The 113,684-nt window shown below is 71.4% G+C and carries 104 protein-coding genes, 1 tRNA gene, 1 other RNA gene and 3 pseudogenes (2 of these 109 only partly in view); 76 read left to right on the plus strand and 33 right to left on the minus strand.

The genetic code is table 11. From position 1 onward, the window contains the following. Both ABZ671_RS03980 and ABZ671_RS03985 read left to right on the plus strand, forming a co-directional pair. Positions 1 to 1,416 carry the 3' portion of a bifunctional FO biosynthesis protein CofGH gene (locus tag ABZ671_RS03980; RefSeq protein ID WP_357850823.1) on the plus strand. It extends 1,092 nt beyond the left edge of the window, so 1,416 of the gene's 2,508 nt are visible here — the last part of the coding sequence; its start codon lies off the left edge, out of view; its stop codon occupies positions 1,414 to 1,416. A gap of 376 nt (positions 1,417 to 1,792) precedes the next feature. After that, on the plus strand, positions 1,793 to 2,053 hold the full coding sequence (locus ABZ671_RS03985; RefSeq protein ID WP_013284161.1) for a WhiB family transcriptional regulator: 261 nt from the start codon (positions 1,793 to 1,795) through the stop codon (positions 2,051 to 2,053). A 62-nt stretch (positions 2,054 to 2,115) separates the two neighbouring features. Here ABZ671_RS03985 and ABZ671_RS03990 read toward each other — a convergent pair whose 3' ends face one another. Continuing rightward, positions 2,116 to 2,565, minus strand: coding sequence for a metallopeptidase family protein (locus tag ABZ671_RS03990; protein WP_357850826.1), 450 nt, complete (start codon positions 2,563 to 2,565; stop codon positions 2,116 to 2,118). A gap of 154 nt (positions 2,566 to 2,719) precedes the next feature. Here ABZ671_RS03990 and ABZ671_RS03995 point away from each other — a divergent pair, with 154 nt between their 5' ends. Further along, a complete protein-coding gene (locus tag ABZ671_RS03995) occupies positions 2,720 to 3,094 on the plus strand; it encodes a DUF3499 domain-containing protein (protein WP_357850829.1) in 375 nt (124 codons plus the stop codon). Between the two features lie 97 nt (positions 3,095 to 3,191). On the opposite strand, the gene ABZ671_RS04000 is transcribed toward ABZ671_RS03995, so the two are convergent. Together ABZ671_RS04000 and ABZ671_RS04005 are read right to left on the minus strand one after the other, a co-directional pair. After that, positions 3,192 to 4,568: an FAD-dependent oxidoreductase gene (locus ABZ671_RS04000; RefSeq protein WP_357851696.1), complete on the minus strand. Its 1,377-nt coding sequence runs from the start codon at positions 4,566 to 4,568 to the stop codon at positions 3,192 to 3,194. Between the two features lie 68 nt (positions 4,569 to 4,636). Continuing rightward, positions 4,637 to 5,983, minus strand: a complete 1,347-nt coding sequence (locus ABZ671_RS04005) for an aspartate aminotransferase family protein (RefSeq protein WP_357850832.1) — start codon at positions 5,981 to 5,983, stop codon at positions 4,637 to 4,639. 606 nt (positions 5,984 to 6,589) lie between these two features. On the opposite strand from ABZ671_RS04005, the pseudogene ABZ671_RS04010 reads away from it, so the two are divergent. Continuing rightward, positions 6,590 to 6,667 (plus strand): annotated as a pseudogene (locus ABZ671_RS04010) (XRE family transcriptional regulator); the annotation flags it as partial. A gap of 67 nt (positions 6,668 to 6,734) precedes the next feature. On the opposite strand, the gene ABZ671_RS04015 reads toward ABZ671_RS04010, so the two are convergent. Next, complete coding sequence (locus ABZ671_RS04015) at positions 6,735 to 7,247, minus strand: Lrp/AsnC family transcriptional regulator (protein ID WP_357850835.1); 513 nt, start codon at positions 7,245 to 7,247, stop codon at positions 6,735 to 6,737. A gap of 208 nt (positions 7,248 to 7,455) precedes the next feature. Here ABZ671_RS04015 and ABZ671_RS04020 point away from each other — a divergent pair, with 208 nt between their 5' ends. From ABZ671_RS04020 to speB, 7 genes are read left to right on the plus strand one after another with little or no spacing between them, the layout of a single operon-like run. Further along, a complete protein-coding gene (locus tag ABZ671_RS04020; RefSeq protein ID WP_357850838.1) occupies positions 7,456 to 8,640 on the plus strand; it encodes a spermidine/putrescine ABC transporter substrate-binding protein in 1,185 nt (394 codons plus the stop codon). A 5-nt stretch (positions 8,641 to 8,645) separates the two neighbouring features. Then, on the plus strand, positions 8,646 to 9,797 hold the full coding sequence (locus ABZ671_RS04025; RefSeq protein ID WP_357851699.1) for an ABC transporter ATP-binding protein: 1,152 nt from the start codon (positions 8,646 to 8,648) through the stop codon (positions 9,795 to 9,797). A gap of 31 nt (positions 9,798 to 9,828) precedes the next feature. Next, the gene (locus ABZ671_RS04030) at positions 9,829 to 10,740 is read left to right on the plus strand and encodes an ABC transporter permease (protein ID WP_357850841.1); all 912 of its coding nucleotides are present in this window, start codon (positions 9,829 to 9,831) and stop codon (positions 10,738 to 10,740) included. Continuing rightward, positions 10,737 to 11,579, plus strand: a complete 843-nt coding sequence (locus tag ABZ671_RS04035; RefSeq protein WP_357850844.1) for an ABC transporter permease — start codon at positions 10,737 to 10,739, stop codon at positions 11,577 to 11,579. Before ABZ671_RS04030 ends, ABZ671_RS04035 begins: the two co-directional genes overlap by 4 nt. Further along, positions 11,576 to 12,997 (plus strand): FAD-dependent oxidoreductase, encoded by a 1,422-nt coding sequence (locus ABZ671_RS04040; protein WP_357850847.1) that lies wholly within the window; start codon positions 11,576 to 11,578, stop codon positions 12,995 to 12,997. The genes ABZ671_RS04035 and ABZ671_RS04040 overlap by 4 nt, the downstream gene beginning before the upstream one ends. Beyond that, on the plus strand, positions 12,997 to 14,199 hold the full coding sequence (locus ABZ671_RS04045) for a saccharopine dehydrogenase C-terminal domain-containing protein (RefSeq protein ID WP_357850850.1): 1,203 nt from the start codon (positions 12,997 to 12,999) through the stop codon (positions 14,197 to 14,199). The genes ABZ671_RS04040 and ABZ671_RS04045 overlap by 1 nt, the downstream gene beginning before the upstream one ends. Then, entirely contained in the window at positions 14,196 to 15,209 is a 1,014-nt protein-coding gene (gene speB, locus ABZ671_RS04050) for an agmatinase (RefSeq protein ID WP_357850853.1), read from the plus strand. Before ABZ671_RS04045 ends, speB begins: the two co-directional genes overlap by 4 nt. Before the next feature lie 521 nt (positions 15,210 to 15,730). On the opposite strand, the gene gabT is transcribed toward speB, so the two are convergent. Together gabT and ABZ671_RS04060 are read right to left on the minus strand one after the other, a co-directional pair. Next, positions 15,731 to 17,002: a 4-aminobutyrate--2-oxoglutarate transaminase gene (gene gabT / locus ABZ671_RS04055; RefSeq protein ID WP_357850856.1), complete on the minus strand. Its 1,272-nt coding sequence runs from the start codon at positions 17,000 to 17,002 to the stop codon at positions 15,731 to 15,733. A 6-nt stretch (positions 17,003 to 17,008) separates the two neighbouring features. After that, on the minus strand, positions 17,009 to 18,445 hold the full coding sequence (locus ABZ671_RS04060) for a gamma-aminobutyraldehyde dehydrogenase (RefSeq protein ID WP_357850860.1): 1,437 nt from the start codon (positions 18,443 to 18,445) through the stop codon (positions 17,009 to 17,011). 141 nt (positions 18,446 to 18,586) lie between these two features. On the opposite strand from ABZ671_RS04060, the gene ABZ671_RS04065 reads away from it, so the two are divergent. After that, positions 18,587 to 20,026: an aldehyde dehydrogenase family protein gene (locus tag ABZ671_RS04065; protein ID WP_357850863.1), complete on the plus strand. Its 1,440-nt coding sequence runs from the start codon at positions 18,587 to 18,589 to the stop codon at positions 20,024 to 20,026. Positions 20,027 to 20,050: 24 nt separating this feature from the next. On the opposite strand, the gene ABZ671_RS04070 is transcribed toward ABZ671_RS04065, so the two are convergent. Next, entirely contained in the window at positions 20,051 to 21,283 is a 1,233-nt protein-coding gene (locus ABZ671_RS04070; protein WP_357850867.1) for an SUKH-3 domain-containing protein, read from the minus strand. A gap of 79 nt (positions 21,284 to 21,362) precedes the next feature. Here ABZ671_RS04070 and ABZ671_RS04075 point away from each other — a divergent pair, with 79 nt between their 5' ends. The 20 genes from ABZ671_RS04075 (at position 21,363) to raiA (ending at position 44,660) form a co-directional block, all read left to right on the plus strand. Continuing rightward, entirely contained in the window at positions 21,363 to 21,776 is a 414-nt protein-coding gene (locus tag ABZ671_RS04075; RefSeq protein ID WP_357850870.1) for a YbaB/EbfC family nucleoid-associated protein, read from the plus strand. Beyond that, complete coding sequence (locus tag ABZ671_RS04080; protein ID WP_357850874.1) at positions 21,773 to 22,138, plus strand: hypothetical protein; 366 nt, start codon at positions 21,773 to 21,775, stop codon at positions 22,136 to 22,138. Before ABZ671_RS04075 ends, ABZ671_RS04080 begins: the two co-directional genes overlap by 4 nt. A gap of 24 nt (positions 22,139 to 22,162) precedes the next feature. Continuing rightward, positions 22,163 to 26,473, plus strand: a complete 4,311-nt coding sequence (locus tag ABZ671_RS04085; RefSeq protein ID WP_357851702.1) for a toxin glutamine deamidase domain-containing protein — start codon at positions 22,163 to 22,165, stop codon at positions 26,471 to 26,473. Next, the gene (locus ABZ671_RS04090) at positions 26,470 to 26,910 is read left to right on the plus strand and encodes a hypothetical protein (protein WP_357850877.1); all 441 of its coding nucleotides are present in this window, start codon (positions 26,470 to 26,472) and stop codon (positions 26,908 to 26,910) included. The genes ABZ671_RS04085 and ABZ671_RS04090 overlap by 4 nt, the downstream gene beginning before the upstream one ends. Continuing rightward, complete coding sequence (locus ABZ671_RS04095) at positions 26,910 to 27,593, plus strand: tetratricopeptide repeat protein (RefSeq protein WP_357850880.1); 684 nt, start codon at positions 26,910 to 26,912, stop codon at positions 27,591 to 27,593. Before ABZ671_RS04090 ends, ABZ671_RS04095 begins: the two co-directional genes overlap by 1 nt. 21 nt (positions 27,594 to 27,614) lie before the next feature. Then, on the plus strand, positions 27,615 to 28,310 hold the full coding sequence (gene nfi, locus ABZ671_RS04100; RefSeq protein WP_357850884.1) for a deoxyribonuclease V: 696 nt from the start codon (positions 27,615 to 27,617) through the stop codon (positions 28,308 to 28,310). Between the two features lie 121 nt (positions 28,311 to 28,431). After that, a complete protein-coding gene (locus tag ABZ671_RS04105) occupies positions 28,432 to 29,424 on the plus strand; it encodes a hypothetical protein (RefSeq protein ID WP_357850887.1) in 993 nt (330 codons plus the stop codon). 206 nt (positions 29,425 to 29,630) lie between these two features. Beyond that, positions 29,631 to 29,843 carry a Trm112 family protein gene (locus tag ABZ671_RS04110; RefSeq protein ID WP_357850890.1) on the plus strand — a complete coding sequence of 71 codons (213 nt, stop codon included), beginning with the start codon at positions 29,631 to 29,633 and terminating at the stop codon, positions 29,841 to 29,843. Next, positions 29,840 to 31,036, plus strand: a complete 1,197-nt coding sequence (locus tag ABZ671_RS04115; protein WP_357850894.1) for an SIS domain-containing protein — start codon at positions 29,840 to 29,842, stop codon at positions 31,034 to 31,036. The genes ABZ671_RS04110 and ABZ671_RS04115 overlap by 4 nt, the downstream gene beginning before the upstream one ends. Before the next feature lie 102 nt (positions 31,037 to 31,138). Beyond that, a complete protein-coding gene (locus ABZ671_RS04120; protein ID WP_357850898.1) occupies positions 31,139 to 32,101 on the plus strand; it encodes a cation diffusion facilitator family transporter in 963 nt (320 codons plus the stop codon). A 2-nt stretch (positions 32,102 to 32,103) separates the two neighbouring features. Next, the gene (gene manA, locus ABZ671_RS04125) at positions 32,104 to 33,255 is read left to right on the plus strand and encodes a mannose-6-phosphate isomerase, class I (RefSeq protein WP_357850900.1); all 1,152 of its coding nucleotides are present in this window, start codon (positions 32,104 to 32,106) and stop codon (positions 33,253 to 33,255) included. Between the two features lie 297 nt (positions 33,256 to 33,552). Beyond that, the gene (ahcY, locus tag ABZ671_RS04130) at positions 33,553 to 35,052 is read left to right on the plus strand and encodes an adenosylhomocysteinase (RefSeq protein ID WP_357850903.1); all 1,500 of its coding nucleotides are present in this window, start codon (positions 33,553 to 33,555) and stop codon (positions 35,050 to 35,052) included. Between the two features lie 188 nt (positions 35,053 to 35,240). Then, a complete protein-coding gene (efeU, locus tag ABZ671_RS04135) occupies positions 35,241 to 36,107 on the plus strand; it encodes an iron uptake transporter permease EfeU (RefSeq protein ID WP_357850907.1) in 867 nt (288 codons plus the stop codon). A 29-nt stretch (positions 36,108 to 36,136) separates the two neighbouring features. Further along, positions 36,137 to 37,264, plus strand: a complete 1,128-nt coding sequence (efeO, locus tag ABZ671_RS04140) for an iron uptake system protein EfeO (RefSeq protein ID WP_357850910.1) — start codon at positions 36,137 to 36,139, stop codon at positions 37,262 to 37,264. A gap of 23 nt (positions 37,265 to 37,287) precedes the next feature. After that, complete coding sequence (gene efeB, locus ABZ671_RS04145) at positions 37,288 to 38,598, plus strand: iron uptake transporter deferrochelatase/peroxidase subunit (RefSeq protein WP_357850913.1); 1,311 nt, start codon at positions 37,288 to 37,290, stop codon at positions 38,596 to 38,598. A gap of 228 nt (positions 38,599 to 38,826) precedes the next feature. Then, a complete protein-coding gene (gene mtrA / locus ABZ671_RS04150) occupies positions 38,827 to 39,516 on the plus strand; it encodes an MtrAB system response regulator MtrA (protein ID WP_357541982.1) in 690 nt (229 codons plus the stop codon). Between the two features lie 46 nt (positions 39,517 to 39,562). Then, on the plus strand, positions 39,563 to 41,251 hold the full coding sequence (gene mtrB, locus ABZ671_RS04155) for an MtrAB system histidine kinase MtrB (protein WP_357851705.1): 1,689 nt from the start codon (positions 39,563 to 39,565) through the stop codon (positions 41,249 to 41,251). Then, entirely contained in the window at positions 41,248 to 43,047 is a 1,800-nt protein-coding gene (locus tag ABZ671_RS04160) for an LpqB family beta-propeller domain-containing protein (RefSeq protein WP_357850918.1), read from the plus strand. Before mtrB ends, ABZ671_RS04160 begins: the two co-directional genes overlap by 4 nt. A 7-nt stretch (positions 43,048 to 43,054) precedes the next feature. Then, the gene (locus ABZ671_RS04165; RefSeq protein WP_357851708.1) at positions 43,055 to 43,756 is read left to right on the plus strand and encodes a ComF family protein; all 702 of its coding nucleotides are present in this window, start codon (positions 43,055 to 43,057) and stop codon (positions 43,754 to 43,756) included. Between the two features lie 250 nt (positions 43,757 to 44,006). Then, positions 44,007 to 44,660 carry a ribosome-associated translation inhibitor RaiA gene (raiA, locus tag ABZ671_RS04170; protein WP_357850922.1) on the plus strand — a complete coding sequence of 218 codons (654 nt, stop codon included), beginning with the start codon at positions 44,007 to 44,009 and terminating at the stop codon, positions 44,658 to 44,660. A 46-nt stretch (positions 44,661 to 44,706) separates the two neighbouring features. On the opposite strand, the gene ABZ671_RS04175 is transcribed toward raiA, so the two are convergent. Both ABZ671_RS04175 and ABZ671_RS04180 read right to left on the minus strand, forming a co-directional pair. After that, positions 44,707 to 45,816, minus strand: coding sequence for a GNAT family N-acetyltransferase (locus ABZ671_RS04175; RefSeq protein WP_357850925.1), 1,110 nt, complete (start codon positions 45,814 to 45,816; stop codon positions 44,707 to 44,709). Further along, complete coding sequence (locus ABZ671_RS04180; RefSeq protein ID WP_357850928.1) at positions 45,813 to 46,970, minus strand: GNAT family N-acetyltransferase; 1,158 nt, start codon at positions 46,968 to 46,970, stop codon at positions 45,813 to 45,815. Before ABZ671_RS04180 ends, ABZ671_RS04175 begins: the two co-directional genes overlap by 4 nt. A gap of 168 nt (positions 46,971 to 47,138) precedes the next feature. On the opposite strand from ABZ671_RS04180, the gene secA reads away from it, so the two are divergent. Then, positions 47,139 to 50,042 (plus strand): preprotein translocase subunit SecA, encoded by a 2,904-nt coding sequence (gene secA, locus ABZ671_RS04185; RefSeq protein WP_357850931.1) that lies wholly within the window; start codon positions 47,139 to 47,141, stop codon positions 50,040 to 50,042. Between the two features lie 174 nt (positions 50,043 to 50,216). Here secA and ABZ671_RS04190 read toward each other — a convergent pair whose 3' ends face one another. Together ABZ671_RS04190 and ABZ671_RS04195 are read right to left on the minus strand one after the other, a co-directional pair. Next, positions 50,217 to 50,801: an Rv3235 family protein gene (locus ABZ671_RS04190; RefSeq protein WP_357850935.1), complete on the minus strand. Its 585-nt coding sequence runs from the start codon at positions 50,799 to 50,801 to the stop codon at positions 50,217 to 50,219. Between the two features lie 101 nt (positions 50,802 to 50,902). After that, a complete protein-coding gene (locus ABZ671_RS04195) occupies positions 50,903 to 51,130 on the minus strand; it encodes a helix-turn-helix domain-containing protein (RefSeq protein WP_357850938.1) in 228 nt (75 codons plus the stop codon). Between the two features lie 205 nt (positions 51,131 to 51,335). On the opposite strand from ABZ671_RS04195, the gene ABZ671_RS04200 reads away from it, so the two are divergent. Beyond that, positions 51,336 to 51,845, plus strand: coding sequence for a hypothetical protein (locus ABZ671_RS04200; protein WP_357850941.1), 510 nt, complete (start codon positions 51,336 to 51,338; stop codon positions 51,843 to 51,845). A gap of 15 nt (positions 51,846 to 51,860) precedes the next feature. Here the strand turns inward: ABZ671_RS04200 and ABZ671_RS04205 are convergent, their stop codons facing one another. Next, a complete protein-coding gene (locus ABZ671_RS04205) occupies positions 51,861 to 52,877 on the minus strand; it encodes a hypothetical protein (protein WP_357850944.1) in 1,017 nt (338 codons plus the stop codon). 530 nt (positions 52,878 to 53,407) lie between these two features. Between ABZ671_RS04205 and pruA the strand changes: the two genes are divergently transcribed. The 9 genes from pruA (at position 53,408) to ABZ671_RS04250 (ending at position 61,114) form a co-directional block, all read left to right on the plus strand. After that, positions 53,408 to 55,036 carry an L-glutamate gamma-semialdehyde dehydrogenase gene (gene pruA / locus ABZ671_RS04210; protein ID WP_357850947.1) on the plus strand — a complete coding sequence of 543 codons (1,629 nt, stop codon included), beginning with the start codon at positions 53,408 to 53,410 and terminating at the stop codon, positions 55,034 to 55,036. Between the two features lie 170 nt (positions 55,037 to 55,206). Then, the gene (locus ABZ671_RS04215; RefSeq protein WP_357850950.1) at positions 55,207 to 55,725 is read left to right on the plus strand and encodes a PadR family transcriptional regulator; all 519 of its coding nucleotides are present in this window, start codon (positions 55,207 to 55,209) and stop codon (positions 55,723 to 55,725) included. 120 nt (positions 55,726 to 55,845) lie between these two features. After that, complete coding sequence (gene prfB / locus ABZ671_RS04220) at positions 55,846 to 56,967, plus strand: peptide chain release factor 2 (RefSeq protein WP_357850953.1); 1,122 nt, start codon at positions 55,846 to 55,848, stop codon at positions 56,965 to 56,967. A 118-nt stretch (positions 56,968 to 57,085) separates the two neighbouring features. After that, positions 57,086 to 57,766 carry a cell division ATP-binding protein FtsE gene (ftsE, locus tag ABZ671_RS04225; protein WP_357542010.1) on the plus strand — a complete coding sequence of 227 codons (681 nt, stop codon included), beginning with the start codon at positions 57,086 to 57,088 and terminating at the stop codon, positions 57,764 to 57,766. 71 nt (positions 57,767 to 57,837) lie between these two features. After that, a complete protein-coding gene (gene ftsX, locus ABZ671_RS04230; protein ID WP_357850957.1) occupies positions 57,838 to 58,713 on the plus strand; it encodes a permease-like cell division protein FtsX in 876 nt (291 codons plus the stop codon). A 122-nt stretch (positions 58,714 to 58,835) separates the two neighbouring features. Beyond that, positions 58,836 to 59,315: an SsrA-binding protein SmpB gene (gene smpB, locus ABZ671_RS04235; protein WP_357850960.1), complete on the plus strand. Its 480-nt coding sequence runs from the start codon at positions 58,836 to 58,838 to the stop codon at positions 59,313 to 59,315. 104 nt (positions 59,316 to 59,419) lie between these two features. Further along, positions 59,420 to 59,795, plus strand: a transfer-messenger RNA (tmRNA) gene (gene ssrA / locus ABZ671_RS04240). A 78-nt stretch (positions 59,796 to 59,873) separates the two neighbouring features. Then, positions 59,874 to 60,530 carry a hypothetical protein gene (locus ABZ671_RS04245; RefSeq protein WP_357850963.1) on the plus strand — a complete coding sequence of 219 codons (657 nt, stop codon included), beginning with the start codon at positions 59,874 to 59,876 and terminating at the stop codon, positions 60,528 to 60,530. 113 nt (positions 60,531 to 60,643) lie between these two features. Next, positions 60,644 to 61,114: a hypothetical protein gene (locus ABZ671_RS04250; protein WP_357850966.1), complete on the plus strand. Its 471-nt coding sequence runs from the start codon at positions 60,644 to 60,646 to the stop codon at positions 61,112 to 61,114. A 15-nt stretch (positions 61,115 to 61,129) separates the two neighbouring features. Here the strand turns inward: ABZ671_RS04250 and mdlC are convergent, their stop codons facing one another. After that, a complete protein-coding gene (mdlC, locus tag ABZ671_RS04255) occupies positions 61,130 to 62,725 on the minus strand; it encodes a benzoylformate decarboxylase (RefSeq protein ID WP_357850968.1) in 1,596 nt (531 codons plus the stop codon). An 80-nt stretch (positions 62,726 to 62,805) separates the two neighbouring features. Next, positions 62,806 to 63,609 carry an S-methyl-5'-thioadenosine phosphorylase gene (locus ABZ671_RS04260; protein ID WP_357850971.1) on the minus strand — a complete coding sequence of 268 codons (804 nt, stop codon included), beginning with the start codon at positions 63,607 to 63,609 and terminating at the stop codon, positions 62,806 to 62,808. 154 nt (positions 63,610 to 63,763) lie between these two features. Between ABZ671_RS04260 and ABZ671_RS04265 the strand changes: the two genes are divergently transcribed. Beyond that, positions 63,764 to 64,354, plus strand: a complete 591-nt coding sequence (locus tag ABZ671_RS04265; protein WP_357850975.1) for a YqgE/AlgH family protein — start codon at positions 63,764 to 63,766, stop codon at positions 64,352 to 64,354. A gap of 87 nt (positions 64,355 to 64,441) precedes the next feature. Beyond that, positions 64,442 to 64,514: transfer RNA gene (locus ABZ671_RS04270), tRNA-Ala, on the plus strand. Between the two features lie 156 nt (positions 64,515 to 64,670). On the opposite strand, the gene ABZ671_RS04275 is transcribed toward ABZ671_RS04270, so the two are convergent. Together ABZ671_RS04275 and ABZ671_RS04280 are read right to left on the minus strand one after the other, a co-directional pair. Further along, complete coding sequence (locus ABZ671_RS04275; protein WP_357850978.1) at positions 64,671 to 65,720, minus strand: hypothetical protein; 1,050 nt, start codon at positions 65,718 to 65,720, stop codon at positions 64,671 to 64,673. 7 nt (positions 65,721 to 65,727) lie between these two features. Then, positions 65,728 to 66,312, minus strand: a complete 585-nt coding sequence (locus tag ABZ671_RS04280; protein WP_357850981.1) for a hypothetical protein — start codon at positions 66,310 to 66,312, stop codon at positions 65,728 to 65,730. A gap of 298 nt (positions 66,313 to 66,610) precedes the next feature. Between ABZ671_RS04280 and ABZ671_RS04285 the strand changes: the two genes are divergently transcribed. Continuing rightward, positions 66,611 to 69,763 (plus strand): BTAD domain-containing putative transcriptional regulator, encoded by a 3,153-nt coding sequence (locus ABZ671_RS04285; protein WP_357850984.1) that lies wholly within the window; start codon positions 66,611 to 66,613, stop codon positions 69,761 to 69,763. Positions 69,764 to 69,772: 9 nt separating this feature from the next. Here ABZ671_RS04285 and ABZ671_RS04290 read toward each other — a convergent pair whose 3' ends face one another. The 6 genes from ABZ671_RS04290 to mgrA form a co-directional block, all read right to left on the minus strand. After that, entirely contained in the window at positions 69,773 to 70,606 is an 834-nt protein-coding gene (locus ABZ671_RS04290; protein WP_357850987.1) for an ABC transporter permease, read from the minus strand. Continuing rightward, positions 70,603 to 71,559, minus strand: a complete 957-nt coding sequence (locus tag ABZ671_RS04295; protein ID WP_357850990.1) for an ATP-binding cassette domain-containing protein — start codon at positions 71,557 to 71,559, stop codon at positions 70,603 to 70,605. Before ABZ671_RS04295 ends, ABZ671_RS04290 begins: the two co-directional genes overlap by 4 nt. A gap of 88 nt (positions 71,560 to 71,647) precedes the next feature. Continuing rightward, the gene (locus ABZ671_RS04300; RefSeq protein ID WP_357850993.1) at positions 71,648 to 73,222 is read right to left on the minus strand and encodes a DHA2 family efflux MFS transporter permease subunit; all 1,575 of its coding nucleotides are present in this window, start codon (positions 73,220 to 73,222) and stop codon (positions 71,648 to 71,650) included. Positions 73,223 to 73,437: 215 nt separating this feature from the next. Next, positions 73,438 to 73,941, minus strand: a complete 504-nt coding sequence (locus ABZ671_RS04305) for a hypothetical protein (RefSeq protein ID WP_357850996.1) — start codon at positions 73,939 to 73,941, stop codon at positions 73,438 to 73,440. A 132-nt stretch (positions 73,942 to 74,073) separates the two neighbouring features. Beyond that, positions 74,074 to 76,191, minus strand: coding sequence for a DUF4153 domain-containing protein (locus ABZ671_RS04310; RefSeq protein ID WP_357850999.1), 2,118 nt, complete (start codon positions 76,189 to 76,191; stop codon positions 74,074 to 74,076). Positions 76,192 to 76,440: 249 nt separating this feature from the next. Further along, entirely contained in the window at positions 76,441 to 77,430 is a 990-nt protein-coding gene (gene mgrA / locus ABZ671_RS04315) for an L-glyceraldehyde 3-phosphate reductase (protein WP_357851002.1), read from the minus strand. A 95-nt stretch (positions 77,431 to 77,525) separates the two neighbouring features. Between mgrA and ABZ671_RS04320 the strand changes: the two genes are divergently transcribed. The 5 genes from ABZ671_RS04320 to ABZ671_RS04340 are packed head-to-tail and all read left to right on the plus strand — an operon-like array spanning position 77,526 to position 81,534. Beyond that, complete coding sequence (locus ABZ671_RS04320; protein ID WP_357851006.1) at positions 77,526 to 78,494, plus strand: aldo/keto reductase; 969 nt, start codon at positions 77,526 to 77,528, stop codon at positions 78,492 to 78,494. 7 nt (positions 78,495 to 78,501) lie between these two features. Then, positions 78,502 to 78,999 (plus strand): hemerythrin domain-containing protein, encoded by a 498-nt coding sequence (locus tag ABZ671_RS04325; protein WP_357851009.1) that lies wholly within the window; start codon positions 78,502 to 78,504, stop codon positions 78,997 to 78,999. Between the two features lie 56 nt (positions 79,000 to 79,055). Beyond that, positions 79,056 to 80,306, plus strand: a complete 1,251-nt coding sequence (locus ABZ671_RS04330) for a histidine kinase (RefSeq protein ID WP_357851012.1) — start codon at positions 79,056 to 79,058, stop codon at positions 80,304 to 80,306. Then, on the plus strand, positions 80,303 to 81,004 hold the full coding sequence (locus ABZ671_RS04335; protein ID WP_357851016.1) for a response regulator transcription factor: 702 nt from the start codon (positions 80,303 to 80,305) through the stop codon (positions 81,002 to 81,004). Before ABZ671_RS04330 ends, ABZ671_RS04335 begins: the two co-directional genes overlap by 4 nt. Positions 81,005 to 81,057: 53 nt before the next feature. Continuing rightward, positions 81,058 to 81,534 (plus strand): hypothetical protein, encoded by a 477-nt coding sequence (locus ABZ671_RS04340; RefSeq protein WP_357851019.1) that lies wholly within the window; start codon positions 81,058 to 81,060, stop codon positions 81,532 to 81,534. Between the two features lie 116 nt (positions 81,535 to 81,650). On the opposite strand, the gene ABZ671_RS04345 is transcribed toward ABZ671_RS04340, so the two are convergent. Then, on the minus strand, positions 81,651 to 82,640 hold the full coding sequence (locus tag ABZ671_RS04345; protein ID WP_357851023.1) for a helix-turn-helix domain-containing protein: 990 nt from the start codon (positions 82,638 to 82,640) through the stop codon (positions 81,651 to 81,653). A 52-nt stretch (positions 82,641 to 82,692) separates the two neighbouring features. Here ABZ671_RS04345 and ABZ671_RS04350 point away from each other — a divergent pair, with 52 nt between their 5' ends. Then, the gene (locus ABZ671_RS04350; protein ID WP_357851026.1) at positions 82,693 to 83,988 is read left to right on the plus strand and encodes an MFS transporter; all 1,296 of its coding nucleotides are present in this window, start codon (positions 82,693 to 82,695) and stop codon (positions 83,986 to 83,988) included. A 22-nt stretch (positions 83,989 to 84,010) separates the two neighbouring features. On the opposite strand, the gene ABZ671_RS04355 is transcribed toward ABZ671_RS04350, so the two are convergent. Together ABZ671_RS04355 and ABZ671_RS04360 are read right to left on the minus strand one after the other, a co-directional pair. Then, positions 84,011 to 84,724 carry an RICIN domain-containing protein gene (locus ABZ671_RS04355; RefSeq protein WP_357851029.1) on the minus strand — a complete coding sequence of 238 codons (714 nt, stop codon included), beginning with the start codon at positions 84,722 to 84,724 and terminating at the stop codon, positions 84,011 to 84,013. A 128-nt stretch (positions 84,725 to 84,852) separates the two neighbouring features. Continuing rightward, positions 84,853 to 85,323 (minus strand): YbaK/EbsC family protein, encoded by a 471-nt coding sequence (locus ABZ671_RS04360; RefSeq protein WP_357851032.1) that lies wholly within the window; start codon positions 85,321 to 85,323, stop codon positions 84,853 to 84,855. A 95-nt stretch (positions 85,324 to 85,418) separates the two neighbouring features. On the opposite strand from ABZ671_RS04360, the gene ABZ671_RS04365 reads away from it, so the two are divergent. The 7 genes and pseudogenes from ABZ671_RS04365 to ABZ671_RS04395 all read left to right on the plus strand — a co-directional run bounded on the left by ABZ671_RS04365 (position 85,419) and on the right by ABZ671_RS04395 (position 92,963). Next, positions 85,419 to 86,822 carry an FAD-binding oxidoreductase gene (locus ABZ671_RS04365; RefSeq protein WP_357851035.1) on the plus strand — a complete coding sequence of 468 codons (1,404 nt, stop codon included), beginning with the start codon at positions 85,419 to 85,421 and terminating at the stop codon, positions 86,820 to 86,822. Further along, entirely contained in the window at positions 86,819 to 88,162 is a 1,344-nt protein-coding gene (locus tag ABZ671_RS04370) for a class I SAM-dependent methyltransferase (RefSeq protein WP_357851038.1), read from the plus strand. The genes ABZ671_RS04365 and ABZ671_RS04370 overlap by 4 nt, the downstream gene beginning before the upstream one ends. Before the next feature lie 93 nt (positions 88,163 to 88,255). Further along, positions 88,256 to 88,816 (plus strand): helix-turn-helix domain-containing protein, encoded by a 561-nt coding sequence (locus ABZ671_RS04375; protein ID WP_357851041.1) that lies wholly within the window; start codon positions 88,256 to 88,258, stop codon positions 88,814 to 88,816. Next, positions 88,809 to 89,666 (plus strand): SRPBCC family protein, encoded by an 858-nt coding sequence (locus ABZ671_RS04380; RefSeq protein WP_357851044.1) that lies wholly within the window; start codon positions 88,809 to 88,811, stop codon positions 89,664 to 89,666. The genes ABZ671_RS04375 and ABZ671_RS04380 overlap by 8 nt, the downstream gene beginning before the upstream one ends. Positions 89,667 to 89,973: 307 nt before the next feature. Further along, positions 89,974 to 90,248 (plus strand): annotated as a pseudogene (locus ABZ671_RS04385) (MFS transporter); the annotation flags it as partial. 77 nt (positions 90,249 to 90,325) lie between these two features. Next, positions 90,326 to 91,402 (plus strand): hypothetical protein, encoded by a 1,077-nt coding sequence (locus ABZ671_RS04390; protein WP_357851711.1) that lies wholly within the window; start codon positions 90,326 to 90,328, stop codon positions 91,400 to 91,402. Between the two features lie 46 nt (positions 91,403 to 91,448). Continuing rightward, a complete protein-coding gene (locus tag ABZ671_RS04395; protein WP_357851047.1) occupies positions 91,449 to 92,963 on the plus strand; it encodes a hypothetical protein in 1,515 nt (504 codons plus the stop codon). 1 nt (position 92,964) lies between these two features. On the opposite strand, the gene ABZ671_RS04400 is transcribed toward ABZ671_RS04395, so the two are convergent. Genes ABZ671_RS04400 through ABZ671_RS04410 form a run of 3 tightly spaced genes read right to left on the minus strand, consistent with a single transcriptional unit; the run spans position 92,965 to position 94,032 of the window. Beyond that, the gene (locus ABZ671_RS04400) at positions 92,965 to 93,399 is read right to left on the minus strand and encodes a hypothetical protein (protein ID WP_357851050.1); all 435 of its coding nucleotides are present in this window, start codon (positions 93,397 to 93,399) and stop codon (positions 92,965 to 92,967) included. A 13-nt stretch (positions 93,400 to 93,412) separates the two neighbouring features. After that, positions 93,413 to 93,673, minus strand: coding sequence for a hypothetical protein (locus ABZ671_RS04405; RefSeq protein WP_357851053.1), 261 nt, complete (start codon positions 93,671 to 93,673; stop codon positions 93,413 to 93,415). Then, complete coding sequence (locus tag ABZ671_RS04410) at positions 93,670 to 94,032, minus strand: DUF2089 domain-containing protein (protein ID WP_357851055.1); 363 nt, start codon at positions 94,030 to 94,032, stop codon at positions 93,670 to 93,672. The genes ABZ671_RS04405 and ABZ671_RS04410 overlap by 4 nt, the downstream gene beginning before the upstream one ends. Before the next feature lie 273 nt (positions 94,033 to 94,305). Between ABZ671_RS04410 and ABZ671_RS04415 the strand changes: the two genes are divergently transcribed. The 3 genes from ABZ671_RS04415 to ABZ671_RS04425 all read left to right on the plus strand — a co-directional run bounded on the left by ABZ671_RS04415 (position 94,306) and on the right by ABZ671_RS04425 (position 98,316). Next, positions 94,306 to 96,627 (plus strand): EAL domain-containing protein, encoded by a 2,322-nt coding sequence (locus ABZ671_RS04415; protein WP_357851058.1) that lies wholly within the window; start codon positions 94,306 to 94,308, stop codon positions 96,625 to 96,627. A gap of 128 nt (positions 96,628 to 96,755) precedes the next feature. Further along, positions 96,756 to 97,394 (plus strand): hypothetical protein, encoded by a 639-nt coding sequence (locus tag ABZ671_RS04420; protein ID WP_357851061.1) that lies wholly within the window; start codon positions 96,756 to 96,758, stop codon positions 97,392 to 97,394. 163 nt (positions 97,395 to 97,557) lie between these two features. After that, positions 97,558 to 98,316, plus strand: a complete 759-nt coding sequence (locus ABZ671_RS04425) for a MerR family transcriptional regulator (protein ID WP_357851064.1) — start codon at positions 97,558 to 97,560, stop codon at positions 98,314 to 98,316. Between the two features lie 356 nt (positions 98,317 to 98,672). Here ABZ671_RS04425 and ABZ671_RS04430 read toward each other — a convergent pair whose 3' ends face one another. Next, a complete protein-coding gene (locus tag ABZ671_RS04430) occupies positions 98,673 to 100,214 on the minus strand; it encodes a gluconokinase (RefSeq protein WP_357851068.1) in 1,542 nt (513 codons plus the stop codon). A gap of 167 nt (positions 100,215 to 100,381) precedes the next feature. On the opposite strand from ABZ671_RS04430, the gene ABZ671_RS04435 reads away from it, so the two are divergent. Then, the gene (locus ABZ671_RS04435; protein WP_357851071.1) at positions 100,382 to 101,527 is read left to right on the plus strand and encodes a hypothetical protein; all 1,146 of its coding nucleotides are present in this window, start codon (positions 100,382 to 100,384) and stop codon (positions 101,525 to 101,527) included. A 4-nt stretch (positions 101,528 to 101,531) separates the two neighbouring features. On the opposite strand, the gene ABZ671_RS04440 is transcribed toward ABZ671_RS04435, so the two are convergent. Continuing rightward, entirely contained in the window at positions 101,532 to 102,104 is a 573-nt protein-coding gene (locus ABZ671_RS04440; RefSeq protein ID WP_357851074.1) for a hypothetical protein, read from the minus strand. A gap of 111 nt (positions 102,105 to 102,215) precedes the next feature. On the opposite strand from ABZ671_RS04440, the gene ABZ671_RS04445 reads away from it, so the two are divergent. From ABZ671_RS04445 to ABZ671_RS04455, 3 genes are all read left to right on the plus strand, one after another. Continuing rightward, positions 102,216 to 103,406, plus strand: coding sequence for an aminoglycoside phosphotransferase family protein (locus ABZ671_RS04445; RefSeq protein ID WP_357851077.1), 1,191 nt, complete (start codon positions 102,216 to 102,218; stop codon positions 103,404 to 103,406). Between the two features lie 88 nt (positions 103,407 to 103,494). Beyond that, positions 103,495 to 104,364: a hypothetical protein gene (locus ABZ671_RS04450; RefSeq protein WP_357851080.1), complete on the plus strand. Its 870-nt coding sequence runs from the start codon at positions 103,495 to 103,497 to the stop codon at positions 104,362 to 104,364. Continuing rightward, a complete protein-coding gene (locus ABZ671_RS04455; protein WP_357851083.1) occupies positions 104,361 to 104,747 on the plus strand; it encodes a GntR family transcriptional regulator in 387 nt (128 codons plus the stop codon). Before ABZ671_RS04450 ends, ABZ671_RS04455 begins: the two co-directional genes overlap by 4 nt. A 3-nt stretch (positions 104,748 to 104,750) precedes the next feature. Here ABZ671_RS04455 and ABZ671_RS04460 read toward each other — a convergent pair whose 3' ends face one another. Next, positions 104,751 to 105,611, minus strand: a complete 861-nt coding sequence (locus tag ABZ671_RS04460) for an AraC family transcriptional regulator (protein ID WP_357851086.1) — start codon at positions 105,609 to 105,611, stop codon at positions 104,751 to 104,753. 184 nt (positions 105,612 to 105,795) lie between these two features. On the opposite strand from ABZ671_RS04460, the gene ABZ671_RS04465 reads away from it, so the two are divergent. The 3 genes and pseudogenes from ABZ671_RS04465 (at position 105,796) to ABZ671_RS04475 (ending at position 106,561) form a co-directional block, all read left to right on the plus strand. After that, complete coding sequence (locus ABZ671_RS04465) at positions 105,796 to 106,047, plus strand: hypothetical protein (RefSeq protein WP_357851089.1); 252 nt, start codon at positions 105,796 to 105,798, stop codon at positions 106,045 to 106,047. Positions 106,048 to 106,304: 257 nt separating this feature from the next. After that, a pseudogene (locus tag ABZ671_RS04470) lies at positions 106,305 to 106,406 on the plus strand (XRE family transcriptional regulator); the annotation flags it as partial. Beyond that, the gene (locus tag ABZ671_RS04475) at positions 106,397 to 106,561 is read left to right on the plus strand and encodes a helix-turn-helix transcriptional regulator (RefSeq protein ID WP_357851092.1); all 165 of its coding nucleotides are present in this window, start codon (positions 106,397 to 106,399) and stop codon (positions 106,559 to 106,561) included. The pseudogene ABZ671_RS04470 and the gene ABZ671_RS04475, both read left to right, overlap by 10 nt. 67 nt (positions 106,562 to 106,628) lie before the next feature. On the opposite strand, the gene ABZ671_RS04480 is transcribed toward ABZ671_RS04475, so the two are convergent. After that, positions 106,629 to 106,994, minus strand: coding sequence for a VOC family protein (locus ABZ671_RS04480; RefSeq protein ID WP_357851095.1), 366 nt, complete (start codon positions 106,992 to 106,994; stop codon positions 106,629 to 106,631). Positions 106,995 to 107,174: 180 nt separating this feature from the next. Between ABZ671_RS04480 and ABZ671_RS04485 the strand changes: the two genes are divergently transcribed. From ABZ671_RS04485 to ABZ671_RS04500, 4 genes are all read left to right on the plus strand, one after another. Then, complete coding sequence (locus ABZ671_RS04485) at positions 107,175 to 107,693, plus strand: SigE family RNA polymerase sigma factor (protein ID WP_357851098.1); 519 nt, start codon at positions 107,175 to 107,177, stop codon at positions 107,691 to 107,693. Further along, the gene (locus ABZ671_RS04490; protein WP_357851100.1) at positions 107,690 to 108,790 is read left to right on the plus strand and encodes a hypothetical protein; all 1,101 of its coding nucleotides are present in this window, start codon (positions 107,690 to 107,692) and stop codon (positions 108,788 to 108,790) included. Before ABZ671_RS04485 ends, ABZ671_RS04490 begins: the two co-directional genes overlap by 4 nt. A 127-nt stretch (positions 108,791 to 108,917) precedes the next feature. Further along, on the plus strand, positions 108,918 to 110,168 hold the full coding sequence (locus tag ABZ671_RS04495) for an RNA polymerase sigma factor (protein WP_357851103.1): 1,251 nt from the start codon (positions 108,918 to 108,920) through the stop codon (positions 110,166 to 110,168). An 81-nt stretch (positions 110,169 to 110,249) separates the two neighbouring features. Further along, positions 110,250 to 110,624, plus strand: coding sequence for a YciI family protein (locus ABZ671_RS04500; RefSeq protein WP_357851106.1), 375 nt, complete (start codon positions 110,250 to 110,252; stop codon positions 110,622 to 110,624). Positions 110,625 to 110,667: 43 nt separating this feature from the next. Here the strand turns inward: ABZ671_RS04500 and ABZ671_RS04505 are convergent, their stop codons facing one another. Further along, a complete protein-coding gene (locus ABZ671_RS04505) occupies positions 110,668 to 111,282 on the minus strand; it encodes a TMEM175 family protein (protein ID WP_357851109.1) in 615 nt (204 codons plus the stop codon). Between the two features lie 225 nt (positions 111,283 to 111,507). Between ABZ671_RS04505 and ABZ671_RS04510 the strand changes: the two genes are divergently transcribed. The 3 genes in view from ABZ671_RS04510 to ABZ671_RS04520 are tightly spaced (at most 23 nt apart) and all read left to right on the plus strand, a layout consistent with a single transcriptional unit that may run on beyond the window. Further along, entirely contained in the window at positions 111,508 to 112,032 is a 525-nt protein-coding gene (locus ABZ671_RS04510; protein WP_357851111.1) for a PadR family transcriptional regulator, read from the plus strand. 23 nt (positions 112,033 to 112,055) lie between these two features. Further along, positions 112,056 to 112,700, plus strand: coding sequence for an ABC transporter ATP-binding protein (locus ABZ671_RS04515; RefSeq protein ID WP_357851713.1), 645 nt, complete (start codon positions 112,056 to 112,058; stop codon positions 112,698 to 112,700). Beyond that, positions 112,697 to 113,684: the start of an FtsX-like permease family protein gene (locus ABZ671_RS04520; protein WP_357851114.1), read on the plus strand. 1,271 nt of this gene lie beyond the right edge of the window; 988 of the gene's 2,259 nt are visible here — the first part of the coding sequence; it begins with the start codon at positions 112,697 to 112,699; its stop codon lies off the right edge, out of view. The genes ABZ671_RS04515 and ABZ671_RS04520 overlap by 4 nt, the downstream gene beginning before the upstream one ends.

Consider the following 113,684-nt stretch of genomic DNA (forward strand, 5'->3'; position numbering starts at 1 on the left):
ACCCTGCGCGAGCGGCTGACCATCTACCCCGAGTACGTCCGGGCGGGCGACCCGTGGCTGGACCCGCGCCTGCTGCCGCACGTCACCGCCCTCGCCGACCCGGAGACCGGGCTCGCGGTCGAAGAAGCCCGCCCGGTCGGTCGGCCGTGGCAGGAGCCGGAGGAGGTCTTCGGCGGGCGTACCGACCTGCACGCCACCATCGACACCACCGGCCGGACCGGGGATCGGCGCGGCGACTTCGACAGCGTCTACGGGGACTGGTCCGAGGTGGCCGGCCGGGTCAGCGTCCCGGCGAGCGGGTCGAGCGACCCGGATCTGCGGGCGGGCCTGCGGCTGGCCGCGGACGACCCGGCCGCGCTGCTGACTCCCCGGCACGCCGACGCGGCGCTGGCGTTGTTCGCCGCCGAAGGCCCGGCGTTGGACGAGCTGTGCCGGATCGCCGATGACGTGCGCCGGGACGCGGTCGGCGACGAGGTCACCTACGTGGTCAACCGCAACATCAACTTCAGTAACGTCTGTTACGTCGGCTGCCGGTTCTGCGCCTTCGCACAGCGGGAGACCGACGCCGACGCGTACCGGCTCTCGGTGGTGCAGGTCGCCGACCGGGCGGAGGAGGCCTGGGCGGCCGGGGCGAGCGAGGTCTGCCTCCAGGGTGGCATCGATCCGAAGCTGCCGGTCACCGGCTACGCCGACATCGTGCGGGCGATCAAGGCCCGGGTGCCGGGGATGCACGTGCACGCCTTCTCGCCGATGGAGATCGTCACCGCGGCGGCCAAGGCCGGGGTGCCGGTGAAGGAGTGGTTGGTCCAGCTCCGCGACGCCGGCCTGGACACCATTCCCGGCACCGCCGCGGAGATCCTCGACGACGAGGTCCGCTGGGTGCTCACCAAGGGCAAGCTGCCGGCCGCCGCCTGGGTCGAGGTGGTGACCACGGCTCACGAGCTGGGCATCCGGTCCAGCTCCACGATGATGTACGGCCACGTCGACCACCCCGGCCAGTGGCTTGCCCACTTCCGCGTGTTGGCGGGCGTGCAGGACCGTACCGGCGGGTTCACCGAGTTCGTGGCCCTGCCGTTCGTGCACACCAATGCGCCGATCTATCTTGCCGGCCTCGCTCGGCCCGGGCCGAAATGGCGGGAGAACCGGGCGGTGCACGCGATGGCCCGACTGCTGCTGTACGGCCGGATCGCCAATATCCAGTGCTCCTGGGTCAAGCTGGGCGACAAGGGCACCGTGGCGATGCTCCAGGGTGGCTGCAACGACCTGGGCGGCACCCTGATGGAGGAGACCATCTCCCGGATGGCCGGCTCGGGCAACGGCTCGGCCCGAACCGAGGAGCAGCTTCAGGCGATCGCGGCCATGGCGGGTCGACCGGCCCGCAGGCGGACGACAGCGTACGGCCACGCGGGAGCGTAGCGCCGAACCCTCTTCGTCGCCGGATCACCTCGACAGTCGGCCCGCTGGCGCCTCCACAGGGGGCGTCGGCGGTGTCCGAGCCGGATGCGCCACGGCAGAAAAGTCGGGCAACTCGCCGGGAGGGGCGTTACCCGCCTGGGGTCTGAATCGATAGGGCAGGTTGCGAGGTTCGGGCGGTGGAGATGGCCGTCCAGAGCAGTGTCGGGAGGGCGACTCCATTATCAAGGTTGGCTTGACGGCGCACGTATTACACGCGTGTAATTTGAATGGGGTTGTTCGCTCGGAACGCAACAAATGGTGACCGGACGGACAGGCACGCCTTTCGCGTGGGGGGTTGCAGCGGCGATGACGCCGGTGCGCGACAAGGAGGCATCTGATGGACGGCCAGCTCGAGGTGGCCGACCTGCTCGGAAACGCGCCGGAATGGCAGGAGCGGGCGCTCTGCTCCCAGACCGACCCGGAGGCGTTCTTTCCCGAGAAGGGCGGCTCGACCCGCGAGGCGAAGCGAATCTGCTCGCGGTGTGAAGTCAAGACGGAGTGCCTGGAATACGCCCTCGGGCACGACGAGCGGTTCGGAATCTGGGGCGGGCTCTCCGAGCGCGAGCGGCGGAAGCTGAAGCGGCGGGTCGCCGCCTGACGCGTACCGGGCCGGGGCGGTGGGGGCCGCCCGGGCCCGGGCGGCGGGGGGCCGGCACCGACTCAGGCCAGCTCGTCGGGATCCACCCCGAGCAGGTTCGCCACCTGTTCGATGATCACATCGTGTACGAGATCCGCGAGGTCTTCGCGGTCCATGGCACGGAACTCCAGCGGCCGCCGGTAGAGCACGATCCGCGGCGGCACCTCCTGCCGGCCCGGGCGCCCCGGCAGCAGTCGGGCGAGCGGCACCTCGCCGTCCTCCAGCACGTCCGAGTCGTAGACGTTCAAATCCGGCGGGACGTCCTCGACGGCGAACTCGACGCCCGCCAGTTCTTTGGCGAAGCGGCGTTCGAGGGTCTCGACCGTGTCCAGCACCAGGTCGTCGAAGATCTCGGCCTTGGTTCGGGCCAGGGGTACGGTGGCCGGCACCAACCGCCCCCGCAGCCCCCGCCCGTGGCGGTCGCGGTGGGTGCGCCGGCGGGAGCCGGGGCGGCGGCGTTCCGGGCTCGTCATGACGCACAGGGTAGCCCCGTCGCCCGGCCGCCTGCCGTCGCGCCACTGGCACGGCGTGCAGGTGATCCGATCGGACGAATTGTGATCACCATGATGGGCGTGTCGCACCGCGAAGCGGTGCGCCGGACCCGGTAATGGAGATACCCTGCCGCACGTGAGGTCAACACGGCGCTGCTCCCGTAACGGCTGCCCCCGGCAAGCGGTCGCCACATTGACCTATGTCTACAACGAGTCCACTGCGGTGGTGGGTCCGCTGGCGGCCTTCGCCGAGCCGCACACGTATGACCTCTGCGAGCCGCACGCCCGTAACCTCACGGCGCCGCGCGGCTGGGACGTGGTCCGGCACGAGGGTGAGTTTGAGCCCCCGCCGCCCACCACGGACGACCTGGTGGCCCTGGCCGAAGCGGTCCGCGAGGCGGCCCGCCCAGCACCCCCCCGCCCCCCCGACGACAACCAGGCCCCCAGCCCCCAGCCCCCCCACCAGACCGGCCGCCGAGGCCACCTCCGCGTAATCCCCCCCAACCACTAACCCCCCCGGCGGGTTGATCATGAGGTTAGCGGCGTTTTCGATCTCGTCAGCGCCGCTAACCTCATGAGCGGCCGGGTGGGGGTGGGGGCCGCGCCGGTCAGTGGCCGAGGAGGCGGGAGAAGGCCGCGGCGCGGCGGGAGGGGCGGCCGGTGCGCAGCTCGGCCTCGTCGGCGGAGAACATGATCCGCAGACCGGCGTTCACCGCCAGCCAGCGCAGCGGTTCGGGCTCCCAACGGGGGGAGCGGTGGTTGACCCAGGGGAGCGCGGTCAGGTCGCTCGTCACCCCCCGGATCAGGTCGGCCAGGGTACGTCCGGCCAGGTTGCTGCTGCCGACGCCGTCGCCGACGTAGCCGCCGGCCCAGGCGAGACCGGTGGTCCGGTCCAGCCCCACCGAGGCGGTCCAGTCCCGCGCCACGCCGAGCGGCCCGCCCCAGACGTGGCTCACCGGCACCGCTGGCCCGAGCGCCGGGAAGAGCTCCCCGAGCACCCGCCGCAGCGCGGCGAACACCCGGGGTTCCCGGTCGTAGTCAGGCCGGACCCGGGAGCCGAAGTGGTAGGGCGCGCCCCGGCCGCCGAAGGCGAGCCGGCCGTCGGCGGTGCGCTGGCCGTAGATGATGACGTGCCGGTAGTCGGAGAAGGTCTCCCGCTCGGCCAGCCCGATCCGCGCCCAGGTCGCCTCGGGCAGCGGCTCGGTGGCCACCATGAGCGAATAGACCGGCGCGACGGCCCGGCGCTGCCCCGGCAGGGCGGGGGTGAAACCCTCGGTCGCCCGGACCACCACCGGAGCGCGGACCACCCCGGCGGGGGTCAGCGCGACACCGGCACGCACGGCCGTCACCGGGGTCCGCTCGAAGACGCGTACGCCCCGGCGTTCCACCGCCTCGGCGAGCCCGCGGACCAGCTTCGCCGGGTGCACCGCGGCGCAGTGCGGGGTGTAGGTGCCACCGCGTACCCCCTCGGCGTGGCAGCGGGCGGCGGCTTCGGCGGCGTCCAGCAGCACCAGATCCTCGTCGGCCAGGCCATACTCGCGGGCCTCGGCCACGGCGGCCCGGGCCCGGCCGAGTTGGACGTCGCTGCGGGCCAGCACCACCGTCCCGCCGGCCCGCCAGTCGCAGTCGATCCCCTCGGCGGCGACCACTCGGCCGACCTCGCGGACCGTCTCGTGCATGGCCCGCTGCATGTCCAGCGCCCGGTCCCGACCGTGCCGACGGGCCAGCGCGGGCAGCGAGGTGGGAAGCAGCGCTGAGCACCAGCCGCCGTTGCGACCGGACGCGCCGTACCCGGCGATCTCCTTCTCCAGTACGACGATCCGCAGCGACGGGTCGGCCAGCGCCAGGTAGTACGCCGTCCACAGGCCGGTGTAGCCGGCGCCGACGATCGCCACGTCCGCGTCGGTGTCGCCGGCCAGCCCGGGGCGCGGGGTCAGCGGCTCGTCCAGGCTGGACAGCCAGTACGACAGGTCCTGGTAGCGCATCAACGCTGCGGGGCGGGGCCGGGCCTCGCCGTCGCGAGCCCCGGCCCCGTCCGGCGCAGAGCCGCCGCTCAGAGCCGCGCCCATGCCTCGGTCAGCACGGCGCGCAGGATCTGCTCGATCTCGTCGAACTGCTGCTGGTCGGCGATCAGTGGCGGGGCGAGCTGCACCACCGGGTCGCCCCGGTCGTCGGCGCGGCAGTAGAGCCCGGCCTGGTAGAGCGCGGTGGAGAGGTACCCGCGCAGCAGCCGCTCCGACTCGGCCTCGTCGAAGGTCTCCCGGGTCGTCTTGTCCTTCACCAGCTCGATGCCGTAGAAGTAGCCGTCGCCCCGGACATCGCCGACGATCGGCAGGTCGCTGAGCTTCTCCAAGGTGGACCGGAACGCGCCCTCGTTGGCCCGGACGTGCCCGACCAGGTCCTCGCGGGCGAAGACCTCCAGGTTGGCCAGGGCCACCGCGCAGGAGACCGGGTGGCCGCCGAAGGTCACCCCGTGGGCGAACATGCCGGTCTCGGTGAGGAACGGCTCCATCAGCCGCTCGCTGGCGATCATCGCGCCGAGCGGGGCGTAGCCGGAGGTGATGCCCTTGGCGGTGGTGATGATGTCGGGCTGGTAGCCGTACCGGGTGGCGCCGAAGTATTCGCCGAGCCGGCCCCACGAGCAGATCACCTCGTCGGAGACGAGCAGCACGTCGTACGCGTCGCAGATCTGGCGGACCCGCTCGAAGTAGCCGGGCGGCGGCGGGAAGCAGCCGCCGGAGTTCTGCACCGGCTCCAGGAAGACCGCGGCGACGGTGTCCGGCCCTTCCCGCTCGATGGCGCGGCCGATCTCCTCGGCGGCCCAGCGGCCGAACGCCTCGGGATCATCGCCGTGCTCCGGGGCCCGGTAGAAGTTGGTGTTCGGCACCTTGATGCCGCCCGGCACCAGCGGCTCGAAGTCGGACTTGATGCCGGGAAGGCCGGTGATCGACAGTGCGCCCATCGAGGTGCCGTGGTAGGCAATGTAGCGGCTGACCACCTTGTGCTTGTTCGGCTGGCCGGTGCGCTTGAAGTAGGCCCGGGCCAGCTTCCACGCCGCCTCCACGGCCTCCGATCCGCCCGTGGTGAAGAAGACCCGGTTCAGGTCGCCGGGGGTCAGGGAGGCGATCTTCTCGGCCAGCTCGACGGCCTTCGGGTGGGCGTACGACCACAGCGGGAAGTAGGCCAGCTCGGCGGACTGCTTGGCGGCCGCCTCGGCGAGCTCGGTCCGGCCGTGGCCGGCGTTGACGACGAAGAGCCCGGCGAGTCCGTCCAGGTAGCGGCGGCCCTGTGAGTCCCAGACATATGCGCCCTCACCGCGCACAATCGTTGGCACCTCGCCGTCGGAGTAGCTGGCCATCCGGGTGAAGTGCATCCAGAGGTGGTCCGTTGCGTTGGCCATGTCAGCCCCATCGGGTCTCGGGCCGGTCAGGGGTTTCACCGGCCGCTCTGCCCACGGTTATGCCACAGGCGGTACCGATAACGCAAGCCCTGACCGCTTGAGGCAACGGATTCAGCGGGCAGCATTTACATCTGCAACGGATTCCGCAGAAGCCCTGACGGGGTGGCTGTGCTGGTTCGCTCCCTCTGGAGCTGACTCGCTTGCGATATCGTCCGAACTCCTTGATCGCCCCGCCCGGCCCCTCCGTGCTGCCCGGCTTGCCTGGCCTGATTGGCCTGCTTGGCCTGCTTGACTCGCTTGGCGAGTGGCCGGGCGCGAGATGCGGCAAGTTGTGCTGTTCAGCGTCGGAAAGACCACAGGTCGCCGTACACCGCGTTGATCATGGCCTCACCGGATCAGCGAGCGATCTACCGCGATCAGCGCTGAGTCAGTCACGACATCAGGTCTGTAGGGAGGCGAGAGACATCCGGTCCCGGCCCGGCGCCGTCCCCGAGGCGCGACCCATCGAGGGGACAGGCCCAGGGCCTTTGCCGGGCAGCCGGTGCCCGTGCGTGCCGCCCAAACGTGACCGAATGGGAGGCTCGGGTGACGAACGAGGTGCTGCGAATGGCGATGGCGGAGAAGGGCGAGACGGTCGAGTCGCTTGCCGAGAAGGTGCGGGTCGATCCGAAGACGGCGGCGCGCCGCCACCGGCAGCAGCAACAACGGCGGCGACTGCGTCGAGGTGGCCAAGCGGCGGCAGCCGTAGCCGTCAGGCCGTGCCCCAGCTGTAGGTCTGCTTGCGCAGCTTGAGGTAGACGAACGCCTCGGTCGCCAGTACGCCGGGGACGGTGCGCAGCTTCTGGAGAATCTCCAGCAGGTGCGCGTCGTTGCGGCAGACCACCTCGGCCAGCAGGTCGAACGAGCCGGCCGTGATCACCACGTAGTCGATCTCCGCGAACTCGGCGAGCCGGTCGGCCACGCTCTCCAGATCCCCGTCGGTACGCAGGCCGATCATGGCCTGGCGGGGGAAGCCGAGCTGGAGCGGATCGGTCACCGCGACGATCTGCATGACCCCGGCGTCGAGTAGCCGCTGCACCCGCTGCCGGACCGCCGCCTCGGACAGGCCGACCGCCTTGCCGATGGTCGCGTACGGGCGCCGGCCGTCCTCCTGGAGCTGCTCGATGATCTGCTTGGCAACATCATCGAGCAGTGCGTGATTGGACCCTTCACGCACAGTGATGCGGCGCGCGCCGTTGCCGTTCTCCTGATGCCGGTTGGCCATCGCCCGCTCCCCATGTCCAAATTCCTTGCGCTGAGGGTAGCGCCCGCCGCAGTCTGGCGTAATTCGTGGTCCTTGGCTATTCCCGCAACGGAATCCCTTGTAAGGGAGGTCACCTCATGTCAGGATCAGTCGTCCATCGCCATTGACCCTCCCGTTGGCGCGCCCCCCTTGTCACGCCGCCGACGATGCCCCCCATAGGAGTCGTCACATGCGTAGTCCCCTCCGGCCCCTCACCCGGCGTGGTCTGCTGACCGGCACCCTCGGCTCGGCCGCCTTGCTCGCCACGGCGGGTGCTCTGACCGGCTGCGGCACCAAGGGCGCTCAGCAGACCGAGGCCGGCTGCAAGAGCGATGACCTCTCCGCCACTGAAAAGAAGTTGGCCTTCTCGAACTGGCCGCAATATATCGACGTGGACGATAAGGATGAGTCGAAGCGGCCCACCCTCGAGGCGTTCATTGCTCGGACCGGCATCCAGGTGACCTACACCGAGGACGTCAACGACAACAACGAGTTCTTCGGCAAGGTGCAGAATCAGCTCGCCGGCTGCCAGCCGACCGGGCGGGACGTCATGATCCTCACCGACTGGATGGCCGCCCGGATGATCCGTCTCGGCTGGCTCCAGAAGCTGGACAAGGCGAAGCTGCCGAACGTCGAGGCGAATCTGCTGCCCACGCTGCGCAACGTGTCCTTCGACTCGGAGCGTCAGTTCTCCGCCCCATGGCAGTCCGGCCTGGCCGCGCTCGCGTACAACGCCAAGGTGACCAAGGAGATCCGGACGGTCGACGAGCTGCTCACCCGCCCGGACCTCAAGGGCAAGGTGACCGCGCTGTCCGAGATGCGGGACACCATGGGCCTCCTGCTCCAGTCCAACGGCCACGACCCGTCGAACTTCACCACCGCCCAGTTCGACGACGCGCTGGCCAAGCTGAAGCGGGCCGTCGACTCCGGGCAGATCCGCAAGTTCACCGGCAACGACTACTCGCAGGACCTCAACAAGGGCGACATCGCCGCCTGCATCTGCTGGTCCGGCGACGTGATCCAGCTCGGCTTCGACAACGACAAGATCAAGTTCGTGATGCCCGAGTCCGGGGCGATGCTCTGGTCGGACAACATGCTGGTGCCGAACAAGGCCACCCACAAGGCGAACGCCGAAGAGCTGATCAACTACTACTACGAGCCGGCGGTGGCCGCGAAACTCGCCGCCTACGTCAACTACATCTGCCCCGTGCAGGGCGCGCAAGCCGAGATGGAGAAGATCGATCCGGACCTGGCCAGCAACCCGCTCATCTTCCCCGACGAGGAGATGCTGTCGAAGTGCAAGGGCTTCATGGCCCTGACCGAAAAGCAGGAACGGGACTTCGAGTCCAAGTTCCAGAAGGTCATCGGGGCGTGAGGACGATGGCACACGAGACACCCGCCGGCGACCTGCGCCTGGCCAACCTGACCAAGCGGTTCGGCGTCTTCACCGCCGTGGACGACCTCAGCCTGACCATCCCGCAGGGCTCGTTCTTCGCCCTGCTCGGGGCCTCCGGCTGCGGCAAGACCACCACGCTGCGGATGATCGCCGGGTTGGAGGAGCCGACCAGCGGGCAGGTGCTGCTCGGTGATCAGGACATCGCCGGGCTGCGGCCGTACAAGCGGCCGGTCAACACGGTGTTCCAGAGCTACGCGCTCTTCCCCCACCTCGACATCCACGAGAACGTCGCCTTCGGGCTGCGTCGACGCGGCATCCGCAAGGTCACCGAGCAGGTCGAGCAGATGCTCGCGCTGGTGCAGCTCGACGGGTACGGCCGGCGTAAGCCCGCCCAGCTCTCCGGCGGCCAGCAGCAGCGGGTTGCGCTGGCCCGCGCGCTGATCAACCACCCGCAGGTGCTGCTGCTGGACGAGCCGCTCGGCGCGCTCGACCTGAAGCTGCGCCGGCAGATGCAGATCGAGCTGAAGCGGATCCAGACCGAGGTCGGCATCACCTTCGTGCACGTCACCCACGACCAGGAGGAGGCCATGACCATGGCCGACACGGTCGCGGTGATGAACGCCGGCCAGATCGAGCAGCTCGGCGCCCCCGCCGACATCTACGAGTACCCGGCCACCGCGTTCGTGGCGAACTTCCTCGGCCAGTCCAACCTGCTCGCCGGCGAGGCCGCCGGGCTCAGCGGGCACGAGGTGCTGGTCACCGCGCACGGCGCGCGCTTCTCGGTGCCCGCCGGGCGGGCCCGCGTCGAGCGGGGGCCGGTCTTCCTCGGGGTACGCCCCGAGAAGCTGCACCTGGTCGCCCACCCCGACGAGGTGCCCGCCGGACACCAGCACGTCGGCGGCGTGGTCACCGACGCCTCGTACGTCGGGGTGAGCACGCAGTACCTGGTGAAGACGCCGTGGGGGACGGAGCTGTCCGCCTTCGCGGCCAACAGCGGCCTCGGCGGCCAGGTGCCGGTCGGCGCCGCGATGGTGGCGCACTGGGACCCACGGCACGCGTTCCTGCTGCCCCGCGACCCCGGTGCGGACGATCAGACCGCTCCGCTGCTCGACCAGCCGGCGGGTGCGCTCTCATGAGCGAGCGCAGCGAGCGAAGCGAGGTGGCGCCATGACCACACTGGCGCATGTACCGACCGGGTCGGGGCAGCCGGCAGCACCACCGACGTCCCGGCGCGGGCGGTCCCGGCTGCTGCCGTACCTGCTGCTGCTGCCCGGCGCGGCCTGGCTGGCGATCTTCTTCGCCCTGCCGCTGCTCCAGCTCGCCGCGGCCAGCCTGTACGACCCGGACGGATCGCTGTCCACCGGTTACGCGATGACCTGGGCCTTCGGCAACTATCCGGAGGCGTTGCAGGCGTACTGGCCGCAGTTCGTCCGGTCGTTCGTCTACTCGGCGATCGCGCTGGCGCTGGCCCTGCTGATGGGCTACCCGCTGGCGTACGCGATCGCGCAGAAGGCCGGCCGCTGGAAGAACCTGATGCTGGTCGCGGTGGTCGCGCCGATGTTCACCAGCTTCCTGGTCCGCACGCTGGCCTGGAAGACGATCCTGTCGGACAACGGTTGGGTGGTCGAGCTGCTGCGCGACGTGCACCTGCTCGGGCCGGACGGCCGGCTCCTGGCCACCCCGACCGCGGTGGTGCTCGGCCTGACGTACAACTTCCTGCCCTTCCTGGTGCTGCCGCTGTACGCGAACCTGGAGCGGCTCGACCCCCGGCTGCTGGAGGCGGCGAGCGACCTGTACGCGAGCCCGCTGCGGGCGTTCCAGAAGGTCACCCTGCCGCTGTCCATGCCCGGGCTGATCGCCGGCACGCTGCTCTTCTTCATCCCAGCCACCGGTGACTACATCAACGCCCAGCTGCTCGGCACCCCGAACGAATACATGATCGGCAACGTCATCGACTCGGCGTTCCTGGTCCGGTTGGACTACCCGCAGGGCGCGGCCCTGTCGTTCCTGCTGATGGCGGCGATCCTCGCGATCGTCTTCGTCTATCTGCGTAAGGCCGGCACGGAGGAGGTGCTGTGAAACTGTCCCGTTGGTTGGCCGACCGGTGGGTGATGGGCGCCGCCCTGCTGGTCCTCGGCTACCTGTCGCTGCCGATCATGGTGGTCGCCGGTCTCTCCTTCAACCGGCCGGCGAACCGGATGTCCTACGACTTCAACGAGTTCACCCTGGACAACTGGACGCAGCCCTGCGCCACCTCCGACATGTGCGACGCGGTGGGCCGGAGCATGCTGATCGGCCTGATCGCCACGGTGATCGCCACCGTCCTCGGCACGCTGATGTCGTTCGCCCTGGTCCGACACGGCTTCAAAGGGCGGGCCGGGATCAACGGCCTGATCTTCCTGCCGATGGCCACGCCGGAGCTGGTGATGGGCACCTCGCTGCTCGCCCTCTTCGTGGCCGCCGGGGTGCCCCAGGGCTTCTGGACCATCGTCATCGCGCACGTGATGTTCTGCGTGTCGTTCGTGGTGGTCACCGTGAAGGCCCGGCTCGCCGGCATGGACCGGCGGCTGGAGGAGGCCGCCATGGACTTGTACGCCAGCGAGTGGCAGACCTTCCGGCGGATCACCCTGCCCCTGGTGCTGCCCGGCATCGTGGCCGCCGCGCTGCTCTCCTTCTCGCTCAGCTTCGACGACTTCATCATCACGAACTTCAACGCCGGCACCACCGTCACCTTCCCGATGTACGTCTGGGGTGCCGCCCAGCGGGGCATCCCGCCGCAGGTCAACGTCATCGGCACGGCGATGTTCGTGATCGCGTTGCTGCTGGTGGGGGCCAGCTCGCTGCAGGGCCGGCGGGCCCGACGCGCCGCCCTCGCGGCCACCGTGCCGGCCAAACAGACAGCGAAGAGCGGATCATGAAGCTTCCGCATACCGGCCGGGCGTTGGCCGACGCCGCGCCCGTCCCGTACTGGCTGGACCGACCGGAACGCCCCGACCCGCTGCCGCCGCTGACCGGTACGCACGACGCCGACCTGCTGGTGGTCGGCGGCGGATACTCCGGGTTGTGGACCGCCCTGCTCGCCAAGGAGGCCGACCCGGACCGGGACGTGCTGCTGGTCGAGGCGGGCACCTGCGGCTGGGCGGCGTCGGGGCGCAACGGTGGGTTCTGCGCCGCCTCGCTCACCCACGGCCTGGCCAACGGCGTCGACCGGTTCCCCGGCGAGGTCGACGAGCTGGAACGGCTCGGCCAGGAGAACCTGGACGCCATCGCCGACACGATCGACCGGCACGGCATCGACTGCGACTTCGAGCGGACCGGCGAGCTGGCGGTGGCCGTCGAGCCGTACCAGCTCGCCGGCCTCGCCGAGGACGCCGAGCTGGCCGGCCGGTACGGCCACGACGTGCGCCTGCTCGACCGGGACGAGGTACGCGCCGAGGTGGATTCGCCGACGTACCTCGGCGGGATGTGGGACCGAGACCGGGTGGCCATGCTCGACCCGGCGAAACTCGCCTGGGGGCTGCGCCGCGCCGCCCTCGACCTGGGGGTACGCCTGCACGAGCACACCCGGGTCACCGGCCTGGGGCGCGACGGCGCGGCGCTGCGGGCGACGACGGCCGGCGGCCCGGGCGGGGCGCCCGGCACGGTCCGGGCCCGGCAGGTGGTGCTCGCCACCAACGCGTTCCCGCCGCTGCTGCGCCGGCTGCGCGCCTGGCTGGTGCCCGTCTACGACTACGCGCTGATGACCGAGCCGCTGTCGGACGCGCAGCGCACGGCGATCGGCTGGGCGAACCGGCAGGGGCTGGCCGATGTGGGCAACCAGTTCCACTACTACCGGATCACCGCCGACGGCCGGATCCTCTTCGGCGGCTACGACGCCGTCTACCACTACGGCAACCGGATGGCTCCCGAGCTGGCGCAGCGGGAGGCCACCTTCACCGCCCTGGCCCAGCACTTCCACACCACGTTCCCGCAGTTGGCGGACGTCCGCTTCAGCCACCGCTGGGGTGGCGTCATCGACACCTGCACCCGGTTCTGCCCGTTCTTCGGCACCGCCTACGAGGGTCGGCTGGCGTACGCGGCCGGGTTCACCGGGCTCGGCGTCGGGGCCACCCGGTTCGGTGCTCGGGTGATGCTCGACCTGCTCAGCGGCGAGCCGACCCCGCTGACCCGGCTCGACCTGGTCCGCAGCAAGCCGCTGCCGTTCCCGCCGGAGCCGTTGCGGGCCACCGGCATCAATCTCACCCGCTGGTCGCTGGCCCGCGCCGACGCGCGCGAAGGCCGGCGCAACCTGTGGCTGCGTACTCTCGATCGTCTTGGTTTGGGGTTTGATTCCTGATGCGTATCCTGCTCGTCGGCGCCGGTGGCGTCGGTTCCGCCGCCGTCGCCATCGCCGCCCGCCGTTCCTTCTTCGAGACCATGGTGGTCGCCGACTACGACCTCGGCCGCGCGTCGCGGGCGATCGCCGACCACGACTCCCGCTTCGTCGCCGCCCACGTCGACGCCTCCTCGGCCGACGCGATCGCCGCGCTCTGCCGGGAGCACCGGATCACCCACGTGCTCAACGCGGTCGACCCGCGCTTCGTCATGTCGATCTTCGACGGCGCCTTCGCCGCCGGGGCCGACTACCTGGACATGGCGATGTCACTGTCCCACCCGCACCCGACCGCCCCCTACGCCGAGACCGGCGTGAAGCTCGGCGACGACCAGTTCGCCGCTGCCGCCGCCTGGGCGGAGGCCGGCCGCCTCGCGCTCTGCGGCATCGGCGTCGAGCCCGGCCTGTCCGACATCTTCGCCCGCTACGCCGCCGACGAACTGTTCACCGACATCGACGAGATCGGGGTACGCGACGGCGCCAACCTGACCGTCGACGGCTACGACTTCGCTCCGTCGTTCTCCATCTGGACCACCATCGAGGAGTGCCTGAACCCGCCGGTGATCTGGGCGGCCGACCGGGGCTGGTACACCACCCCGCCGTTCTCCGAGCCGGAGGTGTTCGAGTTCCCCGAGGGGATCGGCCCGGTCGAGTGCGTCAACGTGGAGCACGAGGAGGTGCTGCTCATCCCGCGCTGGGTCAAGGCGAAGCGGGTCACCTTCAAATACGGCCTCGGCGACGAGTTCATCGAGGTGCTCAAGACCCTGCACAAGCTGGGCCTGGATCGGACCTCGCCGGTGCGGGTGGGCGGCGTCTCCGTTGCGCCGCGCGACGTGGTGGCCGCCTGCCTGCCCGACCCGGCCACCCTCGGCGACCGGATGCGCGGCAAGACCTGCGCCGGCACGTACGTGACCGGCACCGGCGTCGACGGCCGGCCGCGCAAGGTTTACCTCTATCACGTGGTCGACAACGAGTGGTCGATGCGGGAGTACGGCCACCAGGCGGTGGTCTGGCAGACCGCGGTCAACCCTGTCGTCGCGCTGGAACTGCTGGCCACCGGCGCCTGGTCCGGCACCGGCGTGATCGGCCCGGAGGCGCTGCCCCCGAGGCCCTTCCTCGACCTGCTGACCGGCTACGGCTCGCCGTGGGGAATGGAGGAGCGGTGACCCGCTACGGCCCGATGTTCGGCCCCGACGTGACCTTCCTCGGGGTGGACCGCTGTTCGCTGGACGAGCCGTCGTCCTTCGCCGACGCGGACGTGGTGATCGTCGGGGCGCCGTTCGACGGTGGCACCTCGCACCGGCCGGGCACCCGGTTCGGCCCGTCCGCCATCCGCCAGGCCTGCTACCTGCCGCACGACGGCTCCCGCCCGTCCCTGGCCCTGCGCGTCGACGGCCTGAAGGACCTGCGGGTGTACGACGCCGGTGACGTCGAAATGTTCTCCGGTGACATCGAGCGGTCGCTGGCCGCCCTGGAGACCGCGGTTTTTGCGGTCGCCCGCGCCGGGGCGATCCCGATCGTGCTCGGCGGCGACCACTCCATCGCCCTGCCCGACGCCACCGGGGTGGCCCGGCACCACGGGCTCGGCCAGGTGTCGTTGGTGCACTTTGACGCGCACGCCGACACCGGGGACATCGAGTTCGGTTCGCTGCACGGCCACGGCCAGCCGATGCGCCGGCTCATCGAGTCCGGCGCGGTACGCGGCGACCGTTTCCTCCAGATCGGCCTGCGAGGCTACTGGCCCGGCCCTTCGACGTTGGCGTGGATGGCCGAGCAGCGGATGCGCTCGTACGAGATGACCGAGATCGTGGCTCGCGGCCTGGATTCGTGTCTCTCCGAAGCGTTCGAGATCGCGGTGGACGAGTGCGAGGGCGTCTTCCTCTCCGTCGACGTCGACGTGGTCGACCCCGGCATGGCCCCCGGCACCGGCACCCCCGAGCCCGGCGGTTTCACCTCCCGGCAGCTCCTCGACGCCGTCCGCCGGGTCTGCTACGAACTGCCCGTCGTCGGGGTCGACGTGGTCGAGGTAGCCCCGCCCTACGACCACGCCGACATCACCGCCTACCTAGGCAACCGCGTAGTCCTGGAGGCCCTCTCCGCCATCGCCCGCCGCCGCCACGACGCGGCCGGCAGCCCACCCTGGAACCCCCACCAACCCCTCCTAGACTCCCGCTAACCCCCTTCCCCACCCACCCCACCCCACCCGCGTCGATCATGGACTTGTGACGCCTAGGATGTTCTCTTTATGGCATTTGTGCGTTGCCGCAACTCCATGATCGACGCGGGTGGCCGGGGGGGAGGGTGGGAGTGGGGTGAGTCGGGGGCGTCGGCATCGGCTTGGGGCGGGGCTGCTGCTGCGGTCGTCGGATCCCGCACCGGAGCCCAGTTGCACGGCTTCGGCGCGGTTCCCGGGCGAGGTGCACGTCATCGTGCCTGCGGGGTGCTGGCTCGCTACCAACGCTGGCGTATGCGCCGCCCCCGACACATCCTCTCCACTATCGCCCGGCTCCTCCACCCCTGATCCCCGCGATCATGGAGTTGTGGTACCAGACAAATGCCGGACTCCGGGCATCCGAGGCGCCAAAACTCCATGATCGACTTGGCGACGGCGGGTAATGGCCCGCAAAGCGGGGTTAGTCCCGGCCACCCCGCTACGCGAAGCGGCCCTAATCGGGAGGAAGTAGGTCTACTTCCGAGTTAGGTGAAGGCCGCCTCCAGGATGTCTAGGCCACGGGCCAGGTGCTCGTCGGAGATGACTAGTGGGGGGAGGAAGCGCAGCACGTTGCCGTAGGTGCCGCAGGTCAGGGTGAGGAGGCCGGCGGCGTGGCAGGCCGCCGAGATCGCCGCCGTGGCGGCCGGGTCCGGGGTCAGCGTGCCGGGCTGCACGATCTCCACGGCGAGCATCGCGCCGCGACCGCGTACCTCGGCGATCCGCGGGTCGCGGGCGGCGAGCGCGCGCAGCCGGTCGCCCATAGTCGCGCCGATCCGTCGGGCTGCGGCGGCCAGGTCCAGCTCGTGCATGGTCTCGATCGACGCGAGGGCGGCGGCGCAGGCGATCGGGTTGCCGCCGTACGTGCCGCCGAGGCCGCCCACGTGCACCGCGTCCATCAGCTCCGCCCGCCCGGTCACCGCAGCCAGCGGAAGCCCACCGGCGATGCCCTTGGCCAGGGTGATCAGGTCCGGCTCGACGCCCTCGTGCTGGCTGGCGAACCAGTCCCCGGTCCGGCAGAAGCCGGTCTGGATCTCGTCGGCGATGAAGACCACCCCGGCCGCCGTCGCCCACTCCCGCAACGCCGGCAGGAACCCCTCGGCGGGTACGACGAACCCGCCCTCGCCCTGGATCGGCTCGATCAGCAGCGCGGCCACGTTCTCCGCACCGACCTGCTTCTCCACCATCTCGATCGCCCGGGCGGCGGCGGTCGCCCCGTCCAGCCCGCCGTCGCGCAGCGGGTACGACATCGGCACCCGGTAGATCTCCCCGGCGAACGGCCCGAACCGGTGCTTGTACGGCATGTTCTTCGCGGTCAGCGCCATGGTCAGGTTGGTCCGACCGTGGTAGGCGTGGTCGAACACCACCACCGCGGGTCGCCCGGTGGCGTGTCGCGCGATCTTGACGGCGTTCTCCACCGCCTCGGCGCCCGAGTTGAACAGCGCCGTGCGCTTCTCGAAGCTGCCCGGGGTCAGCGCGTTGAGCTGCTCACAGACCGCCACGTACGACTCGTACGGGGCGACCATGAAGCAGGTGTGGGTGAAGCGTTCGACCTGCGCCTGCACCGCCGCCACCACGCGAGGGGCGGAGTTGCCCACGTTGGTGACCGCGATGCCGGCGGCGAAGTCGATCCACTCCCGCCCGTCGACGTCGGTGATGGTGCCGCCGCCCGCGTGGTCCACGTACGCCGGGATGACGCTGCCCACGCCGCGGGCGACCGCCGCGCCCCGGCGCTTGTGCAGTTCCTCGGAAGATGTCATGAGTGCTCAGCCCTCGATGTTGTGCATGACGTGCTTGATCCGGGTGTAGTCCTCGAGGCTGTAGACCGAGAGGTCCTTGCCGTGCCCCGAGTGCTTGAAGCCGCCGTGCGGCATCTCCGAGATGAACGGGATGTGGGTGTTCACCCAGACGCAGCCGAAGTCGAGCCGACGGGTCATCCGCATCGCCCGGCCGTGGTCCCTGGTCCAGACCGAGGCGGACAGGCCGTAGTCCACGCCGTTGGCCCAGCGCACCGCCTCGTCCTCGTCGGAGAACCGCTGGACGGTGATGACCGGCCCGAACACCTCCTGCTGGATGACCTCGTCCTGCTGGCGCACCCCGCTGACCACGGTGGGGGAGTAGAAGTAGCCCCGCGTGCCCTGCTGGGATCCCCCGGTCTCGACGGTGGCGTGGTCCGGCAGCCGGTCCACGAAACCGCGTACCCGGGCGAGCTGGTTGGCGTTGTTCAGCGGGCCGTAGAGCACGTCCTCGTCGTCCGGCGCGCCGGTCTTGGTGTTGCGGGCCTGCTCGGTGAGGGCGGCGACGAAGTCGTCGTAGACACCGGGGCCGGCGAGCACCCGGGTGGCGGCGGTGCAGTCCTGGCCGGCGTTGAAGTAGCCGCCCACCGCGACCGCCTCGGCCGCTGCCGCGATGTCCGCGTCGTCGAAGAGCACCACCGGGGCCTTGCCGCCCAGCTCCAGGTGGGTCCGCTTCAGGTCCGGGGCCGCCGCCGCCGCGACCTCCATGCCGGCCCGGGTCGAGCCGGTGATCGACACCAGCTGCGGGGTGGGGTGGGAGACGAGGGCGCGACCGGTGTCCCGGTCGCCGCAGACGACGTTGAACACGCCCGGCGGGAAGAACTCGGACGCGATCTCGGCCAGCAGCAGCGTCGACACCGGCGTGGTGTCCGACGGCTTGAGCACCACCGTGTTGCCGGCCGCCAGCGCCGGGGCGATCTTCCAGACCGCCATCATCAGCGGATAGTTCCACGGGGTGACCTGGGCGCAGACGCCGACCGGCTCGCGCCGCACGTACGAGGTGTGCCCGGCCAGGTACTCGCCGGCCGAGCGGCCCTCGAGCAGGCGGGCGGCGCCGGCGAAGAAGCGGAACTCGTCGACGGCCGGCGGCAGTTCCTCGTCGGCGGTGAGCTGGCGGGGCTTGCCGGTGTTGCGCACCTCGGCGTCGACCAGGTCGGCGGCGCGGGCCTCCACCGCGTCGGCGAGCTTGAGCAGGGCCTTCTGCCGCTCGGCCGGGGTGGTGTCCCGCCACGTCTCGAACGCCGTGGCGGCGGCCTTCATCGCCGCGTCCACGTCCGCGGCTCCGGAGACCGGCGCCTGGGCGAAGACCTCGCCCGTGCACGGGTCGATCAGGTCGGCGTAGCCGCCGTCCACCGGGTTGACGTACTCGCCGTTGACGAAGTTGCGCAGCTGCTGCTGATCACTCATCAGAATGTCTCCGAGGGTGGCCGGGGGGAAGGTTTGCGGAGGTTATCGCAATCTGACTGCCATCTTGGCCACTGAATCCGTAACAGACAAGGGTTGAGGCAACTGTTTCCGCGCGGGCTTGCGTCGTCTACGCTGCGGGTCGTGGAGCCGAGAGCCTTCTTTGTCGCCGGCCGCCCCGCCCACGGCGCGGGCGAGCTGACCGTCACCCACCCGTACGACGGCCGGACGGTGGGGCGTACCACCCTCGCCACGGCCGACCAGGTCGAAGCCGCCGTCGCGGCAGCCACCGGCGTGGCCCCGGCGGCCGCGGCCCTGCCCGCGCATGTGCGGGCGGCGGCCCTGGACCACGTCTCCCGGCGACTCGCCGAGCGCGCCGACGAGGTCGCGGCCCTGATCACCGCCGAGAACGGCAAGCCGGTCAAGTGGGCCAAGGCCGAGGTGGGCCGGGCGGTCTCCACCTTCCGGTGGGCGGCCGAGGAGGCCCGGCGCTTCTCGGGCGAGCTGCAGCGGCTGGACACCGACCCGGCGGCCACCGGACGGATCGCGCTGGTCCGGCGGGTACCTCGCGGCCCCGTCCTCGGCATCGCGCCGTTCAACTTCCCGCTTAACCTGGTCGCGCACAAGGTCGCCCCGGCCATCGCCGTCGGCGCGCCGATCGTCGTCAAGCCGGCCCCGGCCACCCCGCTGTCGGCGCTGCTGCTCGGCGAGATCCTCGCCGAGACCGAGCTGCCCGAGGGGATGTTCTCGGTGCTGCCGCTGCCCAATGAGCGCGCCGCCGAGCTGGTCGCCGACCCCCGGCTGCCGGTGGTGTCGTTCACCGGCTCCGGGCCGGTCGGCGCGGCCATCCGTCGGGCCGTCCCGGACAAGCACGTCACCCTCGAACTGGGCGGCAACGCGGCGGCGGTGATCTGCGAGGACTGGTCGTCCGACGAGGACCTGACCTTCGCGGCGCACCGGATCGCCACCTTCTCCAACTACCAGGCCGGGCAGTCGTGCATTGCCGTGCAGCGGGTCTACGTGCACGAATGGCTCTACGACGGCTTCCTGCCCCGGCTCGTCGCGGCGGTGCAGGAGCTGCGGACCGGGGATCCGGCCTCCGAGCTGACCGACGTCGGACCGCTGGTCTCCGTCGAAGCGGCCGAGCGCGTCGAGGCGTGGGTCGACGAGGCGGTCGCCGCCGGGGCCACCATCGAGGTCGGCGGCCGGCGGGAGGGCGCCACCTATCCGCCGACGGTGCTGTCCGGCGTGCCATCATCCACGAAGGTCTGCCGGGAAGAGGTCTTCGGGCCGGTGCTGGTGGTCAGCCCGATCGCGAACGACCAGGCCGCGTTCGCCGCGGTCAACGACTCGGCGTACGGGTTGCAGGCCGGCATCTTCACGCACAACCTGCAGACCGCGTTCCTCGCGTCCCGCACGCTGGAGGTCGGCGGGGTGATCGTCGGAGACGTGCCGTCGTACCGGGCCGACCAGATGCCGTACGGCGGGGTGAAGGGCTCCGGCGTCGGGCGGGAAGGGCTGCGCAGCGCGATGGAGGACTACACCGAGCCGCGTGTCCTGGTGCTCACCGGGCTGGCGCTCTGACCATCGGGTGCCGGCGGCCGACCATCACCAGCTGCCGTCGTCGCGTACCCGGGCGGGGGCGCGGCCGAGCAGGAGGGTGGTCAGGGCGGCGTCGATGTCCGGGCCGAGGAACCATTCTCCGGCCTGATCGAGTGCGAAGATCCGCCCGTGCTCGTCCACGGCGATGATGCTGTCACCGCGCTCGGTGCCGAGCGGAAACAGCCCTACGCCGAGCACCGCGCCGAAGTCAGCGAGCGTGTCGGCGCTGTGGGCCATGTCCCAGGGGTGAATGTCTACGCGAGAAATCCATACCTCCTCGCCAGGGCCCTGCCGGCGGCTCTCCAACCCTGGAAAGGAGGTGAGGGTCGACATGACTGCGGGAAAGACGGCATGGACGTGCCGCCGGCCGGTGACTGCGGTGACGTCTCGAACAGACGCTGCGGCCAGCACCTCGTCACCGAAGTGAGGGCGCCAGCCGGCTTCCACCAATGCATTCGCGACCTCGGTCGCAAACCGCCCCGGCTCTGGGTCGACCTGGGGGCGAGATCGCCACTCCTGCGCGTATGCCTGGTCGGACCATGGAAGTGCGTTGAGGCGCACCAGGAAGTTGATGCAGGAGTCGCAGGGCAGCTCCGCCGGCCCGCCCGCCGGATCGCCGGGTTCCCGGATCCGGAAAGACTCGATCCGACTGTCGCCCAAGATTTGTCTCGCCTCTTCGAACGTCAGCGGGGGAAGACCGTCGGCCGCTCGCCGGTGGTCTCGCTCGTGTAGCACGTCGGAGACGACAACCATTTCGGCGTGCCGCTCACCACCCCGAACGAGGTGGCCGGAGGGCAGCCCATCCAAATAGGACCGGACCAGTGGATGATGGTTCAGCTCGACGTCACCCTTCACCCCGAGGGCGACATGAACGCGGCCGTCGAGGGTGAGATGTGCTGCGGCCCCTGGTGTGGGCAGTCGGGTGATCTCGCGAAGCAACTGGCCTGCGGCGTCGACGGTGCGCGGCGCGCGCGGCTCCGGCGGCCGGCGCTGCCGGAACATCTGCGCAACGGCAGCGAGCGGCAGCCGTGGCCAGGTCGACACCTCGCCGGTCTCCTTGTCGACAACGGTGGTCGGCAAATCGCCGGGCAGGACGCGGGCCTCGGGCGCGACCGTGGACGTGATCAGGTAGCCCAGGTCGAATTCCTCGATCAGCGGCGTACACGGGTGCCCCAGGCGGTCGGAGTCCCGGCGGGCCCAGACGGCGGCGAGTTGCTCGGCCTGCTGTCGCTCGATCACAGTCCGAAACTACCGGACCCCACGGATTCCGTGGCGCCCGGTATGGTCGGCCCTACCGACGGTTACGGGGAGGGCGACGGTGGTCGACAGCGCGGATCGGGACGCGAACCGTGCGCTGCGCGCGCGCTTCGACGAGGTGTACGGCCAGTACCAGCGACTCCGGTCCGGATTGGACGAACTCCAGGGCAAGCTCGCCGAGTTGCGGGTGACCGAGCGCTCCGACGACGGTCAGGTGACCGTGGTGGCCGGGGCCCGGGGCGAGCTGATCAGCGTCGAGGTCGCACCCTCGGTCTTCCATGATCGAGACGCCAAGACGTTGAGCAGGAAGATCACCACGACTGTGCTGCGGGCCTCCGCCGCCGGGGTGACCGCGACCCAGGAACTTGTCGCCGGCTATCTGCCGCCCGGCTCGCCGTCGGTGGAGTTTCTGCGTACGAATGACTTCGGCGCACTGCTCGGCCGCGCGGACGCCGCTTTCTCGCGCGGCGAGTGACCACAGTGGCCGAGGGGCAGATCTGGCTGGACCCGGACCGGGCGCACCGTGGCGGCGTCGACCTGACGTTGGCGGGGGAGGCGGTCAGCGCTTCCCGGCGGGAGGCCGGCGGCGCGATCGCGGCGGCGAGCGCGCAGCGGCCGTGGGGCCGGGACGACATCGGCACCGCCTTCGACAAGCAGTACCGAGGCTACGAGGAGACGCTGCTGCGGGTCTGGGAGCTCCTGGGGCGGTCCCTCGAAGGGCTGGGTTCCGACGTGGTCCGGTCGGTGGCCGCCACCGTCGAGACCGACGAGTCCAGGGGTCGCCAACTAGGCGACATTCCGCACCAGCACCACACCTCGCACCGGCACAGGCGCTGACCTCCGGAGGACTCGCGCGTGAGCATGCTGCCCAGCCCGATTCCGCATCCGCTCGACTACTGCCCCTGGGACGTGCCCGGCTGGATCTACGAGGCGCTGGACTGGGTCATCGGCGTGGAGTGGCCCGACGGGAACGAACGCGCCGTCTGGGACATCGCCGACCTGTGGTACGGCGTCGCCGACGTGCTCGCCGGCCCGTTTCGCGACGCGACCGCCGCCGCCGGTGAGGTGCGTAGCGGCTACGGCGGAGTCGGCCTGGTGGCCGAGGCGTTCGACACCGCCTGGCACAAGCTGGCCGAGGGCGTGGACGCTCCGCTGCCCGTCCTGCTCGCGGTCAGCGGCGAGTTGGGCAAGCTGGTCGAGTCCTGCGGCTGCGACATCGAGGGCGCCAAGCTGGAGGCCTGGATCGAGCTGGGCATCCTGGTCATCGAGCTGCTCTCGTTGGCGGTGGCGGCTGTGCTCACCGCAGGTGCCGCCTCACCGGCCGCCGGGGCGGCCGTCGCCGCCAGCCGGCTGGCCGTGCAGCAGATCTTCAAGCGGCTCGTGGCGCAGCTGGCCCGCAAGGCCCTCAGGGAAGGGCTGAAGGAGGCCGGCGAACGGGCCGCGAAGGAGATCGGCAAGGGCGGCCTACGGGGGCTCGGTCGACGTGCGGTGCACGGCGGCCTCGTCGAGGCCGGGCAGGAGGCGGGCACCAGCCTGGCGACCCAGGCGTATCAGAACTCCACCGGACGCCGCGACGGCTTGGACCTAACCGACGTGAGCATGTCGGGGCTCGGTGGCTTCGCGGGTGGCGCGGCGGCGCCGCTCGCTGGGCTCGGGCGGCACGCCGACGGGCGTCTCACGCGGATCGGCGAGCACCTCGGGCGGGAGATGGCCGGCGAGACCCTGGCCGAGGGGGCCGCAGGGCTGGTCACCGGGCAGCACGTCTCGCTGGAGGACCTGGCGCGGGCGGCGGTCTCCGGCGTCAGCGGCTTCGCCACCGGTCAGGCCGATGCCGCCCTGCACCATCGGCTCGACGGCAAGCTGGCCGGCCTGCCGGCTGACCCGGCCCTTCCGCTGCCCGGGGCCGCCGACACGGGTAACCACATCCCGGCCCAGCGGACGCCCGAACCGATCGGCCCGGCTTCCCCCTCGCCCATCGAGGTCACTGCGTCCATGACCGAGCCCGCCGGCCTTACGCATTCCGCCACCACGGACCCTCGCGTCGCCGAACTGGCTGAATCCCGGCCGCTGGACCACGGAGCTTCGGGGGCAGGGCAGCATTCCTCACCCATGCAGGTGGAGCGGTCGGCGGATGGGACCGCGTTACCGGTGCACGCGGTGGCCGAGCCCGGTGCCCACCGGCCGCACCCCGAGGTCGCGGCCAGCCCCACGCTCTCTTCGGTCGCCGTCGAGTCGCCGGTCGCGGCCCCTCACCCGGTCATCGCCGATCCAAGGCTCGGTCCGGTCTCCGGGGGCGACGGTGGCACGCCAAGTCAGGTGGCTCCGGCGCAGGCGAGCGGGGCGTCCACGGTGGCAGGCGGACTCCCGACCGTCGCACCGCATTCGAACGCGCCGTCACCGTTGCCCACCGACCGGGTCTCCGCCGGGGCCGTGACCGTGCAGTCGGGCTCGCCGAACACGCCTCCGATCAGCCGGCCTGCGGCGGAGCCGATGGTCGGGCCGACGGTCACCGGCCCGGACAATCGGCCAACGCCGGACCCTCGTTTCCCGCTGCTCGAAGCGTTGGCCCCGGCCCCGCACCGGCCCGCCGACGGTCCGCCGCCAGCTCTACCGGGTCCCTTTGATCCGCTTCCGCCTCGCCAGCGGACGCCGGAAGAGCTGGCGGCGTGGCGCGCCGCAGAACGGGAAGCTCTCGACCGACGCCGCTACCAGAGCTACTTCCGGGACCAGCGCGTGTGGTACGAGGACAACCGGCGGCAGCAAAGGGCAGAGTGGCTCCGATACAAGGCTGACCGGCTCCACCGCTGGGCCGACGAATACGGCGAGAACGCGCAGCAGCTGCATCGAGCCGGTCATGACCTGCTTGCCCAGCGGTGGCAGAAGGCGGCATACGAGGCAAGCATCGAGGCCAACGAGTTGCGTGAGGAAACGCAGCGGGTCCTGGCCGGGTCGCAGGTGCCGGCCAAGGTGACGATCGAGGACGACGCCGACTTCTACCGGATCAACGACGATGTCGCAGACCTCGCGCCCGGCGCCGTGGAGACGCCGGACCGCTCCGCCCTCACCGGTGACGGTCACCCGCCGCCAATCGACCGCTCCCGCCGGTACGGCGTACGGGGTGGGTTGCGTCCGCCGCTCGCGCTGCACCAGACCGACCTGGAGCGGCAGATGCCGCGCAACCCGGACGGCACCGTGATGCGTACGGCCGATCCCCGGCACGGCGGCTGGTTCCGGCTCGCCAACGACGGTGGCCCGACGGCGGATGCCACCCGAGGAATCAACTGTCTCGACTGCACGCTGTCGCTCTACGAGACCTGGGTGCACGGCCGGCCGCGGGTTTCCGCGCCGCGTACCTTCGACGGCTACCTCCAGGGCGACGTCCACAGCCCCGTGGATGGCGAGGAGGACGGGCCGCGCCGCGTGGAGGCGGTCACCGGAGGACGGTTCCAGAAGCTGTGCGCCGACGCCGCTCCGGGGACCGAGCTCGACATGCGGCGGATGATCGAACGCGGCTACCAGGACCTGCACCGCCAACTGCTCGTGGGTGGGCACGGAAGCTACGCCTTCCTGGTCACCGCATGGCAGGGTGGCGGATCGCACGCCTGGGTGGCGCTGAACCAGAACGGCACGGTGCTCTACCTCGACCCGCAGTCGGATTTCGTCGCGGATCGCCCGCTCTACCCGCACAGCGGCACACGGCAGAAGAGCAACCCGATCGGGATTGACGCCCTGGTGCTTGGCCCGGACGGGCGGCCGATGCCGCTCGCCGGCCGGCCGCCCGGCGACTTCAGCGTCCTGCCCGAGCCGCTGGAACGACCAGACCCGCCCTGCCCGTCCGACCCGCCACGGCCCCCCGACCCGCCACGACCACTCGACGGCGCGGACGTGCCGGACTTCAATCATGTCCACCTGCTCGGGGAGTCGACGACGTTCCACCGGGCGGATGGCAGCTCGTCGCCGGGGAACGGGCCGGCCCCCGACACGGACGCCGTACGGTGTGCACACCTCGACGCCCATGCCGGACGGATCGCGGCCGGCCTGTTCGTGCACGATGCGATCGCGGCGAGCGGCAGTCTCGACGAGGTCTTCGCCGCCGGGGTGACCCCGGTCGAACTGGCGCAGCGCCTCGACGCCCCGACGCTGCGACGGCTGATGCCAGCGCTGGACGAAACGGCCGCCGGCGATCTGACGCGGCTGCTGACGGACCCGCGGGTCCAGCACATGCTCGACCAGACGTGGGAGGCGCCGCCGCGCGGCGAACCGCTGCTGGGCGAGAGGCTGGTGCAGCAGTTGGCGCAGCGGCCCGACCTGGCCCGGATGATCGTGGCGACCCCGGAGCTGGCCAACTCGCTGACCGCGCGACCGTTGACCCTGCACCATCTCGCCAGCCATCAGGAGGCGATCGACGTCCTCGGCGACGTTCTGAACGACATCGCCGAGCGCGGGGCGGCTGCGGTCGCCGCAGCGCCGACCCCACCCGTGCTGCCCACGCCGCTCACCGGCGAGCAACTGGAAATCAGCTCACACTTCAATGTCCCTCGCCCGCGCGCCTTCCAACCTGGCTTCGATCGGGGCCGACAGGGTGACGTCACCTACCAGCGGCAGTACCTCGACGGGCTGTACGAGGCTGCTGCCGCCGCGCAACTCGAGATCGACGCGTTGGGGCGTAGGTTGGCCGAGACATCGAGCGGCGCCGAGTATCGGCCGCGCCCTGAGCCCAAGGATCGAAAGCGGGCCGAGGACAAGGTCGCGCAGTACGACGGCAATGCCTCTCGCCTGCTGGATCTGGCGGCGGGCCGGATCTCCTACGAGCGGCTAGATGATCTTTATGCGGCTTTGGCCGCACTGCGGGGTGATCCGCGGGTGAGGATCGCCAGATTTGAGGACCGCTTCGTCAAACCACAGGAGAGTGGCTACCGGGACGTGCAGATCATGCTGCGGACCTCCTCCGGTCACCTCGCGGAATTCCGCTTGCAGCTCGCTGCGGTCGATGAGGTGGCGCAGTGGGAGCATTCCTTGTTCGAGGTGAGGCGCGACCTGGAAGCGGTCGCCCGGGAACGAGGACGTAGCGTGTCGGAGACGGAGTCAGCCATTCGTAAGGGCATCATCCAGCGCCAGCGGGAGCACTTCTGGGCTGCCCTGCAGTCGACTCTGACCGGAGGCAATCAGTGATCGGTGACGGGCAGAGCTTGGATCTCGCTGGCTACTACGACTACTACGAGTCGCCGGTGAAGATCGTGCCCACGCCGGAAGGTGGGCTCACCGCCTGGCGGCTGGATCGGTGGACGGGCGGCTGGAAGCCGGCCAACGACATCATCGACGAGATCCTTTTCGCCATGGATGGCGATATCTTCGTCCGTACCGCCGAGGAGTTCGTGCAGCGGACCGAGGCGGAGCGAGGACGCTACCTCAAGGGCGAGGGTCCGATTTTCGCTCTCTATGAGACGGTTCGGGCGATAGAGGACGTCGCCATTGCCGAAGGTCGCCCGTACACCCCAAAAGAGGCGGCGCTGGTCAAGGGCATCCGGCGGCGGACGTTCGTCATGTTCGAGGAGCAGTTGCGGCAGGCCGGAGATCCCGGTGCCGACCCGACCATCGCGACCGGCTGATGGCGGGGCGGACGTACAGCAAGCGGGAGCGGGCGATGGAGCGGATCGAGCGGGCGCGGGAGCTGTACGAGGAGGCGGTGTTCGGCGGCCGCAGCGCCGCGCTGGCCATCGCCGACCGGACACTGGACGCGGTCGAGGCGGATCTCGCGCTGGCCCGGGGCCGGGTGCTGCACGCGCGTTACCTGGAGGAGAAGGTCGAGGATCCGCGGGAGCTGGAGCTCCTCGAGCGGGCGGCCGAGTTGTACCAGCGGCTCGGTGACCCGCGTGGTGAAGGGGAAGCCTGGTTCTGGATGGGTTGCGTGCATCAGGTGATCCGCGGCGATGAGGAGGCGGCTGCTCCGGCCTTCGTGCGCGCCCGGGAATTGGCCACGCTGGCCAGCGACGAGCTGACCCTGTCGTACGTGTTGCGGCACATCGCGTTCCTGGACCGCGCCGCAGGCCGGCTCGACGTGGCCTGGGAGCGGATGGAGGAGTCGACCCGGTTGCGCCGGAAAGTGGAGTTCCTGCCCGGCGTCGCCGCGAACCTGGTCGCGCTCGGCTACCTCGCCGCCGAGGCGGGGCACCCCGACCGGGCGCTCGCTCTGGTGGACGAGGCCACGGCGGTCGCCGAGGCGTCCGCGGCGTACGGCATCCTGCGGTGGGCCGAGGAGGCGCGGGCAAACCTCTTTCCGTCTAGCAGCTGATCCGCTAGCTACGGTGAGCTGGTGACGGGTACGCGGAAGCATCAGGTCCCGTACGTGGCGCCGGCTGACGTCGCGGAGGCGCTGCGCGTACAGGACGAGTTGCGGTCGCGGGTGGACCTGGTCGGGCCGGGGCCGGCCGCACCCACGACGGTGGCCGGCCTCGATGTCGCGTACGCGGAGAGCGGTGACCGGCTCGCGGCGGCTGTAACGGTGCTGGACGCCACCACGCTGGCCGTGGTCGACGAGGCCGTCAGCGTCGGGCGACCCGCCTTCGGGTATGTGCCGGGGCTGTTCGCGTTCCGCGAGATGCCCGCGCTGCTGGCCGCCCTGGACCGGTTGACCGTGCGCCCCGAGCTGCTGGTCTGCGATGGCCACGGGCTGGCGCACCCGCGTCGGTTCGGGCTGGCCTGCCATCTCGGCCTGGTCACCGGTCTGCCCGCGATCGGGGTGGGGAAGACGCCGCTGGTCGGCGAGTGGGCGGAGCCGGGGCTGGAGCGGGGTGCCTGGACGCCGCTGTGTGACGGCGGTGAGGAGATCGGTCGGGTGCTGCGTACCCGGGACGGGGTGAAGCCGGTGTTCGTCAGTGTCGGTCACCGGATGGGCCTCGCCAACGCCGCCGACCGGGTGCTGGCGTTGACGCCCCGGTTCCGGCTGCCGGAGACCACCCGGACGGCCGACCGGTTGTCCCGGCGGGCGTTGGCCGCCGCGCTGGCCTGACGCCGGTCCGGCGTGTCGCGGCGCACATGTCGAGCGCTCGATGGGCGGATACCAACCTGGGCCGGTAGTAGCCTGACCCGGCGCACCCCGTCGGGGTGGGAACGGTGAGGTGGAGATGTCGATGAGGCGGCACGCCGCACGGCTGGCCATCTTCGGCGTGATGCTGTGCGGCCTGGTGGCCGTGGGGGCGCCCCCAGCGCTGGCCGCCGACGACCGGGTGCACGTTCGTGCGGCCCGCAGCTTCACCGTCGGCGGGTCATCGGAAACGGTCGCGCTGGAGGTGCGCAAGCGCACCGACGGCTGCGTGCAGCTGCGCACCGGTCTGGGGCTGCGGCTCGACGGTGTCCAGGCCGACCAGGTCCGGGTGGAGGTCAACGCCGGTGGGCGGTGGCAGCCGGTCGAGGTCTCCGGCGGCGACGGCGCGGTCGTCACGGCCGCCACCGCGCCGGACAAGCCGGCCCTCTGCAAGGGCAAGGGGACGACGGTCCGCTACCGGGTCGCCTTCCTGGCCGGCGCGCCGGGTGGTCGGCTGACCGTGGTTGGCGTCGCGAGCACCGCCGCCGGTCGTCTTCTCGGCCAGGCCGACGCCGCTGCTCGCATGGTGGGTGGGGCAAAGGCGGTGAGCCCTTCGCCGACGCGGAAGCCGTCCCCGACCCCGAGCGCCGCCGTCACCCCGTCGTCGGACGAGGATCCGCCGACCGCCGTGGTGGCCGCCGCCGTTCCGACCGTCGGGTCCCGCGCCGCCGCCGATTCGTCCTCCGGAGGTTCCCCAGTCATGTGGTTCGGCATCGGCCTGGTGCTCGTCGGCGTCGCCCTGATCGTGCTGCTGGTCCGGCGCAATCGCACGGACCGGGCCGACGAGCACGCGGACGCCTACCCACAGGTCCCGCTGGCCCGCGACGCGGGTGGCACCACATACCGGGCCGCGGCGCCGGCGGCGGCGGGACGGGTGTACGGGCAGAAGCCGCCAACTCCGACCGTCTATGGCGGGGGTTCGTCGCCCCGCCCAACCGGCAACGTGTATGGCGCGGCCGCGGCAAACCGGTCGGCCGGCGAGCCGTCCGCAGCCCCGGGCGGCGACGCGACCAGTGTGCTGCCCCACGAGCTCCGCTGAGCCGGGGCTGGACCGCCCATCGGGAGTTACGGTGACGGTGTGTGGCGGCGACCGACGCGAGTCGGTGCCACGGTGACCGGTGGGCGTAGAAGCCGGCGGATGGTCCAGCTGCGTGACGCGGCTTCCGTGCCGGTTCGCCGATAAGATCGCGTGCGCCGGTCGGCGCCGCCGACCGGTCAGACCGCATACGTGGAAGGAGCCGCGACGTGGCCCTGGACCCGCAGTTGCTCGAGATCCTCGCCTGCCCGGACACACACCACGCCCCGCTCGACTACGACCCGCAGGCCCAGACCCTGACCTGCACGGAATGCGGTCGGATCTTCGAGGTCCGCGACGACGTGCCGGTGCTGTTGCTGGACGAGGCGCGCGGTGGATCCGCGGCGGACGACGCGCGCGGCGGTTCCGCGCCGCAACGATGATCGAGGGTACGGCCGGGCTCAGCGGGCACCGGCACGCCGACGAGCCGCTGCTGGACAATCCCGACCTGCTGACCGAGCGGGATCCGGGCGGCATGCTCCGGTTCACCGCCTCCGCCGGTGCCCAGGTGCGGGAATCGGCCGCGCTGACCGCCGAGGCGAATCTGAGCGCGCTCGCCGACGAGGGACGACCGCGCGCGGTGGTCATCGCCGGCATCGGTACCGCTGGGCGGACCGGGGACGTGCTGGCGACGGTGGCCGGGCCGCGTTGTCCGGTGCCGGTGATCCCGCACAGTAGTGCCGGTGTGCCGGGCTGGGTGGGTGCGGCCGACGTGGTCATCGCGGTCAGCGCGTCGGGTCGCAGCCCAGAGGCGCTGGGCGCGGCCGAGGCCGCGCACCGGCGGGGTGCCCGTCTGGTCGCTGTCGGCGCTCCGGATTCGCAGCTCCAGTCGGTGGCCGAGCGGGCCCGGGCGCCGTTCATTCCGGTGCCTCGGCGCGCCCCGGCCCGGGCGAGTCTTTGGGCGCTCACCGTGCCGGTGCTGCTCGCGGCCCGTACGCTCGGGCTGGTCAAGGTGAACGAGGCGGACCTGGCCGAGACCGCGGCCCGGCTGGACGCGGACGCCGACCGCTGCCGCCCCGCCGCCGAGTCCTTCGTCAACCCGGCGAAGTCGCTGGCTCTGGGCCTGGCCGGGTCGATCCCGATCGTCTGGGGTTCGTCGCCGCTGGCCACCGTCGCCGCCCGCCGGTTCGGTGACACGCTCTCGGCCAACGCCCGCTACCCGGTGGTGACCGGGGCGCTGGGCGAGGCGGGGCGGGGCCGGGTCGGCCTGCTCGACGGGGTCTTCGGCGGGCTGGTTGAGGGGGATCGGGACATCTTCGCCGACCCGGACGAGGCCGGCACGGACGCCACCCGGCTGCGGTTGGTGCTGCTGCGTGACGGCGGGCTCACCGCGGGAGACGACACCGACGAGCCCCTCGCGGTGGAGGAGCGGCGGGCCGACGCGGTGCAGACCCTGGCCGAGCGGCGCGGGGTGCGCTGCGACGTGGTCACCGCCGAGGGCGGTTCCGCGCTGGAGCGGCTGGCTTCGCTGGTGGCGGTCCCGGACTTCACCTCGGTCTACCTGGCCTTGGCGCACGGCTTGGACCCGATGGCCGTGCCGGCCGTCTCGGAGATGAAGGAACTGGCGAATCAGTGAGCGAGCGGTGCGAGGTGGTGGCGTGAGCGAGCGGAGCGAGCGAGCCGTTGAGCTCAGTAGCGCGGTGCCTCGCGCCGCCGCCGAGCGGAGCGGGGTGGTGGCGTGAGCGCCAGTGGCGGGAAGAGGGCGATCATCGCCGCCCTTGCGGCGAACATCGGCATCGCCGTCACCAAGTTCGCCGCGTTCCTGCTGACCGGTTCCTCGTCGATGCTGGCCGAGGCCATCCACTCGGTGGCCGACTCCGGCAACCAGGGGCTGCTGCTGCTCGGCGGTCGGCGGGCCAAGCGGGCGGCGACGCCGCAGCATCCCTTCGGGTACGGCCGGGAGCGGTACATCTACGCGTTCATCGTGTCGATCGTGCTGTTCAGCGTCGGTGGCCTGTTCGCTCTCTACGAGGCCTACCACAAGTGGACCCACCCGGAGGCGATCACCAGCTGGCAGTGGGCGCCGGTAACCGTGCTGGTGGTCGCGGTCGGTATGGAGTCCTTCTCGTTCCGTACGGCAATGAAGGAGTCCAACCAGCTGCGGGGCAGCCAGTCGTGGGTGCGGTTCATCCGGCGGGCGAAGGCGCCCGAGCTGCCGGTGGTGCTGCTGGAGGATTTCGGCGCGCTGATCGGTCTGGTGTTCGCGCTGGTCGGCGTGGGGATGACCCTGGCCACCGGTAACGGCAGGTGGGATGCGTTCGGCACCCTGATGATCGGTCTGCTGCTGGTGACCATCGCGGTCATCCTCGCGGTCGAGACCAAGAGCCTGCTGATCGGGGAGGGTGCCGAGCCGAGGGACCTGGCCGCGATCGAGCAGGCCGTCACCGGCGGCCCGGAGGTCGAGCGGATCATCCACATGAAGACGCTCTACCTGGGCCCGGAGGAGCTGATGGTGGCCGCGAAGGTCGCGGTGGCGGCCTGTGAGACGGCCGAAGAGGTGGCCCGGGGCATCGACGCGGTCGAGGCGCGGATCCGCAGCGCGGTGCCGATCGCCCGGGTGATCTACCTGGAGCCGGACATCTACCGCGCGGCGGAGTCGGATCCCGGGCCCGCCGGAGCGTCCGGGCGGGCCGGGAGCTGACCGTGGAGCTGTTGCAGGGCCGGATCCGGGACTACGCCTGGGGCTCCCGTACTGCGATCGCCCAGTTACAGGGACGCCCGGTGCCGAGTGACGGGCCGGAGGCGGAGCTGTGGCTGGGCGCGCACCCGGACGGCCCGGCGACTGTGGAGCGGGACGGGACGCCGGTGAGCCTCACCGAGTTGCTGGTCGCCGAGCCGGACCACTGGTTGGGTGAGCGGCTCGTCGGCCGGTTCGGCATTCGGTTGCCGTTTTTGCTGAAGGTGCTGGCCGCGGACGCTCCGTTGAGCCTGCAGGCGCATCCGGACGCCGAACAGGCCCGGGCGGGGCACGCGGCCGACGCGGACCGGGTCAATTACGTGGACCCGTACCACAAGCCGGAGTTGCTGGTGGCGCTGTCGGAGTTCGACGCGCTCTGTGGGTTCCGCGACCCGGCCGTGTCGGCGGCGGCGCTCGCCGCGTTCGGCGTGCCGGCGCTGGAACCGGTCGTGGCGGCGCTACGGGCCGGGCCGGCGGGGCTGCGGGAGGCCGTACGCCTGCTGTTGAGCTGGCCGGATGCGGAGCGGCCCGGGCTGTTGGCGGACGTGCTGGCGGCGGAGGCTGCCGGGCCGGAGGCGACGCTGGCCCGCGGCCTGGCGGCCGACTACCCGGCCGATCCGGGGGTGCTGGTGGCGTTGCTGCTGCACCACGTGCGGCTGGCGCCGGGCGAGGCGATCTGGATGCCGGCCGGCAACCTGCACGCCTACCTGTGGGGCACCGGCGTGGAGATCATGGCGGCCAGTGACAACGTGCTGCGCGGCGGTCTCACGCCGAAGCGGGTCGACGTGCACGAGTTGCTGCGGGTACTGCGGTTCGAGGTGCTCGCCGAGCCGGTGATCGCGCCGGTGTCGGTTGCGCCCGGGGTGGTGACCTGGCCGGTGCCGGTCGAGGATTTCGCGCTGCACCGGGTCGAGTTGGCGGCCGGTTGTCCGCGGGCGCGGCTGGCGTTGCCGGGGCCGCGGGTGGTGCTCTGTCGGGCCGGCCGGCTCGCCGTCGACGACGGGGTGGGCACGGTCGTGCTCGAGCCGGGGCAGGCGGCGGTGGGGTCTGCGGTGGGCGGTCCGCTGGTCATCGACGGTGAGGGCGAGGCGTTCGTCGCCAGCTGCGGCCTGCGCTGAGTGCGGAAGAAAATTGGACGAGTCCGACTTTCCCGGAATAGCTTGACGCGGCCTTCGCTCAGTGTGACTCTATGAGTGCGCAGCGTTGTCGCGATGAAGGTCTCGGTAACGCGCGGGGAACCAAACCGGGGGGATGCACGGGGCGGTCGGGCCGTGGGCGGAAAGTCTGTCCATGACCGACCGCCCCGTGCGCTGTTTACCGATCGGGCCGGACCTCATCGGAAACCGCGCATGGGTGAAGAAGGCCACGCGCGTAAGGTAAAAAGCTGCGCAGCACTTCGTTTGACAGGAGTTTCTATGACCAGCACCCTCCCGGCGGCCTTCAGTGGCGCGTCGTCCGGAGCCCGGCCGAGCACCCTCGCCGGGGGCGACTACAAGGTGGCGGATCTGTCGCTCGCCGAGTTCGGGCGTAAGGAGATCCGGCTCGCCGAGCATGAGATGCCCGGGCTGATGGCGATTCGGCGCGAGTTCGCCGAGGCGCAGCCGTTGGCCGGCGCGCGTATCACGGGTTCGCTGCACATGACGATCCAGACCGCTGTTCTGATCGAGACCCTGGTCGCGCTGGGCGCGCAGGTGCGGTGGGCGTCCTGCAACATCTTCTCCACCCAGGACCACGCCGCCGCGGCGATCGTCGTCGGCCCGGACGGCACTCCCGAAGCCCCGGCCGGCGTTCCGGTCTACGCCTGGAAGGGCGAGACCCTGGAGGAGTACTGGTGGTGCACCGAGCAGGTGCTGACCTGGCCGGACGGGCAGGCCCCCAACATGATCCTCGACGACGGCGGAGACGCCACCCTGCTCGTGCACAAGGGTGTCGAGTTCGAGAAGGCCGGCGTCGTGCCGCCGGTCGAGTCGGCTGACTCCGAGGAGTACGCGGTCATTCTCGGGCTGCTGCACCGGTCGCTGGCCGAGGACGGCCAGCGTTGGACGCGGATCGCCGCCGGCATCAAGGGTGTCACCGAGGAGACCACCACCGGTGTGCACCGGCTCTACGAGATGCACCGGGCCGGCACGCTGCTGTTCCCGGCGATCAACGTCAACGACTCGGTGACCAAGAGCAAGTTCGACAACAAGTACGGCTGCCGCCACTCGCTGATCGACGGCATCAACCGGGCTACCGACGTGCTGATCGGCGGCAAGATGGCCGTCGTGCTCGGCTACGGCGACGTGGGCAAGGGCTGCGCCGAGTCGCTGCGCGGCCAGGGCGCCCGGGTCGTGGTGACCGAGGTCGACCCGATCTGCGCGCTGCAGGCGGCGATGGACGGCTACCAGGTCTCGACGCTGGACGACGTGGTCGAGCAGGCCGACATCTTCATCACCGCCACCGGCTGCTTCGACGTCATCACCAACGAGCACATGGCCCGGATGAAGCACCAGGCCATCGTCGGCAACATCGGCCACTTCGACAACGAGATCGACATGGCCGGCCTGGCGAAGCGCTCGGACGTCACTCGGGAGAACATCAAGCCGCAGGTCGACCTCTGGAAGTTCGCCGACGGCCACGCCATCATCGTGCTCTCCGAGGGCCGCCTGCTGAACCTGGGCAACGCGACCGGGCACCCGAGCTTCGTGATGTCCAACTCGTTCGCCAACCAGACGATCGCCCAGATCGAGCTCTACACCAAGACCGAGGAATACCCGGTCGGCGTGTACGTGCTCCCCAAGCACCTGGACGAGAAGGTCGCCCGGCTGCACCTGGACGCGCTCGGCGCCAAGCTGAGCACCCTCACCAAGGAGCAGGCCGCCTACCTCGGCGTGCCGCAGGAGGGCCCGTTCAAGCCGGAGCACTACCGGTACTGAGAGCCACGCCCGGAGGGGACCGGGGTCGGCCGCCGTGCGGTCGTCCCGGTCCCTTTCGCGTACGCGGGTGTCTGTCAGCCGTCCCACCGGGTGACGTTGTCGTGAACGACTTGACGCGACCCCCGATCGGGAGGAAGGTATGGCTGCCCTAACTTAGCTGAGGCGTGCCTAACTTAGACGGAGTACCGATGTTCGCCACGTACCTGATCGGCCTGCGGGAGGGCCTGGAGGCGACCCTGGTGGTCAGCATCCTGGTCGCCTTCCTGGTCAAGTCGGACCGCCGCAACCGGCTGCCGCACGTGTGGCTCGGGGTCGGTCTGGCGGTGGCCCTGTCGGTCTTCTTCGGCTGGATGATCGAGTACACCTCGAGCGCGCTGCTCAACACCTCGAAGCAACGCGAACTCTTCGACGCGGTCACCTCGATCGCCGCGGTGGTCTTCGTCACCTGGATGGTTTTCTGGATGCGCAAGGCCGCCCGCAGCATCGCCGGCGAGCTGCGCGGCAGGCTTTCCGAGGCGCTCGCCGTCGGCGCGTTCGCGGTGACCGGGATGGCCTTCCTCGCGGTGATCCGGGAGGGCCTGGAGACCGCGCTGATCTTCTACTCCGCCGCCGAGAGCGCGGCCGGTGGCGCGGGCCGCGACCCGCTGCTCGCGCTGATCGGTGGTGTCACCACCGCCGTGGTGATCGGCTTCCTGCTCTACCGCAGCGCCCTCCGGCTCAACCTGGGCAGGTTCTTCACCTGGACCGGCGCGCTGCTGATCCTGGTCGCCGCCGGCATCTTCAAGTACGGCGTGCACGACTTCCAGGAGGCCGACGTGCTGCCCGGCCTGAACAACCACGCCTTCGACATCTCCTCGGTGCTCGACCCGGGCAGTTGGTACGCGACGCTGCTGAGCGGCATGTTCAACATCACTGCCGCGCCGAGTGTGCTCGAGATGGTCGCCTGGGTGGCGTACGCGGTGCCGGTGATGGCGCTGTTCCTGCGCAAGCCGAGCAGCCCGGGCAAGCCGGCTGCGCCGGCCGCGACTCCCACCGTCACCCCCCAGAGCGCCTGACCGTCCCGCCTCAGAGGAGACCAGAACCGATGCGTACCAGTCGATTCGTCGTGCCGGCCGCTGCCGGGCTGCTCGCCGTCGCCGGCCTGGCCGGCTGTGGGGGCGGCGACAAGAAGGACGCGAAGGACAGGCCGATCGAAGTCAAGGCCACCGATACCGTCTGTGAGGTCGCCGTGACCGAGGTCGAGGCCGGTCAGGTGGCCTTCGCCATCACCAACTCCGGTTCCAAGGTCAACGAGTTCTACGTATACGGCGCCGGCGACCGGGTGATGGGCGAGGTGGAGAACATTGCCCCGGGGCTGAGCCGTGAGCTGCGGGTCGAACTGTCCGCCGGGACGTACGAGACGGCCTGCAAGCCCGGAATGATCGGCCGGGGTATCCGGGGCGCGTTGAAGGTCACCGGCAACGCCCCGAGCGTGGCGCCCGACGCCGCGCTGGCCGAGGCCACCGCCAGCTATCAGCGGTACGTGAAGAGTCAGACCGACGCGCTGTTGACCAAGACCGAGGAGTTCGTGGCCGCGGTCAAGGCCGGCGACGTGGCGAAGGCCAAGGCGCTGTATCCGGTGGCCCGCACCTACTGGGAGCGGATCGAGCCGGTCGCGGAGAGCTTCGGCGATCTCGACCCGAAGATCGACGGCCGGGAGGAGGTCATCGAGGAGGGCATGGAGTTCACCGGCTTCCACCGGCTGGAGAAGGACCTCTGGACGACCGGCGACATCAGCAAGGACGGCCCGATCGCTGACCAGCTGCTCGTCGACGTGACGGAGCTCGTGGCCCGGGCCAACGCGGAGAAGCTCACCCCGCTCCAGCTCGCCAACGGCGCCAAGGCGCTCCTGGACGAGGTTGCCAGCGGCAAGATCACCGGTGAGGAGGAACGCTACTCGCACACCGATCTCTGGGACTTCAACGCCAACCTGGAGGGCTCCAAGGCGGCCATCGCCGCGCTGCGCCCGGCGCTGGAGCAGCGCGCTCCTGAGCTGGTCAAGCAGCTCGACACCGAGTTCGCCAACGCCGAGGCCGCCCTCGGCAGGCATCGGGCCGGTGACGGCTGGAAGCTGCACACCCAGCTCAGCGAGGCCGAGCTGAAGGAGTTGTCGGACAGCATCAACGCGCTGGCCGAACCGGTCAGCAAGGTCGCTGCGGTCGTCGCCCGGTGACGACCGGGCCGGAAGGTAAAGCGATGAGCGAGCGGAGCGAGGCGGCACCCGCCGAGGCCCCACGCCGGGCCACCCTGTCCCGGCGGCGGGCCCTCACCCTGGCCGGGGTCGGCGCCGCCGGCGTCGCCGGGGTGGCGGCCGGCGCGGGTGCCCTGAGCGGCGGCGACACCCACGCGGCCGCCACCGACGCGGCCGCCGGGGCGGTGCCGTTCCACGGCGAGCGCCAGGCCGGCATCACCACTCCCGCTCAGGACCGGCTGCACTTCGTCGCCTTCGACGTGATCACCAAGGACCGGGCGAGGCTTATCGCGCTGCTGCAGGAGTGGACCGCCGCCGCGGCCCGGATGACCGCCGGCAAGGACGCCGGGCTGCTCGGCGCGGTCGGCGGCCTGCCGGAGGCCCCGCCGGACGACACCGGTGAGGCCCTCGGGCTGCCCCCGTCGCAGCTCACCCTCACCATCGGCTTCGGTCCGACGCTGTTTCGCGACGCCCAGGGCACGGACCGGTTCGGCATCGCCGACCGGCGTCCCGCCGCCCTGGCCGACCTGCCGCACTTCGCCGGGGACGCGCTCAAGCCGGAGATCTCCGGCGGCGACATCTGCGTCCAGGCCTGCGCCAACGACCCGCAGGTGGCGGTGCACGCCGTCCGCAACCTGGCCCGCATCGGGATGGGCGTGGTCAGCGTCCGCTGGTCGCAGCTCGGCTTCGGGCGTACGTCGTCGACGTCGCGGGACCAGGCCACCCCGCGCAACCTGTTCGGCTTCAAGGACGGCACCGCCAATCTGAAGGCCGAGGACGCGGGGCTGTTGCGCGAGCACCTGTGGGCGCAGCCGGGCGACGGGCCGGACTGGATGACCGGCGGTTCTTACCTGGTCACCCGGAAGATCCGGATGTTGATCGAGACGTGGGACCGCAGCTCCCTGGCCGAGCAGGAGCAGATCGTCGGGCGGACCAAGGGCGTCGGCGCGCCGCTGGGCAAGGCCCGCGAGTTCGACGAGCCGGACCTCGCCGCCAAGAACGACGACGGGGAACCGCTCATCGCCGAGGACGCGCACGTCCGGCTCGCCCACCCGGACCAGAACGGCGGTGCGCGTCTGCTGCGCCGTGGCTACAACTTCGTCGACGGCTCGGACGGGCTGGGACGGCTGGACGCCGGGCTCTTCTTCATCGCGTACCAGCGCGACCCGCGCCGGCAGTTCGTGCCGATCCAGACCCGACTCGCCCGCCAGGACGCGATGAACGAGTATTTGCGCCACGTCTCCAGCGGGCTGTTCGCCTGCCCGCCGGGCGTCCGCGACGCCGCCGACTGGTGGGGCGGCACGCTCTTCTCCTGACCGGCCCCACCGGGGCCCGGTGGGGTCCGACCAGGGCATCGGTTCGGGGCGGAAGTGGCGGCAACGACGCGCCCGGGGGATCATGGTGGCACGGCCGGTCCTGTCGAACCCGCACCCGACGCAGCAGGTCCGGACGGTCGGCGGTGGTGCGGGGCCGCCGGCCGCGGGTACCGTGCCCGTGATGACGCCGAACCCTTCCAACCGAACGGGGATGGAACGATAAACCCCATGAGAGCCCGGGTACTGGTGGTCGACGACGACCCCGCGCTCGCCGAGATGCTCGGCATCGTCCTGCGCAGCGAGGGGTTCGTGCCCTCATTCGTCGCGGACGGGGAACGGGCGCTGGCCGCGTTTCGTGAGAGCCGACCCGACATCGTCCTGCTGGACCTGATGCTGCCCGGGATGAGCGGCATCGACGTGGCCCGGTCGATCCGGGCCGAGTCCGGCGTGCCGATCGTCATGCTGACCGCCAAGAGCGACACGGTCGACGTGGTGCTCGGGCTGGAGTCGGGCGCCGACGACTACGTGGTGAAGCCGTTCAAGCCCAAGGAGCTGGTGGCCCGGATGCGGGCCCGGCTGCGCCGGGGCGAGGACGTGGCGCCGGAGCTGCTCACCATCGGCCCGCCCGGCAATCAGATCTCGATCGACGTGCCGGCGCACACGGTCAGCCGGGACGGCGAGGAGGTGAAGCTGACCCCGCTGGAGTTCGACCTGCTGGTCGCGCTCGCCCGCAAGCCGCGTCAGGTCTTCACCCGCGAGGTGCTGCTGGAGCAGGTCTGGGGCTACCGGCACGCCGCCGACACCCGCCTGGTCAACGTGCACGTCCAGCGGTTGCGCGCCAAGATCGAGCCGGATCCGGAGCGGCCCGAAATCATTCTCACCGTGCGCGGCGTGGGCTACAAGGCGGGCACCGGATAGCCTGGTCATCACTGTGGTGACCTCCCCGCCTCCCGCCTCGCCGACCATCGCCGCCCGCTGGCTGCGGGTGGCGCGGTTGCTGCGTCGCGGCCTCGCCGCCTTGGCGTCCCGGCTGACCTCCGGCGTGCACAGCGCATGGCGGCGGTCGCTCCAGCTTCGTGTGGTGACCATCACGCTGGTGGCGTCCAGCCTGCTGGTGGGCGGTTTCGCGTACCTGATCGCCGACAAGATCAGCGGCATCCTGCTGGAGAACGCCGAGACCGACGTCCGGTCGCGGTTGACCAATGGCAGCGAGTACGCCTCGAAGCAGTTCAACCTCTACAGCCGGGCGGAGGAAGCTCAGCTCCAGGACACCATCGACGGCACGGTCACCTACCTGGCCGGCGGTGACCCGACGCAGACCAGCGGCGTGGTGGTGGCGATCACCGGGGACAACACCATCGGGTCCATCGCGCCGCGCAGTTCCCCGGAGGTCGAGGTGGGCCCGCTGATCGGTGCGGAGCTGCGGTCGTCCGTCGCCGCCGGCAACGTCGCCCACCAGATCCGCACCGGGGTCCTCGGCGGTCAACGCACCAAATACCTCGTCTACGGATCCCCCGTGCCGACCCGGTTCGGGCAGCTGGAGCTCTACTACCTCGTACCGCTGGCCCGGCAGGACGCCACCGCCGCCGACGCCCGGGCCACCGTGGTCGCCACCGGTGTCGCGCTGGTGATCCTGCTCAGCCTGCTCGCCGCCCTGGTCACCCGGCTGGTGGTGACCCCGGTACGGGTGGCCGCCCGGACCGCCCAGCGGCTCTCCGCCGGGCTGCTCGACCAGCGGATGGCGGTCAACGGCGAGGACGACCTGGCCCTGCTGGCCGCCTCGTTCAACCAGATGGCGACCAACCTGCAGCGGCAGATCCTCCGGCTGGAGGAGATGTCCCGGTTGCAGCGCCGGTTCACCTCCGACGTCTCGCACGAGCTGCGTACGCCGCTGACCACGGTCCGGATGGCCGCCGACCTGATCTTCTCCGAGCGGGACGGGTTCGACCCGGCGGTGGCCCGTAGCGCCGAGCTGCTCCAGGCCGAGCTGGACCGGTTCGAGGAACTGCTCACCGACCTGTTGGAGATCAGCCGGTTCGACGCCGGCTTCGCGGTGCTGGACGCTGAGCCGACCGACCTGGTGCCGGTGGTGCACCGGGTGACCGAGCGGCTGGCCGGGCTGGCCGAGCGGGTGGGCGTCACCATCGACCTGGTCCTGCCGGACACGCCGGTGATCGCGGAGGTGGATCCGCGCCGGGTCGAACGGGTGCTGCGCAACCTGGTCGGCAACGCGGTCGAGCACGGCGAGGGCCGGCCGGTGCGGATCACTCTGGGGATGGACGAGAGCGCGGTGGCGGTCACCGTGCGGGACCACGGCGTGGGGCTCAAGCCGGGCGAGGAGAAGCTGGTGTTCAACCGCTTCTGGCGGGCCGATCCGTCCCGGGCTCGGCAGACCGGGGGCACGGGCCTCGGTCTGTCGATCAGCGTGGAGGATGCCCGGCTGCACGGTGGCTGGCTGGAGGCGTGGGGCGCGCCCGGGCAGGGCGCCCAGTTCCGGCTGACCCTGCCGGCGCGGGCCGGCGATCGGCTGACCACCTCGCCGCTGCGGCTGGTGCCGGCCGACGCCCCGGTGCCGTTCGGCGGCCCGCGCCACGGTGGGCTGATGGCCATCGGGCCGGTCGAGGATGTCGGCCGGGCGGAGGTGATCTCATGAGGCGTGCGCTGGTGGCCGGGCTGCTGGCCGGGGTGGTCCTGCCCGTCGGGCTGGCCGGCTGCGGCATTCCCGAGCAGACCGAGGTGCACGTGGACGGCCGCCCCTCGACGGCGGCCGAGGCCGGTCCGCTCAACGGCCATAGCGCCCAGCCACCCACCCGGACCGCCAGCAGCGACCCCAGCCAGTTCATCCTCAACTATCTCGCCGCCGCCGCCGGCGAGCGCGAGCAGGCGTACGCCCGCGTCAAGGAGTTCATCGCGCGGGAATACCAGCCCCGGCTGCGGGAGAAGCAGAGCAGCGAAGTGGAGCTGACCGTGGTCCGGCTGCGGGAGAAGGCGGAGGTGACTTTGAACAACGAGGGCACCTGGGAGGTCACGGTGCCCGTGCAGCAGGTCGGTGTGCTGCGCCCCGACGGCACCCTAACGCCAACGGGCGGCGACACCGAGTACGTGTTCAAGCTCCGCCCGGCCGACGACGGCCACAACGGGTTGTTCATCACTGAGATGCCGAACGTGCTGCTGCTCAGTGACGACGCCCTACGCAGCTACTACGGCATCCACCCCATCTACTTTTGGAGCGCCGACCAGAACCGGCTGGTGCCCGACCAGCGGTACCTGCCCGCGACGGTGCCCAACGAACGCCGGGTCACCGAGGTGGTCAAGTGGCTCGCCTTCGGTCCGCCCGAATGGCTCGCGCAGGGGGTGAGCCGGCTGCCCGGTGGCACCGCTCTGATCAACAACGCCACCAATGCGAACAATCGCTGGGAGGTCAACCTGACCATGCCCGATGCCAACGAGCTGAAGCTGGCCAAGCTCGCCACCCAGCTGGCGTGGTCGTTGCGGGATTTCAAGGGCAAGCTTCAGCTCAAGATCCAGAATCAGAACCGGCACACCGTCGACCTCGAGCAGCAGCGAGAGAAGACCGAGTTCGCGCTGTACCCCACCGCCGGGATGCCCGAGCGCTTCTGCGTCTATGACGGCGTGATCCACTCCTTCTCCATCGCCGGTGAGCCGGCCGGCCCGGTGCCGGTGTCGGACAAGGTCAACAAGGGCGTCGTGTCCGCGGCGCTCAGCCGCGCCGGCGACGAGGTGCTGGCCGCGCTGGTGGTCACCCGCTCGGACCGGCAGCGGCTCATGGTCGGCGCCGACCCGGCCCCGGTCACCTTGTTCACCGGCAGCGAGAAGTCGTACGGCTCGATCGGTCGTCCGACCTGGCTCCGTTCGCCGGACCTGGACCATCCGACCGGTCTGGTGGTGGCCGACGGTCGGCTCTACCGGTTCGACAGCATGGCGGTCATGACCCCGATCACGCTGGCCGCCCCGGGTGCGGTCACCGCGGTCGCCGGCTCGTACGACGGGCACCGGATCGCGCTGATCATCGGTGGCCAGCTCTGGGTGGCCTCGGTGAGCTTCGACGGGGGAGGGGCCACGGTGAATCAGCCCCGGCGGCTGGTCACCCGGCTCACCGGCCTCACCGCCGTTGATTGGTACGCGGAGAACCAGTTGGTCTTCGCCGGTATCGAGGCGGGTCGGCCAGCGATCTACCAGACCTACGTGGACGGCGGGCTGGAGACCGCGCTCAAGCGGGAGGTCGGTGCCGAGGTGACCCAGCTGGCCGCGTACCCGGGCGGCCCGGTCGGCGTGCTGCCGTCCTTCTCCTACATGTATGAGGCGAACAAGGTGGCCTACCGGAACAACCCGTTCGAGCCCATCAAGCCGGATCAGGTGCGGGACGTGACCCCGCCGACGCCGGGCGGCAAGGCCTTGAACCCGACGGCACCCTTCTTCCTCTACTGAGGTGCCGGTGCGGGGCCTGGGCGGACTCTGGTCGGACCTGACCGACCTGGTGTTGCCGGCCGGGTGCGCCGGTTGCGCGAACCGGGTGTCGGGCCTGGCCCACGGCTTCTGTCCGCGCTGCGTCGGTGAGCTGGAGGCGCTGCGCCCCGCGCCGGCCCGCCCGGACCCGGCCCCGCCCGACCTGCCGCCCTGCGTCGCGCTCGGCCCGTACGCGGGTGCGTTGCGGGAGGGGCTGCTGGCGTACAAGGAGCGGGGCCGGCACGGGCTGGGTCGGCCACTGGGCGCGTTGCTCGCCGAGGTGGTGGCCGCGGCGGTGGGCCCGGCCCGGCCGCTGATCCTGGTGCCGGTGCCGGACACCGCGCGGGCGGCCCGAGCCCGCTACGGCGACCACCTGGACCGGTTGACCCGCCACGCGGCGGGCCGGCTGCGGGCGGCCGGGTGGCCGGTACGGGTGTTCCGGCCGTTGCGGGCGTTGCCCCGGCCGGACTCGGTCGTGCTGGACAGCGCCGGGCGCGCCGCCGCGGCCGAGGGGGCGTTCCGGCTGCGCCGGGGCGGCGGGATGCCGGCAAACGGCCTCGTGGTGCTGCTCGACGACATCCTCACCACCGGCGCGACGTTGGCGGCGGTGAGCCGGATCTTGCGCTCTGCGGGAATGACGCCAAAGGCGGCAGCGGTGCTGGCCGCAACGCAAAAGCGACTCTGCCGGTGACGCTCTGTGTCTTCGTTTCGCCCCTTCGTGTACGAGCTGCGAGAATTCGGGGGCAGTCTCGACGACAAGGGGTGACGGTTGGGGGAACAGGAGTTAGCGTTCTCGTGTCGGGGGTAGGAGCTTCCCAAGCCGCCCGCGACGTGGGAAGGGAGGCGTAGCCGTACCAATCCGGTCGACGCCGAGCGGGATGCTCTCCGGGCGCGTCGGCCGAGTGCCGAATCAAGACGACCGTCCGAACAAGGGAGGTCACGTGGACATCGTGGTCAAGGGCCGTAACGTCGAAGTGCCGGATCACTACCGGGTGCACGTAGCCGAGAAGCTCGCGAAGATCGAGCGCTACGACCACAAGCTTATTCGCGTGGATGTCGAGTTGTTCCACGAGCGGAATCCCCGCCAGGCCGATCACTGTCAGCGGGTGGAAATAACCTGCGTGACGCGGGGCCCGGTGATCCGGGCCGAGGCCTGCACGAGCGACTTCTACAGTGCGCTGGACACCGCCATCGCCAAGCTGGACACCCGCTTCCGCCGGGCAGCGGACCGGCGTCGGGTCCACCGCGGGCGGCACGCGCCGCTCTCTGTCGCCGCGGCCACCGCGGGTCTGCCGGTCGCCGACCTGGATGGTCCGGGGCTGGCGGTGCTGAACGACGCGGCGACGGCGACTGCGGTCGCCGAGCGCCCCGACGAGGACGACTACCAGGAGTACGCCGACGGCCAGCCGTGGCACATCGCGCGGGAGAAGGTGCACCCCGCGGAGCCGATGACCGTCGACGACGCGCTGTTCCAGATGGAACTGGTCGGCCACGATTTCTACCTGTTCCAGGACAAGGAGTCCGGCCGCCCCAGCGTGGTCTACCGCCGGCACGCCTACGACTACGGAATCATCTCCCTCGACACCACCTTCTGAAGGAAGGGCCCCTGCTTAACGCCTCAGGTAGAGCAGGGGCCCCTTCTTAACGCGGCAGGTCCGCGGCGAGCAGCCCGTAGACGACCGAGTCGGTGCGGGTGTCGCCCGGGCTGGGGAGCCGGCCGCGCAGCAGCCCCTCTCGCCGGAAGCCGGCCTTTTTCAGCACCCGCTGGGAGGCGACGTTCTCCGGGCGGGTGCCTGCCCAGAGCCGGGCCAGCCCGATCTCGAACGCCCAGCCGGCGACGAGTCGCACCGCCCGAGTGGCCAGCCCTCGGCCGCGCGCCTCGGGCAGCACGCTGTAGCCGAGCATGGCCTGGCCGGTGGCCGGCTCGTCGTACACCAGGGCGCTGCCGCCGGCGACCGCGCCGGACGCCGCGTCCACGATCACGAGGTCGGCCGAGCGGCCGGCCAACCAGTGGCACTCCGCCAGGCGGCAGCGCCGCTCGGTCGACTCCCGCGTCGGCGGGACCGGCGGCACCCGGTTCGCCACCACCTCGGGCAGCGTGTGCAGCCGGTGCAGCGTGTCCGCGTCGCCGAGGGCGACCCGGCGCACGGTCACCACGCCGTCGGTGAGGCGCTCCTCGGGCAGGTCGGGCAGCAGTCGGGCGGCCGGACCGGGCGGATCGTCGGCCAGGCGTACCCAGGCGACCAGGTCGTACCGGCTGCCGTCGCGCGCGGTGCCGGCCGACCGGCGTACTCCCTCGGGCCGGAACCCGGCCGCGAGCGCGACCCGCTGGCTGGCCGTGTTCTCCTCGTCGGCGAGCAGTTCCAGGCGTGCGCAGCCGGCGGCGAAGGCCTGCTCGGCCAGCGCGCGGGTGGCCGTCGTGGCGACGCCTCGGCCGCGAGCCCAGGGCGCCACCCAGTAGCCGATCTCGAACTGCCGGCGTTTGGGCATCGAGTTGCTCAGCCCGACCGCGCCGAGCAGTCGGTCGGTGGCCGGGTCCGCGATCGCGTACGACGCGCCGCCGGCGGCCCAGGCCGCGGGCTCGCCCTCGGCGATCCACCAGCGGGCGCTCTCCTCGGTGTACGGGTTCGGCAGGCCGGGCATGAACCGCTGGGTGATCGGATCCGCGCAGGCAGCGGCGGTGTCCGCGACGTCGTCGGGGCGGGACGGCCGCAGCCGCACCCCGTACGCCTCGATCGTCTCCGGCGTCACGCCAGGTCCCCGGGAAGCAGCGAGGCCACCCAGACGTCCGGCCGCTCGCCCCGCTGCTGGATGCCGGCCCGGGTGGTGCCCTCGAAGACGAATCCCGCCTTTTCGGCTGCTCGGCGGGAGGCGGTGTTGCCCACGTTGGCCCGCCACTCGATCCGGGCCAGGCCGAGCGTCGTGAATCCCCAGGCGCAGAGCGCGGTCACCGCGGCGGGCATGTATCCGCGACCCCGGGCGTGCGGGGCGGTCATGAAGCCGACGTCGGCGACGAGCGGGTCGGCGGGGGAGATGCGCAGGTCGATGGAGCCGGCGTACCGGTCGTCGGCGTCGGCGATGGCGTAGTTCGCGCTGCTGCCCCGGGCCCAGGCGGCCTGGGTGATGTCGAGGAAACCCTCGGCGTGCTCCCGCTGGTAGGGGTGCGGCACGCTTGTCCAACGTACGGTCTGCTCGTCCTGGCAGGTCGTCACGACCGCGTCCAGGTCGCGTTCCTCGAGCGGGCGCAGCCGCAGCTCGGCGGCGCCAGTGGTGGCGAAGAGGACGGGCTGCGGGCGGCCGAACACGGCGGCCCGGCGGGCTTCCAGGGTGCCCGGGCCGGCGGGGCCGGGTTCGCCGGGTGCGGGCACCTCGCCGGGGAACAGTGAGCCGAGCCAACCTTCGCGCCGGCCACCGGGCGCGGGGTCGGCCAGCCGCAACTCGCCCTCGATCCGGAAGCCGGCGCGCAGCGCGACCAGCCGGGAGGCGTGGTTGCCGATCTCGGCCTGCCAGATCAGCCGGCGCAGTTCGCGTACGTCGAAGGCCCAGCGGGCGACCGCCCGGGTGGCGCGGACCGCGACGCCTCGGCCGCGCGCCCACGGCGCGGTCCAGTAGCCGATCTCGGCGCTGCCGTGGCCCGGGTCGATCGAGATCAGGCCGCAGGAGGCAAGCAGCTCGCCGGTGGCGGCGTCGCAGACCGCGAACTCCGCCCCGGTGCCGGCGGCCCAGGCCGCCGGGCTGCTCTTCCTGGCGACGAAGTCGAGGGCGTGTTCGGGCCGGTACGGGCGGGGTACGGTGGTCCAGCGCTGGATTTCCGGGTCCTGGCAGGCGCGGCACACCGCGTCGGCGTCCTCGGCCCGCCAGGGGCGCAGCAGCAGGCCGTCCTCGATGATTTCCACGGGCTCCACGCGAGCATCGTGCCGGATCGTTCGCGCTGGGCGTAACCCGATTACCGCCGCTCGACCGGTCGCTCAGGTGTTATGTCGGGTTCGTCGGCCCGGACCACCGCCACCAGTGACCATGACGACGATGCAGCGCCTACGATGGTTCGAGACCGTCTAGGGGAGCGTTGATCCGTGTCGATTCTGGAAAAGGTCCTTCGCGCCGGCGAGGGTCGCATGGTGCGTCGGCTCAAGGCCATCGCCGCCGCCGTCAATTCAATCGAGGACGACTACGTCAACCTCACCGACGACGAGCTGCGCGCCATGACCGACCAGTTCAAGGAGCGGCTCGCCGACGGGGAAACCCTCGACGACCTGCTGCCCGAGGCGTTCGCGGTGTGCCGCGAGGCGGCCGCGCGGGTGCTCGGTCAGCGGCCCTACGACGTCCAGGTGATGGGCGGCGCGGCGCTGCACTTCGGCAACATCGCCGAGATGAAGACCGGTGAGGGCAAGACCCTGACCTCGGTCATGCCGGTCTACCTCAACGCCCTCGCCGGCAAGGGCGTCCACGTGATCACCGTGAACGACTACCTGGCCCAGCGCGACGCCGCCTGGATGGGGCGGGTGCACGAGTTCCTCGGCCTGACCGTCGGCGTGGTGCTGCCCAACCGGCCGTCCACCGAGCACCGGGCCGCGTACGAGTGCGACATCACCTACGGCACCAACAACGAGTTCGGCTTCGACTACCTGCGCGACAACATGGCGTGGTCGAAGGAGGAGCTGGTCCAGCGCGGCCACTTCTTCGCCGTGGTCGACGAGGTCGACTCGATCCTCATCGACGAGGCCCGGACCCCGCTGATCATCTCTGGCCCGGCCGAGCACTCCGCCCGCTGGTACCAGGAGTTCGCCGGCGTGGTGGCCCGCCTCCAGCCGGGCACCGACGGCGAGGGCGACTACGAGGTCGACCACTCCAAGCGCACCATCGCCATCACCGAGCGCGGCGTGGCCAAGGTCGAGGACCGGCTTGGCATCGACAACCTCTATGAGTCGGTCAACACCCCGCTCGTCGGCTACCTCAACAACGCGATCAAGGCCAAGGAGCTCTACAAGCGCGACAAGGACTACATCGTCAGCGAGGGCGAGGTCCTGATCGTCGACGAGTTCACCGGCCGCATCCTGCACGGCCGTCGCTACAACGAGGGCATGCACCAGGCGATCGAGGCCAAGGAGGGGGTGGAGATCAAGCAGGAGAACCAGACCCTGGCCACCATCACCCTTCAGAACTACTTCCGGCTCTACGAGAAGCTCTCCGGCATGACCGGCACCGCCCAGACCGAGGCGGGCGAGTTCAACAAGGTCTACAAGGTCGGCGTGGTGACCATCCCGACGCACCGGCCGATGGTTCGCCTCGACCGCCCGGATGTGATCTACAAGACCGAGAAGGCCAAGTTCAACGCCGTGGTCGAGGACATCGCCGAGCGGCACGAGCAGGGTCAGCCGGTGCTGGTCGGCACGGTCTCGGTGGAAAACTCCGAGATCCTCTCCCAGCTGCTGCGCCGCCGCGGCATCCCGCACTCGGTGTTGAACGCGAAGTTCCACGCCAAGGAGGCGGAGATCGTCGCCCAGGCCGGGCGCAAGGGCGCGGTCACCGTCGCCACCAACATGGCCGGCCGTGGTACGGACATCCTGCTCGGCGGCAACGCCGAGTTCCTCGCCGCCAACGAGCTGCGCCAGCGCGGCCTCGACCCGGTCGAGCAGCCGGAGGAGTACGCCAAGGCGATGGAGGAGGTCCTGCCCACCTGGAAGCAGGCCTGCGACACCGAGGCTGAGGAGGTCGCCGCCGCCGGTGGCCTCTACGTGCTGGGCACCGAGCGGCACGAGTCCCGTCGGATCGACAACCAGCTCCGTGGTCGCGCCGGCCGGCAGGGTGACCCGGGCGAGTCCCGTTTCTACCTGTCTCTGCAGGACGATCTGATGAAGCGTTTCCGCGCCGGTGCCGTCGAGGCGGTGATGGAGCGCTTCAACATCCCGGAGGACGTGCCCATCGAGTCGAAGATGGTGACCCGCCAGATCAAGAGCGCGCAGGCCCAGATCGAGGGCCAGAACGCCGAGATCCGGAAGAACGTCCTCAAGTACGACGAGGTGATGAACAAGCAGCGCCAGGTGATCTACGCCGAGCGCCTCCGGGTGCTCAACGGCGAGGACCTCTCCGACCAGGTCCGCAACATGATCGACGACGTGATCACCGCGTACGTCACCGGTGCCACCAGCGACGGCTACGCCGAGGACTGGGACCTCGACCAGCTCTGGTCCAGCCTCAAGCAGCTCTACCCGGTGGGCATCACCGTCGCGGAGCTGGAGGATGAGGTGGGTTCTCGGGCCGGCCTCGACCATGACTTCCTGCTCGCCCGCCTGAAGGAGGACGCGAACGCCGCGTACGACCGGCGCGAGGAGCAGCTCGGCGAGGAGGCGGTACGCCAGCTGGAGCGGATGGTCCTGCTCCAGGTGATCGACCGCAAGTGGCGCGAGCACCTCTACGAGATGGACTACCTCCAGGAGGGCATCAGCCTGCGGGCGTACGCCCAGCGCGATCCGGTCATCGAGTACCAGCGCGAGGGCTTCGACATGTTCGCCACCATGATGGACGGCATCAAGGAGGAGACGGTCGGCTTCCTCTACAACCTCGAGGTGCAGGTCGAGGAGCCCGAGCCGGAGGCCGAGGAGGTGCAGCTGCTGGAGAAGCCGGTGGAGATCCGTGCCAAGGGCCTCAACCGTGCGCCGCAGCAGCAGGGCCTGCAATACTCCGCGCCGGCCGTCGACGGCGAGGCGGGCCGGGGCGCCCCGGTGATCGAGCGCCCCGAGCAGCAGGCCCCGGCGCTTGGCCTCGGCCGCACCGAGGCGCCGGAGCGTCCCGCCGCGTCGACCCCGCGCCGTTCGGCCCCGGGGATGACCGGCCAGGCCGTCGCGGCCAGCACCGCCCGGCGTGGCGCGCCGGGCCAGGTGGATGGCGCTGAGGGGCCGTCCCGCAACGCGCCGTGCCCGTGCGGCTCCGGCCGCAAGTACAAGCGCTGCCACGGCTCGCCCAACGGCGGCAACTGACCCGCGCCCGCACCAACGCGACACCGGGCCCCGGCCGATCACGGCCGGGGCCCGCCCGTATCTCCCGGCAAGATCGTGTTCGATCTGGGATTGAGTGGTGTCGGCGCCGGGTGGGGGCCCTTGTTTCCTGGATCGAGCACTATCTCGGCGCGGGCCGCGCCAGAGGTTGGGGGCTCAGAGGACGTCGAGGATGGTGCAGAGCCAGTTGCCGCGGCGGTGCTCCAGGCGCAGGGCGATGGCCCAGCTCGTGCCGGCGGCACCGGCGAGCACGGCGGCGGCTTCGACCGCGCCGGCGCGGGGCTCGCAGACCCGCAGCCGGCGGAGCTGGAGCGCCGGTCGGGCGCTGCGACGACGGGTCGGGATGACCCGGCGGGCCGCCCGGGCCAGCTCGGTGGTCACCCGGGACGCGGCATCGGGCACGCAGAACGGCCGGAGCTGCCCGGGTGGCCGGTAGCCGTTGACGATCTCCAGGAACGTGCGGACGAACCGATGGGCGGCGCGGGTGGCCTCGGGGGTGGCGGTGGCCAGGGCGGCCGCCGGTGGGCCACCGGTACGCAGCCCCGGGCGGGCCGGTGCCGGTCGGACATCCACGGGCCGGCCGGCGGGCCGGCCGGGATCGCGGCGGTGGGAGCCGAACAGGTCGAGCTGGTCAACGTCGCCCCAGGGTGAGCCCTCGTCGACGCAGGGCGGGTCGATCGGCGGGGCGGGGCGGAGCCGGACCGGGGGACGCGATGCCAGCGGGCGGCGGCTGTCGACCATCCTCAACCCCTGTTCGTTGCGTTTGCCTTCGTTTGCCTCCGGTAGGCCCCATTCTGGGGCAGGGCGGGGTCGGCCGTCAATGCCGCTGTGCCATTGTGTGGTCACTCCGCGTCGCGTTCGGTGAGTGGGTTGGCGCGTACCCACTCGGCGGTCTCTGCGTACTTGCGCTGGATGTACTCCTCCAGTCGGGCGCGTTCGACCCGCCACTGCCCGCGGCCGCCAATCTTGATCGCGGGCAGCTCACCGCTGCGCACCATGTGGTACACCTGAGAGTCCGAGACGTTGAGCTCGGCGGCCACGTCGGACAGCAGCAGGAACCTCGGCTCCACGGTGACTCCCCGGGTCGGCTTCGTTTGCTTCAGTTTGCCACCAGGAGCCGCCCCGCCCCAGTCACCGTCGCGGCGATCCGCGCCGGGACACACCGGTAGGAAACTTCTTCCCGGCGGGTGCAGGGTGTATGACGGTCACGGCGTACGGCATGATCGGCGCCCGGAGCCGGCATCCGCCGGTCGAGCCTGAGCAGGGGAGAGACCGGTGGCCGACGAGCTTGTCCGGGTGTACGTGCCGGCGACCGCCCCGATGCTGGCGCGGCTGCGCGAGCAGGGGCTGACGGTCGGCGAGGCGCACGCGGTCACCCCGGAGCTGCGCGAGTGGTACGCCGAGGGCGACGAGGAGGAACTGGAGTACGTCGCCTTCACCCGGGCCGCCCAGGACGCCCTGTTGCTGCTGCGGGCCGATCCGGCCGCGCCCCGGCGGCGGATGGTCGTCTCGGCGGACCTGCCGGCGCGGTCCGTCGGCCGGGTCGACGGCGAGCTCGGTTCCAGCGTCGTCCGGTTGGCCGGGCCGGTGCCGGTGGCCGCGGTCGCGGCGATCCACATCGACGGCGCGGAGGCGGTCGGTGACGTGGCGGCCGCCGCCGAGGTGGCCGCCGCCGCCCGGGCCGGCGACCCCGACGCTCAGTTCACCGTCGACGGCACCGAGGATCACGAGCTGGAGTGGTACGACGTGACCGAGCTGGAGCTGCTGCTGCGCGAGGTCTCCTGACCGCCCGACGGCGGGTCAGGCGGCCATCTCCTCGGCGGGCTCGTCCCCATCGGGGCGTGGACCGAGGGTGCGGCCGAACGCCACGAGCGCGGTGAGCGCCCCGACGAAGAGCACCCAGATGCCGTTGTCGATCCGGGAGGTGCCGAGGGAGGTCTGCGCCACCTGGTCGGCCTCGCTGAGGGCGGCGGCCAGGTTCAGCAGGCCGCGCCCGCCGATCCGGATGATCACCTCGGTGAGCAGCAGGAGCAGGCCCGGCCCGGCCCCAGCGACCAGGTACGCCGGCCAGCGCAGCGGCGCCGTGGACCCGCTCCGGCGGGTGGCGCGGCGGCGGGCCCAGGCCAGGTAGCCGAAGGCCAACAGGCCGGCGACCAGCCCGGCGAGCAGCGACTCGGTCCGGGACACCCACTTCGCGGCGTCGAGGATCGACTGCTGGGTCTCTCCGGCGCCGAACAGGCCGGACAGCGGGTCCCGGGCGCGGCTGAACAGCACCACGAAGACCTGGGCGGCCAGCGTGGCCGTGGCCAGGGCGCCGACCACCCGGGCGTTGCGGGCGCCGGCCATCGCGCCGCCGATGATCGCCGCCGCAGCGGTGGTGCCGGCGATGGTGTTGGTGGTCGCGTTGTCGGCGTACGTCAGGTTGATCGCCACCGCGGCGGCGAACCCGACCAGCAGGCCGGTGCCGACGGCGGTGAGGAAGCGCAGGGTGACCCGGCCGAGCGGGTTGGTCGCCGCCAGGGCGACCGCGGCTCCGGCGATCAGCGCAGCGGTGATGACGCCGGGCAGCGCGTACGCGGAAAGACTGATCGCGGTGACGCCGGCCGCAGCGCTGTTGATCGCCGCGCGGGTGGACCAGAGCATCGCGGCGAGCCAGCCGACCGCCACCAGCGCCAGCACCAGCGTGCCGGGAGCGTACGCCGGTCGGTCCGGCGTCTCGGTGGCCTCGGCGGCCGGGGCCGGCTGCTCCGCCGCCTCCGGGGCGGTTTCGGGCTGGTCCGGCTCCGCAGCCGTGAAGCTGCCGGGCTGCTTGCTCATCCTCTTCCCTTCGACGGACGCCGGATCGGCCGCGACGGGCCGGGCAGGTCACGGTCTTCCAGCGTACGCGTCACCCGAGGCGTCCCTGAGGTCCGCTTGCGTGCTGGCTCAGGGCAGGGCTTGATCGACCCAAGGTGCGGCATGTGGGGGTCAAATCCGATGACGAGACCACCTCTTGCCGCACATCGAGTTGATCATGGATTGGGCGCGCCGAAGAGGTGGGGCAGGCTGGGCGTGCCGGGTGACGGATCGGAGGGTGAGGGGGTGGTTTGCCGATGGTCCGTCGGATCAAAGCCGGCCCTGCCTACGGTCCGGTGTGTGCCTGGTGTCCGATCCGGCCTCGATCGGCCTCGGCGAGGTCGGTCGGACGAGGGGCGGCCAGGGGTGGGCCGCAGGCATCGCATGAAAGAATCGGCCCAGGTCCCGCCGCCGCGACCGGTCCGCCGCGCGGTGCCCGGCACCCGGCTGACCGGCCGGTGTCCGCGCGGGTCCGATTTCGCCACAGCCGCCGAGATCGCACAGGAGCCGTGATGGACGCCGTGTTCTCCGTACCCGAGCCGCGCAACGAGCCGGTCCACACCTACGAGCCCGGCAGCGCCGACCGGGAGCGGCTCCAGCGGCGGCTGACCGAGTTGGCCGCCGCGCAGATCGAGCTGCCGATGACCATCGCCGGCGAGCAGCGGATGGCCGGCGGTGCGCCGATCAACGTGGTCCAGCCGCACAAGCACGCGCACGTGCTCGGCGTCACCGGGCACGCCACCCACGACGACGCCCACGCCGCGGTGAAGGCCGCCAAGGACGCCGCTCCGATGTGGCGGGCGCTGCCGTTCGAGGAGCGGGCGGCGATCTTCCTGCGCGCCGCCGACCTGCTCGCCGGCCCCTGGCGGGACACCCTCAACGCGGCCACCATGCTCGGCCAGTCCAAGACGGCCGTCCAGGCCGAGATCGACGCGGCCTGCGAGTTCATCGACTTCCTGCGGTTCAACGTGTATTTCGCTCGCAAGCTGCTGGCCGAGCAGCCGATGTCCTCGCCGGGCGTGTGGAACCGCTTCGACCACCGTCCGCTTGAGGGCTTCGTCTACGCGATCACCCCGTTCAACTTCACCGCGATCGCGGGCAACCTGCCCTCGGCGCCGGCCCTGCTCGGCAACACCGTGGTCTGGAAGCCGGGCCCGACCCAACAGTTCGCCGCGCACTTCACCATGCGGCTGTTCGAGGCGGCCGGCCTGCCGCCCGGCGTGATCAACATGGTCACCGGGCGCGGCGAGGAGGTCTCCGACGTGGTGCTCGCCGACCCGGACCTGGCCGGCATCCACTTCACCGGGTCGACCAAGGTGTTCCAGCACCTGTGGCGGACCGTCGGCGAGAACATCGCCCGCTACCGGGGCTACCCGCGCCTGGTCGGCGAGACCGGCGGCAAGGACTTCGTGGTCGCGCACACCAGCGCCGACGTGGACGCGCTGCACACCGCGCTGCTTCGGGGCGCGTACGAGTACCAGGGGCAGAAGTGCTCGGCCGCGTCCCGGGCGTACGTCCCGCGGTCGATCTGGGAGGGTGGGCTGCGGGACCGGCTGGCCGCCACCGCCGACTCGCTGACCTACGGCGACGTGACCGACTTCCGCAACTTCGGCGGCGCGGTGATCGACGACAAGGCGTTCAGCCGGCACACCGCCGCGCTGGAGCTGATCAGCGGTGACGACAGCTGCCGGATCCTGGCCGGCGGCACCGCCGACGACTCGGTCGGTTACTTCGTCCGGCCGACCCTGTTCGAGTGCTCCGACCCGGGGCACGAGACCTTCACCACCGAATACTTCGGGCCGATTCTGGGTGTGCACGTCTTCGACGACGCCCGCTTCGACGAGGTGGTCGCGCAGGCCGAGTCGATCGCGCCGTACGCGCTGACCGGGTCGATCTTCGCGACCGACCGCCGGGTGGTCGACCAGGTGGCCGAGAAGATGCGGTACGCGGCCGGCAACTTCTACATCAACGACAAGCCGACCGGCGCGGTGGTCGGGCAGCAGCCGTTCGGCGGGGCCCGCGCCAGCGGCACCAACGACAAGGCGGGGTCCTGGCACAACCTGATCCGCTGGATGTCGCCGCGGACGATCAAGGAAACCTTCGTCCCGCCGACCGACCACACCTACCCGCACATGGGCTGAGGTGAAAGGAGGGGCTGCTTGTTAACAGACGTCTGTTAACAAGGGGCCCCTCCTTTCCGCACGTCTGTCGCGGACTGTCGTCGGCCGACAGTGCACATCGGACGACATATCGGGTGGCGAAAACGGCAAATCCTGGACGCCGGGTCGGGCAAAGTGGCAGCTTAGAGGGCATGGCGGAAACCGGAGTCAATCCGACGGCGGCGGCCCTGCTGGGGCTGCTGCACGAGGGTCCCATGACAGGCGGCCAGCTCATGGCCGCCGCCGAGCGCCGGCTGGCGCCGTACTGGTCGATGACGCGTAGCCAGGTCTACCGGGAGTTGCCGGTGCTGGCGGAGAAGGGCCTGGTGCGGTTGGGCAAGCCCGGGCCGCGGATGAGTCAGCCGTACGCGATCACGGCCGCCGGAAAACGGACATTTTCTCGCTGGCTGGCCGAAAACCCCGGCAAGGACACCATCCGGAACCCGGTTGCCCTGCGGATCGCCTTCGGCGGCCTGCACTCGGCGAGCCAACTGAACAACCTGTACGCCACGGCGAACGAGTACCACACCGAGGCTCTCGCGGCGGCGCGTGAGCAGGTCAAGAACGCCAAGAAGGAAGGCGACAACTACGACGCCAGCGCGCTGGAGTTCGCGGTCGCCTATCACCGGGCCGCTCTGTCCTGGCTCAAGACCGCGCCGGTCGCCGAGTGACCCACCGGCGGGCCGGGTCGCTGCGGTGAGCAGTCCCGCCGGCGGTGCCGCGCTGACTTTTCGCCGGTGATCGCGGGGCTCGCAAGCCCGCGCCGCTGCCGCGCAGTACGCTTGTCTGTCGTGACCGCTGCCGATTATGCCGAACAGCTCAAGGACCTCGACGCCACCCTGCGCAACATCGAGGCCGTCCTCGACCTCGACAAGCTGCGCGAGCAGAAGGCCCGTCTGGAGCAGGAGGCCTCCGCGCCCGACCTCTGGGACGACCAGGCCAAGGCGCAGCAGGTGACGTCGCAACTGTCGTACGTCAACGGCGAGATCACCAAGCTCGGCGACCTGCGCTCGCGGCTCGACGACGCCGGGGTGCTGCTGGAGCTCGCCCAGGACGAGTCCGACCCGGGCGCCCTGGCCGAGGTCGAGTCGGAGCTCGCCGGGCTGACCAAGGCCATCCAGGAGATGGAGGTCCGCACCCTGCTCTCCGGCGAGTACGACTCCCGGGAGGCGCTGGTCGCCATCCGGGCCGGCGCCGGTGGCGTGGACGCGGCGGACTTCGCCGAGATGCTGCTGCGGATGTACCTGCGCTGGGCCGAGCGGCACGGCTACCCGACCGAGGTCTACGAGACCTCGTACGCGGAGGAGGCGGGCCTCAAGTCGGCGACCTTCACGGTCAAGGTGCCCTACGCGTACGGCACGCTCAGCGTCGAGTCCGGCACCCACCGGCTGGTGCGGATCAGCCCGTTCGACAACCAGGGGCGGCGGCAGACCAGCTTCGCCGGTGTCGAGGTGCTGCCGGTCGTCGAGCAGACGGACCACATCGACATCCCCGAGAACGAGATGCGAATTGACGTCTACCGCTCCTCGGGCCCGGGTGGGCAGAGCGTCAACACCACCGACTCGGCGGTCCGGATCACTCACGTTCCGACCGGCATCGTGGTCACCTGCCAGAACGAGAAGTCGCAGCTGCAGAACAAGGCCTCCGCGCTGCGGGTGCTCCAGGCCCGGCTGCTGGAGCGCAAGCGCCAGGAGGAGCAGGCCAAGCTCCAGGGCCTGAAGACCGAGGCCGCCGGTTCGTGGGGCGACCAGATGCGCTCGTACGTCCTGCACCCGTATCAGATGGTGAAGGATCTGCGTACCGAGCAGGAGACGGGCAATCCGTCCTCGGTCTTCGACGGTGAGCTGGACAGCTTCATCGAGGCCGGTATCCGCTGGCGCAAGCAGCGGCAGCTCACCGCTGACGGTGCGTGATACCGGTCGGACGCAGCGCGTCATCGATCTCTGCCTGAGCGGCTGAATCGATGACGCGACTCGCATCGCCGGGGCGGGGGGCTTGGCTCCTTCGTTACACCGCGTAGACTCTCGACCCGTGATTCAGCTTGAGCAAGTGACGAAGACGTACCCGAAGGCGTCCCGGCCTTCGCTCGACAACGTGTCCGTCTCGATCGAGAAGGGCGAGTTCGTCTTCTTCATCGGTCCATCCGGCTCCGGCAAGTCCACGATCATCAAGCTGTTGCTGCACGAGGTCGCCCCCAACAAGGGGCGGGTCGTCGTCAACGGCAAGGACGTCACATCGATGCGGTCCTGGAAGCGACCCCACTTCCGGCGTTCCATCGGCTGTGTCTTCCAGGACTTCCGCCTTCTGCCGAACCGCACCGCGTACGAGAACGTGGCGTTCGCCCTTGAGGTGATCGGCAAGACCAAGGCGGTTGCCCGTCGGGTCGTGCCGGAGGTGCTGGAGCTGGTCGGCCTCGGCGGTAAGGAACACCGTTACCCCCACGAGCTCTCCGGTGGTGAGCAGCAGCGGGTGGCGGTGGCCCGGGCTTTCGTGAACCGGCCGCTGATCCTGCTGGCCGATGAGCCCACCGGAAACCTGGACCCGGACACGTCGATCGAGATCATGCGCCTGCTGGACCGGATCAACCGCACCGGCACGACCGTCGTGATGGTCACCCACGACTCCAACATCGTGAACCAGATGCGCCGCCGGGTCGTCGAGATCGAGAGCGGCCGCATCGTGCGCGACCAGGCCCGTGGCGTCTACGGCTGAGCCGTCCGCGCTGACGATCCGTAGATCCTGACGACGAACACCTCACGCCGGAGAGCCGGAGGATTTTCCCGATGCGGATGAAATACGTCCTGACCGAGGTACTGGTCGGGCTGTGGCGCAACGTCACGATGTCCATCGCGATGATCATCACGATGGCGGTATCGCTGTTCATGCTGGGTGGTAGCGGCCTTCTCTATCAGAAGGTCGGGGACATGAAGGACCTCTACTACGAGAACGTCGAGGTCTCGATCTTCCTCAAGACGGACGTCACCGCACAGCAGCGCACCGAGCTGGACACGAAGCTCAACAGCGACGCGCTGATCAAGCAGGTCACGTACGTCGACAAGCAGCAGGCGTACGAGCGCTTCAAGAAGATGTACGCGGACGCTCCCGACCTGGTGAACGCCGTCAAGCCGGACCAGCTGCCCGAGTCCTACCGGCTCAAGCTGAACAACCCGGAGCAGTACAAGAACATCTATGACCAGTACAAGGACTCCGAGGGGGTCGAAGAGATCGTCGACCAGAGCAAGCTGCTCGACAAGGTCTTCGGCGTCCTCACCGGGATCCAGAACTTCGCGCTGGCCATCGCGCTGGTGATGGCGGTCGCCGCGTTGCTGCTGGTCGCGAACACCATCCAGGTGGCCGCGTACAGCAAGCGCCGCGAGGTGGCGGTCATGAAGCTGGTCGGTGCCTCCAACTGGTTCATCCAGGCCCCGTTCGTGCTGGAGGCCGTGTTCGCCGGCCTGTTCGGCTCGATCCTCAGTCTGGTCGCGCTGGTCGCCTTGAAGGTGGTGGCGGCCCGCGGGTCGCTGGCGGCCCTGGAGGGCCTGATCACGCCGATCTCCTGGTCCGACATCTTCCTGACGTTCCCGCTCATGGCCGGCGTCGGTGGTCTGATCAGCGCTGTCACCGCCTGGGTCACGCTCCGCTTCTACCTGCGGGTCTAGTTACCGCGACGGCTCTCCCAGGGGCCCTCCCGCGTCGGAATAAACCACGCGGGAGGGCCCTTGTCATTCGGGTAGCATGCGTGGCCGGTGGTCGCGGACCGATCGGAAGGGAGGTGGCGCCGATGCCACGGGAGAAGGGGCGCAAGGTGGTCGCCTCCAACAAGAAGGCCCGCCACGACTACGCCATCCTCGACACGTACGAGGCGGGCATGGCGCTGACCGGCACCGAGGTCAAGTCGTTGCGGGCCGGGCGGGCGTCGCTGGTCGACGCGTTCGCCCAGGAGCGCGACGGCGAGCTCTACCTGCACGGCATGCACATCCCGGAGTACACGCAGGGCACCTGGACCAACCACGAGCCCCGGCGGACCAGGAAGCTGCTGCTCAAGCGGCTGGAGATTGACCGGCTGGTCGGCAAGACCCGGGAGAGCGGTCTCACCCTGGTGCCGTTGCAGGTCTACTTCCACGACGGCTGGGCGAAGGTGGAAATCGGCCTGGCTCGGGGTAAGAAGTCGTACGACAAGCGCCAGGACCTTGCCAAGCGGGACGCCGACCGGGAGATCGCCCGCGCGGCGGGCCGGCGCGGCAAGGGAATGGACGACTGATTTGTCGTCTTTGTCCGGGCTGGTGATCAGGGCCGGGGCGCGGGATGAATCCGGTTGCGGCAGGCGTTATTCTTGACGGAGCCGCCAACAGGGCGGCCGACCGAGGGGGTGACTGGTTTCGACTTCGTACGTTGCGGCAGGGGAAGCGAGCCGAGGAAGCCGACGTCGTCTCGAGAATCGTTCGTCGGAAACCAATAAGCGCCAAGAACAATCGCGCTGACTTCGCTCTCGCCGCCTGAGGCGAGTAGTGAGTCTGTCGGCCTGGGAACGCCTTCGTCCCAGTTAGCCGGCATCAGCTAGGAGGCTGGCCAACCGGACCCGGTCGCGGGGTCCGTGCGGCGAGATCAATCAGCGACTGGGCCCGTCACACCAACTCGCTCGCGTGAGCGGTGGGGCCGAGTAGAGGCATAGCGAGCTGCGCTCGGAGAAGCCCTGACAAACCGGCGAAGGACCCGGGTTCGATTCCCGGCACCTCCACCGATCGAGGCCCTGAGAGTGTTCCGACACTTTCAGGGCCTCTTTCCATACGCTGACCAAACCCCGGCCTACGCTGCGCCTGTGACGAACGAGAGGATCGCACTGTCCGTGGGCGCCGGGCCGCGCCAGCGCGCCTTCGCCGTGGTCGGGGGCGTCGTGTTCACCGGGTTCGGTGCGGTCTTCGTGCTCCTGCCGATGATCGCCGACCGCCTACTGGCCCGGCTGACCGGCTACGGCGACCCGTTCCCGTCGTACGAGGAGGCGCGGGACCTGCCGCCCGGCATGCTGCCGCCGGCTCTGCACGACACGGCCGTGCCGGAGTCGTTCCGGCTCGTCGGGTTGTGTGGCCTTCCGTTCGTGCTGCTCGGGCTCTATCTGCTGCTGCGGGTGCTGCGCACCGCCGCCTGGCTGGAGGGGACTCGGGCCTCCGTGCGCGGCGCGTTCGGTGTCCGCACCGTCGACCTGGCCACCGCCGACATCCACGGCGGCACGGTCGTCTACCGGGCCGGCGGGGACGCGGTGGTGCGGGTGCCGACGGTCATCGCCCGCGACCGGGACACCGGCCGCCGGGCGACCATCCCGTTGCAGGGCATGGGGCTGGCCACGCTGCCGCCGTACGAGTTGCGGGCGCTCGCCGACGCGATGACCGCGGGCCGGCCGAACAACGGCCGGGACGCCGACGCGCACCTCCTCGCCGGCCGGTTGCGCGAGATGGCCGACGATCCGCTGGGCCGATAGGGGCGCCTGCGCCGATTGGTGCAGATGGGGCGAATGAGCTGCCCGCCGGGCCTGGACAGCCCGGGCCGTACGGGTTCACCATCGCGGTGAGCGCAGCAGTGCGGGAGGTGCCCATGGCCACCGGTCCGGTCCAGCAGCCGTCCACCGTTGCCGCGACGGCCCGCCCGCCCGCCGCGCGCCAGCCCCGGCCCAACTTCCTCGGCGACGTGCACGCCCTCGCCCGGGTGCTCGCCGCGTCGACCGGGGAGCCGAGCTGGCGGGAGCGGCTGATGCGCCACCTCGGCCCGGTCCGGCAGGGTTTCGCCGAACACGTCCGGGTCACCGAGGGCCCCACCGGCCTCTACGCCGCGCTGCTGCACGAGGCGCCCCGGCTGGATCGCGGGGTGCGGCTGCTGCACCGCGAGCACGCCGGCATCGCTGCGGCGATCGCCGCTCTGCAGCGGGCGGCTGCCCTGCCCGGCGTCTCGGCCGAGGAACTGCGGGAGGGGGTCGGACGCCTGCTGAGCGCCCTCGACCGGCACCGGCAGCGCGGTGCCGACCTGCTGTGGGAGGCGTACCAGGCCGACCTGGGCGGGGAGAACTGACCCGGCCCAGCCCCCTCACAGGATCCGGGGCAGCTCGGTGCTGATCGGCGCCGGCAGCACGGTCGGCCGGTCGGCGGCCAGCGCGGCGGCGAGCGCCTCCCCGAGCCGGTCCAGCGGGTCCACCACGGCCGACGCGCAGCCGTAGCCGTGCGCGATCGCGGCGATGTCCAGGCCGGGCAGGTCCAGCGCGGGCACCCCCGGCGTGTGCTTCAGCTCGGCGAACGCTTTGAGGATCGCGTACTGCTGGTTGGCCGGGACCACGACGGCGAGCGGCAGGCGCAGCTGCGCGCCGGTCCACAGCGCCTGCACCGAGTAGTGGAACGAGCCGTCGCCGATCACCGCCACCACCGGCCGGCCGCGCCCGGTGTCCCGCTCGGCCAGGGCGATCCCGACCGCCGCCGGCAGGCCGAAGCCGAGGCCGCCGCTGGCCATTGTGAAGTACGAGCGGGGTCGGCTGATCCGCAGCCGGCGGCGCAGCGCGGCCAGGTTGGATGGTGACTCCTGCACCAGCACCCCGTCGGCCGGCCAGTGCCGGGCCAGCTCGGCGAAGAGCGCGTCGGCGCTCGGCGGGCTGGTGGCCTCGGGCGTTTCCGGCTGCGCGCGGTTGGGTGGTGCCGGCCGGGCCGTGGGCGACAGCAGCTCCACCAGGCTCGCGAGGGTCAGCCCGGCATCGCCGAGCAGGCTTTCCCCGACCGGGGCGCGGGCCGCCTCCTCCGGGTCGTCGGTGACGTGCAGCAGCCGCGCCTCGGCCGGCAAATAGTCGCCGGGGACGTGCGGGTAGTAGCGGAATACCGGGGCACCGACCACCAGCACGGTGTCGTGTCCGCGCAGCGATTCGGCGAGCGGGTCGATCGCGTACGGCAGGACGCCCCGGAACTGCGGGTGGTCCTCGGGGAAGACGGCCCGTTCCGGCGCCGGCGCGGCCCAGACCGGGGCGGCCAGCCGCTCGGCCAGTGCCACGGCCGCCGCCCAGGCGTCGGCCCGGTCCACCGCCGCGCCGAGCACCAGCACCGGGGCGCGGCTGGCCGCGAGGGTGGCGGCGAAGCCGCGCAACCGGTCCGGGTCGGGGGCGAACCGGGTGGCCACTGTGCGTACCTGCGGGGGCGGGTCGGTGGGCTCGCCCCAGTCGTCCATGGGTAGGGAGAGAAAGACCGGCCCGGCCGGGGGTTGGACCGCCGTGGCGTACGCCCGCATGAAAGCGGCCGGGATGTCCTGCGCGCGGGTCGGCTCGTGGGCCCACTTGACGTACGGCTGCGTCAGCTCGGCCGCCCGGCGGCTGGCCAGTCGAGGCTCGAGCAGCAGCATCTGCCGGGACTGCTGGCCGGCGGTGACGATCAGCGGGGTCTTGTTGTGCCAGGCGGTGACCAGGTTGCCCATGCCGTTGCCGGTGCCCGGCGCGGTGTGCAGGTTGACGTGCGCGGGGCGGCCGGTGGCCTGGGCGTACCCGTCGGCCATGCTCATCGCCGACGCCTCCTGCAGCGCGTGCACGTAGCGGAAGTCGGCCGGGAAGTCTCGCAGGAAGGGTTCCTCGGTGGAGCCGGGGTTGCCGAAGACGGTGGTCAGGCCCAGGTCGCGGAGCAGGTCGTACGTCGTGTCGCGGACCGTCGCCATCAGCCGAATCTATCGGGCATCAGCCGACTTTTCGGGCGCTTCCCGGGCTTCCCGGGCTTCGTGGACCTGGCGGCGGGTGGTCAGGGCAGCTGGAAGGGCAGCTTGATCCCGTCGAGCGCGTGCCCACACGGGCAGGCCCGCTCGGCGGGCAGCGCGGCGACCGCGTCCAGCAGCACCCCGCGTAGCCGGTCGGTGTTCTCCGCGAAGACCCGGAAGACCTCTTCCTGAGTGACCGACTCGCCGGCCTCGACCCCCGCGTCCAGGTCGGTGACCAGCGCGATCGAGGTGTAGCAGAGAGCCAGCTCGCGGGCGAGCACCGCCTCCGGGTGGCCGGTCATGTTGACCACCGTGCCGCCGATCGAGGCGAACCAGCGCGACTCGGCCCGGGTGGAGAAGCGGGGCCCCTCGGCCACCACCACCGTCCCGCCGTCCACCGCCGGCACGGCACGCCCGGCCGCCGCGTCGAGCAGGGTCCGCCGCCCGATCGGGCAGTACGGGTCGGCGAACGGGACGTGCACCGCGCCCTGGTCGTAGTAGGTCTGAGTGCGCCCGCTGGTGCGGTCGATGAGCTGGTCCGGCACCACGAACGTGCCCGGGCCCAGCTCCGGCCGCAGCCCGCCCACCGCGCAGGGGGCGAACACCTGGCGTACGCCGAGCGACCGCAGCGCCCACAGGTTCGCCCGGTACGGGATCAGGTGCGGCGGGTAGCGGTGGTCGCGTCCGTGCCGGGGCAGGAACGCCACCCGCCGGCCGCCCACCTCGGCGATGGTGACCGCGTCCGACGGCGGCCCGTACGGCGTGTCCAACACATGCTCGGTGGCGCCGTCGAGCAGGGCGTACAGGCCCGACCCGCCGATCACCGCCAGTTCGGCCGTGGGGCCCATCCCGGTCCTCCTTCGATCCTGTTGCGATCACCTGCCATTTAGACCTTAGTCAGTGGGCCGGCCGCAAGCTATCGTGCGTGGCATGGCGTTGACAGCGTGGCTGGTCGACGGCGTCGGATCGGCAACACCGGCGTGCGGCTGACGGGTGTCGGACATGCAGGGTGACGGACAGACGGTCGGTGGCCGAGCCATGGAGTCGATGACCGGGCGGCTGCTGGTGGCGACTCCGGCGTTGAAGGATCCGAACTTCGACCGTACGGTCGTGCTGCTGGTCGCCCACGAGCCCGGCGGCGCGCTCGGCGTGGTGCTGAACCGGCCCACCGAGGTGCCGGTATCCGACGTTCTGGGTGACTGGAGCGATCTGGCCCGTGACCCGGCGGTGCTCTTCGAGGGCGGCCCCGTGCAACCCGACTCGGCCATCTGCCTGGCCCGGATGCGCCATCCCATCAAGCCGGTGAAGGGCTTCCACCGGGTCACCGGTGCGGTGGGCACCATCGACCTTTCGGTCGACCCTGAGCGGCTGCGGGACGCGATCGGTGGGATCCGGGTCTTCGCCGGCTACTCCGGTTGGGGCACCGGTCAGGTGGAGCGCGAAATCGAGGAGGGGTCCTGGTTCGTCCTGGATGCCCTCCCAGGGGACGCCTTCGTCGAACGGCCGGATGATCTCTGGCCGATGGTGCTGCGCCGGCAGGGCGGCATGCTGGCGGCGGTCGCCCACTTCCCGCCGGACGTGGCGTTGAACTGATCGTGTGCAGGGGACCCCGCGATATGACCATGGCGGCTGGCGTGTGTATAGTTCTCTCCGTGCCCGGGCGACCGGGGACGACCGCAAGGGGCCGTGGCGCAGCTGGTAGCGCACCACACTGGCAGTGTGGGGGTCAGGGGTTCGAGTCCCCTCGGCTCCACCCAAGCGAAAAGCCCTGGTGAGGGATCAACCTCACCGGGGCTTTTGCCATTCCACGAAGCGCAGACATGCCTCTGAGGCGATCAGTTGAGGTCCTCGCCGCGACACGCCGGTGTTCGCCCTGGACAATTCGTCGAGCGCGGGGACGGCGGCTCAATCAGCCGACCGGCTGGCGGGCCTTCGCCCGGGATCGGCGTACCACGAGGGCGACTGCGGCGAGCGCCAGGATGGCCAGGCTGCCGACGAGCAGGGCCGCGAGCGGCAGGCCCTTGCTGAGGTCGGCGGGCAGGCCCCAGGCCCCGTTCTCCTGTGGGAAGGTGAGGCGGCCGCTGACCTCGCGTTTGACCCGTCCGCTCTCGAGCTGGAGCCGCACCTGCCACGGACCGTTGGGGAGTTGGTGGTCGAGGACCACCATGACGGCGGCCGTGCCGCCCGGTGTGACGGTGGTGGCGACCTGGGCGGGGACCGGACCGGCGCTCAGGCCGCCCGGCCCGTCCGAGAGCCATGCCTTGCCGGTCAGGTCGAGGGCGCGTTCCCCCGTGTTCCGCACTGTCGCCTTGATGACCGGAAGGCCCTGGTCGGTGCGACCGGGCCGTAACTCGTCGATCTGGAAGTCCGACGGCGGGTCCCCGCCCGGCCCGATGTCGAGGTAGAGGCGGATTCCCACCTGGTGGACCTGCTGTACGGTTCCTCCGCTGCCGGCGCTGGAGACCGAGGCCCAGATTCCGCCGTAGCGCTCCCCTCGGGGCGCGGACGCCGGGATGTCGATGGTGGCCCGTACCGTCGTCTTGCTGTGCGGCCGGGCGTCGAACGAGGGCCGGTCGACCGTGACCCAGGTGGGCAGTTCGTTGGCGTCGCGATCTTCGGCGGGGACGAACTCGTTGTTCTTGACCTCGGCGGCGCCGACGAAGACCGTGATCCGTCGGGTCGTGGACGTGCTGTTGCTCACCTCGAAGCGCCGGACGATCCGGGTGCCCGGGTTGATGTGGTCGACGATGTAGACCATGGCGCGCGGATCGTCGCGTCGGTTCTCGGACACCTCCAGCAGCTGGACGCCGAGCTTGCCGTCCGGCGAGCGTGGGGGCTCGCTCGTGGCACCGGTCCGCGGACCGCCGCCGCCGGCGTATCCAGTGGTGGGTACGCCGACGACGGCGGTGCAGAGGAGAACGGTGAGCACCCCGTGGGTTAGCGAGCGCAGCCGTGTCACGGGCGGCTCAGGTGAGGGTGTGGGTGATCGTGCCGGTGAATGTTCCGGCCACCGCATCGGCGGGGATGCTCACCGTGATCAGCGGGTTCCAGGTCGCCGAGTTGTTACCGGTGCCGTCCGTACCGTGGCTGTAGGCGATCGGGCCGGTGTCAACGGTCTGCCCGGTGGGCGGCGGAGGCGCGGCGCAGCCGGTCTGGCCGGGGGTGAAGGTGCCGCTGCCGGTGGTGGCTGTGGCGGTGCCCGAACAGTAGTAGACGCTGCTGGTCGGGATCGTCGGGCCGCCCGCAGGGTTGGTGAATGTCGTTCCGGTGACGGTGACGGTCCAGGACGGTGTCGCTGATTCGCGGTTGTCGCTGACCGTGACCGAGCCGAGTTGCCCGTACGCGTAGCCGCCCGGCGTGCCGTTGTTGGCGAGCGCGACCGGCGAGTCCGGAACGGTGATCTGGAACGTTCCCGGCGTGAGGGTGAACGTGACTGTGGTCGAGCAGGCGGTGCCGGAGTCGCAGGTGACCGCAGAGGCGGGGGTGGCGACAAGCGCGCCCCCGACCATGGCAGCGGCGCCCACCAGGGCGTATATCCGGGCTTTCTTCATGAGGCTCCCTTTCGTGCCGGTTGGAGGTGTTGCAAGCAGGCTATGACGATATGTCCTGTTTCGTGCTTGTCTTCCGGATTTAGCTCACGCTGTGGATCACCTGGCCGGTGTACACGCCGGAGAGCGCGGTAGCCGGAGTGTTGATGATCAAGGTGGGGTTCCAGGAGGCCTAAATGACGGGATTCCACGCAATTGGCAATGCTTCCCAAGGCACCCGGACCCGGTGTCTGCTCCGAAGCGGAACAGGTGGTGACGGTCGGCGCGCCCTGTCATGGGTTACGGATGAGAGAGTTGGATCGTGCGGGTGGGCATCCTGGGGCCGTTGGAGGTCCGCGACGGCGACCAGATTGTCGAGGTGACCGGTGCGCGCCTGCGCGCGTTGCTGATCCGGCTCGCGCTCGACCCGGGCCGCCCGGTGGGCGTGAGCACCCTGGCCGAGGCGCTCTGGGGCGACACGCCGCCGGCAGACACGGCGAACGCCGTGCAGTCGCTCGTGTCCCGGCTGCGCCGGGCCGTACCCGGGCTCGGTGTGCTGTCCGGCCCGACCGGCTATCGGCTCGACCTCGGCCCCGACGACGTCGACGCCAAAAGGTTCGAGCGGCTCACCCGCGTGGGTCGGGAGGCGTTGCGCGCGGAAGACGCCGGCCAGGCCCTCGCTGCCCTGCGCGACGCGTTGGCGCTCTGGCGCGGCCCGGCGCTGGTCGACGTCGCCGACGCCGCGTACGCGATCGCCGCCGCAGGCCGGCTGGAGGAGCTGCGCCTCACCGCGCAGGAGGACCGCATCGAGGCGGAGCTGCGGATCGGCCACCCCGCGCTGCTCGTCGCCGAGCTCGACGAGCTGACCGCCGCCCACCCGCTGCGGGAACCGCTCGCCGTGCTGCACATGCGCGCGCTGGCCGCCGCCGGCCGGCCCGCCGAGGCGCTCACGGCGTACGAGCGGATCCGCCAGCGGCTCGCCGACGCGCTGGGGGTCGATCCCTCGCCCGAGCTGCGCGCCGCCCACCTCGCCCTGCTCCGTGGCGAGGCCGCGCCGCCGCCGGCCAAGGTTGCCGCGCCACGCGGCAACCTGCGCGCCGCGCTCACCACCTTCGTCGGCCGGGACGAGGATCTGCGTCAGCTCACCAAGCAGCTCGCCGAGCACCGGCTCGTCACGCTCGTCGGGCCGGGCGGCGCCGGCAAGACCCGGTTGGCGGGCGCCGCCGCCGGCATGCTGTCCGACGGCATCGCCGGTGGCGCCTGGCTCGTCGAGCTGGCGTCGATCACCGACCCGGCGGACGTGCCGCGCGCCGTCCTCGACGCGCTCGGCCGCCGCGACCGGGCGCTCGAAACCGCCCGCCCCGCCCCGCGCGACACCATGGGCCGCCTGGTCGACGCGCTGCTCGCCAACGACACCCTGATCGTGCTCGACAACTGCGAGCACGTCATCGACGCCGCCGCCCAGCTCACCGACGAGCTGCTCGGCCGTTGCCCGGGGCTGCGCATCCTGGCCACCTCCCGCGAGCCGCTCGGCATCCTCGGCGAGGCGCTCGACCCGGTGCCGCCGCTGCGGCTTCCGCCGGCCGACGTGACACCGGTCGAGGCGCTGGCCTATCCGTCCGTCCAACTGCTGCGCGACCGGGCCGTGGCCGTGCGCCCCGGCTTCGCGGTGATCGACGGCAACGTCGGGGACGTCGTGGAGATCTGCCGTCGCCTCGACGGCCTGCCGCTCGCCATCGAGCTGGCCGCGGCCCGGCTCCGGACGCTCTCGCCCCGGCAGGTCGCCGCCGGCCTCGACGACCGGTTCCGGCTGCTGACCGGGGGCAGCCGGACGGCACTGCCGTGTCACCGGACGCTGCGCGCGGTCGTCGACTGGAGCTGGGGGCTGCTCACCGACGACGAGCGCCGGCTCATCGAGCGGCTCGCGGTGTTTCCCTCATCGATCACCGCCGACTCGGCGGCCGGCGTCGCCGGCGGTGATGCCGCGTCGTTGCTGGACGCGCTGGTCGACAAGTCGCTGCTGCAGATCGTCGGCGACGGCCGGTTCCGGATGCTGGAGACCATCCGCGAGTACGGTCTGGAACGACTCGCCGAGGTGGGCGGCGTCGCCGCTGCCCGCGCCGCGCACACCGCGTACTTCCTGCACCTGGTGCAGACCGCCGACCCGCACCTGCGCACCGCCGGCCAGTTGCCCTGGCTGCGGCTGCTGGAGGCGGAGCGGGACAACATCGTGGGGGCGCTGCACTTCGCCTGTGACGCCGGTGACGCCGACACCGCGCTGCGCATAGGCGCGGCGCTCGCGCTGCCGTTGGCGATCTGGGGCGACGGCGGCATCGGCGGCGACGTGCTCGCCCGCGCGCTCACGTTGCCCGGGCCCGCCCTGGTGGCCGAGCGCGCCATCGTGGTCGTCATCCGCATGATCACGGAGATGTTCAGCGGCAGCCGCATGCCGGAGGAGCCGGAGGTCGCGGAGCTGACCGCGGCCATCCGCGCGGCGCACGGGTCGACCAACCCGTACGTGGCACTCCTCGAACCGGCCCTGGCGATCTTCACCGACGACACGAGCGCCGGCATCGCCGCGGTCGACCGGGCGCGGGGCCACGCCGACCCGTGGGTCGACGGCACGCTGCTCGCGTTGCGCGGCCAGATCAAGGAGAACGACGGCGACGCCGAGGGCATGTTGCGCGACCTGACCCAGGCCACGAAGGAGCTGCGCGCGGTCGGTGAGCGGTGGAGCCTGTCGGGAGCCCTGACGAGTTACGCCGACGCGCTCACCAAGCGCGGCGACTTCGCGGCGGCGACGGCCGCGCTCGAGGAATCGGTGCGACTCTCGCGCGAGCTCAACCCCGCAGACGAGCCGGGGAACCAGGTGATCTGGCTGGCGGCGATGCGTGCCCGGTCCGGTGATGTGGCGGGGGCCAAGGAGAGCCTGCGCCGGTTCGTCGCCGACCGGGCGACCGACCGGGCCGGCCACGACGTCGCGTTCGGGCTGACGATGCTCGGCGACATAGCCCGGACCGAGGGCTCGCTCGATGAAGCGCGGGAGTGCTTCGCCGAGGCGATGCGACGCGTGGAGGCCGTGCCGATGGGTGCACCGCAGTTCCGCGCGACTCTGCTGACGGCGATGGGGCACCTCGCGCTCGCCGACGGCGACGCGGCGACCGCGCGCCGGTGGGTGGCCGAGGCGGTTGACTGCGGCAAGGCCGCCCACGACATGCCGGTCGTCGCGATCGTCACGGTCGGGTGGGTCGCCATCGCCGCCGCCGAGAGCCGGTACGAGCTGGCCGCGGAGCTGCTCGGCACGTCCGACTCGCTGCGCGGCCGACCCGACCGGTCCAACCTCGACGCGCAGCGGCTCGCCGAGCAGCTGCGCGCGGAGCTGGGCGACGAGGCGTACGCCGCCGCGTACGCCCGGGGGCACGGCCTGAGCCGGGCCGATGCCCTCGCCTTCGTGGGCACCGACCCGGTTCGTTGAGCGGGTGGCTCAGGCGCGGCGGCGGTACGCCCGCACCGCGAGCGGCGCGAACACCGCGATGATCCCCACGGTCCAGAGCAGCGAGTGGGCCACCGGTTTGGCGACCGGGCCGCCGATGATCAGGCCGCGGGCCGCTTCCATCACGTCGGTCACTGGATTGATCTTGACCCACGCCTGCAGCCAGCCGGGCAGCGTGTCCGTCGGGACCATCATGTTGGTGCCGAACGTGAGCGGGAACAACATCAGGAACGACGTGCCCTGCACGGCGCCCGGGCTGCGCATCAGTACGCCCAGCAGCACGCCGATCCAGCTGATGGCGAATGCGAACGCGATCGCCAGCAGGCAGGCCGCGATGGTCGACAGCGGGTTGGTGCCGATCCGGAAGCCGATGGCGTAGCCGAACGCGAACAGCACCACGATCGAGACCACGAACCGGATGAGGTCGCCCACCACCGAGCCGACCAGCGGCGCGGATCGGGCGATCGGCAGGCTACGGAACCGGTCGAAGACGCCCTTCTCGACGTCGGTGTTGAGGCTGACGCCGGTCGCGATCGACGCGAACATCAGGGTCTGCACCATGATCGCCGGCAGCAGGTACTGCAGGTACGCGTGCTGCGAGCCGGAGATCGCGCCGCCGAGCAGATAGACGAAGATCACCACGAACATGACCGGTTGCAGGGTGACGTCGATCAGTTGCTCCGGCGTCCGGATGGTCTTGATCAGGCTGCGGACGGCCAGCGCGAGGCTGTGCCGGACCAGCCCGAAGGGGCGCTTCTGACCGGCGCCGGCCCTCGGGGTGCGGGTCTGCTGCGGCGGCCCGGCCGGTCGGGTCGTCGTGGTCATGCCGCCACCTCCTGACGGTTCTCGGCACCGTGGCCGGTCAACGTGAAGAACACCTCGTCGAGGCTGGGCAGTCGCAGCGCCAGCTCCACCACTCCGATGCCGGCCTCGTCGAGCCGGCGGACCACCGTGGTGAACGTCGCGTCGCTCTCCACCGGCACGGTGAGCAGGCCCGGCTGGGGCAGCTCAGGCTCGTTTCCGGTCGAGGTGCGCAGGATGTCGGCGGCGTCGCCGACCCGGGCGGGGTCGGTCGGCCGGACGACGATCGTCTGGCTGCCGGCGATCCGCTTCAGCTCGGCCGGCGTGCCGTGCGCGATCACCCGGCCGTGGTCGATCACCGAGATCTCGTCGGCCAGCGCGTCGGCCTCTTCCAGGTACTGCGTGGTGAGCAGCACGGTCGCGCCGTCGTCGACCAGCGAGCGGACGACGCCCCACATGTCCTCGCGCTTGGCCGGGTCGAGACCGGTCGTCGGCTCGTCCAGGTAGATCACCTCTGGCCGGCCGACCAGGCTCGCCGCCAGGTCCAGGCGGCGGCGCATGCCCCCGGAGTACGTCTTGGCCGGCCGCCCGGCCGCCTCGGTCAGGTCGAACCAGGCGAGCAGCTCGGCCGCGCGCGCCTTGGCCTCCCGCCGGGTGAGGTCGAGCAGCTGGCCGATCAGCACCAGGTTCTGCGTGCCGGTCAGGTCCTCGTCGACCGAGGCGTACTGCCCGGTCAGCCCGATCAGCCGGCGGACCTGTGCGGCGTCGCGGACCACGTCGTACCCCCCGACCGAGGCGCGTCCCTCGTCGGCGCGCAGCAGCGTGGCGAGGATCCGAACTGCGGTGGTCTTGCCGGCGCCGTTGGGCCCCAGCACACCCAGCACCGTCCCCCGTTTGGCGGCGAGGTCGATCCCGGCCAGCGCGGTCGTCCTGCCGAACCGCTTGACCAGGCCCTCCGCCTCGAATGCGTAGCTCATGGCACTCATGATGGACGGGGCCGCTGTCAGCGCACGCACACGGCGCTGACAGCGGTACGCATACCGCGGGGTCGTGGATCCGGCACGATCACCCCTGCGGGGGTGAGACGAAGTCCTTCGAGCGGATCAGGAGGAAGGACAGGATCCCGGCGGCCAGGGTGACGATCGCCGAGATCAACAGGATCTCGTCCAGGGCGCTGGCGAAAGCGCCGCGCGCGACCTCGACGAGCGGGCCGCGCTGCTGTGGCGGGGTGGTCGCGAACAACCGGCTCACGTTGCCGCTGCGCAGTGCTGTCGAGATTTCGGCGCTGTGCGTGGCGAACGGGGTGCCGGCCGTTTGGGACTGCACTTCGGAGGTCAGCCGGTTGGCGAACAGGGTGCCCAACAGTGCGACACCGGTAGCCAGGCCGACCTGCCGGAACGTCAGGTTGATACCCGCGGCCATCCCCGACCGCCGTGGCTCCACGACCCCGACCGCGGTGGAGGCCAGCGGTGGGTTGACGAACCCGATGCCCACGCCGGCCACGATCAGCCCCGGGATCAGGTGAGTCCACGAGGAGGCCGCGGTCAGGCCGCGCATGAGCCACAACCCGACGCCGACCAGGACGAGCCCCGGACCGATGAGGGCGCGGATCGGCACCTTCGTGCTCAGCCGTCCCGCCACTGCGCTGGCGACCAGGACACCGCCGGAGAGGGTGAGCAGCCGGACGCCGGTCTGCAGTGCGCTGTATTCGAGCACGTTCTGCAGGTAGAGGACCACGTAGAGCAGCATGGCGAAGATGCTGAAGGAAAGGCCGAACGCGGCGAGGTCGCCGCCGACGAAGGTGGGCACCCGGAACAGCCGTAGGTCGAACATCGGGTGCCGACTTCGGACCTCGACCAGCAGGAAGGCGATGAGCAGCACTGCGGCGGCGGCGAAGCAGGCGATCACCGGGGTGGCCGTGAAGCTGCTTCGCCCGGATTCGATGAGCGCGTAGATCAAACAGGCCAGCGCCCCGGAGAACAACACGAAGCCCGGCCAGTCCGGTCGGGTGGCCTGCTCGTCGCGCGACTCGACGACCCGCGCCATGGTCAGGGCCAGCGCGATGGCTCCGATGGGCACGTTGACGAAGAAGATCCACCGCCAGGACAGGCCCGAGACCAGGACGCCGCCGACGATGGGTCCGACGGCTGCGGCGAGCCCGGCCAGGGCACCCCAGACGCCGAAGGCCAAGCCGCGTTCCGCGCCGCGGAACGCGTTGGCCAGCAGAGCCAGTGAGACGGAGAACATGATCGCCCCACCGATGCCCTGGAGCCCGCGGGACAGTTCGAGCATGAGCGGGGACTGGGCGACGCCGCACAGCGCCGATGCGGCGGTGAAGACGACCAGGCCGATCAGGTAGAGACGGCGCCGGCCGTACAGGTCGGCCAGCGACCCGGCGGTCAGCAGGAGAGCCGCCAGGGTCAGCGCGTAGGCGTCGACGACCCACTGCACGTCGGAGAAGGACGCCCGCAGCGCCGCCTGGATGTCGGGCAGCGCCACGTTCACGATCGTCAGGTCGATCAGGAGCATGAACGTGCCCAGCGAGACCGCCGCGAGAGTCCACCATTTCGGGTCGGCTCCCGGATGTGGCGACCCATGCGCCCCTGCGCCCGCGGCGCCGGTCCGGCTCGGCTCGCTCATAGCCGGGAGAGTACCGAGACGTGTGCTCCTATATGCATTTGGATGAGTAAGTGACCTCTTCGGGTGGTAGATCCAGATAACCCCCCGGCCGGCGCGAGTCCGCATGCAGCACGCCCGGGTGAGGGGCGAAGTCCCTCACCCGGGCGCTTGCCCGGTACTGCTCGCCGGCCCGATCCGCGCCGTCAACTCCTCGGCGCCTACGGGTTGTTGAGGCGTCAGCAGCCGCAGGTGTAGTACAGGATGTCCCAGTGGTTGCCCTCGTCGGTGTAGAGGTTGCCCGACGGGGCCTTGTACTGGTAGCCCCAGCCGGAGATGTAGCCCATGTACGTGTACTTGCTGGTGATCCAGTTGGCGACGCAGGTCGTCTTGGAGATGTCGACCTTGTAGCCGTTCCAGTGGCTGTACGTGCCGCTGGCGTGGCCGGTCTCGGTGCCGCCGGTGATGGTGATGGCGCAGCCGCTGGCCCGCTTGAAGGTGATGATGCCGTCGATCGTGGCCTGACGGATGCCTTCGAACGAGGTGCAGTTCGACCTGTTGCGGTCGCTGCAGCCGCCACTGGAGGTCCAGCTGATGCCGGCGGCGCTCAGCTGGGAGGTGGCGCTGGCGTGGCTGACCGCGAAGGCGGGGGTGCTGAAGCCGAAGACGGTGCCGATCGCCGCGACGCCGGCGAGGAGCAGGGTGAGCATGCGGCGGCGCACTACACGACGGGTCGTTGACATGGCATCTCCTGATTCGCAGCAGGGACAGAAATTTGCGAAACGGAGGGCCGGCCCGTTAAATTTCTACCACGTATCGACTTTGTTGAATAGGGCTGTTTGGATACCTCCTCGGCGTGGCCCAGCTCTCGGACGTCAGCGGGTACGGCGAGTCTTGGGCAGGTCGAACTGGTCGGCCTTGCGGCAGTCCTTCGGCCCGCCGATCGCGCTCGGGCCGAGCCGGTGGAGTTCCTGTCGGGCCCGGTACCGGCCCAGGTTCCAGGCGTACCAGGGGTCGGATCCCTTGAGGTCGTCGGCGATCCAGCTCAGGGTGCAGCGGCGTACCGGATCGGGCAGCGTCGCCAGGGCCGGAGTGGCGTCGGCCGAGAGAGCCCGCAGGTACCAGGCGTCGATCTTGCCGGCCTGCTCGTATCGGAGGATGTTGCGCCGCGCGGCGTAGTCCTCCGGATTGAGCACCGCCAGGCCGAGCAGCATCGCCACGGCCAGCGCCACGGTGGCGCCGGGAACCCACCGGCCCCGCCATCGGATGCCCGCCACCAGGATCAGCAGGAAGACCGCCCCGAGCAGCAGCTCGAACGCCATCACGAAGATCCGCTCGCCGGTGAAGCTGTAGACCTTCTGGTACGTCCACATCCGGGACAGCGCCGACACCACGATCACCACGCTGAGCGCGCTGAGCAGGCCGAGCAGGACCCGCAGCACGAGGCGCTCGACCGGCTTCTCCCGACTGGCCCAGCGGCTCACCCCGCCCAGGACGGCCAGGGTGAGCAGGGTGACGAAGAGCAGCTCCCAGAAACCGCTGCGGGCGTATTCGGAATACTTGAGCCCGGCGACCTGGACGTGCCGCTCGCCGCCGAAGAGCACGGTGAACTGCACCACGACGAAGCCGGCGAAGAGCAGCGTCAGCGCCCCGATGGCGGGAGCCCACTCCAGCAGGCCGAGGCGGCGGGTGCTCGGCTTGTCGACGGTCGACAGGTCGGGCGGGGCGGCCAGGGTGTAGACCGCCGCGACGGCGATCAGCCCGCCGACGGCCGCCAGGAAGATCCCGCGGAAGACCGCGCCGCCGTCGGTCTCGGGGACCGTCGCGCCGATCAGCTCGGAGAACCTCGCGTCGGCCGAGGCGAGCAGGCTGCCGAAGACCACCAGCACCAGCACGGTGGCGGCCACCGAGCCGGCGACCCGGCGGACCATTCCGGCATCGGGGGAGGCGGTGATGTGCCGGCGTACCCAGGGCAGCCCGCGGAACGCCGCGAACGGCGTCGCGACCAGGCCGAACAGGATCGAGCGGACCAGCCGGCCGCCGACGATGGCCAGCGTCGCGCAGCCCAGTGCGCCGAGAACGCAGAACGTCACCAGCCACCACGCGTTGCGGAAGGCAAGGACGGCGAGCAGGGCCAGGGCCGCCGCGGCCCAGCCGCCGCGGATCAGGCGCTCGGTGCGGGGCAGGTCGGCGGTACGCCACCGCACCGCCAGCAGCACGCCGAGGGTCAGGGTGAGCCAGCCGAGGAACCAGCCGATGCCGACCCGGCTCAGCGGTACGAAGAACGCGGTGCCGAGTGCGCCGGCCAGCACCGCGAGCGGCGCGGCCCGGCCGGTGGCCTGCTTCGGGCCGGGCCAGCGCGCGCTGAGGAACGACGTGCGCGGCGTCGGCGGGCGGGGGCCCCAGCCGCCCCCGGGGTGCAGCACGGGCCGCGTCACGGCGTACGGCGGCGGATAGCCCGGGGGCGGAGGCACCGCCGGCGCGGCTGAGGCCTGCGAGGCGGCGGGCGGGCTGGTGCCGGCCGCCGTTGCGCCGGTCGTCGTGGCGGCTGGGCCCGCAGGCGGGGTCTCCGCTGTGCCCAAGTCGGTTGAGGACGCAGCAGGGACGGCTTCGGCCGAGGTGGTCTCGTTCGACGTCGGTGTGGTTCCGGTATCGGCCGCAGCCGGAACGCCCCCCGTGCTCTCGACGGCCGGCGGGGTCGCCTGGGCGGGAACGCCCGGCGCGGGCGCCGCGACCCGCGAGCCCTCCGGCTGCGCCGGCTGGCCCTCACCGGGCGGCACCAGGGGTACGAACACGGCGTAGCCGCGGGTGCCTGGCGGCACGGCCACCGGGATCGCCCAGGCCGGCTGGCCCTCCTGGCCGGGCCACACCATGCCGGGCGGCGCCCCGTCCACCATGGGCATGACGAGCAGGTACGGCGTGACGTCGGCGGGGCTGTCACCGCCGCTCGGTTCGGCCGGAGGGGAATCTGGCGCCGTTGGCGACTCGGACACGGCAGCTCCTTGATTCTCGGTGCCAACACTGTAGGGCCAATCCCCGATCCCCGCCGCCCCACCTTTTCCCGGCGGCCCGTGCGGAGCGAAGCTGCCCCGTCAGTCCCCGGAGTAGCCCCAGAAGCGCAGCTCGGCGGGGTCGCCCTCGGCGTCGTGCAGGACGACACAGCGGCCCATCCACCGCCCTCGTCCAGGATCGAGTCGGTTCCCGCAAGGCCACGCTCGGATCGGCCCGATAGGGGACCGGGTTCAGCCCAGGTGGCGGTCGATCTCGGCCAGCTCCTCGGCGGTGAAGTCGAGGTTGTCCAGCGCGGCCACGTTCCCCTCCAACTGCGCCACGCTGCTCGCCCCGATGATCAGGCTGGTCATCCGCGGGTCACGCAGCGCCCAGGCCAGCGCGAGCTGGGCCAGCGACTGGCCGCGCCGCTCGGCGATCGTGCCGAGCCCTCGGATGGTCGCCATCCGCTCGTCGTCGAGGTCGCTCTCGTTGAGGAAGACGCTGGTACGGACCCGGGAGTCCGCCGGGATCCCGTGCAGGTAGCGGTCGGTGAGCAGGCCCTGGGCGAGCGGGCTGTAGGCGATGCAGCCCGCACCGACCTTCTCCAACGTGTCCAGCAGCCCGTCGGCCTCGGTCCAGCGGTTCAACATCGAGTACGACGGCTGGTTGATCAGCAGGGGCGTACCGAGGTCGCGCAGGATCGCCGAGGCCCGGGCGGTCTGCTCCGAGTCGTAGTTGGAGACGCCGACGTAGAGCGCCTTTCCGGAGCGGACGATGGCATCCAGCGCGCCCATCGTCTCCTCCAGCGGGGTGTCCGGGTCGAAGCGGTGCGAGTAGAAGATGTCGACGTAGTCGAGCCCCATCCGGCGCAGCGACTGGTCCAGCGACGAGATCAGATATTTGCGGGAGCCCCACTCGCCGTACGGGCCGGGCCACATGAGGTAGCCGGCCTTGCTGGAGATGATCAGCTCGTCCCGGTACGGCTTCAGGTCGGTGGCGAGCAGCCGGCCGAAGTTCTCCTCCGCCGCGCCGGGCGGCGGGCCGTAGTTGTTGGCCAGGTCGAAGTGGGTGATCCCGAGGTCGAAGGCGCGCCGGACGATGTCCCGCTGCCGCTCGTGGGGGCGGTCCGGCCCGAAGTTGTGCCACAGCCCGAGCGAGATGGCGGGCAGGCGCAGGCCGCTCCGCCCGCTGCGCCGGTAGGTCATCGAGTCGTAACGCTGATCAGCGGCGAGGTAGGTCACGGTCCCAGACCCTAACCGGGCACCAAGGCCGTAGGCCACTGTGCCGGGACGGCGGAACAGGCATGCCGGCGCGTGGCTGCGGGTAGCTTCAGGCCATGCGCGTCGTGCAGCTCGCCACGCCCAAGCCGATCTCCAAGATCGGCCTCGGCACCTGGCAGTTCGGGTCGAAGGAATGGGGCTACGGCCCCGACTACGAACGCCGGGCGGCGGACATCGTCCGGCGGGCCATCGACCTCGGCGTCACCCTCTTCGACACCGCCGAGCTGTACGGCTTCGGCCGCAGCGAGCGTATCCTCGGCGCGGCGTTGGGCGACGACCGGGCCAAGGTCGTGGTGGCCAGCAAGATCTTCCCGGTGCTGCCGGTGGCCGCCGTGGTGCAGCAGCGCGCGGTCGCGTCCGCCGCCCGGCTCGGCGTCGGCTGCATCGACCTCTACCAGGTGCACCAGCCCAACCCGGTGGTCGCCGACACCACCACGATGCGGGGCATGCGTGCCCTGCAGGAGGTCGGGCTGGTCGGCGAGGTCGGGGTCAGCAACTACAGCCTGCGTCGCTGGCAGGTGGCCGAGGCGACGCTGGGCCGCCGGGTGCTGAGCAACCAGGTCCGCTACAGCATGATCGACCGTGGGCCCGAGCAGGACCTGATCCCGTACGCGGAGCAGAGCGGCCGGATCGTCATCGCGTACAGCCCGCTCGCGCAGGGCTTCCTCTCCGGCCGGTACGACGCCCGGCACCCGCCGAGCGGGGCGGTTCGCCGGGCCAACCCGTACTTCCTGCCGGAAAACCTGGAACGCGGCGCCGCACTGATCGCCACCCTGCGTGAGGTGGCCGAGGCGCATGGTGCCACCCCCAGTCAGATCGCCCTGGCGTACCTGCTGCGTCACCCGAACGTGGTGGCCATCCCCGGCGCGTCCGGGGTGGAGCAGATGGAGCGTAACGCCGCCGCCGCCGAAATCGACCTGGCCGACGACGAGTACGCGGCGCTGGCCACCGCCGCCCGGCAGTTCCGGCCCGTCACCGGGTTGGCCGCCGTACCCAAGCTGATCCGTGCCCGGACCCGGAGGTGACCCTGTCATGGACGACATCACCGCGCTGATCCTCGACGACCACGCCGCCTTCCGGCGGGGTTTCGCCCGGCTCGACGACGCCCGCGACCCGACCGAGCTGCTGGCCATCTGGGAGGCGCTCGCCCTGCACCTGGACATCCACGCCGAAGCGGAGGAGTCGATCCTCTATCCGCACCTGGTGCGGCACGGCGACGACGGCGAGGAGGAGACCGAGGACGCCATCGGCGACCACAACAAGATCCGCGACGCGATCGCCGAGTCCAAGCAGCACGAGGTCGGCTCGGACGCGTGGTGGGCGGCGGTGTGGCGGGCCCGCCGGGAGAACAGCGAGCACCTGGCCGAGGAGGAGGACGAGGCGCTGCCCGACTTCCGCCGGCACGCCGACGTGGCGCTGCGTGCGGAGCTGGGGGCGCGCTGGCTGCGGTTCTACGGCGAGCACAAGAACGGCCGTAACCTGCCCTTCCTCGACAAGGACCCGGAGAAGTACGTGCGGGAACACCGCTGAGGATCTCCCCGACGTGGGGGAGGTGCGGGGGGTGAGGCGGGCGGAAGAATAGCGGGGTGAGGGTCGGCGGGGTGCTGGGGCCGCTGGTGCGCGGGAGCACCTGGCGGCGTGCCGTGTTCCTGCTGCTCGGCGGGGTGCTCGCGCTGCCGTATGCGCTGCTCGCGGCGGCCTTCGTCCAGATGCTGGCCATCGACGACGTACCCCGGGCGGTGGTCTTCGGGCTGCTGTTGGTGGCCGTGGTGATCGCGGCGGTGCCGGTGTTTCTCTCCGGCAGCCGGGCTCTGGAGATCGCCGCCGCCCGGGCGCTGCTCGCGGTCGACCTGCCCGAGCCGGCGGCGGGTCACCGGATCGACCGGGAGACCCGGGTGCGCGCCGCGCTCTGGATCGCCCTGCACCTGCTCACCGGCGGTCTGGTGCTGTTCGCGGCGATCAGCGCCTTGCCGATGGCGCTGGTCTTCCTCGCCGGGCCGTTCGGCGTCGATCCGGCCTCGGTCCCCGACGACGGGTTCGGGACGCTGATCGCGAACCCGGTCGGGGCGACGTTGACCGGGGTGGTGCTGCTGGTCGGGCTCGGCTACACGGTGGCCGGGCTGGGCGCGCTCGCCGCGTCGATGGCGCCGGTGCTGCTCGGCCCGTCGCAGGGCGAGCGGATCGCCGCGTTGGAGGCCCGGGCCGCCCGGCTCGCCGAGCGGAACCGGCTGGCCCGCGAGCTGCACGACTCGGTCGGGCATGCGCTGACCGTGGCCACCCTCCAGGCCGGTGCCGCTCGCGAACTGCTCGACGCCGATCCGGAGTTCGCGCGGCGGGCGCTGCGCGCGATCGAGGAGACCAGTCGGCAGGCGATGGACGACCTGGACCACGTGCTCGGGCTGCTGCGGGAGTCGGCGGATGCCGGCCGGTCTGCCCCCACCGTCCCGCAGCCGACGCTGGCTCGGCTGGACCGGTTGGTCGCCGACACCCGGGCCGCCGGCCTCGCGGTGGACGCGCGGGTCAGCGGCGCGGTCGGGGAGCTGCCCGCGGTGGTGTCCCGGGAGGGCTACCGGATCGTGCAGGAGGGCTTGACCAACGCGGCCCGGCACGGCCACGGCCCGGTGACGCTGCGGGTGGACGTACCCGCTGAGGGGTTGGAGATCGAGCTGGTCAACGGCCTGCGCGGCGCGACCGGGCCGGGGCGCGGCGGGCGCGGGCTGGACGGTATGCGGGAGCGGGTGCTGCTGCTCGGCGGGTGCCTCACCGCCGGTCCGGAGGGCGGGCGGTGGCGGGTTCGGGCGTCCCTGCCGGTGCCGAGGGGTGGGGATGCCGGGTGAGCATCGACGTGGTGATCGTCGACGACGACGAGCTGATCCGGTTGGGGCTGCGGGCGATCATCGACGCCCAGCCGGATCTGCGGGTGGTCGGCGAGGCGTCGGACGGGGCGGAGGTGCCGCCGCTGGTGGCGAAGCTGCGTCCCCGGGTGGTGCTGATGGACGTCCGGATGCCCGCCATCGACGGCATCCAGGCCACCCGGCGGCTGCTCGCCGCGTCCGCCGACCCACCCCGGGTGCTGGTGATCACCACGTTCGCCAATGACGAGTACGTCTACGACGCGCTGCGTGCCGGGGCCAGCGGTTTTCTGCTGAAGCGGGCCCGCCCGAGCGAGGTGGTGGAGGCGATCCGGGTGGTCGCGGCGGGGGAGTCGCTGCTCTTTCCGGCGGCGATCCGGCAGTTCGTCGGGGCGTACGGGGGTCGGGGTGGGGACGGGCTGCGCTCGGCGCGGCTCACCGAGCGGGAGGCTGAGGTGCTGCGGCTGATGGCCACCGGGCTGTCCAACACCGAGATCGCCGGCCGGCTGGTGGTCGGCGTGGAGACGGTAAAGACGCACGTCGGAAACCTGCTGGCCAAGCTCGATGCCCGAGACCGAACCCAGGCAGTGATCGCCGCGTACGAGTCGGGTTTCGTGGTGCCAACCCCCGCTGGCGTCGATCATGGAGGTGTGGTTCCGCGGAAAAGTCCCTCATCCGAGTGAATCGGGTGCCATAACTCCATGATCCGCGCTGAGGGGCGGGGTTGGATGCGGGGGTGGACGGGGAAGGGCTGCGGCGGGCGTATGGGGCGGTGCTCGCGGAGTTGGAGGTGGGTGGGTTCGGGGCGCCTGCGGACGGTGAGTTGAGCGCCGAGCAGATCGTCGCGCACCTGGCGGCCAACGACGAGTTGATGAGCGAGGCGACGGAGGCGGTGCTGGCCGGTTCGCCGTTCGCCTACTACGACCTGGAGACCATCCACCGACCGCAGCTCGACGCGTTGGTCTCCGAGTGTGGTGGCCTAGACGGGCTGACCGTGCTGCTGCGGGCCACCAGCCAGAAGCTGTGCGCCCTCGCCGACCGGCTCGGCCCAGCTGGGGAGACCCCGGTCGACACCGTGCTGCGGGAGGGCCCCGACCTGGACGTGGATGAGTCCCTGCCCTGGGCCCGCGCCCTGGACCTGCACACCCGTCTCCACCTGCCCATGCACCTAACCCAGCTCCGCGCCCTCCGCCCCCACCTCCACCCCGCCTGACCGCGCGCCGATCTTGCACTTCCTGCCTTCGCATAGCCTTGTAAAAAGGGGCAAACAGGAGTCCTGAGTGCAGGATCGCGGAGTGCGGGAGGGTGGGAGGGCGTGGGGCTGCCGTATCAGCGAGTGTGGTGGAAGGTGCGGCGGTAGGTGGTGGGGGAGACGCCGACGCGGTGGTGGAAGTGGTGACGGAGGGTGGCCGTGGTGCCGAAGCCGGTATGGCGGGCGATCTGGTCGACGGTCAGGTCGGTGGTTTCCAACAACAGTCGGGCGTGGTCGGTGCGCTGCTGGAGCAGCCACTGTGCCGGGCTGAGGCCGGTCTCGGAGCGAAAGCGCCGGGTGAAGGTGCGTACGCTCATCCGGGCGTGCGCGGCCAGGTCGCGCAGCGCGACCGACTCGTGCAGCCGCTGCCGGGCCCACTCGCGGGTGGCCGCGGTGCCGGTCGCCGCGGCGCGGGGGACCGGGTGCTCGATGTACTGGGCCTGGCCGCCGTCGCGCCACGGTGGCACCACGCAGCGCCGGGCGGACCAGTTGGCCACCGCGCTGCCGTGGTCGGTGCGGATGACGTGCAGGCAGAGGTCGAGGCCGGCGGCCACCCCGGCGGAGGTGAGCACCCCGTCGTCGATGAAGAGCACGTCCGGGTCCAGCTCGACGTGGGGATGCAACCGGCGGAACAGGTCCGCGTACGCCCAGTGGGTGGTGGCCCGGCGGCCGTCGAGCAGCCCGGCGGCGGCCAGCACGAACGCGCCCGTGCAGATCGACATGATCCGGGCGCCCCGCTCGTGGGCGGCCCGCAGCGCTGCCGCGACGGCCGGGTCCACCGTGCCGTCGACCAGCGGCGAACCGTTGTGGATGCCGGGGACGACCACCGTGTCGGCGGCCTCGACCAGTTCCAGCCCGTGGTCGGGCAGAACCTGGAAGCCGGCGGTGCTGCGGACCGGCAGACCGCCGGCGGTGCAGGCGTCGACGCGGTAGAGGGACGTCCCGTCCTCGGTGCGGGCGGTGCCGAAGACCTGGGACGGGGTGCCGAGGTCGAGGCCGACCACCTGGTCGACGGCGAGCACCGCGATCCGGTGCGGGACGACGGCCATGGCCCGATTATTGCGCATGATGGCTTTCCGGCCACTCGTCGCGTCGGCTGCCGCCCCCGAGACTCGGTGCGTGACCCGACACCGCCTCCACCCGGCCTGGACCGTCGCCGCCGTCGCCTTCGTCGCGTTGGTCGGCGCCGCAGGCTTCCGTGCCACGCCCAGCGTGCTGCTGCATCCGCTGCACGCCGAGTTCCGCTGGCCCCTCGCCACCATCTCCGCTGCCGTCTCGGTCAACCTGATGCTCTACGGGCTGACGGCCCCGTTCGCCGCCGCGCTGATGGACCGGTTCGGCATCCGCCGGGTGGTGGCGAGCGCGCTGGTGCTGGTGGCCCTGGGCAGCGGCCTGACCGTCGGGATGACCGCGAGCTGGCAGCTGATCCTCTGCTGGGGCGTGCTGGTGGGGCTGGGCACCGGCTCGATGGCCCTGGCGTTCGTGGCGACCGTGACCGGGCGCTGGTTCGTCCACCGCCGGGGCCTGGTCACCGGCGTGCTCACCGCGGGCGGGGCGGCCGGGCAACTGGTCTTCCTTCCGCTGCTGGCCGTGCTGGTGCGCGACCACGGCTGGCGGGTGGCGGCGCTGGTCGTCGCCGGGGCCGCGCTGGCGGTCGTACCCCTGGTGGTCTGGCTGCTGCGGGAGCACCCGGCGGAGCTCGGCCTGCCCGCCTACGGCGCGACCGAGGTGGTGCCTCCGGCGCCGCCGGCCAGCGGGGCGGCGGCGCGGGCGGTCGGCGCGCTCACCGCCGCCGCGCGGACCCGGCCGTTCTGGCTGCTCGCCGGCGGCTTCGCGATCTGCGGCGCGACCACCAACGGTCTGGTCGGCACCCACTTCGTGCCGGCCGCGCACGACCATGGCCTGTCGGAGACCACCGCGGCGGGACTGCTCGCCCTGGTGGGCATCTTCGACATCGTCGGTACGGTGGCCTCCGGCTGGCTCACCGACCGGGTGGACAGCCGTCTGCTGCTCGGCGCCTACTACGCGCTGCGCGGCGCTTCGTTGCTGGTGCTGCCCAGCCTCTTCGCCGGCACCGCCGAGCCGAGCATGCTGGTCTTCATCATCTTCTACGGCCTGGACTGGGTGGCCACCGTGCCGCCGACCGTGGCGCTGTGCCGGGAACACTTCGGGGCGTCCGGGGCGGTGGTCTTCGGCTGGGTGTTCGCCGCCCACCAGGTCGGCGCGGCGGTGGCGGCGACCGGCGCCGGGCTGGTCCGCGACCAGCTCGGCGAGTACACCCTGGCCTGGTACGCGGCCGGTGCGCTGTCGATCGGTGCGGCCGGGCTCTCGCTGCTGCTGCGCCGGCCGGGCGGCGCTGCGCCGGTGGCGCTGCCCGTCAGGGTCGGCGGCCGGGCGTGGAGCTACCGGGACTGAGCCGCCCGCCGATGCGCGGTGGTCAGCCCAGCGCCCACTGCTGCTCGGCGGCGCCCGTGCAGGATGCCTGCTGCAGCTGGGCGCCGGGCTCGGTGCCGGCATCGGCGACCTGCGCGCACTTGCCGCTGTGCACGGCGACCAGCAGCACCGCGCCGGCGCCGGCCGGGGCGAGCCGCCACTGCTGGTTGGCCTGTCCGTTGCAGGACCACTGCTGCACGGGCGCGCCGTCGTCGGTGCTCATCCCGAAAACGTCCAGGCATTTGTCGCTGCCCGCGTTGACCAGCGTGAACACGTCGTCGGTGACCGGCGTGGCCACCCACCGCTGCTCCGCGTCGCCGGTGCAATCGGCCAGCACCGCGAGCGCGCCCTCCGGGTTCTCGCCGGCCACCCCGAGGCAGCGGCCGGAGGGCACCCCGCGGAACACCGCGGGCCCGCCCGCGGGCGGCGGGAGCGGCGCCTCCGTCGGCGACGGCTCCGTGGTGGGCGACGGCTCCGTGGTGGGCTCGACCACGCTCGGCTCGCTCTCCGCCGGGCTCGTCACGGCCGCCGCGGGCACCACCGGCCGGTCGCCGCCGCCAGCGACGAGCATGCCGGTGGCGAAGATGGCCCCCAGGAGTACGCCGACCACGGCGACGCCCAGCGCGATCCGCAGCAGCGGGTCCTGGGGCAGGCGCAGCCGGGCCGCCCGGCGGGTGGCGTAGACGGTGCCGGGCGGGTCGGTGCGTGGCTCGGACATGGGGGCATCCTGACCCATGGCCACCGTCGATGGCTAACCGCCCGACGCGGGCGTGACTCAGCCGACGGCGCAAGGGTGACCATCCCGGCCGGGTGGTGCGGCGATGGACCGGGCGTTGACCCTCCCGGTCAGCGAGCCGGTTCCGGGTCGGTGACGTCGGCGACCGTCGCGTCGAGCGCGGTGAGGGCGGTGTCGGCGTCGATCGCGACGGCGACGCCGTGCTCGCCCGCGCCGAGGGTGATTTCGCGGCCGCGTAGCCGCTCGTCGGCGACGACCGGCCAGGCGGTGGTCGAGCCGAAGGGAGTGATGGTGCCCCGCTCGTAGCCGGTGGCGGCCCTTGCGGCCTCGGCGTCCGGCATGGACAGCCGGCTCACCCCGAGCAGGGCACGCAGCTTGGGCCAGGAGATGACCCGGTCGCCGGGGGTGAGCACGAACAGGTGATCGTCCTCGGCCCGGCGTACCACGATGGTCTTTACCACGTCGGGGACCGCTACGCCGCGCGCCCGGGCGGCCTCGGCGAGGCTGCGGACCGGGCCGTGCCGGATCACGCGGTACGGCAGCCCGACGGCGTCGAGGGCGGCGATCGCGGGGGACGGCATGCCCGCCACGGTAACCCGCCGACCGGGCGGTGGATGGGAAAAGGGCCATGGTGGACAACCGCGCCAACCTGGCGGAGTCGGCGTAATGTGATCTCATGCGTGCGCAGCGTGCGGATCATCAGGTTGACCATGATCAGGCGGTGGACACGCTGCGGCGGTCGTACGCCGCGGTGCCCGCCGGCGAGCCCGTGCGGCTGGCCAAACGCACCTCGAATTTGTTCCGCCCGAGATCCACGCCCCGGTCACCGGGGCTGGACGTCAGCGGCCTGACCGGGGTGCTCTCCGTCGACCCGGCCGCCCGCACCGCCGACGTGCAGGGCATGTGCACCTACGAGGATCTGGTCGACGCGACCCTGCCCCACGGGCTGATGCCGCTGGTCGTGCCGCAGTTGCGCACGATCACCCTGGGCGGCGCGGTGACCGGGCTGGGCATCGAGTCCACCTCGTTCCGCAACGGGCTGCCCCACGAGTCGGTGCGCGAGATGGACATTCTCACCGGGGCCGGTGAGATCGTCACCGCCCGGCCCGAGGGCGAGCACGCGGAGCTGTTCCGGGCCTTCCCCAACTCGCTCGGCAGCCTCGGCTACGCCACCCGGCTGCGGATCGAGCTGCAGCCGGTCCGCCGGTACGTGGCCCTACGTAACATCCGGTTCACCCAGCTGGAGGAGCTGACCGACGCGATCGGCGAGGTGGTCGCCAAGGGCACCTGGGACGGTGACCCGGTCGACGCGATGGACGGGGTGGTGTTCAGCCCCGGTGAGGCGTACCTGGTGCTCGGGACTTTCAGCGACGAGGCTGTCACGGTACGCCCGAGCGACTACACCGGCCAGGACATCTACTACCGCTCGGTGCAGCGGCTCACCCGGGACGTGCTCACCACGTACGACTATCTGTGGCGATGGGACACCGACTGGTTCTGGTGTTCGGCGGCGTTCGGGGTGCAGCATCCGGTGGTCCGTCGGCTGTGGCCGCAGCGTTACCGCCGCAGCGACGTCTATCACCGGATCGTCCGCTTGGAGAATCGCTACCAGGTGGCCGCCCGCGTCGACCGCTGGCGGGGTCAGCCGGCCCGGGAGCGGGTGGTGCAGGATGTCGAGATTCCGCTTGACGGCACCGCCGGCTTCCTGCGCTGGTTCGCGGGGACGGTCAGGATGAGCCCGATCTGGCTCTGCCCGCTGCGGCTGCGCGAGGCGGCCGGCCGCGGCGAGGCCCGGTCCTGGCCGCTCTATCCGCTTCAACCGGGCAAGACCTATGTGAACGTCGGCTTCTGGGGGACCGTGCCGATCGCCGAGGGCGCGGCGGACGGCGACGTCAACCGGGAGATCGAGCGCAAGGTGTCGGAGGTGGGCGGGCACAAGTCGCTCTACTCCGACGCGTACTACGACCGGGCGGCGTTCGACCGGCTCTACGGCGGGGAGACCTGGCGTGCCGTGAAGGACCGCTACGACCCGGACCACCGGCTCACCGGACTGTATGAGAAGGCGGTAGCGCGAGCATGAGTCTGATCGACCGTGAAAAGGGGGCGGCGAGCGTCCCGGCCCAGCCGCCGGCGGGCGGCCGACGCACCGGACCGACCGTGGCGGATGTGATTCGCGCGGTCACCACCGGTGACCTGCCCATCCGCATCACCGGGTATGACGGCAGCGCCGTCGGCCCGGCCGACGCCGGCATCACCCTGGCCATCCGCTCCGAGCGGGGGCTGTCCTACCTGCTGACCGCGCCCGGCGACCTGGGCATGGCCCGCGCCTACGTCAATGGTGACCTGGGGCTGGAGGGAGTGCACCCGGGCGACCCGTACGAGGCGCTCACGGTGGTCAAGGACGAGTTGCGCCTGCGGCTGCCGTCGATGGGTGAGGCGGTGGCGCTGGTCAAGGGGCTGGGTTGGGAGCGGCTGTTGCCGCCGCCGCCTCCGCCGCAGGAGGCCGCGCCGCGCTGGAAGCGGGTGATGGACGGGCTGCGGCACTCCCGGTCGCGGGACAGCAGCGCGATCTCCCACCACTACGACGTCTCGAACGCCTTCTATGAGAAGGTGCTCGGCCCGTCGATGACGTACACCTGCGCGGTGTTCCACAGCCCGGACGACACGCTGGAGCAGGCGCAGCGGGCCAAGTACGACCTGGTCGCCGGGAAGCTGGCGCTCAAGCCGGGGATGCGGCTGCTCGACGTGGGCTGCGGCTGGGGCGGCATGGTCCGGCACGCGGCCCGGGAGTACGGCGTCAAGGCGCTCGGGGTGACCCTGTCCCGGGCGCAGGCCGAGTGGGCGCAGGCGGCCATCGAGCGGGAGGGGCTGGGTGAGCTGGCCGAGGTGCGTCACCTGGACTACCGGGACGCGCCGCACGAGCAGTTCGATGTGATCTCGTCGATCGGGCTGACCGAACACATCGGGGTACGCAACTATCCCGCGTATTTCGGGGCGCTGCGTGGCCGGCTCAAGCCGGGCGGCCGGCTGCTCAACCACTGCATCACCCGGGCGGACAACCGTGCCCCGCACCGCTCCGGCGCGTTCATCGACCGGTACGTCTTCCCGGACGGCGAGCTGGCCGGGCCGGGTCGGCTGATCAGCGAGATCCACGACGCCGGGTTGGAGGTGCACCACGAGGAGAACCTGCGGCAGCACTACGCGCTGACGTTGGCCGGCTGGTGCCGCAACCTGGTCGAGCACTGGGACTTCTGCGTCGGCGAGGTGGGCCCGGGCACGGCCCGGGTGTGGGGGCTCTACATGGCCGGCTCCCGGCTGGCGTTCGAGCGTAACGAGATTCAGCTGCACCAGGTGCTCGCCACCCACAACGGCCCGCAGGGCGTGAACGGCTACCCGTTGCGCCCCGACTGGACGCCCTGACCTCTCGTCCCGCCACGAAAGGCCGCGCGGACCGCGCGGCCTTTCGTCGAACCCATTGACAAACAAGTTTTGTACGTACAAACTGATTTTGCCATGAGAGACGTCCTGTACCTGGAAGAGCGCGAGCAGGCCGAGACCCTGCTCAAGCCGCAGCGCATCGAGGTGCTGCGGCAGCTCGCCGAGCCCCGCACCTGCACCGAGGTCGCCGCCCGGCTCGGGCAGACACCGCAGCGCGTCTACTACCACGTCAAGCAGCTGGTCGCGGCCGGGCTGGCCGAGCAGGTCGCGCAGCGGCGGGTGCGCGGCATCACCGAGGGCATCTACCAGGCCGCCGCCCGGTCGTACTGGCTCTCGCCCCGCCTCGTTGGACGGATCGGCGGGGCCCGCCGGGTGCGCGACGAGCTGAGCCTGGGCTACCTGCTCGACCTGGTGGAAGAGGTCCAGGCCGACATCGCCGCGCTCGACCGCGCCGCGCCGGAGTTGCCCTCGATCGGGGTGTCCGGCGAGATCCGGGTGCCGGTCGAGCGCCGGCAGGAGTTCCTGCACGACCTGCAGTCGACGCTGCAGGACCTGTTCACGCGCTACGGGGGCGCCGAAGGAGACGCGTTCAAACTCGCCGTGGCGTGCTATCCGAAAGGTAACGACCGTGAGTGAACCGCTGACCGTCAATGTCCGTCTCGCGGCCCCGGTGGCGGCCGTGCGCCACGCCCTGACCGACCCCGCCGAGCTGCGGGTCTGGCTCGCCGAGCACGCCGAGGTCGAGCTGCCGCACCGGTACGAGTTCTGGGGCCGCTACACGCCGGAGGGCGACGCGCCGCACCAGCGGCTGCTCCACGCCGACGAGCACGTGCTGCGGTTCGCCTGGCTGCTCGACGGGGTGGAGACGACCACCGAGTTCACCCTCACGCCGGAGGGGGAGGCCACCGTGCTGACCCTGCGGCAGAGCCACTTCGACTTCGCCGAGGCGATGAGCGGCAGCAGCATCCGCGGGGTGCTGCAGACCTTCTGGGCGCTGTCGATCGCCAACCTCGCCGCCCGGCTGGAGGGCGGGCCGCTGCTGCCCCGCACCGACTTCACCGCCGCCGAGCTGCGCGCCGAGGTGACCATCGACGCCGCGACCGAGCGGGTGTGGACGTCGCTGACCGACTCCGAGCAGGCCAGCGCCTGGTTCGGCTACCCGATCGGCATCGAGCCCTGGGTGGGCGGCCGGTACGCCATGGGCGGTTTCGAGAGCGGGCAGGCGGCCAAGGTGGTCGACCTGGAGCCCGGCCGCAAGCTCTCCGTCGACTGGGGGCCCATCGGCGTCGGCACCTGGGAGCTGGCCGACTCCGACGGCAAGACGAGGCTGACGTTGGTGCAGAGCGGCTTCGACGAGGGCAACCCGCCGTACGGGGCGTGGACCGGCGTGGTGGCCAGCCTCTTCGAGCTGCGCCGCTTCCACGAGATGGCCGACTGGCAGCCGATCTGGCTCCCGGTCGAGATGCCGGCCGGCAGCCCGAGCTGACCACGAACGTGAAGGGGCCCGGGCGGCTCGCCGCCCGGGCCCCTTCACGTGGCTGTTACCGCACCGGCCCGGAGGGCCGCATCTCGACCATCCACAACGTGGCCAACCCCGACAAGCTCCACGCCGTCGCCGACGGAACTCGGCACGAACTCTCGTGAGCTGCTCGATCGTTGTCGATGCCCTCCAGAATCCCCGTGAGCGCCCGGGCCCGCTGCCCCAGCACGGTTCGGGCCCAGGTGGAAGTTGAAGTGGGAGTGCACCGCCGGTCACCCAGAAAAATCCTCCGTCGCACTGGAAGCATGATCAACCCCGGTTCGTCGGCATCTGCCTGGCGGCGGCCACCATCGTGGTGGTGCTGGTGCCGCTGCTGGTCTATCTTCCGTCGTACCTGACCACGGTGGTCGGGCTCAGCCCCGGCTCGGCCGGCGCCACGCTGATCCTGCTCACCGCCCCGACCCTGGTGCTGCCGCTGCTCAGCGGGGGATGACGCGTCTGGTCCCGGCCACAATGGTCACCGTCGTGTCGGTGGCCGTGGTCGCCGCCGACGCTGCTCATGCCGCCGACGTCGCTCATGCCGCCGGCACCGGTGAGAAGGGTGCCCTTCTCTACCGTAGGCGTTAATAGAGGGCCCTTCCTTTCATCGCTAGGGTGGCGGCGTGATGGACACCGAGGGGCGCCTGGTTGGGATCCGGGGTGGCGTGCCGGCCCGGCGGCACAACGCCCGCACGATCGCCGCGCTGACCGGCAACCCGGGCTGTGTCCGGCGGGCGGTGCTGGACAGCGCCGGGGTGGACAAGCCGAAGCTCGCCGAGCGGGTCGGCTTTCCGGCCGGGTTCGGCCAGTCCCGTTTCGCCATTACGCGGGGCAACGCGTTCGAGGCGCGGGTGAAGGCCGACGGCGGGGTGGAGCTGCTGCGGCTGGTGGCGGAGCGGCTGGGCGTACCGGTGCCGGCGGGGGCGAGCTGGACGGACCTGGGCGTCGACGGGGATCGGTCGGAGCGGTCCCGGGTCGCGCTTACCGCGTCCGGTGATGGGCCGGCGCTGTTCGACCACCCGCTGCTCGGGCTGGACGTGGCCGGGCGGCGGGTGCATCTGGAGCCGGACCTGGTCGCCGCCCGGCTCGACGGCCGGTTCCACGTGGTGGAGATCAAGTCGTTCCCGGTGATCGACGGTCAGGCCGACCCGGCGAAGGTGTCCGCCGCCGCGATCCAGTCGGCCGTCTACGTGCTGGCGCTGCGCGAGCTGCTGGCCGCCGAGGGCGGCGACCCGGACCTGGTGTCGCACGAGGTGGTGCTGGTCTGCCCGCGTGACTTCGCCAATGAGCCGGTGGCCAGCCTGCTTGACGTGCGCAAGCAGTTGCTGGTGCTGCGCCGCCAGCTGGACCGGATGGCCCGGATCGACGATCTGCTCGCCGAGGTGCCGGCCGCCTTCACCGCCGACCTGACTGCCGACCCGGCGACCCTGGCCGCCGCGCTGGCCAGCGTAGCCGCCCGTTACGCCCCGGAGTGCCTGGCCGCCTGCGAGCTGGCGTACTTCTGTCGGCACGAGGCGCGCGGCCACACCGCCGCGCTGGGTCGGCCGGTGCGGGAGGCGCTGGGCGGCATCGCCGACGTCGGGGACGTGCTGGCGCTGGCCGACGGCGTCCGCGCCCCCGAACCCGAGCAGGCGGAGGCCGCCGCGCTGCTGCGCGCCGCCGCCCGCCTGCGCGCCGACGCCCTCGCCGGAAACCTCGCATGAGTACGCTGCGCCGGTCCGGCCGGCCCGTTCGGTCGCGGAGGTCGCGGTGAGCACGCTGCGTGCCCTGGCCAAGGCGCAGGCGGTCGCCGCCGGGGTGGCTCAGCCGGTGGCCACCGTGCGGCACCTGCACCTGTCGGACCGGCCGCTGGTGGTGGTGCCCCTCGCCATGGCCGGCGAGGCCAACGCCCCGCTGGCCGCCATGGTCGGCGCCGCCCCCGAGGAGGCGCGGCTGCTGATCGTGCCGCAGCCGCGTAACCGTGATCAGCGCTTCGCGTTCGCCGCCGAGCTGGCCGCGATCGTGCTGCCCTACCTGGAGTCGTTCGGTGGGGTCAGCGAGGCGGTGCCGATCGACCGGGGCCGGGATGTGCGGTACCGCCACGTCGACGCGCCACAGCTGCTGGTGCCGAATCCGGCCGGGGTCGGCTTTCTGCGGCTGTTCGGCCGGGCCACCCGGTTCCGCCGTCCGGATGGCGATTACCCGGTGCACCCGTCGGTGCCGTTGCTCGGCCGCTGGCTGACCTTCTTCGCGGAGCGCGCCGAGCATCCCGGCTCGTCGGCCCTGGTCGCGATGACCGAGGCGTTGACCCTGCACTGGGCGACCGGGCAGAGCGCGGTGGAGGACTTGCACCTGCCGGCGCTGCTCGGCTGGATCGACCCGCCGCCGGGGTGTACCGGGGCGGCGGCGGCAGCCCGGGCCGAGGACCCGCAGCACTGCCCGCCAGCGGGCCCGGCGACCGACCCGGATTTCGACAACCGTCGGCTGGCCCCGGCGATGGCGGCGTACGCCGAGGCCGACGGCGACCCGGTCGCGCGGGCGGGCGCGTACGCGGAGCTGGAGCGGCTGCTGCGCGACCAGCTCGCGCCCACCTGGGCGCTGATGTGGCGCGGGGTGGGGTTGCTGCGGGCGCTGCCGCCCGGCGTGCGGGTGGCCGGCCGGTGGGACGGTGACAAGGACGCCTTCACCGGCCACGCCGAGCATGTCGACGCCGGGGGCGGGCCGCAGCCGCGCCGGGACGGTGCGGTGGCCGCGGCGGTACGGTTGCACCGGCTGGAGCGGGCCATGACCTCGTACGCGGTGCAGCGCGCCTACGACGATCCGCTCGTGATGGCCGAGCACCGGCTGACCGGGGAGGCGTTCGTCGGCGAGGTGACCCTGGCCGACCCGAAGCGGGTGGACGACTCGGGGAAACGGCCGGTGCTGCGGCCGCGGGTCCAGGTGGTCACCACCGAGCCGGTGGCGGTGCCGGTCGGCGCGACGCTGTATTCCCCGGCCCGGCCGGGTCAGAAGGCGAAGGTGGTCTTCCTGACCCCCGGCGGGGACGGCAAGACCGAGGTGGTGTTGGAGCTTTCCGGCGGGATGGGACGCGGGCTGACCGCGCCGCCGGGCACCGTGCCGGAGGTGGGGGAGCGGCTCTGCTTCACCACCCTGTCGGATGCGTACCTGCCGGCCGGGAACTTTCCCGCCCCGGAGGAGACGCCGTGGACGCATGGTGGTCCGCCGGCGGCCATGCCCGAAGCGCTCCCGGTCACCGAGAGCGCTTCGGTCGAGGAGTGGTCCTGACTCAGTCGCAGAAGACCTGCACCTTGGCGTCGGGCTGATCGACGTCGACGGTCATCTCGGCGAGGTGCTCGATCAGCTCCTCGAGTTGCTCCGGCTTGAGTTGGGTGAGGTCGAACGGCACGCCCGACTTGGCCATCTCCTCGTTGGCCTTGGTGAGCGCCTGCGGTGGGATCAGGCTGGCCAGCCGCACCCCGGCCCGCAGCAGCTGCAGCGGCACCCGGACGTTGACCTTGCCGGGTCCGTCGCCGCCGAAGTTCTCCGCCGAGTCCACCACGACCCGCAGGTACTTCGGGCGAGGTTTCTGTGCCGGCTCCGCGTCGGACGACGAGAAGCTCGGCTGATCCCGCTCCAGTGCGGCGATCAGCTGCTCGGCCTCGTCTGCGCTGACCTTTCCGTCGGCCAGCATCTGCAGGATCTGCCTGCGCTGCTCACTCATGGTTGCGTCCTCTCTACCTGATGTTGACCAGTACGCTTGTGTGGTTCTGCTCGATCTCGAACCGGGTGCCGCTCAGCGCGCACAGCAGCCGCCAACTGCGGTGCAGCGCGTGGAGTGGATTGATCCGCCAGACCAGGCAGGTGATCGCCGCCGTCACCAGCACCAGCAGCAGCACCGGCGACAGGATCAGCAGCACCGGGAGGACCGGGATCCACACGCGTATCCGCCGGCCTCGTCCGTTGCGGACCCGCACGCTCACCAGTTGGGGCATCATCTCGGCGTCTCCAGCTCCCGTAGTGCCTCCTGTGCGCTGATCTCGCCGCGCTGCAGTCGGTCGATGACGTCGGCTCGGGATGGCGCCGGGTCGGTGTCGACGAAGTCGAGCCCCTGCGCGATCCGGTTGAGCCGGGACTTGATCGTCGGATAGCTCACCCCGAAGATCCGTTCCATCTCCTTGATCGAGCCGTGGCAGCGGACGAACGCGGTGACGAACACCTGGTCCTCGATGCTCAGTTGGGCGAGTTGGGGAGGTTCGAACTCACCCTCGATGGCGACGCCTCGAGCGGTCAGGCGCACCCGCTCGACCACGAACGGTTGACCACCCGTGAGGTTGGTCAGCTCCTGCCAGTCCATGCGGTGCTCCGATCACCCGTCCACTGTCTATGTTTAATTTGTACCTTGATTTTCTTGAGTCATCAAGCCTCAGGGGCTTAATTTTCTTGAACTCGTCGCGGGAGCAACTGAAAGCAAGGGCCAGGGTCCCGCGCGCTTCGGTCGCCGCCACGACCAGCCGTCACCGACCTGACCTGGCCAATTGCCGACACTGCTCTGCCCTGGCGGTGGTACCGGGCGGTAGCTAGGCTTGCGGGGTTCGCCATCCGCAGCCGGTCCTCATCATCGAGGTGCATGTCTGGGAGAGAGCCGGAGCAAAGTTTTGTGCCTCAGCAGGACGTGAGCCGCGCCGTGACGATGGTGGCCCGCCGCCCGCTCTCCGGCCGCGTCGGGCCCGTCGCGGCCGCGCTCATCGTGCTCGGGGAAGAGTCCTGGCTGGTCGCCGGCCTGCCGGGCACGGCCCTCGTCAGCGACCTTGGCGCGGTGACGGTGTCGAGCTGGGCGGCGGTCGCCTGCGCCCGGGCGGCCAAGCGGCATCCGCTGCCGCTGCGACGGTTCTGGACGCTGCTGGCCGTGACCATGGCGCTCGCCGCGCTCGGCCGGACGGTGTGGACGGTCGAACGGCTGGGTGGGCCCGGCCTGCCCAACAACGCACTGGTCGGCGGAATCTTCACGGCCGGGATCGTCACCGGCACGGCCGCCCTGCTCTGCTCGCTGGCCGCCCCGCGCAGCCTGGTCGGGCAGGCCCGGACCATGCTCGACGGGGTGATCGTCGGGCTCGCCCTGATCCCGATCGGCTGGGTGGTGGTGTTCCGCGACATCGCCACGGCCGACCTGGCCGACCCGCTGCGCACCTTTGGGCTGCTCTACCCCATGTTCGACCTGATGCAGCTGACCATCCTGGTGGCGGTGGCCGGGCCGGCGCGTCCGCGGTGGCGGGCGCTCACCCTGATCGGGGTGAGCCTCGGCGTTCGGGCCACCGCCGACGCGGTCTACGTGTCGCTGGCCGCGCACGGCAACTACGCGCCGGGCCATCCGATCGACGTCTGGTGGCCGCTGAGCTACCTGCTGATCGGCGCCGCCACCGGCTACCCGCCGCCGCCCGGCTCGGAGGACACCGAGGAGACGACCGAGTCGCCGCTGCCGCCCTGGTGGCGGGTCGCCATGCCGTACCTGCCGGTGGGTGGGGCGATCGTCGCCGTGGTGCTCGCCCGGCAGCCCACCGGCCAGAGCCCACATTTGATCTTCATCGCCATGATGGCGCTGCTCGGGGTCCTGGCGCTGCGGCAGGGGCTGGCCGCCAACGAGAACCTGCGGCTGGCCGCCCGGCTGCGGCGGCTCGCCTACACGGACCAGCTCACCGGCCTGGCCAACCGGCTGACGTTCAACCGGCGGCTGCGGCGGGCGCTACGCGACGGCGGCCCGGTCGCCGTGCTGCTGCTGGACCTCGACGGCTTCAAACAGGTCAACGACCGTTTCGGGCATGCCACCGGGGACCGGCTGCTGACCACCATCGCGGAACGGATGCGGGACGCCGTCGGCGACGACGGCTCGATCGCCCGCCTCGGCGGCGACGAGTTCGCGGTGCTGATCGGCGGCGAGGGGGTGCCGCCCGAGCAACTCGCACAGCGGCTGCTCGCCGCCCTCGAACCGCTGCCCGGCGAGGAGGACCTCGGCGAGCACCCATCGGCGAGCATCGGCATCGCCGAGTACGGTCCGCAGCACGCCTCCCACACCGACCTGCTCCGCGACGCCGACATCGCCATGTACGCGGCGAAAGCGGCGGGCAAGTCGGCGTACCGGACCTGCACTCCGGGGCTGCGCGAGTCGGCGGTCAGCCGGGCCGAGCTGATCGCCGACCTGCGCCGCGCGGTCGACGAGGGACAGCTGCTGATGGAGTTCCAGCCGATCGTGGACCTGGCCACCGGCACGGTACGCAGCGCCGAGGCGCTGGTGCGCTGGCGGCATCCGCGCCTCGGAGTGCTGCCCCCGGCGCGGTTCCTGCCGTTGGCCGAGGAGACCGGGCTGATCCTGGCGATCGACCGGTGGGTGATCCACCAGGCGTGCCGGGCCGCGGCGACCTGGCGGCCACACGCGCCCGAGGTGACCGTCGCGGTCAACATCGCCGCCGCGCACCTGCAGCGCCCCGACCTGATCGCCACGGTCACCGGGGCCACCTCGGCGGCCGGTCTGGCGCCCCGCGCGCTCACCCTCGAGCTGACCGAGTCGGCGCTGATCGAGGGCAGCGAGGTGGTGCTGGAGCGGCTGCACCAGCTGCGCGAGCTGGGCGTGCGGATCGCCATCGACGACTTCGGCACCGGCTACTCGTCGCTGAGCTACCTGCACCGGATCCCGGCCACCGAGCTGAAGATCGACCGTTCGTTCGTGTCCCGGCTGGACGCCGGTGACCCGCGGGCGTACGCCACCGTGGAGATGGTCAACCGGTTGGCCGGCGCATTCGACCTGGCCGTGGTGGCCGAGGGGGTGGAGACCGGCACGCAGCACGAGGCGGTGACCGCGATCGGCTGCCTGCACGGCCAGGGCTGGCGGTACGGCCGCCCGGCCACCCTGTCGGAGCTGCTCGCCCTGCTCACCCCGATCGACGTGACCCGCTGACCGGCCCGGCCGGCAACGGGTCGAAAGTCCCGGACGCTCAGGGGATTGGACCCTGCTGTCGGCCGCTGCCCGGCCGCGACGATGGAACGGACATCGAAGAAGCGGTCACCTTCCACAGGGGAGCGGTCATGAAGCGTCGGACCTTGGATCTGTTGTTCAGCATCGGCGGGCTCGGCCTCGCGGTCCTGCTGCTCGTCGTGGGCATCGTGCTGACGACGAACGCCAACTTCGCGACCAGCTACGTGCACGACCAGCTCGCCGCCCAGCACATCACCTTCAAGCCGGCCGCCCAGCTGACCGACGAGGAGAAGAAGGTGGACTGCCTGCGCGAGTACGCCGGCCAGGCGCTGACCACCGGCAAGCAGGCCGAGTGCTACGCCAACGAGTTCATCGGGCTGCACCTGAAGGCGATGTCCGGCGGCAGGACGTACGCCGAGCTGGGTGAGCCGGAGTCGGCGCTCAGGGCGCAGGTCGCCGAGGCCGAGAAGAACAACGCCGCGAACCTGGACGACCTGAAGCAGCAGCTCACCCAGGCCAGTGCCCTGCGGGAGACCGTGTTCAAGGGCGAGTCGCTGCGCGGGATGCTGCTCACCTCGTACGGCTTCAGCGAGTTCGGCCGCAAGGCCGAGCAGGGCGCGCTGGCCATGTACCTCGGCGCGGCGCTGCTCCTGCTGCTGTCGATCGCCGGCCTGGTGCACGCCTTCCGCACCCCGGCCAGCGCGACGTTCGCCGCCCCGGAGCCGGCCCGAAAGCCGGTCAACGCCTGACCCCGGCCCCGCCCCGCCCCGCCCCGGTCCGACCGCCCCGGTCTCCGCCACCCCCCGAAGCGGAGACCGGGGCCGGTCATTTTTTGGCATGCAGTCGTCGAAAATCGGGCTTGACCCTCACGTCGCGGGAGGCGCGAGGCTTGGTCGCGGAAGGGAGGGAACCATGGCGTACACGGTGGGTCAGGTGGCGCGGGCGGCGCGGGTGACGGTCCGGACGCTGCACCACTACGACGAGATCGGGTTGTTGTCGCCGAGCGGGCGTACCCCGGCCGGCTACCGCCGCTACTCCGACGCGGACCTGGAGCGGCTGCAGCTCATCCGGGCCTACCGTGAGCTGGGGTTCCCGCTGGAGGAGATCGCCGAGATCCTGGACGACCCGGCGGCGGACCCGGTGGCGCACCTGCGCCGGCAGCACGAGCTGCTCACCGGCCGGATCGGCAAGTTGCGGGAGATGGTCGCGGCGATCGAACTCGCAATGGAGGCGAGACGAATGAACATCGGGCTCACGCCGCAGGAGCGGTTCGAGGTATTCGGGGACTTCGACCCGGACGCGCACGCTGAGGAGGCGGAGCGGCGCTGGGGCGGCACGGAGGCATACCGGCAGTCGGCCGAGCGGGTCAGCCGGTATTCGAAGGAGGACTGGCTGCGGCACAAGGCGCAGAACGAGGACTGGGGCCGGCGGCTCGCCGAGCTGATGGCCTCGGGCGCCCCGGCCGACTCGCCGGAGGCGATGGCGCTGGCCGAGGAGCACCGGCAGTTGATCAGCCGCTGGTTCTACGACTGCTCGTACGAGTTCCACACCGGCCTGGCCGACATGTACATCGCCGATCCGCGGTTCACCGGGTACTACGAGAAGATCCGGCCGGGGATGGCCACGTACCTGAACGAGGCGATCCACGCCAACGCGATCAACCGGGCCTGAACCTGCCTGGTCATGGGCCTCTCGCGGCGCGTTCCGCGGGCCTTTTGCCGTCGCCTCACTCGTCCTCGCCAGCTGTGGTGTGGCATCTGGTGTTCGGCGCCTTTCGAGCTGAGTCGCCTGTGATGTCGCTCGGCGCTTGGGGTTGGCAATCGGGGGTCGGGGGCGGTGTGGCGCTGCCGCCGCTACCGGCGGCGAGTCGTTTGCGATGTCAGGTCGACAGGTGGTGGCGAGTGGATGCCGGGCCGCCCCGGCGCGGCACGAGGCCTCCGGCGCGGTCACTTCCGGGTACGCGAGGGCACCTGGCACCGATCGCTGCCGTGGTGGCCCGCGTCGGTCCTCGTCCGCTCGATGGGTGATCAGGGAACAGGGGCGGTGGGTGGTGGTTCGGGCGGCAGGCCCGGCGCCAGCCGGCGCAGCGACGCGTACGTGGGCGCGAGCGCGTCGTGCAGCTCGGAGAAGAGCGGCAGCAGCGCGGCGTAGGTGGCGGCGGAGGCCGGGTCGGGGCGTACCGTCTCGTCGATTTTGACCAGGTCGGCGGCGACGTCGATCGAGGAGATCAGGCCGAGGGCCTGCATGCCGAGCAGGGCGGCACCGAAGCTGGACCCCTCGTGGCGGGCGGGGAATCGGACCGGCATGCCGAGCACGTCGGCGAGGATCTGCCGCCAGAGCGGGCTGCGGGCGAAGCCGCCGCCGGCCCGGACCTCGTGCACCTCGTTGCCGGTGGCGCGCATCGCGGCGAGGACCAGGGCGAGCTGCTGGCAGACGCCTTCCAACGCGGCCCGGACCAGGTGTTCGCGCCGGTGGCCGCGGGTGAGCCCGACGTATGCGCCGCGGGGCAGCGCGCTCCAGTGCGGTGCCCGCTCGCTGAGCAGGTACGGCAGCATGAGCAGGCCGCCGGAGCCGACGGGCGCGTGACCGGCCAGGTCGAGCAACTGCTCCTCGGCGTGCCCGCCGAGGTCCGGGGCGAGGGCGTCGCCGGCCCACTGCAGGACAATGCCGCCGTTGTTGATCGCACCGCCGACCACCCAGCGGTCTGCGGTGAGGGCGTAACAGAAGACGCCGCCGAGCGGGTCGACGCCGGGGCGTTCCACCACCAGGCGCATCGCGCCGCTGGTGCCGATGGAGCAGGCCACCTCGCCGGGGTGCACCGCGCCGAGGCCGAGGTTGGCCAGCGGGCCGTCGCCGGCGCCGACCACGATCGGGGTGTCGGCGGGCAGGCCGGTGGCGCGGGCCGCGTCGGCGGTCAGGCCGGGCAGGACGTGGGTGGTGGGGACGAGCCGGGGGAGCTGTTCGGCGGTGATCCCGGCGAGACCGAGGGCCTCGGAATCCCAGGCCAGCCGGTGGATGTTCAGCAGGCCGGTGGCGGAGGCGACGGAGTGGTCGGTGACCAGGGCATCGGTCAGCCGCAGCAGCACGTAATCCTTGATCCCCACCCAGTGGGCGACCCGTTCGTGCAGCTTCGGCTGCTGCTCGGCGAACCAGACAAGCTTCGACAGGGGCGCCATGGGGTGCACGGGGGTGCCGGTGCGCCGGTGCAGCGCCAGCCCGGACGGCACGGCGCGCAGCCGTTCGGCCTGGGTGCTGGCACGGGAGTCGGCCCAGATGATCGACGGGGTGAGCGGGACGCCGTCGGCGTCGAGGCCGATGAGGCTGTGCATGGCGGTGCTGAACGACAGCCCGGCGACCGGGCCGGGTAGTTCGTCGACCACCGCGCGGATCGAGCTCACCACCGCGTCGCAGAGCAGCCGTGGGTCCTGTTCGGCGTATCCGGGGTGCGGTTCGTCGAGGGGGTTGCCGATCGAGTGGGCGGCGAGTTGCCGTCCACCGGCGTCGTACGCGACGGCCTTGGTGCTGGTGGTGCCGATGTCCACCCCCACCATGACGGCAGATTCGCCCACCGGCGAACCATGCCACGCGCCGCGACCGGCCGCTGACTTTTGGGCCGGATCGCGGTGGTCAATCACCCGATCAGTCGTATTAGTACGCTTCGCGTGTCTTTCCGGCTGTTTACCGCAGTTGACAGGTAGGAAAGACCCGGGTGGGCTCGCGCGGCAGAGGAGTCGGCGTGGCGATGACTGATTCGACGGGTTCCACATGGCGTTACCGGTGGGCGCACCGGCAGAACGACCGGCGGCTGCGCACGTTCCGCGCGGCCGACGAGGCGTGGCGGCGACGCGACGACGAGCTGCGGCGGCTGCGTACCCTCGCCGTGTCCTTGCATGGCTCGACCGAGGCCGGCGCGGGCCTGCCGATGGAACTCACCCCCGGCGAAGTGGTCTTCTGGACGCTGCCGGCCGCGCAACTGGTCGAGGTACGGCACAGCGCCGTGCTGCCGGCCCCCGAACTGGCCGTCGAGCCCGACCCGCCGATGCTGCGCCCGCGCCGCCCCGAGGGAGTGCGGGTCGTCGATGCCGGGCTGGCCGTGCTCACCAACCGGCGGCTGGTCCTGCTCGGCGGGCGAGGCCGGCGCGACTGGGCGTACGGGAGGATGACCGGGCTGTCGCACGACCCGGGCACGCCGGTGACCCTGATCCAGGTCCTGGACCGGCGGCGTACGTCCGGGCTGCTGCTGCCCACCGGCGCGGTGGCCGACTTCCGGTTCAAGCTGACCCTGGCCTTCGCCGACGCGATCGAGCAGCGGGCGGCGGTCGTCGCTCAACTCGACGAGCTGATCGGGGAACACGGCGCGGCGCGGCCGACCCGGCCGGCCGTCCTCACCCCGGCGCAGGCCCGGGTCACCGCACGGGTGCCGGGCGGTCGGCGCGGCGTCGCGGTCGGCGCGGCTGTCGCGCTGATCGTGCCGGCGATGCTCTTCGAGTCCGACCCGCCGGTGCGGCCCGGCTCCGAGCGGGCCTCGGCCGCCACCCCGGCGTCCACCACCGCGCCGGTGCCGTCGCCGGCCGCCCCCGCCGTGCCGGCCACCTCGCCGAAGCCCCACCGCACCCGCGCCACGCCCACGGCCGCACCATCCCGGCCGGTCGCCGAGTCGCGCTGCGGCGCCCCGGACAACCCCTACGGGTACGACTTCTGCGGCGGCCAGCGGATCCGCACGCCGGACCGGGGAGTCTGCGACTGGTTCGACTGCGTACCCGACTTCTGGTCCGGTCGGGGCTGGCTGGTGCAGTGCCATGACGGGACGGTCAGCCTGACCGGCGGGCAGCGCGACTCGTGCACCGGCCATCGGGGCTTCCGCCGCACCGTCTGGACCTGACGGTTCAGCGAGGCCGGGAACCGCCGAGGGGGAGCAGACCGGCGAGGACCAGGGCGGCGCCGATTGGCAGCAGGTCCAGCTGCACCGCGATCGACGCGAACCCCACCAGCACCAGCACCGGTCCCCAGATCGGCAGCAGCCGCACGAAGGCCGCGCGGAACAGCAGGGTGAGCAGGCCCAGCTCGAACAGCGCCGGTCCACCCGCCAGCACCAGGCCGGGCGTGTTCACCGCGTCGGCGAACCGGGGGAACAGGTCGCCGAGGATCACCCACCCGAAGCCGACCGCGCCGAGCAGGCCGGCCACCGCCGCCACGTCGTCGACCGCCCGCAGCGGGGACGAGGTGGCGCGCAACAGCCCGTGCAGGCCCACGATCACCGCCCCGAACGCGACGATGCCGAACAGGAACAGGGTGTGCCCGATCATCCACGGCCACGCCGACTTGTCGCGGTGCCCGCCCAGGCCGCCGATCAGGCGCAACAGGCCGTAGCCGAACAGCAGCAGCGACGCGGTCACGGCCATCGACCGCAGCCAGGGGTACGCGGTACGCCCGGCCGCCCGGACATCGTTGATGGTCATTGCCTCAGCCTGTCAACGAGGCGCGTGCCGGACATCCGGGTCCGTCCCCTACCCGTCCCGGAACGGCACACCCCGATGCGCCTCGGGGACGGATGCCGCTACCGTCGCGTCGTGTCCCGCGTGATCACTCTCGTTCTGGTCGACGACGCCGGTGTGTCGCTCGGCGCCCTGCCCCCGTTCGAGGTGCCGGAGCCGTGGTGGCAGCAGGTCGGCGGAATCGTCGACGGGGCCCGCCGCCACCACGGCGTCGACGTGGCCGTGCTGCGGCTGCTCGCCGCCGACCGGCCAGAGCCGCCCGGCGGCCACCTCACCTACCTCGGCCAGGTCACCACGCCGGTGGCCGTACCCCTGGAACCGGTGCCGGTGGACCTGGCGCCGCACCCGCTGCGCGCCCCCTGGGCGCGGCCCTGCGGCCCGGCCCGCAGCCTTGCCTGGGCCACCGGCGAGCTGCACCGCCTCGGCCGGCCGGTGACCGCCACCGTCCAGCACCGCACCTGGAACCTGTCGGCGATCTGGCGGCTCGACGGCGAGCATGGCAGCGCCTGGCTCAAGCAGGTGCCCGGGTTCTTCCGGCACGAGGCTGCCGTGCTGCGCTGGCTCGCCAGCGTCGCGCCCGCCACCGGGCCGGCCCTGCTCGCCGCCGACGACGCCGGCCGGATCCTGCTCGACCACGTGCCCGGCGAGGACCGCTACACCGCCGACGACACCGAACGCGCCGCTATCGCCGCCGACCACCACCTGCTCCAACTGCGCGCCGCCGACCACGTCGACGCGCTGGTCGCGGCCGGCGTACCCGACCTGAGCGGGCCGGCCCTGGCCGCCTGGATCCGGCGGTGGCTCGCCCCGTACGACGTGTCCGCCGTCGCCGACCTGCTCGCCGACCTCGACGACCGGCTCGACCAGGTACGCGACTGCGGGCTGCCCGACACCCTCGTCCACGGTGACCTTCACCCCGGCAACGTACGCGGCGACGGCCGGCGGCGAGTCGTCATCGACTGGGGTGACTCGTTCGTCGGGCACCCCGCCTTCGACATCCTGCGCCTCACCGAAACCCTTGCCCCGGCCGCCGCCGCGCCGCTGCTCGACGCCTGGGCCGCCCGCTGGCGGGCCGACGTGCCCGGCAGCGACCCGCGCCGCGCCGTCGACCTGCTGCGGCCGGTCGCCCCGCTGCGTTTTGCTGCCGCGTACGCGATGTTCCTGGCCAACATCGAACCGAGCGAGCACCCCTACCACGCGGCGGACGTGCCGGCCTGCCTCGGCGCGGCCGCCGCCGAGGCGAAGCAGGTGATCCGGCCCGACTGACGGTACTTGTATCAACTCCTTGACACAAGTGAGTCGGCCCGGTGATGCTTGTTTGTGTCAAATGCTTGATACAAAGGAGAGTGTCGTCGTGCCGGTCACGGTGATCCTGGGGCTTCTGCTGCTGCCGCTGCTCGGCGTCGCGCTGGCCGGCCCGTCCGCGACGGGCGAACCCGCGACCGAGCACATCCGGCGCACCACCCGACGCTGGCGGTGGTCCGGCCTGATCCTCGGAGCGGCGGTCGCCGCCGTCGCCGCCGGCCAAGACCCGCTGGGACGCGGCGTCCTGCTGGCCGCGCCCCTGTTCGGTCTCTGCGTGCTGGCCGGAGTGGTGGCGGGCGAGAGCCGCGTCGTCGTCCGTCCCGCCGGCACCGCCCGCCAGGCCACCCTGGAGACCCGGCAGGTCCGCCACTACCTGCCCCGTCGACCATTCCGGGCGGTGGCCGCCGCCGGCGGTGCGCTGGCCATCCTGCTGACCGCGACCACCACCGCCGGCTCCGCCGACGACCTCGGCCGCGCCGGCCGCACCCTGGCCTACCGCTGCGGCGAATTCGCCGGCGGCTCCCACGGCCCATGGGCCGGCTCCTTCTACAGTCTTCCTCTCGCCCTGGTCGTCGGCCTCGGTGTGCTGATCGCCGCGCTGGCCATGCACCGGCTCGTCGGACGCCCCCGCCCGCACACCTCCGCCGGTGACCTGGTGCGCGACGACGCGGAGCGGCGCCGCTCCGCCACCGCCGTCACCGGGGCCTGCGGTGTGCTGGTCACCATCCCGCTCATCGGGATCTCCCTGCTCACCGCGGCCGGACTGCTGGCCAGCCCGTGCCGGCCGACCTGGTGGACGGCCGCCGCCTGGGTGCTGTTCCTGCTCATCCCGGCCTGGACCGCCCTGCTGGGCTGGAGCGCCGTCGCCGTCCTGGATCCCGGCCCCCGCGCCGACCGGCCCGCCCCGGTACCGGCGTGAACGCGCCGACCCTGCGGGTCGACACGCAGGACCCCACACCCCCGTACGAGCAGCTACGCCGACAACTGGCCGACCTGATCCACACCGGAGTGCTCCAGCCCGGCGACCGGCTGCCACCGCTGCGGCAACTCGCCGGCGACCTCGGCCTGGCCGTCGGCACCGTGGCCCGCAGCTACCGCGAGCTGGAGACCGCCGGGCTGGTCCGGTCCCGACGCGGCGGCGGCACCCGGGTGGCGGACCAGGTGCCCGCGCCGCGCGCCGACGAGCGCCGCCAAGCGCTCGACCGGCACGCGACCGCCTACCTGCGGCAGGCGCGGCTGCTCGGTGTCGACCGGGAAGCCGCCCTCGACGCCGTACGCCGCGCCTGGTCCGCCGACGAGTGATCGTCAGACCCGCTGAACCGGGATCCACAACTCCGCGTCGGCCTGCGTACCGTCCGCCGACACCCGCACCTGCGAGATCTCCGGGCCCGGGCGGCTCTCGTACGGGTTGGACGGAAACCACTGGGTGAACACGTCCCGCCACAGATACTGCACCGCCTGCGGGAACGCCCCGGAGGCCTGGAACACCGCCCACGCGCCGGCCGCCACCGGCAGGTTGTCCAGGTCCTCCGGCGCGTCCGCGCCGGTCACCACCCCGTGCCAGTAGTCCAACTCGGTGCCCTCGGCCCGGTCGCCGGCCAGGCCGTCGCTGACGTTGACGATGCCGTGCGGCTCCTGGTCCGACAGCGCCTCGATCCGGCGTACGGTCTCCGGGTCGATGCCCTTGACGAACGCCACGATGGCCGGGTTCATCCCCTCGTGCACCAGCGGAACCCGCGCCTTGCGCCCGACCAGGCGGAAGGCGTCCTTCTCCACGATCCGATACTGCATGCTGCTGCTCCCTTCCACGATGAGCCGGAAGGACATCCGGGGCTGCGACCGCAGCACCGCCCCCGTACGCCGGGCTTCGCCCGGGCCGACGCCGTGCACGGCCCGGAACGCCCGGGCGAAGGCCTCGTTAGACCCGTACCCCCAGCGCACCGCGACGTCGAGCAGCGGCACCTTCCCGGCGAGGACCTCCGCGCCGGCGACGGTGAGCCGCCGCCGGCGCACGTACTCCGACAGTGGGATGCCGGCCAGGGCGGAGAACAGCCGCCGGAAGTGGTGCTCCGACACGCACGCGATCCGCGCCAGGTCGGCGACCTCGACCGGCTGGTCGAGGTGCCGTTCGAGGTGGTCCATCGCCTGGTTGAGCCGCTCCAACACCCGGTGCTCCTTCCTCTTCCACCACCGACGCTAGGGGCCGCCGAGGCGCTGAACCCGATCTCATCGAGCCCGATTAAGTCGGCTCGCTTTATGATCACGAGGTGTGTCTGCGTGGACACGAGCGGCCAGGCTGAATCCGAGTTGTAAGTATTAGCTGAAGGGTCATCGGGTCGTCGGTGGACACATGGTCACTCTGCTCATCGCCGCGCACGGTGTCGCTGAACAGGTACCGATGCGGGAGACCCTTGACGCCGACTTCGCCGCGCTGCCTGCCGTCATCGCCGATCCTCGGCTCGCTCGCGCCCTCGCCGAGCGCGGTTACCAACGCGGGGATGCAGCAAACCGCTTCGTACGCAGCCATCACGACAACCGCGGACCACGAAGGATGCGGTCGACCTCTGGCGCCTACTCCAAGCCGCTCATGCCGCAGGACTGACAGCGACAACCTGGCCGAACAGCGCTACCGGGCAGGCCGCCGCCAACATCCTTTACCGCTTCTTTGGGATTCCCGGCGCGACTGGCCTCAAGCAGGTGTCTGCGAGGTCGGCGGACCGGACACGAATGCAGGCCTTGGTAAAACGCGTTGTCGCCCGCCCTGAATGAGCCCGACCATCAGCCGAGCGCGTGGCGCGTAGCGGAGGTTTACGTGTGATGACCGATCGAGTCGACTGGAGCAAGCTTCGCGAGCGCCGGATGGCCGAGCCGGGGGCGGACGAGGCGTACGAGACTGCGCGGATCGCTTTCGAGCTCGGACAGACCGTACGCGAGTTGCGGGAGCGGAACGGTTGGAGCCAGACGCAACTGGCACGAGCGGCCGGCATGACCAGTCGGCGGTGGCCCGCTTCGAGGCTGGCGGCACCGTACCCACGCTGGTCGTTCTCGAACGGTTGGCCCGCGCGCTGCACATGCGCCTCAACGTCCGCTTCTCGCCGAGCGCCGACGCGGCCTGACGCCTCTCTTGCCGGCTGCCACAAGCCGCATTCACGATGCGGTGACCGCCCGCCGGCCCGCTGTCGACTACTCGGGGCGGTGGCAGACGGCCTCGACGTTGTTGCCGTCCGGGTCGCGGACGAACGCGCCGAAGTAGGTCGCGTGGTATTCGGGCCAGACCCGGGGCGCGTGCAGCACCTCCGCGCCAGCCGCGACCGCAACGTCGTAGAAGGCCTGCACCGCGGCCCGGTCGGGGGCGGTGAAGGCGATGTGCGCCTCCAGCGGCGCGGCCTCAGCGGGCCCAGGCACCAGCCAGAAGTCGGGGCGGTCGACGCCGTAGCCGATCGGGCCGGGCTGCATGATCCGGCGGCCGCCCAGCGGGGCGAGCACCGCGTCGTAGAAGGCGGCGCTGGTCGACAGGTCGCGCACCATGACGGAGAAGTGGTCGAGCATGTCGTCCCCCTGCGGTCGGTCGTGACCGGGCCAGGCTAGGAGGCGGCTACGACAATTCGGCGCGTCAGAATTTCTCGCCGCCGAGCAGCAGCGCCGGCCCGGCCGGCGTCTGTACGGGCATGAGCGAGCAACGCGAGCACGGGTGCGAGCCCGTCTGCGGGCACATTGGGCGGTGGTCAGGTGGACGTTGAAACCGAACGGGACTTCGTCTCCTTTGTCGAGGCCCGGTCGCATGTGCTGTTCCGCACGGCACTGGCCCTGACCGGAGACCGGCATCAGGCGGAAGACCTGCTTCAGACGGTCCTGGCCAAGGCCCTTCGGCGCTGGAAACACATTCATGGGTCGCCGGAGGCGTACCTGCGCAGCGCCATGTACCGCCAGCAGGTGAGCTGGTGGCGGCGGCCGGGGCACGGCCGCGAACTGACCACCGATCGGGTCCCGGACAACCGGGCGGCACCGGACCGCACCGCTCAGTTCGACCTGAGCATGGCGTTGCGGGACGCGCTGCGCCGGCTCGCGCCGAAGCAACGCGCAGTGCTTGTGCTGCGCTATTTCGAGGACGTTCCCGACGACGAGATCGCCCGCCTGCTCGGCTGCAAACCGGCGACGGTCCGCAGCCAGATCGCGCGGGCCCTCAGCCGGCTACGCGCCCTCTGCCCAGACCTCGACAGCCTTGCCGTAAAGGAGACACACGGATGACCACCGACTTGGACCGGGCACTACGCGACGCATTCGAACGGATCGGCGATGAACCTGCACCGGTCGGTGTCGCACCCGCCGTCGTGAGCAGGGTCCGTCGTCAGGGTCGAGTGCGGGTGGCTCTGAGCACCGGCGCTCTCGTGGCGCTCGTCGCCGTCGGAGCGCCGTTGGGGGTTCGGGCGGCGGGTGGGCAGAATGAACCGTTCAGCGCTGGCTCACCGGGCGGGCAGACCGTACAGCTCGGTGCCGGCTCACCGACCTGTTCGCAGGTCGTGACCGCCTACAGCTTCACCGGCCGGCAGCCGCCGCGGGACTCGCTGCTGCGCGACGATGCGACCGGCGAGTACGTCGAACTGCCGTACCACACCGTGGTCCCGTCTCCGGACGGATCCCGGGTGCTGGTCCGCCGGGGCGAGGACACGCCGGCCAGCCCGCTGCGCTGGGGAATCCTCGATCCGGCCAACCTGGATCACGTGCGGTGGATCGGCAGCTACGGCAGCGACGAGGGCAGTTGGTCGCCCGACGGCAAGGAGATCCTGTTCACCGTACGCGAGCGCCTGCACGATAAGGGCTTCGCGATCGTCGACGCGGTGACCCTGAAGGACACCTTCGTCAAGCTTAACTTCTATGCTGGCGGCAACACCGGCGCACAGGACTTCGTCTGGGCGCCCGGCGGCAACGAGGTCGCGCTCACGGTGTCGCAGAGCGCTGGCAGCGAGAGTCTGCCCGACCAGGTGACCGGGATCCGTTTCTACAACCGCTCCGGGAAGCTGACGCACACCATCCCGGCGACCGCCGCGCTTGGTTCGGCGCAGGCGTTCTCCCCCGACGGGAGCCGGATCGCCCTGCAGAACGTTGGCATCGACGCCCCTATCAGGATCGTCGCGACGGCCACCGGTGCCGCTCAGCAGACCATCCCGCTCTCCGGTGAGTTCATCGCCTGGGCCGACGATGAGCATCTCGTCCTTCGCTCCTGGCCTGATGACCGCAAGGGGTCGGAGATGCAGGTCGTTGACCTGGCCGGACGCGTTACCCAGGTCATACCTCTGCGCGCCGACGTCGTGAACGCAAGCCCCATCTTCGTCGCCTGCAAGTAGCCGACAGGGGTGGAGGCCGGTGCCGGTGCCGTGGTGGCGTCGGCACCGGCCTCGCGGTCATCATCACCCGGCGACACGTGGACCGCAGGTGCCGGCGAACGTCGGACCGGGCTGGTGTGATGGGCCGATGGGTGAGTCCGAGGTACGGCGCACCGTCGAGGCGGTGTGGCAGATGGAGGCCGGGCGGGTCGTGGCCGGCATCGCGGCGATCGTCCGCGATGTCGGCCAGGCCGAGGAGCTTGCCCAGGATGCCCTGGTCGCCGCCCTCCAACAGTGGCCGCGCGACGGGGTGCCGGCCAACCCCGGCGCGTGGCTGATGACCGTCGGCAAGCGCCGCGCCGTCGACAGCCTGCGCCGCAGGCAAACCCAGCAGCGTACGCTCGCCGAGCTCGGCCGGGACTTCGACGAGCAGGTCATCCCCGATTTCGACGCGGCCGTCGAGGATCGGATCGAGGATGACCTGCTGCGGCTGATCTTCGTGGCCTGCCACCCGGTGCTGTCGCCGATCGCCCGGGCGGCGCTGACCCTGCGGCTGGTCGGTGGCCTGACCTCAGGCGAGATCGCCCGCGCCTTCCTCACCTCCGAGTCGACCGTCGGGCAGCGGATCACCCGCGCCAAGCAGACCCTCGCCAGGGCCCGTGTGCCGTTCGAGGTGCCCGGCCCGGCCGAGCGCGCCGAGCGCCTCGACTCGGTGCTGGAGGTCGTCTACCTGATCTTCAATGAGGGGTACGCGGCCACCGCCGGCGACGACTGGATGCGGCCGGCCCTGTGTCAGGAGGCGTTGCGGCTGGCCCGGCTGCTGCAAGGGCTGATACTGGACGAGCCCGAGGTGCACGGGCTGGCCGCGCTGCTGGAGATCCAGGCGTCGCGTACGCATGCCCGCACCGGCCCCGACGGCGCGCCGATTCTGCTCAACGATCAGGACCGCAGTCGCTGGGACCAGATGCTCATCCGCCGGGGCCTCGCCGCGCTCGACCGGGCCCGCGCCGGTGGCCAGCCCGGCCCGTACGTTGTGCAGGCCGAGATCGCGGCGTGTCACGCGCGGGCGTATGCCCCGCAGGAGACCGACTGGGCGCGGATCGCGACCTGGTACGCGGAGCTGGCCCGGTTGGTGCCCTCACCGGTGGTGGAGCTGAATCGGGCGGTCGCCGTCGCCCAGGCCGACGGGCCGGCGGCCGGTCTGGTACTGGCCCGCGCGTTGGCGGATGATCCGGCGCTGGCCGCCTACCACCTGCTCCCCAGCGTGCTCGGTGACCTGCTCGCCCGGCTCGGTCGGCACGACGAGGCCCGGGCCGAGTTCGAGCGGGCGGCGTCGCTGACCGGCAACGCCCGCGAGCGGGCGCTGCTGCTGGACCGGGCGGCGGCCTGCAGGTCGTAAAAGATCTTGGAACGGGATGTCGGATCCGGGTCGACCCGGACGACGGGTCAGTGAAAGCTTCTTCCAGAAGGGATGTCATCGATGCGGTTCATGTTGATGCACAAGTTGGACGAGAACACTCCCGGCGCTTTCGACCCGAGCCCCGAGTTCATCGAGCAGATGGGCGGCTTCATCGAGGAGGTGGCCAAGTCCGGCGTGCTGCTCGCGGCCGAGGGGCTGTGCAAGAGCGGCAAGGAGGACGCGTCGCGGATCACCGTCAGCAACGGCAAGACCACCATCACCGACGGGCCGTTCACCGAGACCAAGGAACTCATCGCCGGGTTCGCGCTGCTTGACGTGCGGTCAAAGGAGGAGGCGGTGGAGTGGGGCAAGCGCTTCACCAAGCTCTTCGTCGACCACGGCATCGACGTCGAGGTCGACGTCCGCCGGATCTACGAGGGGCCCAGCGAGGCCTGAGCGCAGCGCGGTGGGGCGGGGCGGTGTCTGCCGCCCGCCCCGCCTAGTCGGGGGCCTCGTGTTGCTGTACGACCCGGTCGATGCGGCGGTCGGGTACGACCCACATGATCGCCACGGCGACGAAACACGCCAGGGCGAGCCCGACGCCGATGCGCCCGCTGCGGTCGATCAGCAGGGCGCTGAGGATCCCGGCGACGTAGAGCACCGGGGAGACCTTGCCCTTGATGTCGGCGCCGATGGCCTGCCGTAGCGGTGAGGCCGGTCCCTGCTGCCGGATGATCGTCGCTTGGAGCACGAAGTATGCGATGGCTGCGCTGAGCAGGTTCAGGCCATAGATGACGACCGGGGTCGGTCGAAACCTCGAGTCGTCGACCCAGGCCGTGGTCAGCGGGAACAGCGACAGGCAGAACAGCAGCCCCAGGTTCGCCCACAGCACACCGCCGCTGACCTGCCGTACCAGGTGGAACATGTGGTGGTGGTTGTTCCAGTAGATGCCGACGTAGACGAAGGTGAGCAGGTAGGTCAGCAGCCCGACGCCGGTCGTGTGGACGAGGTCGGTGAGGTCGTGACCGGTGGGGACCTTCAGCTCCAGCACCATGATCGTGATGATGATGGCGAGCACGCCGTCGCTGAACGCCTCCAGCCGGTTGGTCCGCACGCCACCATCCTTCCCCTGCGCCTAGGAACTTGATGACGTAAACGACTTGCCGCCGTGTTGGGGTCGCCGACGGTTGAATCGTTGACGACATCACGTTTGTAGGGAGCGTGAGAGGCATCCTGTCCCAGCGTGGCACCGGGTCCGAGAGTCGGGCCGGGCAGGGACGGGACCAAGGGTACGCCGGGGATATATACGCGAGGTATACACTCAGGGTATGGTGTCGGCATGAGCGTACCCATGACCCTGCTCGGCCTGCTCGAACGCGAGCCCAGCCACGGCTACGACCTGAAACGCGACTACGACCTGTTCTTCAACCGCGGCAAGCCGCTGCCGTTCGGCCAGGTCTACGCGACCCTCGGCCGGCTCACCCGCGACGGCAAGATCGTGGTCGGCGAGGTCGAGCCGGGCGTCGGCCCCGAACGCAAGCGCTACGTCATCACCGACCGAGGTGCGACCGAGTTCGAGTCGTGGCTGACCGAGCCGGTCGACGCCGAGCCCAACCTGCAGAGCGTGCTGTTCACCAAGGTCGTGCTGGCCCTCATGCTCGACCGCCCCGCCGAGGAATACCTCGACATGCAGCGCGCCACCCACCTGCGGCGGATGAAGGAGCTCACCGACCTGCGGCGCAGCGGCGACCTGGTCGACGTCATGCTGGCCGACCACGGCCTGTTCCACCTGGACGCCGACCTGCGCTGGATCGACACCACGATCGCCCGGCTGGACACCCTCCGGAAGGTGGTACGCAAGTGAAGGCGGTCGAGGCGCGCGACGTCATGCTCTCCTTCGGTGAGACGCCGGCGCTGCGGGGGGCCAGCGTCTCGGTGGCCCCGGGCGAGATCGTCGCCATCATGGGCCCCAGCGGCTCCGGGAAGTCCACCCTGCTGCACTGCCTGGCCGGGATCCTGGTCCCCGACGCGGGTGAGATCCACTTCGACGGCCGCCGGATCGACACGCTGAGCGAACACGAGCGCAGCATGCTGCGGCGCGACCAGTTCGGTTTCGTGTTCCAGTTCGGGCAGCTCGTGCCGGAGTTGACCGCCGAGGAGAATGTCGCGCTGCCGCTGCTGCTCGGCGGCGTCAAGCGCGCCGCCGCACTCAAACAGGCGCGGCCGTGGTTCGAGCGGCTCGGCCTGGCCGGGCTGGAGCACCGTCGCTCCGGCGAGCTCTCCGGCGGTCAGGCGCAACGGGTCGCGCTGGCCCGCGGCCTGGTCGCCCGGCCCGGGGCGCTCTTCGCCGACGAGCCGACCGGGGCGCTCGACTCGCTCACCGGCGAGCAGGTCATGGACCTGCTGGTCGCCTCGGCCCGCGAGGAGGGCACGACCGTCGTGCTGGTCACCCACGAGGCCCGCGTCGCCGCGTACGCCGACCGGCAGGTCATCGTCCGCGACGGCAAGGTGAACGCGCTGGTGCTCTCATGATCCGGTTCGGTCTGCGGCTGTCCCTGGCCGGCGGTCGGGAGGCCGCCGCCCGGCTCGTCATCATCGCCGCCGCGGTGGCGCTCGGCGTCGGCATGCTGCTGACCACGCTCGCCGGCATGAACGCGGTCGGCGCGCAGAACGAGCGGTACGGCTGGCTCAACACCGCCACCGTCCCGGCGGACTCCGCCGAGGCGTCGGCCGGCCAGCTGTGGTGGCTGCTGCGGGAGGACTACTACCACGGCCGGTCCATCGGCCGGCTGGACGTCGCGGTGGCGGGCCCGGACGCGCCCGTACCGCCGGGCATCGCGCACCTGCCCGGGCCGGGCGAATATTACGTCTCGCCCGCCCTCGGCGAGCTGTTGCGGGCCACCCCGGCCACGGAACTCGGCGACCGCTTCCCCGGCCACGAGGTCGGCACGATCGGCCCGGCGGCGCTGCCCTCGCCCGACTCGCTGCTGATCGTCGTCGGCCGCACCCCGGCGGACCTGGAGCCGCTCGGGGCCCGGAAGGTCCCCCAGATCAACACCCTCTCGCCGAGCCACTGCAAGAACGGCTGCCCCATCGGGATCAACCAGGCCGGTATGACGCTCGTGCTCTCCGTCGTCGCCGCCGCGCTGCTCTTCCCGGTGCTCATCTTCATCGGCACCGCGACCCGGTTGGCCGCCACCCGCCGGGAGCAGCGCTTCGCCGCGATGCGGCTGGTCGGCGCCACCCCACGGCAGATCTCCCTCATCTCGGCCGTGGAGTCGACCCTCGCCGCCATGGTGGGCACCGCCGTCGGGTTCGGCGTGTTCTTCGCCGCCCGGCCGGGGCTCGCCATCATCCCGTTCACCGGCGAACCGTTCTTCCCCGGCGACCTGTCGCTCACGATCGTCAACGTCCTGGCGGTCGCGTTCGGCGTGCCGCTCGGTGCTGTGGTGGCCTCCCGGTTGGCGCTGCGTCGGGTGCAGATCACGCCGCTGGGCGTGAGCCGACGGGTCACCC

This window comes from Micromonospora sp. NPDC006766, from assembly GCF_040636055.1.
Taxonomy (GTDB): domain Bacteria; phylum Actinomycetota; class Actinomycetes; order Mycobacteriales; family Micromonosporaceae; genus Micromonospora.

Bases quoted from the DNA above. Each gene is read 5' to 3' on its own strand.
- ABZ671_RS04215 (WP_357850950.1), top strand. From the start codon at position 55,207: ATGGCGGAAACCGGAGTCAATCCGACGGCGGCGGCCCTGCTGGGGCTG.
- ABZ671_RS04020 (WP_357850838.1), top strand. From the start codon at position 7,456: ATGCGTAGTCCCCTCCGGCCCCTCACCCGGCGTGGTCTGCTGACCGGC.
- ABZ671_RS04280 (WP_357850981.1), bottom strand. From the start codon at position 66,312: ATGAAGAAAGCCCGGATATACGCCCTGGTGGGCGCCGCTGCCATGGTC.
- pruA (WP_357850947.1), top strand. From the start codon at position 53,408: ATGGACGCCGTGTTCTCCGTACCCGAGCCGCGCAACGAGCCGGTCCAC.
- ABZ671_RS04015 (WP_357850835.1), bottom strand. From the start codon at position 7,247: ATGGCCAACCGGCATCAGGAGAACGGCAACGGCGCGCGCCGCATCACT.
- ABZ671_RS04105 (WP_357850887.1), top strand. From the start codon at position 28,432: ATGAGGCGGCACGCCGCACGGCTGGCCATCTTCGGCGTGATGCTGTGC.
- ABZ671_RS04425 (WP_357851064.1), top strand. From the start codon at position 97,558: ATGGCGTACACGGTGGGTCAGGTGGCGCGGGCGGCGCGGGTGACGGTC.
- ABZ671_RS04355 (WP_357851029.1), bottom strand. From the start codon at position 84,724: ATGTCCGAGCCACGCACCGACCCGCCCGGCACCGTCTACGCCACCCGC.
- ABZ671_RS04250 (WP_357850966.1), top strand. From the start codon at position 60,644: ATGGCCACCGGTCCGGTCCAGCAGCCGTCCACCGTTGCCGCGACGGCC.
- ABZ671_RS04405 (WP_357851053.1), bottom strand. From the start codon at position 93,673: ATGATGCCCCAACTGGTGAGCGTGCGGGTCCGCAACGGACGAGGCCGG.
- ABZ671_RS04440 (WP_357851074.1), bottom strand. From the start codon at position 102,104: ATGACCATCAACGATGTCCGGGCGGCCGGGCGTACCGCGTACCCCTGG.
- ABZ671_RS03990 (WP_357850826.1), bottom strand. From the start codon at position 2,565: ATGACGAGCCCGGAACGCCGCCGCCCCGGCTCCCGCCGGCGCACCCAC.
- efeU (WP_357850907.1), top strand. From the start codon at position 35,241: ATGTTCGCCACGTACCTGATCGGCCTGCGGGAGGGCCTGGAGGCGACC.
- ABZ671_RS04360 (WP_357851032.1), bottom strand. From the start codon at position 85,323: ATGCCGTCCCCCGCGATCGCCGCCCTCGACGCCGTCGGGCTGCCGTAC.
- ABZ671_RS04420 (WP_357851061.1), top strand. From the start codon at position 96,756: ATGAAGCGTCGGACCTTGGATCTGTTGTTCAGCATCGGCGGGCTCGGC.
- ABZ671_RS04375 (WP_357851041.1), top strand. From the start codon at position 88,256: ATGAGAGACGTCCTGTACCTGGAAGAGCGCGAGCAGGCCGAGACCCTG.
- ABZ671_RS04115 (WP_357850894.1), top strand. From the start codon at position 29,840: ATGATCGAGGGTACGGCCGGGCTCAGCGGGCACCGGCACGCCGACGAG.
- smpB (WP_357850960.1), top strand. From the start codon at position 58,836: ATGCCACGGGAGAAGGGGCGCAAGGTGGTCGCCTCCAACAAGAAGGCC.
- ABZ671_RS04025 (WP_357851699.1), top strand. From the start codon at position 8,646: ATGGCACACGAGACACCCGCCGGCGACCTGCGCCTGGCCAACCTGACC.
- ABZ671_RS04295 (WP_357850990.1), bottom strand. From the start codon at position 71,559: ATGAGCTACGCATTCGAGGCGGAGGGCCTGGTCAAGCGGTTCGGCAGG.
- ABZ671_RS04410 (WP_357851055.1), bottom strand. From the start codon at position 94,032: ATGGACTGGCAGGAGCTGACCAACCTCACGGGTGGTCAACCGTTCGTG.
- ABZ671_RS04085 (WP_357851702.1), top strand. From the start codon at position 22,163: ATGCTGCCCAGCCCGATTCCGCATCCGCTCGACTACTGCCCCTGGGAC.
- ABZ671_RS04030 (WP_357850841.1), top strand. From the start codon at position 9,829: ATGACCACACTGGCGCATGTACCGACCGGGTCGGGGCAGCCGGCAGCA.
- ABZ671_RS04320 (WP_357851006.1), top strand. From the start codon at position 77,526: ATGCGCGTCGTGCAGCTCGCCACGCCCAAGCCGATCTCCAAGATCGGC.
- ABZ671_RS04390 (WP_357851711.1), top strand. From the start codon at position 90,326: ATGGACACCGAGGGGCGCCTGGTTGGGATCCGGGGTGGCGTGCCGGCC.
- mtrA (WP_357541982.1), top strand. From the start codon at position 38,827: ATGAGAGCCCGGGTACTGGTGGTCGACGACGACCCCGCGCTCGCCGAG.
- ABZ671_RS04495 (WP_357851103.1), top strand. From the start codon at position 108,918: ATGGGTGAGTCCGAGGTACGGCGCACCGTCGAGGCGGTGTGGCAGATG.
- ABZ671_RS04290 (WP_357850987.1), bottom strand. From the start codon at position 70,606: ATGACCACGACGACCCGACCGGCCGGGCCGCCGCAGCAGACCCGCACC.
- ABZ671_RS04160 (WP_357850918.1), top strand. From the start codon at position 41,248: ATGAGGCGTGCGCTGGTGGCCGGGCTGCTGGCCGGGGTGGTCCTGCCC.
- ABZ671_RS04190 (WP_357850935.1), bottom strand. From the start codon at position 50,801: ATGGTCGACAGCCGCCGCCCGCTGGCATCGCGTCCCCCGGTCCGGCTC.
- ABZ671_RS04490 (WP_357851100.1), top strand. From the start codon at position 107,690: ATGACCACCGACTTGGACCGGGCACTACGCGACGCATTCGAACGGATC.
- ABZ671_RS04370 (WP_357851038.1), top strand. From the start codon at position 86,819: ATGAGTCTGATCGACCGTGAAAAGGGGGCGGCGAGCGTCCCGGCCCAG.
- ABZ671_RS04005 (WP_357850832.1), bottom strand. From the start codon at position 5,983: ATGGCCAACGCAACGGACCACCTCTGGATGCACTTCACCCGGATGGCC.
- ABZ671_RS04305 (WP_357850996.1), bottom strand. From the start codon at position 73,941: ATGTCAACGACCCGTCGTGTAGTGCGCCGCCGCATGCTCACCCTGCTC.
- ABZ671_RS04300 (WP_357850993.1), bottom strand. From the start codon at position 73,222: ATGAGCGAGCCGAGCCGGACCGGCGCCGCGGGCGCAGGGGCGCATGGG.
- ABZ671_RS04040 (WP_357850847.1), top strand. From the start codon at position 11,576: ATGAAGCTTCCGCATACCGGCCGGGCGTTGGCCGACGCCGCGCCCGTC.
- ABZ671_RS04465 (WP_357851089.1), top strand. From the start codon at position 105,796: ATGGTCACTCTGCTCATCGCCGCGCACGGTGTCGCTGAACAGGTACCG.
- ABZ671_RS04415 (WP_357851058.1), top strand. From the start codon at position 94,306: ATGTCTGGGAGAGAGCCGGAGCAAAGTTTTGTGCCTCAGCAGGACGTG.
- efeO (WP_357850910.1), top strand. From the start codon at position 36,137: ATGCGTACCAGTCGATTCGTCGTGCCGGCCGCTGCCGGGCTGCTCGCC.
- ABZ671_RS04205 (WP_357850944.1), bottom strand. From the start codon at position 52,877: ATGAGCAAGCAGCCCGGCAGCTTCACGGCTGCGGAGCCGGACCAGCCC.
- gabT (WP_357850856.1), bottom strand. From the start codon at position 17,002: ATGACATCTTCCGAGGAACTGCACAAGCGCCGGGGCGCGGCGGTCGCC.
- ABZ671_RS04260 (WP_357850971.1), bottom strand. From the start codon at position 63,609: ATGGGCCCCACGGCCGAACTGGCGGTGATCGGCGGGTCGGGCCTGTAC.
- ABZ671_RS04480 (WP_357851095.1), bottom strand. From the start codon at position 106,994: ATGCTCGACCACTTCTCCGTCATGGTGCGCGACCTGTCGACCAGCGCC.
- ABZ671_RS03985 (WP_013284161.1), top strand. From the start codon at position 1,793: ATGGACGGCCAGCTCGAGGTGGCCGACCTGCTCGGAAACGCGCCGGAA.
- ABZ671_RS04325 (WP_357851009.1), top strand. From the start codon at position 78,502: ATGGACGACATCACCGCGCTGATCCTCGACGACCACGCCGCCTTCCGG.
- mdlC (WP_357850968.1), bottom strand. From the start codon at position 62,725: ATGGCGACGGTCCGCGACACGACGTACGACCTGCTCCGCGACCTGGGC.
- ABZ671_RS04365 (WP_357851035.1), top strand. From the start codon at position 85,419: ATGCGTGCGCAGCGTGCGGATCATCAGGTTGACCATGATCAGGCGGTG.
- efeB (WP_357850913.1), top strand. From the start codon at position 37,288: ATGAGCGAGCGGAGCGAGGCGGCACCCGCCGAGGCCCCACGCCGGGCC.
- ABZ671_RS04515 (WP_357851713.1), top strand. From the start codon at position 112,056: ATGCTCTCCTTCGGTGAGACGCCGGCGCTGCGGGGGGCCAGCGTCTCG.
- ABZ671_RS04510 (WP_357851111.1), top strand. From the start codon at position 111,508: ATGAGCGTACCCATGACCCTGCTCGGCCTGCTCGAACGCGAGCCCAGC.
- ABZ671_RS04265 (WP_357850975.1), top strand. From the start codon at position 63,764: ATGCAGGGTGACGGACAGACGGTCGGTGGCCGAGCCATGGAGTCGATG.
- ABZ671_RS04095 (WP_357850880.1), top strand. From the start codon at position 26,910: ATGGCGGGGCGGACGTACAGCAAGCGGGAGCGGGCGATGGAGCGGATC.
- ABZ671_RS04060 (WP_357850860.1), bottom strand. From the start codon at position 18,445: ATGAGTGATCAGCAGCAGCTGCGCAACTTCGTCAACGGCGAGTACGTC.
- ABZ671_RS04000 (WP_357851696.1), bottom strand. From the start codon at position 4,568: ATGCGCTACCAGGACCTGTCGTACTGGCTGTCCAGCCTGGACGAGCCG.
- ftsX (WP_357850957.1), top strand. From the start codon at position 57,838: ATGCGGATGAAATACGTCCTGACCGAGGTACTGGTCGGGCTGTGGCGC.
- ahcY (WP_357850903.1), top strand. From the start codon at position 33,553: ATGACCAGCACCCTCCCGGCGGCCTTCAGTGGCGCGTCGTCCGGAGCC.
- ABZ671_RS04045 (WP_357850850.1), top strand. From the start codon at position 12,997: ATGCGTATCCTGCTCGTCGGCGCCGGTGGCGTCGGTTCCGCCGCCGTC.
- ABZ671_RS04400 (WP_357851050.1), bottom strand. From the start codon at position 93,399: ATGAGTGAGCAGCGCAGGCAGATCCTGCAGATGCTGGCCGACGGAAAG.
- ABZ671_RS04345 (WP_357851023.1), bottom strand. From the start codon at position 82,640: ATGCGCAATAATCGGGCCATGGCCGTCGTCCCGCACCGGATCGCGGTG.
- ABZ671_RS04500 (WP_357851106.1), top strand. From the start codon at position 110,250: ATGCGGTTCATGTTGATGCACAAGTTGGACGAGAACACTCCCGGCGCT.